At 50.6% G+C, this 115,343-nt stretch carries 86 protein-coding genes, 4 tRNA genes and 3 rRNA genes; 58 read left to right on the top strand and 35 right to left on the bottom strand.

The window, feature by feature from the left end; all coding sequences use genetic code 11:
- Positions 1-796: 796 nt before the first annotated feature.
- The 3 genes from LDN30_RS00460 to LDN30_RS00450 all read right to left on the bottom strand — a co-directional run bounded on the left by LDN30_RS00460 (position 797) and on the right by LDN30_RS00450 (position 4,568).
- Complete coding sequence (locus LDN30_RS00460) at positions 797-1,603, bottom strand: hypothetical protein (protein ID WP_223926648.1); 807 nt, start codon at positions 1,601-1,603, stop codon at positions 797-799.
- An 839-nt stretch (positions 1,604-2,442) separates the two neighbouring features.
- Positions 2,443-2,634, bottom strand: coding sequence for a hypothetical protein (locus tag LDN30_RS00455; RefSeq protein WP_223926647.1), 192 nt, complete (start codon positions 2,632-2,634; stop codon positions 2,443-2,445).
- 116 nt (positions 2,635-2,750) lie between these two features.
- Positions 2,751-4,568, bottom strand: coding sequence for a hypothetical protein (locus LDN30_RS00450; protein ID WP_223928411.1), 1,818 nt, complete (start codon positions 4,566-4,568; stop codon positions 2,751-2,753).
- 830 nt (positions 4,569-5,398) lie between these two features.
- On the opposite strand from LDN30_RS00450, the gene LDN30_RS00445 reads away from it, so the two are divergent.
- Both LDN30_RS00445 and LDN30_RS00440 read left to right on the top strand, forming a co-directional pair.
- The gene (locus LDN30_RS00445) at positions 5,399-6,490 is read left to right on the top strand and encodes a mannose-1-phosphate guanylyltransferase (RefSeq protein WP_223926645.1); all 1,092 of its coding nucleotides are present in this window, start codon (positions 5,399-5,401) and stop codon (positions 6,488-6,490) included.
- Between the two features lie 236 nt (positions 6,491-6,726).
- Positions 6,727-7,749, top strand: a complete 1,023-nt coding sequence (locus tag LDN30_RS00440; protein ID WP_223928410.1) for a patatin-like phospholipase family protein — start codon at positions 6,727-6,729, stop codon at positions 7,747-7,749.
- 90 nt (positions 7,750-7,839) lie between these two features.
- Here the strand turns inward: LDN30_RS00440 and LDN30_RS00435 are convergent, their stop codons facing one another.
- From LDN30_RS00435 to dut, 7 genes are all read right to left on the bottom strand, one after another.
- Positions 7,840-9,744: an IS1634 family transposase gene (locus LDN30_RS00435; RefSeq protein ID WP_223925324.1), complete on the bottom strand. Its 1,905-nt coding sequence runs from the start codon at positions 9,742-9,744 to the stop codon at positions 7,840-7,842.
- Between the two features lie 375 nt (positions 9,745-10,119).
- Positions 10,120-10,491 (bottom strand): ApeI family dehydratase, encoded by a 372-nt coding sequence (locus LDN30_RS00430; protein ID WP_223926643.1) that lies wholly within the window; start codon positions 10,489-10,491, stop codon positions 10,120-10,122.
- On the bottom strand, positions 10,488-10,928 hold the full coding sequence (locus LDN30_RS00425; protein ID WP_223928409.1) for a hotdog family protein: 441 nt from the start codon (positions 10,926-10,928) through the stop codon (positions 10,488-10,490). Before LDN30_RS00425 ends, LDN30_RS00430 begins: the two co-directional genes overlap by 4 nt.
- Before the next feature lie 126 nt (positions 10,929-11,054).
- Positions 11,055-12,932: a murein hydrolase activator EnvC family protein gene (locus LDN30_RS00420; protein ID WP_223926641.1), complete on the bottom strand. Its 1,878-nt coding sequence runs from the start codon at positions 12,930-12,932 to the stop codon at positions 11,055-11,057.
- Positions 12,933-12,938: 6 nt separating this feature from the next.
- The gene (gene lolB1, locus LDN30_RS00415; protein ID WP_306421491.1) at positions 12,939-13,937 is read right to left on the bottom strand and encodes a lipoprotein insertase outer membrane protein LolB1; all 999 of its coding nucleotides are present in this window, start codon (positions 13,935-13,937) and stop codon (positions 12,939-12,941) included.
- On the bottom strand, positions 13,934-15,661 hold the full coding sequence (locus tag LDN30_RS00410) for a tetratricopeptide repeat protein (RefSeq protein WP_223926640.1): 1,728 nt from the start codon (positions 15,659-15,661) through the stop codon (positions 13,934-13,936). Before LDN30_RS00410 ends, lolB1 begins: the two co-directional genes overlap by 4 nt.
- A 15-nt stretch (positions 15,662-15,676) precedes the next feature.
- A complete protein-coding gene (dut, locus tag LDN30_RS00405) occupies positions 15,677-16,114 on the bottom strand; it encodes a dUTP diphosphatase (protein ID WP_223926639.1) in 438 nt (145 codons plus the stop codon).
- Positions 16,115-16,330: 216 nt separating this feature from the next.
- Between dut and dgt the strand changes: the two genes are divergently transcribed.
- The 5 genes from dgt (at position 16,331) to LDN30_RS00380 (ending at position 22,827) form a co-directional block, all read left to right on the top strand.
- Positions 16,331-17,668 (top strand): dGTP triphosphohydrolase, encoded by a 1,338-nt coding sequence (gene dgt, locus LDN30_RS00400; RefSeq protein ID WP_223926638.1) that lies wholly within the window; start codon positions 16,331-16,333, stop codon positions 17,666-17,668.
- 56 nt (positions 17,669-17,724) lie between these two features.
- Entirely contained in the window at positions 17,725-18,684 is a 960-nt protein-coding gene (locus LDN30_RS00395) for a YqiA/YcfP family alpha/beta fold hydrolase (protein ID WP_223926970.1), read from the top strand.
- A 414-nt stretch (positions 18,685-19,098) separates the two neighbouring features.
- Positions 19,099-19,569, top strand: coding sequence for a transcription elongation factor GreA (gene greA / locus LDN30_RS00390; RefSeq protein ID WP_223926637.1), 471 nt, complete (start codon positions 19,099-19,101; stop codon positions 19,567-19,569).
- A 35-nt stretch (positions 19,570-19,604) separates the two neighbouring features.
- Positions 19,605-20,003 carry an HIT family protein gene (locus tag LDN30_RS00385; RefSeq protein WP_223926636.1) on the top strand — a complete coding sequence of 133 codons (399 nt, stop codon included), beginning with the start codon at positions 19,605-19,607 and terminating at the stop codon, positions 20,001-20,003.
- Positions 20,004-20,034: 31 nt separating this feature from the next.
- A complete protein-coding gene (locus tag LDN30_RS00380; RefSeq protein ID WP_223926635.1) occupies positions 20,035-22,827 on the top strand; it encodes a DEAD/DEAH box helicase in 2,793 nt (930 codons plus the stop codon).
- A 316-nt stretch (positions 22,828-23,143) separates the two neighbouring features.
- Here the strand turns inward: LDN30_RS00380 and LDN30_RS00375 are convergent, their stop codons facing one another.
- The 4 genes from LDN30_RS00375 to LDN30_RS00360 form a co-directional block, all read right to left on the bottom strand.
- Positions 23,144-23,509 carry a hypothetical protein gene (locus tag LDN30_RS00375; RefSeq protein ID WP_223926634.1) on the bottom strand — a complete coding sequence of 122 codons (366 nt, stop codon included), beginning with the start codon at positions 23,507-23,509 and terminating at the stop codon, positions 23,144-23,146.
- Complete coding sequence (locus LDN30_RS00370) at positions 23,506-26,607, bottom strand: efflux RND transporter permease subunit (protein WP_223926633.1); 3,102 nt, start codon at positions 26,605-26,607, stop codon at positions 23,506-23,508. Before LDN30_RS00370 ends, LDN30_RS00375 begins: the two co-directional genes overlap by 4 nt.
- Positions 26,600-27,685, bottom strand: a complete 1,086-nt coding sequence (locus LDN30_RS00365) for an efflux RND transporter periplasmic adaptor subunit (protein ID WP_223926632.1) — start codon at positions 27,683-27,685, stop codon at positions 26,600-26,602. Before LDN30_RS00365 ends, LDN30_RS00370 begins: the two co-directional genes overlap by 8 nt.
- 80 nt (positions 27,686-27,765) lie before the next feature.
- Positions 27,766-29,037, bottom strand: a complete 1,272-nt coding sequence (locus LDN30_RS00360; protein WP_223926631.1) for a TolC family protein — start codon at positions 29,035-29,037, stop codon at positions 27,766-27,768.
- A 180-nt stretch (positions 29,038-29,217) separates the two neighbouring features.
- Between LDN30_RS00360 and LDN30_RS00355 the strand changes: the two genes are divergently transcribed.
- The 11 genes from LDN30_RS00355 (at position 29,218) to LDN30_RS00305 (ending at position 47,830) form a co-directional block, all read left to right on the top strand.
- A complete protein-coding gene (locus LDN30_RS00355; RefSeq protein ID WP_223926630.1) occupies positions 29,218-29,769 on the top strand; it encodes a chromate transporter in 552 nt (183 codons plus the stop codon).
- Between the two features lie 13 nt (positions 29,770-29,782).
- A complete protein-coding gene (locus tag LDN30_RS00350; protein ID WP_223926629.1) occupies positions 29,783-30,355 on the top strand; it encodes a chromate transporter in 573 nt (190 codons plus the stop codon).
- A 58-nt stretch (positions 30,356-30,413) separates the two neighbouring features.
- On the top strand, positions 30,414-31,097 hold the full coding sequence (locus LDN30_RS00345) for a response regulator transcription factor (protein WP_223926628.1): 684 nt from the start codon (positions 30,414-30,416) through the stop codon (positions 31,095-31,097).
- 1 nt (position 31,098) lies between these two features.
- The gene (locus LDN30_RS00340) at positions 31,099-32,274 is read left to right on the top strand and encodes a sensor histidine kinase (RefSeq protein ID WP_223928408.1); all 1,176 of its coding nucleotides are present in this window, start codon (positions 31,099-31,101) and stop codon (positions 32,272-32,274) included.
- Between the two features lie 549 nt (positions 32,275-32,823).
- Positions 32,824-33,615 (top strand): ADP-ribosylglycohydrolase family protein, encoded by a 792-nt coding sequence (locus LDN30_RS00335; RefSeq protein ID WP_223928407.1) that lies wholly within the window; start codon positions 32,824-32,826, stop codon positions 33,613-33,615.
- Positions 33,616-33,709: 94 nt separating this feature from the next.
- The gene (locus LDN30_RS00330) at positions 33,710-36,691 is read left to right on the top strand and encodes an AraC family transcriptional regulator (protein WP_223928406.1); all 2,982 of its coding nucleotides are present in this window, start codon (positions 33,710-33,712) and stop codon (positions 36,689-36,691) included.
- Between the two features lie 304 nt (positions 36,692-36,995).
- Positions 36,996-40,211: a SusC/RagA family TonB-linked outer membrane protein gene (locus LDN30_RS00325; RefSeq protein ID WP_223928405.1), complete on the top strand. Its 3,216-nt coding sequence runs from the start codon at positions 36,996-36,998 to the stop codon at positions 40,209-40,211.
- 22 nt (positions 40,212-40,233) lie between these two features.
- Entirely contained in the window at positions 40,234-42,060 is a 1,827-nt protein-coding gene (locus LDN30_RS00320) for a RagB/SusD family nutrient uptake outer membrane protein (protein WP_223926623.1), read from the top strand.
- A gap of 29 nt (positions 42,061-42,089) precedes the next feature.
- Complete coding sequence (locus LDN30_RS00315; RefSeq protein ID WP_223928404.1) at positions 42,090-43,931, top strand: hypothetical protein; 1,842 nt, start codon at positions 42,090-42,092, stop codon at positions 43,929-43,931.
- Positions 43,932-44,034: 103 nt separating this feature from the next.
- Positions 44,035-46,749, top strand: coding sequence for a glycoside hydrolase family 43 protein (locus tag LDN30_RS00310; protein ID WP_223928403.1), 2,715 nt, complete (start codon positions 44,035-44,037; stop codon positions 46,747-46,749).
- Positions 46,750-46,753: 4 nt separating this feature from the next.
- Complete coding sequence (locus LDN30_RS00305; protein ID WP_223928402.1) at positions 46,754-47,830, top strand: family 43 glycosylhydrolase; 1,077 nt, start codon at positions 46,754-46,756, stop codon at positions 47,828-47,830.
- Positions 47,831-48,429: 599 nt separating this feature from the next.
- Here the strand turns inward: LDN30_RS00305 and LDN30_RS00300 are convergent.
- Together LDN30_RS00300 and LDN30_RS00295 are read right to left on the bottom strand one after the other, a co-directional pair.
- Positions 48,430-48,600: a hypothetical protein gene (locus LDN30_RS00300; protein WP_223928401.1), complete on the bottom strand. Its 171-nt coding sequence runs from the start codon at positions 48,598-48,600 to the stop codon at positions 48,430-48,432.
- A gap of 26 nt (positions 48,601-48,626) precedes the next feature.
- Positions 48,627-48,779, bottom strand: a complete 153-nt coding sequence (locus LDN30_RS00295; protein ID WP_223926619.1) for a hypothetical protein — start codon at positions 48,777-48,779, stop codon at positions 48,627-48,629.
- Positions 48,780-49,020: 241 nt separating this feature from the next.
- Between LDN30_RS00295 and LDN30_RS00290 the strand changes: the two genes are divergently transcribed.
- Positions 49,021-49,102 (top strand) — tRNA-Leu (locus tag LDN30_RS00290).
- 167 nt (positions 49,103-49,269) lie between these two features.
- Here the strand turns inward: LDN30_RS00290 and LDN30_RS00285 are convergent.
- The 4 genes from LDN30_RS00285 to LDN30_RS00270 form a co-directional block, all read right to left on the bottom strand.
- Positions 49,270-51,960, bottom strand: coding sequence for a DEAD/DEAH box helicase (locus LDN30_RS00285; RefSeq protein ID WP_223928400.1), 2,691 nt, complete (start codon positions 51,958-51,960; stop codon positions 49,270-49,272).
- 11 nt (positions 51,961-51,971) lie between these two features.
- Positions 51,972-53,555 carry a site-specific DNA-methyltransferase gene (locus LDN30_RS00280; RefSeq protein ID WP_223928399.1) on the bottom strand — a complete coding sequence of 528 codons (1,584 nt, stop codon included), beginning with the start codon at positions 53,553-53,555 and terminating at the stop codon, positions 51,972-51,974.
- A 551-nt stretch (positions 53,556-54,106) separates the two neighbouring features.
- Complete coding sequence (locus LDN30_RS00275) at positions 54,107-55,792, bottom strand: RNA/DNA-binding domain-containing protein (RefSeq protein ID WP_223928398.1); 1,686 nt, start codon at positions 55,790-55,792, stop codon at positions 54,107-54,109.
- Between the two features lie 47 nt (positions 55,793-55,839).
- The gene (locus LDN30_RS00270) at positions 55,840-57,021 is read right to left on the bottom strand and encodes a site-specific integrase (protein ID WP_223928397.1); all 1,182 of its coding nucleotides are present in this window, start codon (positions 57,019-57,021) and stop codon (positions 55,840-55,842) included.
- A gap of 666 nt (positions 57,022-57,687) precedes the next feature.
- On the opposite strand from LDN30_RS00270, the gene LDN30_RS00265 reads away from it, so the two are divergent.
- The 3 genes from LDN30_RS00265 to LDN30_RS00255 all read left to right on the top strand — a co-directional run bounded on the left by LDN30_RS00265 (position 57,688) and on the right by LDN30_RS00255 (position 60,277).
- Positions 57,688-57,996 carry a hypothetical protein gene (locus LDN30_RS00265; RefSeq protein WP_223928396.1) on the top strand — a complete coding sequence of 103 codons (309 nt, stop codon included), beginning with the start codon at positions 57,688-57,690 and terminating at the stop codon, positions 57,994-57,996.
- A 478-nt stretch (positions 57,997-58,474) separates the two neighbouring features.
- On the top strand, positions 58,475-59,656 hold the full coding sequence (locus LDN30_RS00260; protein ID WP_306421490.1) for an ISAs1 family transposase: 1,182 nt from the start codon (positions 58,475-58,477) through the stop codon (positions 59,654-59,656).
- A 243-nt stretch (positions 59,657-59,899) separates the two neighbouring features.
- Positions 59,900-60,277: an Lcl C-terminal domain-containing protein gene (locus LDN30_RS00255; RefSeq protein WP_223928395.1), complete on the top strand. Its 378-nt coding sequence runs from the start codon at positions 59,900-59,902 to the stop codon at positions 60,275-60,277.
- 147 nt (positions 60,278-60,424) lie between these two features.
- On the opposite strand, the gene LDN30_RS00250 is transcribed toward LDN30_RS00255, so the two are convergent.
- The 4 genes from LDN30_RS00250 to LDN30_RS00235 form a co-directional block, all read right to left on the bottom strand.
- Complete coding sequence (locus tag LDN30_RS00250) at positions 60,425-60,604, bottom strand: hypothetical protein (RefSeq protein ID WP_223928394.1); 180 nt, start codon at positions 60,602-60,604, stop codon at positions 60,425-60,427.
- 341 nt (positions 60,605-60,945) lie between these two features.
- Positions 60,946-62,385: an RNA/DNA-binding domain-containing protein gene (locus tag LDN30_RS00245; protein ID WP_223928393.1), complete on the bottom strand. Its 1,440-nt coding sequence runs from the start codon at positions 62,383-62,385 to the stop codon at positions 60,946-60,948.
- A gap of 107 nt (positions 62,386-62,492) precedes the next feature.
- Complete coding sequence (locus LDN30_RS00240; RefSeq protein WP_241427209.1) at positions 62,493-62,690, bottom strand: helix-turn-helix transcriptional regulator; 198 nt, start codon at positions 62,688-62,690, stop codon at positions 62,493-62,495.
- On the bottom strand, positions 62,623-64,116 hold the full coding sequence (locus LDN30_RS00235) for a site-specific integrase (protein WP_223928392.1): 1,494 nt from the start codon (positions 64,114-64,116) through the stop codon (positions 62,623-62,625). Before LDN30_RS00235 ends, LDN30_RS00240 begins: the two co-directional genes overlap by 68 nt.
- A 767-nt stretch (positions 64,117-64,883) precedes the next feature.
- Between LDN30_RS00235 and LDN30_RS00230 the strand changes: the two genes are divergently transcribed.
- The 3 genes from LDN30_RS00230 (at position 64,884) to LDN30_RS00220 (ending at position 67,758) form a co-directional block, all read left to right on the top strand.
- Positions 64,884-65,921: an ATP-binding protein gene (locus LDN30_RS00230; protein WP_223928391.1), complete on the top strand. Its 1,038-nt coding sequence runs from the start codon at positions 64,884-64,886 to the stop codon at positions 65,919-65,921.
- Positions 65,922-66,030: 109 nt separating this feature from the next.
- Positions 66,031-67,335, top strand: coding sequence for an IS1380 family transposase (locus LDN30_RS00225; RefSeq protein WP_223928390.1), 1,305 nt, complete (start codon positions 66,031-66,033; stop codon positions 67,333-67,335).
- Positions 67,336-67,500: 165 nt separating this feature from the next.
- On the top strand, positions 67,501-67,758 hold the full coding sequence (locus LDN30_RS00220; RefSeq protein ID WP_223928389.1) for an ATP-binding protein: 258 nt from the start codon (positions 67,501-67,503) through the stop codon (positions 67,756-67,758).
- 24 nt (positions 67,759-67,782) lie between these two features.
- Here LDN30_RS00220 and LDN30_RS00215 read toward each other — a convergent pair whose 3' ends face one another.
- Positions 67,783-68,076, bottom strand: coding sequence for a hypothetical protein (locus LDN30_RS00215; protein WP_223926617.1), 294 nt, complete (start codon positions 68,074-68,076; stop codon positions 67,783-67,785).
- Between the two features lie 78 nt (positions 68,077-68,154).
- Entirely contained in the window at positions 68,155-68,298 is a 144-nt protein-coding gene (locus LDN30_RS00210; protein ID WP_223926616.1) for a hypothetical protein, read from the bottom strand.
- A gap of 67 nt (positions 68,299-68,365) precedes the next feature.
- On the opposite strand from LDN30_RS00210, the gene LDN30_RS00205 reads away from it, so the two are divergent.
- The 8 genes from LDN30_RS00205 to LDN30_RS00170 all read left to right on the top strand — a co-directional run bounded on the left by LDN30_RS00205 (position 68,366) and on the right by LDN30_RS00170 (position 71,222).
- Positions 68,366-68,593 carry a DUF3791 domain-containing protein gene (locus LDN30_RS00205; RefSeq protein WP_223926615.1) on the top strand — a complete coding sequence of 76 codons (228 nt, stop codon included), beginning with the start codon at positions 68,366-68,368 and terminating at the stop codon, positions 68,591-68,593.
- Entirely contained in the window at positions 68,590-69,066 is a 477-nt protein-coding gene (locus LDN30_RS00200) for a DUF3990 domain-containing protein (RefSeq protein ID WP_223926614.1), read from the top strand. Before LDN30_RS00205 ends, LDN30_RS00200 begins: the two co-directional genes overlap by 4 nt.
- Entirely contained in the window at positions 69,063-69,281 is a 219-nt protein-coding gene (locus LDN30_RS00195; protein ID WP_223926610.1) for a hypothetical protein, read from the top strand. The genes LDN30_RS00200 and LDN30_RS00195 overlap by 4 nt, the downstream gene beginning before the upstream one ends.
- Before the next feature lie 50 nt (positions 69,282-69,331).
- Positions 69,332-69,685, top strand: coding sequence for a DUF6717 family protein (locus tag LDN30_RS00190; protein WP_223926613.1), 354 nt, complete (start codon positions 69,332-69,334; stop codon positions 69,683-69,685).
- Positions 69,686-69,791: 106 nt separating this feature from the next.
- Entirely contained in the window at positions 69,792-69,983 is a 192-nt protein-coding gene (locus LDN30_RS00185) for a hypothetical protein (protein ID WP_223926612.1), read from the top strand.
- Entirely contained in the window at positions 69,970-70,578 is a 609-nt protein-coding gene (locus LDN30_RS00180; RefSeq protein WP_223928388.1) for an N-acetyltransferase, read from the top strand. Before LDN30_RS00185 ends, LDN30_RS00180 begins: the two co-directional genes overlap by 14 nt.
- A 16-nt stretch (positions 70,579-70,594) precedes the next feature.
- Positions 70,595-70,813 (top strand): hypothetical protein, encoded by a 219-nt coding sequence (locus tag LDN30_RS00175; RefSeq protein ID WP_223926610.1) that lies wholly within the window; start codon positions 70,595-70,597, stop codon positions 70,811-70,813.
- 49 nt (positions 70,814-70,862) lie between these two features.
- Positions 70,863-71,222 (top strand): DUF6717 family protein, encoded by a 360-nt coding sequence (locus LDN30_RS00170; RefSeq protein WP_223926609.1) that lies wholly within the window; start codon positions 70,863-70,865, stop codon positions 71,220-71,222.
- A gap of 712 nt (positions 71,223-71,934) precedes the next feature.
- On the opposite strand, the gene LDN30_RS00165 is transcribed toward LDN30_RS00170, so the two are convergent.
- The 3 genes from LDN30_RS00165 to LDN30_RS00155 form a co-directional block, all read right to left on the bottom strand.
- Positions 71,935-72,123, bottom strand: coding sequence for a hypothetical protein (locus LDN30_RS00165; RefSeq protein WP_223926608.1), 189 nt, complete (start codon positions 72,121-72,123; stop codon positions 71,935-71,937).
- Positions 72,124-72,236: 113 nt separating this feature from the next.
- Positions 72,237-76,610, bottom strand: coding sequence for a hypothetical protein (locus LDN30_RS00160; RefSeq protein WP_223928387.1), 4,374 nt, complete (start codon positions 76,608-76,610; stop codon positions 72,237-72,239).
- 175 nt (positions 76,611-76,785) lie between these two features.
- The gene (locus LDN30_RS00155) at positions 76,786-77,307 is read right to left on the bottom strand and encodes a hypothetical protein (protein ID WP_223928386.1); all 522 of its coding nucleotides are present in this window, start codon (positions 77,305-77,307) and stop codon (positions 76,786-76,788) included.
- 327 nt (positions 77,308-77,634) lie between these two features.
- Between LDN30_RS00155 and LDN30_RS16360 the strand changes: the two genes are divergently transcribed.
- A complete protein-coding gene (locus LDN30_RS16360; protein ID WP_262901939.1) occupies positions 77,635-77,763 on the top strand; it encodes a hypothetical protein in 129 nt (42 codons plus the stop codon).
- A 374-nt stretch (positions 77,764-78,137) separates the two neighbouring features.
- On the opposite strand, the gene LDN30_RS00150 is transcribed toward LDN30_RS16360, so the two are convergent.
- Together LDN30_RS00150 and LDN30_RS00145 are read right to left on the bottom strand one after the other, a co-directional pair.
- Positions 78,138-78,208 (bottom strand) — tRNA-Gln (locus tag LDN30_RS00150).
- A gap of 314 nt (positions 78,209-78,522) precedes the next feature.
- Positions 78,523-79,491, bottom strand: a complete 969-nt coding sequence (locus LDN30_RS00145; protein ID WP_223928385.1) for a glycoside hydrolase family 5 protein — start codon at positions 79,489-79,491, stop codon at positions 78,523-78,525.
- Between the two features lie 220 nt (positions 79,492-79,711).
- On the opposite strand from LDN30_RS00145, the gene LDN30_RS00140 reads away from it, so the two are divergent.
- Complete coding sequence (locus LDN30_RS00140) at positions 79,712-80,785, top strand: glycerate kinase family protein (RefSeq protein ID WP_223928384.1); 1,074 nt, start codon at positions 79,712-79,714, stop codon at positions 80,783-80,785.
- A gap of 40 nt (positions 80,786-80,825) precedes the next feature.
- Here LDN30_RS00140 and LDN30_RS00135 read toward each other — a convergent pair whose 3' ends face one another.
- Positions 80,826-82,994: a glycoside hydrolase family 127 protein gene (locus LDN30_RS00135; RefSeq protein ID WP_223928383.1), complete on the bottom strand. Its 2,169-nt coding sequence runs from the start codon at positions 82,992-82,994 to the stop codon at positions 80,826-80,828.
- A gap of 133 nt (positions 82,995-83,127) precedes the next feature.
- Here LDN30_RS00135 and LDN30_RS00130 point away from each other — a divergent pair, with 133 nt between their 5' ends.
- On the top strand, positions 83,128-84,741 hold the full coding sequence (locus LDN30_RS00130; RefSeq protein ID WP_223928382.1) for an RluA family pseudouridine synthase: 1,614 nt from the start codon (positions 83,128-83,130) through the stop codon (positions 84,739-84,741).
- Between the two features lie 187 nt (positions 84,742-84,928).
- Here the strand turns inward: LDN30_RS00130 and LDN30_RS00125 are convergent, their stop codons facing one another.
- Entirely contained in the window at positions 84,929-86,590 is a 1,662-nt protein-coding gene (locus tag LDN30_RS00125; RefSeq protein ID WP_223926602.1) for a putative transporter, read from the bottom strand.
- A complete protein-coding gene (locus LDN30_RS00120) occupies positions 86,590-87,411 on the bottom strand; it encodes a PfkB family carbohydrate kinase (protein WP_223926601.1) in 822 nt (273 codons plus the stop codon). The genes LDN30_RS00125 and LDN30_RS00120 overlap by 1 nt, the downstream gene beginning before the upstream one ends.
- A gap of 719 nt (positions 87,412-88,130) precedes the next feature.
- On the opposite strand from LDN30_RS00120, the gene LDN30_RS00115 reads away from it, so the two are divergent.
- The 17 genes from LDN30_RS00115 to priA all read left to right on the top strand — a co-directional run bounded on the left by LDN30_RS00115 (position 88,131) and on the right by priA (position 106,863).
- A 16S ribosomal RNA gene (locus tag LDN30_RS00115) occupies positions 88,131-89,661 on the top strand.
- A 171-nt stretch (positions 89,662-89,832) separates the two neighbouring features.
- Positions 89,833-89,906 (top strand) — tRNA-Ile (locus tag LDN30_RS00110).
- Positions 89,907-89,935: 29 nt separating this feature from the next.
- Positions 89,936-90,009 (top strand) — tRNA-Ala (locus LDN30_RS00105).
- 238 nt (positions 90,010-90,247) lie between these two features.
- A 23S ribosomal RNA gene (locus LDN30_RS00100) occupies positions 90,248-93,155 on the top strand.
- Between the two features lie 98 nt (positions 93,156-93,253).
- Positions 93,254-93,366: ribosomal RNA gene (rrf, locus tag LDN30_RS00095) — 5S ribosomal RNA — on the top strand.
- The 16S, 23S and 5S rRNA genes sit together here with 2 tRNA genes alongside, the layout of an rRNA operon.
- Before the next feature lie 407 nt (positions 93,367-93,773).
- Positions 93,774-94,685: a hypothetical protein gene (locus LDN30_RS00090; protein ID WP_223928381.1), complete on the top strand. Its 912-nt coding sequence runs from the start codon at positions 93,774-93,776 to the stop codon at positions 94,683-94,685.
- Positions 94,686-94,839: 154 nt separating this feature from the next.
- Positions 94,840-95,790 (top strand): alpha-hydroxy-acid oxidizing protein, encoded by a 951-nt coding sequence (locus tag LDN30_RS00085; protein ID WP_223928380.1) that lies wholly within the window; start codon positions 94,840-94,842, stop codon positions 95,788-95,790.
- A gap of 192 nt (positions 95,791-95,982) precedes the next feature.
- Positions 95,983-96,594, top strand: coding sequence for a hypothetical protein (locus LDN30_RS00080; RefSeq protein WP_223926597.1), 612 nt, complete (start codon positions 95,983-95,985; stop codon positions 96,592-96,594).
- Positions 96,595-96,707: 113 nt separating this feature from the next.
- Positions 96,708-96,929, top strand: a complete 222-nt coding sequence (locus tag LDN30_RS00075) for a DUF2795 domain-containing protein (RefSeq protein ID WP_223926596.1) — start codon at positions 96,708-96,710, stop codon at positions 96,927-96,929.
- A gap of 105 nt (positions 96,930-97,034) precedes the next feature.
- On the top strand, positions 97,035-97,973 hold the full coding sequence (locus LDN30_RS00070) for a PorP/SprF family type IX secretion system membrane protein (RefSeq protein WP_262901597.1): 939 nt from the start codon (positions 97,035-97,037) through the stop codon (positions 97,971-97,973).
- Positions 97,974-97,985: 12 nt separating this feature from the next.
- Positions 97,986-99,470, top strand: coding sequence for a T9SS ring complex lipoprotein PorK/GldK (porK, locus tag LDN30_RS00065; protein WP_373316483.1), 1,485 nt, complete (start codon positions 97,986-97,988; stop codon positions 99,468-99,470).
- A gap of 35 nt (positions 99,471-99,505) precedes the next feature.
- Positions 99,506-100,432, top strand: coding sequence for a type IX secretion system motor protein PorL/GldL (gene porL / locus LDN30_RS00060; protein WP_223926595.1), 927 nt, complete (start codon positions 99,506-99,508; stop codon positions 100,430-100,432).
- Between the two features lie 3 nt (positions 100,433-100,435).
- A complete protein-coding gene (gene porM, locus LDN30_RS00055; protein ID WP_223928379.1) occupies positions 100,436-102,001 on the top strand; it encodes a type IX secretion system motor protein PorM/GldM in 1,566 nt (521 codons plus the stop codon).
- 65 nt (positions 102,002-102,066) lie between these two features.
- A complete protein-coding gene (gene porN, locus LDN30_RS00050; protein ID WP_223926593.1) occupies positions 102,067-103,116 on the top strand; it encodes a type IX secretion system ring subunit PorN/GldN in 1,050 nt (349 codons plus the stop codon).
- A 66-nt stretch (positions 103,117-103,182) separates the two neighbouring features.
- The gene (locus LDN30_RS00045) at positions 103,183-103,797 is read left to right on the top strand and encodes a porin family protein (protein ID WP_223928378.1); all 615 of its coding nucleotides are present in this window, start codon (positions 103,183-103,185) and stop codon (positions 103,795-103,797) included.
- 97 nt (positions 103,798-103,894) lie between these two features.
- Positions 103,895-104,623: a DUF4840 domain-containing protein gene (locus LDN30_RS00040; RefSeq protein WP_223928377.1), complete on the top strand. Its 729-nt coding sequence runs from the start codon at positions 103,895-103,897 to the stop codon at positions 104,621-104,623.
- Positions 104,620-106,863, top strand: a complete 2,244-nt coding sequence (gene priA / locus LDN30_RS00035; RefSeq protein WP_223928376.1) for a replication restart helicase PriA — start codon at positions 104,620-104,622, stop codon at positions 106,861-106,863. The genes LDN30_RS00040 and priA overlap by 4 nt, the downstream gene beginning before the upstream one ends.
- A 3-nt stretch (positions 106,864-106,866) precedes the next feature.
- Here the strand turns inward: priA and trhA are convergent, their stop codons facing one another.
- On the bottom strand, positions 106,867-107,526 hold the full coding sequence (trhA, locus tag LDN30_RS00030; RefSeq protein WP_223926589.1) for a PAQR family membrane homeostasis protein TrhA: 660 nt from the start codon (positions 107,524-107,526) through the stop codon (positions 106,867-106,869).
- Positions 107,527-108,539: 1,013 nt separating this feature from the next.
- Here trhA and LDN30_RS00025 point away from each other — a divergent pair.
- The 5 genes from LDN30_RS00025 (at position 108,540) to LDN30_RS00005 (ending at position 114,954) form a co-directional block, all read left to right on the top strand.
- Entirely contained in the window at positions 108,540-109,214 is a 675-nt protein-coding gene (locus LDN30_RS00025; RefSeq protein WP_223928375.1) for a leucine-rich repeat domain-containing protein, read from the top strand.
- A 347-nt stretch (positions 109,215-109,561) separates the two neighbouring features.
- The gene (locus LDN30_RS00020; RefSeq protein ID WP_223928374.1) at positions 109,562-110,509 is read left to right on the top strand and encodes a helix-turn-helix domain-containing protein; all 948 of its coding nucleotides are present in this window, start codon (positions 109,562-109,564) and stop codon (positions 110,507-110,509) included.
- Between the two features lie 130 nt (positions 110,510-110,639).
- Complete coding sequence (locus tag LDN30_RS00015; protein WP_223928373.1) at positions 110,640-111,785, top strand: site-specific integrase; 1,146 nt, start codon at positions 110,640-110,642, stop codon at positions 111,783-111,785.
- A gap of 276 nt (positions 111,786-112,061) precedes the next feature.
- Complete coding sequence (locus LDN30_RS00010; RefSeq protein ID WP_223925324.1) at positions 112,062-113,966, top strand: IS1634 family transposase; 1,905 nt, start codon at positions 112,062-112,064, stop codon at positions 113,964-113,966.
- 280 nt (positions 113,967-114,246) lie between these two features.
- Entirely contained in the window at positions 114,247-114,954 is a 708-nt protein-coding gene (locus LDN30_RS00005; protein WP_223928372.1) for a hypothetical protein, read from the top strand.
- Positions 114,955-115,343 lie beyond the last annotated feature (389 nt).

The following is a 115,343-nucleotide window of genomic DNA, read 5'->3' as shown; positions in this document are numbered from 1 at the left end:
TGTGCCGCACGCCCGTTTGTCTGCATCAACGCTTGTCAGACGCAAAAACGCCATTATATTATGTAAAGATATTTCGTTCCGTTTCCGTTTTGAATTCAGCTGGGTAACCCGTTGATTATCAGTACCTTTCCGAAACGGTCCAAATGGCGTTGCAAAACGGTCCATTTGGGAACGCGAAACGGTCCGTTTTGCACGATGAAACGGTCTGTTTTGCAACGCCAAATGGCATGTATGGGAATGGTGTAAAATAAATTCAGAGTCGAAGGCGGGAAAGGATGTTGCGACGGAGGGTAATTTGTAGCACAGTCGTGAGGACCTACCGGTCATTCACGATGGATTAGCTGGGAAGGTGAAAACAGATTTGGGTATTCACACAGTAGACCTATCGGACATTCACGATGGGTAATTGAGGAAGAACAACGGGCCGTGCAATTGTCTTACTACAATAGGATGCCTTGCACTCTGCATCTGCTTGGCTGCACGATGTTTATCCCGTGATTCCAGCATCGGAAAAAAAATCAGGGCCACTGCATTACTCTTATGAGTAGCAGTGGCCCTTAGTGAGTTCTTTATGAGATTAAAAGGGTTTTATCTATTGTGATGGTTTGCGCCACGATGGGCGGCTTTCGCAACTGCGAGGCGCGCTGATGTCGTCCGTTAATCGCTACGATGGACTGCATGATAGCTTTCTCGGTGATTTGTGAACGACTAAAGCGGTGCAAGGATCTGGCCATAATGGCCCACGAATCCGGGTTAAATGGACAGCAGCTCCGGTTGTAATGGCTCTCGGCTCCATTTAAAACAGTCTCCCGGCGAGGGTGAACTTCAGGACGGGATAGACCTTGAACTTGTCGACAAACTTCGATACGTCATCGTCTTTGTCCTTGTCGAGCTCGTTGATATTCACCTCCTTGTCGTTCTGGTAGATCTTCATCTTACCCATGAACTGACAGCCGAGTTCTACGCGGAAACCCAGACGGTGCTTGGGAACGAGACGGCCGTAACCGAGACCGAGATAGGGACGGAAGGCGTTGACACGGATGTCGCCCTTCACATCACCGTTACGGTCGAAGTCAACCTGATACTTGTCGATCTCAGCATATACCTGATCCTTGGCAGCCTCGGGCACGTCGGTTCTGGCCATGAAGTTCTTTACGTCCTCACTGTGACCGGAGATTTTGGCAATCTTCTTGCCGCCGAAGGAGAATCCCGCAGCCACAAAGAGGTCGTTTTTCGTCCCGAAAGGATAGACATTGGCCTTGAAATCGAATACCGTACGTGCTAACTTTGCCTGAATGTTGACCTCGCTCATAGGGATTGTTACCGGGACGGAGAGTCCCGTGGCTGCATCGGTATAGGTGTATTTGATGTCGTTGACATCGACGTCGCCCTTAATTTTCACTCCCGGCATGAAGTTGACGCCGAGACCGAGCTCGAGATAATTGGTTACTGGTGTGGCAACGTTGATGCCGATACCCTCTGTGCCTACGCTGACTCCGGCTCCCATGTGCTTGAATACCCCGAAGTCCTCAACTTTCTGGGCCTGTACCGTCGAACAGAAGAGTAGTGCTACGAGGGGCAGCAGTGTTCTTAAAATTTTCATAGATGTGTGAGTTTTAGTTGTTTTTATAGATTCTCTTTTTCCGTTGGTAAACAAGTGTTGGCGGCCAGCACCCGCTTGGTACATTTGGGATGTTGTATTTGACTGCAAATGTATTCTTTTTCTTCCTTTTCTCCAAATATATTCCGCTGTTTTTTCAGTCAATCAGTCAATTATTTTGATTTTTCCGCAATGACACTGCCGCCGTGCCGCCTGTCTACGCACACAGCCGTTTTCCCGTGACCCGGATAGCCGTGACCGGCAAGCGCTCTTAGCTGCATCAATTTCATAATCTATCCTTCCTCGTAAAGGAATGTAGACAACGCATCGATAACCAATGTACTGCACCTATCCTCCGTAGGGGCTGGGTTTATCCCAGCCCTCGCAGCTGCGGACGAGAATCACTGTGAATTCCCCCGCAGCTGGTAGGATGGGGATAAATCTCACACCTACAGTGGCAGAGTTCTGCAAGAGTCTTAGTATCAACGGTTTGCACATAATATTTGGTGGTTGGTGCCCAAGGACAACGGGTAAATATATTGTGGCCGTCCTCATAATATGAAATGCAGAGATTCGGTCTGTCGACCGAGCGGACGGCCACGAGGGCCGCCCCTGCAGCCGCACTGTGCAGCTTGTCCGTAGTTTCCAGACGAAAATTAAACGGTTTTCAATAAGCCCTGCAACCGCACTGTGCCGCATGCCTTACCTCTCCAAACGACTCGTTATATCCCCGTTGTTCGCTGACGGCCCTAACCCTATATTATATGGCAATAAAAAACGGAGAGGGCTCGCGCCTTCTCCGTTGTTATTCATGAACCGGGAATGTCCGGCCGACGGGGAGATTAGTTCTCGTCGCTCTCGCCCCACACGTTCACATTCAGATTATTGTAGTCCTCATTGCCGAAGGCATTGCTCTTGGCTGTACCCTCGCCACTTCCTGTTTCGTCGTGTACTGTCGGGTCACTGGCAGCTAAAATGCTCTCTGTCTCAATCTTGCGCACCTTGATGGCTGGTGCTGTATACGTCTTCTTCATTTTCTTTATTCCTTTTTGTATGTTTATTTTCTATTGTTCGCTTGCCCGCCACCGCTCTGCTCTCGCCTTCGATGGATGCCGTGGTGATGCATTGGATGGCGGACGGTGGTTGCGGTTTACTTGTTGATGAACTTCTTGCCGTTCTGGATGACGACGCCCTTGTAGGCCTTTGTCACGCGCTGACCGGCGAGGTTGTACATTTCTGCGCTGTCGTTCAGGCTGTTAGCCGATGTGCTGACGGCACTGATGCCTGTCGTCTCATCGGGGAACGAGAAGCCCTTGGCAGCCTGAGCCTTGGTGACCTTAAGGTAAGCGCGGCCAGCAACGGTCGTAACGCTGGTGCCGTCGGTGCCCTTCTGCCAGTAGAAACCGGTGTTGGCATTGTTGGCGTCGTTGGTGAGGACGTAGTACATATAGCCTGCCTCGTTGACGGCAGTGCTGGTCTCGGAACCGTTGAGGAGGTTTGTGCCGCTGAACTCGGCAGCGTCGGCGTTAACGCTTGCGGTGTAGGTGCCGGCAGCGGTGGCCTTGACGAGGACGGCTGTCTTGGCGGGAACAGCATCACCGGCATTGTAGGTATTGCCATAGACAACCTTATTGTTGTCGTCGATGCCACTGATTGTGTAGGCAGTGAGACCCTCAGGAAGAGTGTAACCCTTTGTACTGTAGAATGTTGCGTAGTTGCTGAAACCATCCTTGACGACGATAGAAAGCTCGCTGACAGCTGACTCGAAGACAATCTTCTTGATTTTTATCGAGTTGTCGCCACCTATCGTAACGTCACCGGCCTCTACGCTTATCGGATCGGTAGTCACGTCAGCCTTTCCTGTTGCCTCCGAATAGCTTGTCTTCGTGCCATTGACCGTGAGGTATCTGTCGCCGTTACCGCCGGTGTTGCAGAAGGTGACGGTTATCGTTCCTGCCGTTGATGTCTTGAATGCCAGAACATCCTTTGTGTTGACGCGGCATGCCGTTCCACCGTCCGAGACGGGGAAAGAACCGACATAGGTCATAGCGTCGGCAGCGAAGTCGTCGGATGTTTTTGCTCCGATATTTGCGTAGAGCACCGGATCGCTGACTTTATCGAACGATGTGAGCCCGGTCTTGGAGAAATCCCATGTGGTGGCAGCCGCTACCGTACGCTGTTCCGTGGCTGTGACGAGAGCTGAATAATTGACGGTCACGGCGTCGGTCACAGTACCTACAGTTGCGGAAATCGTGGCTGTGGCAGCCTCGGTGTCCTTTGTAGGCTCATAAGTGATGGTGAACTGCTGGTTACACTTGCCGTCGGTACCTACGGTGAAGGCCGTCGGACTGACGGTGAGGCCGTCGACAGTAGGGACATTCAGATTGTAGTCGCCGGCTGTGAGGTTCTCGCCCGAGAGCATGAATGTGGTGCTGACCGTAGGATTGAATGGGTATGCGTTGAGATTTATGGTGGCCGGGTTCAAGGTGAGGGTAGGCTGTGTGGAGGCCTCCTGGACGACCTTGATGAAGAGTATGCCTATCTCTTTCTTGTTTCTCGTTATTGAATGTTCGCCATCGGCAATTGACTTCGTGTAGACAATGACAGTGTTGTCTGCGTCGGCAGTACCTTCTGACTGTGGAACTTCTGTGCCGTCAAATTTAAATGTATTAGTACCATTAGCCGATGTCGACTGGACAATGGTAATGGTGGCGTTGGCTGTGGTAGTGAATTTGACGGTTGTGGCACTCTCCATCTTCAGTCCTGTAGTGTAAGTGACACCGTCATAAGTACCCGTGTACTTGGCGTTTAGGCTGTGTTTACTACCAAGGTCGAACCATCCTTCTGTCGACTGGGTGATACTGTTGTTGTTGAACGACACCGTGTAGGTAGATTGGGCGTGTCCCGTCATTACCCCGATGATACACATCAGAAGCATCGTGATTAGTAAATGTAGACTTCTTTTCATTTTAGTTTAAAATTAGTTATTTATTAGTTATTAGCTGGTTCTGGATTATTGGCCTTTGGTTGGTTTTGCTGTTTTGTTCCTTTCCATCCGACAATGAGCCTAATGTTTCAGCCGGAAGGTGCAGGTTACAGATGCCTTTTATTCGTGGCACCTGATTGAAAGTTCTTAGTAATTTACTTGTTTTAGCAGTTATTTTTTGCAAAACTAATAATATAACTAAAGTTTCCCACTTGGAGAACCCCTTTATAAAAAGGCTTTCCCAAAGGGTATGCGCATCTTTAACTTTTCAAAAAACTTTTTATGAGCAGTAGAATATTGCATTATCGGACTTCTCCTTTTAAGGTCATTTGCCCTTTCACATTTATTAAGCACTTGTTAAACTACTTTGTTTATGGGCATCCTGCTATTTGAACTTTTCAGAAACCCCTTGTTTATGGGCATTTTGAACAAGTGGGAAACTTTAGTAATATAATATGTAAAATAGATAATATCAGTGAATTAATTATGTTTTCTTAACATTACATATCGCTCTTGCCTTTGACAATTCCATGGCTCCGTTGCTTTTGGTATACAATTGTTGAAGGGCTGGACTGTAAAGTTCGGTGTTCATGACGGTGGCTGACCTGAGGCTGTGGCGGAAGCGCGGGGCGACAGCGATGGAGGGCGTTGGTAATCGGGAAGTTACGTTGGTAGAGGTGCAGATAGGTTGGATTAAATAATAAAAAGAAAGGGATAAAAAGATAAAAATATTTGGTCAGTTAGCCGTTATTGCATAACTTTGTGGGTGTAAATATTTAATTCAGTGAGTTTAATCTTGGAATCTAAACAATATGGCTATTGAAAACAACAACTACTGTGTTATTCTCGCCGGTGGCAAAGGTATGCGCCTATGGCCGAGCAGCCGCGAGAATGAGCCGAAGCAGTTCATCGATTTCTTCGGTGTCGGACGCACACAGCTGCAACAGACCTACGAGCGTTTTGCAAAGATAATTCCTAAGGAGAATATCTTCATCAACACCACGCAGCAGTATCTGCACTATGTTGTGGAGCAGTTGCCCGATGTCGACGGCAATCATATTATGGCTGAGCCCGTTCACCGCAATACGGCACCGAGCGTGGCGTGGGCCAGTCACCGTATTCAGCATATCAACCCGAAGGCGAATCTTATCGTCACACCGAGTGATCAGGCTGTATTCAAGGAGGACGTCTTCAAGGAGAATATCCTTGAGGGACTCGACTTCGTGGCTAAGCACGACCGTCTGCTGACGATGGGCGTGAAACCCACGCGGCCCGAACCGGGCTATGGCTATATCCAGCTCGGCGACCATTCGGGTGAGGATGATATATATAAGGTAAAGGCTTTCACCGAGAAACCCGACCGCGAGTTTGCGAAGATGTTCGTCGACAGCGGTGAATGGTACTGGAATACGGGCCTCTTCCTGGCTAATGTCAAATATCTCAGGAAATGTCTGGCATCGTTCCTGCCGTCGGTGCTGCCGAATCTCGACCTCGCGCGCCCCGATTGGACGATAGCGGAGGAGAACGAATTCGTGGAGCAATACTTCCCGTCGTTCCCTAATGTGAGCCTCGACTACGGCGTCCTGGAGAAGAGCGATAACGTGTATGTGATGAAGTGCGACTTCGGATGGGCCGACCTCGGCACGTGGCACGGCATCTACGAGGCCACGCGAAAGGTCGACGGCGATAACGTGTGTGTCGATACTCAGGCTTATTTCGATGATTCGCATAACAACATCGTGAAGCTGCCGAAGGGCCGCATCGGCGTTATCAACGGCCTCGACGGATATATCGTCGCTGAGAAAGACAACGTCCTCTTCATCTGCAAGAAGGGCGATTCGTCGTCGCTGATACGGAAATATGTCAACGAAATACAGCTCAAGCTGGGTGAGAAATACGTATAGATACGCTGAGAGACAGTGACTTAGGAGGATAGACGGAAGACCCCACGTCCGGCTTTGACCATAAAATAGGACTTCTCTTGAGCGTTTTCCATTTCATGTGGAGTTGAAATGCGATTGTGATTGGCCGAAAAAGCCTTTTGTCGGAATCATTCATGGGATGGAAAAAGACGGAGATTGTCGCCGGAACGGCTCGGTAACGGCCTCGGAAATAGCGGATACTGAATAAAGATAAGAAAATGAACATTAGTAAACTGAAATCGTTTTTAGTGGTTTTCCTTCTCGGAGTGTTCTCGCTCTCCGCCTTTGCCCATGAGCGTCCTAAGGTGGCGCTGGTCCTTGGCGGCGGCGGAGCGAAGGGTGCGGCAGAGTGTGGAGCCCTGAAAGTGATTGAGAAGTCGGGCGTTCCTATCGACTATATCGTGGGAACGAGTATAGGGAGCATCGTCGGTGGCCTCTATTCGATGGGCTATCGTGCCGATGACATTGAGCAGATGTTCAACTCGCAGGAGTGGGTATCGTTGCTCACCGACCGCGACGAGGCCCGTAGCCGCAAGTTCTTCAGCCGCGACAGTCTCGGCGTGAGCTACATCCTTGGGTTCCCGGTACATCGCCGTCACACTGTTGTGGCCGACACTCTGCCCGGCATTTTCAAGGGTGCGAAGGTCATGGCACTTCTCGATTCTATGGTCCGCATGAGTCCTGTGGCACGCCGTGAGGCCGGTGTAATGCGCATACCCTTCCGCTGTGTGGCTGTCGATGTGGCCCACGGTGACTTCCGGGAGGTCGTCCTCAACCCCGACAGTGTGTGCCTCGATAGTTGCATGAGGGCGAGTATGGCCATTCCGGGGGTCTTCAAGCCGATGAGGATAGGTGAGAATGTCCTCATCGACGGTGGCGCAATGAATAATCTTCCGGTCGATGTGGCACGGAAAATGGGTGCCGATATCGTCATTGCCATTGACCTTCAGCAGAATAAGCACGACGATTACAAGTCGCCGCTGAGTTTCATCAAGGGCTCCAGCGGTGTGGTGTCGTGGCTGAAAAACCGCCCCGACATAGCGAAATATAATGAGATGCGGCGCAGTGCCGACGTCTATGTCAATCCCGATTTGGGCAAGTACGATGTCATGAGCTTTAGCAATAAGGCCATACAAACGATGATCGACCTCGGCGACAAAGCAATGGAAAAGCATTACCACGACCTCGTGAAAATAGCCAAAAAGCTGAAAACAAAAATAGGGAAAGGCCTCATGAAGTAACCTCTCCCTATCTATGGCGACTTAACCCAACTTTGACATCGTATTTTGCTTAGTTGTTCTGTATCAGCAATTTAGTGTTTTTAAAAAGTCCTACTGTGTTCTACAGATTTTTATTTTTTTAAATGGCACTTTACTGATTTTCAACAACTCGTAGATTTCAGCTGCACTATCTGTAGGCACACTGCACAGTCTGGTCTCGACAGCCTCTCCAAGCGCATTTACTGCTGTGGTAGTAACTGCTTTTTGAGTCTTCATGATCCGCATGATCTCCGACCAGTACGGTGTCGAACGCTCCCGCCCATGCTCATCCTTGCCTTGCTTTCGCCGGGCAACCTTCATCTGATGGCGCACGGTGTTTACTATCCAGTAAGCCAGCAGCCCTAAGAAAAGGTGTGCGTCTGCCCTATTGTCAGTCTGGTGGTATATGGGCCTGAGGCTGAGGTCGGTTTTGAGCTGCCGGTTGGAGCATTCTATTTCACGTATAAGATTATAGTAGTTCCAGGTCGTTTCCTCATCTAATTTCTTCACATTGGTTCTGAGGAAGTATGTTCCGTATTCCACCTTGTCCGGGATGTTGACCTCCCATGTCATAGAAGCGACTTTGTCGTGTCCGTCATCCTCAACTTTTATATTGTAATATCGGCTTATAGAGGGATATTTTCCTTGCAGGGCACCGATCCTGTTTTGTACCTTGCCGTAGTTTTTTATCCCGTGTTTTGATTGGGTACTCTTTCTGATTTTTTTCAACCCTTCCTCAAAACGCTCACGGAATTTGCGGTTCATGGATTCTTCCTTCAACGCTTTTGCAGGAGAGTCTATTTTGAGGTAACAGTCGTCATTCTTGGCCGTTGTTACGCGTTGAAGCGTTATCTCGCGCTTCAAGCAATCGCAAACTGTGACTTTGGGAGCATTCTCGGGGGTGGTGTATTCGGTAAGAGCTTTGCGGGATACACAAAGATAGTTGTATCCTTTGTCCCTTATAGTCTTGAGGTTATCTTCAGTTGAGATACCTGCGTCAATGACTACAAGCACTCCCTCGTTATCGGGACATTTGGCCGGATTCTCAGCAATAAGCTCGTCCACCATGTTGGGAAGTGACTTTGGATCGGCGGTATTGCCTTCCAGTACCGCACTGTAACGTATGAAGCCGTCAGTATTGATGCATAGCGCGAGGACAAGCAGCTTGCAGTCGCTGCGTTTCTCCTTTGAACGGCCAAAGGCAGCCTTCTTGCTGCCGGTCTTGCGTCCCTCAAAATAAAAGTTGGTGAGATCGAAGAGCATAATGCGGTTGGTCGGTTTGAAGAGGTCATCGGTCTTGTGGCAAAGATACTTCTCAAGCTTATCCTTTATGGAATAAAGGTCATCGGCAACTCGATATATCCTCCTTGGAGTTATTTTGGCCATAGGAAGGTCAAGGAGTTCGCACACTGCAGAGTTCTCTTTTATAATGGATATTGACTTTAATTCGGACGGAGTATAGGCCGCCCTCGTAATAAGATGGGCCAAAGTGACCTTCACCTTGTCCTCAGACCATCCCAAAGAACGGAGAAATGTATCCAGACCAAGTTTACGAATCGTTTGCAGGCATAGCCATTCGCAGCCGACTTCCCTTGCGTCTGTATGCCTCATAGTGTCAACATCTATCCGTTTCCTGGCCTTGGACTTGCTTCTCTCGTAGGCGTTGCCCACAATATCAAGTTTTTCCTCCTCGACAAGTCTGGCCCAGTACGCATGCACTCTGTCACGAACCACTTCCGAGTAACCTTGCAGTTTCTCATCCCAAAGTTGGACATCCTTCTGGTGATTGTACAGATACGTCAGTCCACGCGCAACATCTCTTATCTGCTCTGGGGATAGGTCATGTATAAACCCGACATTGAGCAATATCAAAGTACATACCCTACCGCTGGCATCGCGATAGGACTCCTTCAGACGGTAATACTTCTCGTCTTTACACGTCTGTGGGTTGTAACGTATTTGGGACGTAAAATTCATGCCGCAAAGATAAGCAATCCCTACGACATTGCTGTGTTCTACATTGCGATTTTGAGCAGTTTGACCACGCAAACCCCTATAAACACTGGAAAAAATTCTGAAAAAAAACATTAGAGCGTCAAACTTGGGTTAAAGCCTTGAATATCATATTCTTATGTTGCTGATATCAGAGCTTTAAGCCGCTAAAATTATGTCCTTGTGCCGCTGAAGATACCTTCGTAATCCGTTGAAGATATGTTCGTGAGCCATTGAAGATACCTTCGTGGGTCGTTGAAGATATGTTCGTGGGTCGTTGAATATATGTTCATTTGCGGTTGAAGATATGCTCTCCGGTCGTGGGTATCAGGGCTTAAAATCGGCTTCGTGATGTCGTTGTCAGTGTGCTGAGCAGGTGAAAGCGACTGTGGCGAAGACCTCATTGCCGTCGGTAACGGAAATTTTTGCGGTCGTATTGTCGCCGTCGGAGGCTACCGCGCTGAATGCGAAATCGACGGTGGCGGTCGTCAATGGCGACAAAACATTGAGAAATTTTATGTCCTTTGCCGCGATTATTTCCATCTTTTTCCCCGTTATTTCGCCCAACAGCTCAGCGCAGGTCTGGACGATGCACACTCCCGGTGTGATGGGATTGCCCGGAAAATGGGCCTTGTAGATGAAGCACTCCGGATTGAGAGCCACGGTAAAGATGTCCTTGCCGCCCTCTGTCTTATGGTCTGAGATAGTGTATAACTGGTTCTGTAGAATCATTTCTCGTCCTCCTTCACTGCCAATTTTATCTGCGATTGAGCCATCAGCGTACCGTTGCACGACACCGTAGCCACTGCGAGGGTGACTCCCATCAGCTCCTCAATAATCTGAACGTGCGTCGTTATCGTGCTGCCGGCCTTAGGATGACCGTTGATTTTCAACTTTCTCACGTTGCCGATGACGCCAATCTGGACGCCTTTCTTGAGGATATACTTGTTTATGAAGCCTATCCTTGCGGCACAGGTCTGGGCGATATTCTCAATCATCCCTGCTGAACTGAACTCCCCATTGTCGACGAAGATATTGTCGGGTGCTATCGTTGTGGTTGTCTCAACGTTCTCGTCGTCGTAGTGAGTCAGTCGTCCGACCATGACAAACGGCTCCTGCTGGGGTAGGAGAGTGTGGATGTCGATCGACTCTAAGTTTATATTTTCCATTATGTTAATGTCTTTCTGCTTCCCCGGCCCACATTATTATATAGTGGTCCGGGGCTGTTTATAGTCTCGGGGCCATTATCCGTCTTTTCTGTTTGCTTTATGCGGCGGCCCCGAAGGATTCTCTCATCAGTGCCGGAGCCATACCTCCGGGTTCAGTTTTGCCGTCTCCTTACGCAGCTGGAACTGGAGGACGCCGTCGCCGGCAACGTTTCCGATGGTCTGACCGGTGTTGACCTGCTGTCCCTTATGTACGTTTACGTGTCCGAGGTTGGCGTAGACGGAGATGTAAGCACCATGTCGCACCATCACCACCGAGGCTCCACCGAAACTGAAAACGGCGCTGACCTCACCGCGGAATACCGAGCGTACACCGGCTCCTCCGCCGGCCTTGATGTTTATTCCGCTGTTGCTGAGCTGCACGTTGCCGAGGCCTTCGACGCTGTACTGGCCGTAGTGGTTCACTATCCTTCCGCTCATAGGCATCGGCAGACGGCCTCTGTTGCTTGCGAAACTGCCTGTCAGAGCCCTGTCGGCGGTGCTCATCGCACTTGCGGCGGCATCGTTGGAGTTGTCCTCGCGGGCCGCATTCTCAGCCCGTTTCTTCTCGACGGCAGCCTTCCGTTCAGCCGCTTTTCGTTGTGCCTCAGCCTCACGGGCAGCCTGCTGGGCTTGTTGCTCTCGTGCTGCCGCTGCTCTTGCGGCCTCCTCAGCCCTCTGGCGTGCCGCTGCCTGCTGCTTCTCGGCCTCCGCCTGGCGCCGTGCTTTCTCAGCAGCGATAGCCGCCTGGCGTGCCGCCTCCTTGGCCTGAGCCTCACGGGCACGTGCCTCGGCAACGCGACGGGCATTCTCCTGGGCTGCACGCTGGGCCGCAGCACGTTTCTGGGCCATCTCCGCAGCCTTGGCCTTGCGTGCCGCTGCCAATGCTGCTGAGCGCGCCCGCTCCTCGGCGATAGCCCTCTGACGGGCCTTCTCTATCTCGATTGATATGAGACGGTCAATCTGTGCGTCGAGTGAGGCCTGCTTCTGCCGTTTCTGGTCGATGACATTCTGTAGTACCTCCTGGTCCTGCTTCAGCGATGCCACGACCCCCTGCTGCTCCACTTTCGCCTGCTCCATCTGTGCGTGAGCCATCTGGTTCTTGCTGAGCAGGGTGCGTTTCGTGCCGCGGACTTTCTCCAAGTCCTTGTGCTTATTCTCCACAAGCTCCTGCTGTTGCTTCAGCAGCTCACCCTGAGTGCGCTGATACAGAGCATATTCGCGGACGAAACGAAGACGGCGGTACATCTGCGTCAGACTCTTGGCCGAGAAGATAAACATTATCTTATCCTGGATGCTGCGGTGACGGGCCATATATCTCATCGACTCGATGAACTTCTGGCGGCGCTCGCCGAGGTCGGCCTCGAGGGTCGAAATCTGGCCTTTCAGCACACCGATGTTAGTGTCGATGCCCTTGATGCTGGTCTGGATGGTGTCGATACTGCGCTGCCGCTTGTCGATATCGGCACTCAGCGACTCGATTTTTGCCAGCCTTTGCTTTACGTCGGCCTCCTTGTCGTCGTATTCCTTCTGCTTGCTGTTGATGTCGCGCTGTATGTTCTGCTTCTCTTTCTCAAGACCCTTAATCTGCTGAGTCTTAGTGTAGGTGGGCTCGCGGTGCTGGTTTCGTGCCTGCTGACGGCGCCCGGCAGCCTGCCTCTGACCGCCGTTGCCGCGTTGCTTGGCCCCACGCTGAGGCTGTCTTGCTGTGTTCCGCCTTGCGCTTTGGCGGTTCCTGTCAGCCGTTTGTCCTCCTTTGCCCTGCTTTTGGGCTGCGGTCTGAGTGCGCTGAGCCTTCCGTCCCTGAGTGGTCTGAGCCTTTCCGGCGGCTGCCTTACCCGTTGCGGCGTGTTTTGCCGACTTCTGCTGCACGGCCGATGGCGCGGTTTTCTTAGCCGTTTTCTTGTGTTGGGCGAACGGCGTCAGTGAGAATGATATTAAAAAGAGAAAGAGTAATAGCCTTTTCATCAATGTTTAAATGTTCGATAGTTTGCCAAGTATCTCTTCCACAGATACTTGTCTGTACTTATTTGAAAGTGTTGTAGTTGTCTCCCAGTCGTTGGCTGTCGTGATATTGTTTATCGTGTACGAAGCCTTCAGTTCCTTAGCCTTCCCTTTAGCCGGTGTCGTTATCGTCATCGTATTGCCGTAAGGGAACATCTTTGAGCCGAAATTAGTGAAGTTGGAGTAGTCCCACGTCAGTGCCGACGTACCCTGCGCCGCACTCTTATATTCCACTTTAGTGCGGCTGATGACCCCATTGGCCCTGTTGGCTGTCCATGTGTAGGTCATCTTTCCGTCCTTGAGGACGACCGGTATTGTGGCGTTAGTGCCGTTGATGTCGGCCGAAAATCTGTCGAGGTCGGTGTAGTTCACCTGCGACTTTCCCGGCAACAGCAGTCTGTTCCAGAACAGAGCTTGAAGCGAATAGAAGTTTATTCCGTTGTCGCGGAGGAATCCCACATCGCTGTATTTGGCCTTTACGTATTCCTTGTGCATCCTGTCGACGAAGAGGACGTAGTCCTTTGCGAATTCTATCCGTCCCACCTCAGTGCCCAAAATAGGCACTTGCAGCGACAGTCTTATGACCTCGTCCTTCCTCATCCGGAGCTGTCCGGGCACCGAAATCTCCTTTCCGTTGCCCTGTGTCAGCCGGAACGTTATTGCTGCGGCGATATTTTTCTGATACGACGCGTTGCTGTTTACCTTGTCGAGGAAGTCGATTCTTGCCTTCTCGTCGGCCTTATTGGTCTGCACCGTCTTCGCCACGGGCTTGGCCGACGATACCGCTGCCTTCTGCGAACCACAGGCCGCAAGGGTTATTGTTGCCGCCGTCATCACTGCCGCCATACCCGTTCTTGCCATCAGACGGAGACTTCTTGCCATCGTCGGGATGCTTGCCGCACTCTCGTTTCGGCCGGAGCGTCCTGCTCTAAGTCCTTCGCTGATGTATGATGTCTTATATTTCTTCATTTCGTTACAATCATTTTCAGTTTAATTTTCTTGCTGAGGAGACCGCTGCCTTCACCTCTTTCGGCTGCTTTCGTCCAGTAATCAAGAGCTTTCTCCTTCTCTCCGCTCATGTAATAGATGTCTCCTGCATGTTCCAGGACGACATCTCCGAGTGTCGAGTCGTTCTCTATTGCCTGGTCGATATACGTCTTTGCGTCGGCATATTTCCCCTGCTGGAACAGTATCCATGCGTAGGTGTCGAGGAAAGTGCTGTTTTTCGGCTGTGCGTCGATGGTCTTCCGGCTCATCTGTTCGGCCTTCTCGAGGTCCTCGTTCTTCTCGCTGAGATAGTAAGCGTAGTTGTTCAGAGCACCCACATTGTCGGGTTTCCATTGCAGACTCTTCTCGTACGACTGAAAAGCGAGGCTGTCCTGACCTTTGGCGTGATAGATATCTCCCATCACCGAGTACAGGTCGGTGACGATGTCGGGGTCGCTGTCCTTGTTTATCTGTTCCACGGCCTTTTTGAAAGTCTCCAAGGTCTTGTCGTTGTCTTTTTTCATATAGTGAGCCAGACCCTCAAAGTAGTAGAACGCCATGTCGTCGGGGTTGTATTCCTGTCCCGGATGTGCCACCTCGATAACCCTGTCGTAGTTCTTCGTCGGCCATATATCCTGAAGCAGCAGCAGACGGGCCCTCGAATTGTCGGGTTCTACCTTCAGTGCCTGCTGGTACACCGTGTCGATGGCCTCGGTAGGTTGCTTGTGGAGAGCCATATACGCCGCTTTCATCATATACATGTCGCCGTCTTTCTGCGGAGTGGCAAGAATCTTGTCGAAGAGCCTCTCCACCGCCGTGCTGTCGGTCTTGTCGTAGTCGATGATGGTCTGCCGGAGCAGGGCGAGTTTGGTCTTTGAGGGTACATCCTTTTCCGTCATGAGCTGTTCGGCGAGATCCTTCTCTTTCTCTTTCTTTCCCGTTGCCGAGTAGAAGTCGAGCATTGTCAGCCGTGCCCCCACATCCGTCGGGTTCTCCTTCAGCACCTGCTGCAGCCGTTTGCCGGCCTCCTTGGTTCTGCCGTTGTTTATCAGCCAGTTACAGAACATCACCACGTAGCTCGGGTCGTTGGGATATTTGGCCACCATCCCTTTCAGTAGGTCCTCCTGCTCCTTCTTTTTCCCCTGCTGCTCATACACTTGCAGCTTCGTCATCGATATGCGGTCACTGCTTCCCTGCACCGTCTCCAGCCGGTCGAGCATGTCGATCATGCGGCTGTAATCGTTCTGAGTACCATAGAGTTGCAGCAGGATGGTGATGACGTTCGGGTTGTCGTGCTGCAGGGCATAGAGTTTCTCGTATGCCTTTATGGCATTCTTGTAGTCTTTGGCGTTGATGTAGAACTGTCCCAGATGTTCGATATACGTAGTGTTTTTCGGTGCGAGCTCAGCGGCTTTCTCAAAGTTTGCCTTCGACAGAGAGTCGTTCCTAAGTGTCACATAATATCCGGCGAGGTTGAAGTAAACCTCCGGTGCGTCGGGCTTTATCTCCAGGGCATGGGTGAAGAGGTCGAAAGCCGCCGACATATTTCCTGCCGCCTGCTGGTTGACAGCCTCCAAGAAGAAATAGTCGAAGCGCCTGTTGTCGTTGTACGACAGCTTCCGCCCGTCGGCCTCCGCTTCCAACGCCGTTGCCGACAGCAGCGTCATGACGGTGAGAATCCTTATGTAGAGTTTGTTTATCTTCATTTTTTCCGAAGTGTTCTATTTCGTTCCTGTGTGTCCGTATCCGCCTTCGCCTCTCTCGGTCTCATCGAGCTTGTCGACGACGACGAACTCGCCCTGCTCATGGCGTGCGATAACCATCTGAGCTATCCGCTCCCCGTCGTTCACCGTGAAGTCGTCGTTCGAGAGGTTTATGAGCAGCACCATCACTTCTCCACGGTAGTCGGCATCGATTGTTCCCGGCGTATTGAGCACCGTGATGCCGTGTTTCAGAGCCAGTCCGCTGCGTGGTCTCACCTGCGCCTCGTAGCCTGCGGGCAGCTCAATCTTCAGTCCCGTGGGTATGAGCCGCCGTTCCATGGGGTGCAGCACCACCGGTTCGTCGATATTCGCACGCAGATCCATGCCCGCACTCTGTGGTGTGGCATAGGCGGGCAGCTGCTGCCGCCCAATGTTTACAACCTTTATCTGTATCATTGTCTTAGTCATGAGAGTCATGGTGGGATAGCCCCTCGCCGCGGACTCTATGTCATCCTTTTGTCGTTGTGGCTATCCGCATGATATGTTTGAACTGCAAATTTAATGTAAAAGCGTGGAATATCAAAGCGATTTTGTTTTTTTCATCTTACGGGGATTGTTATTTAGCCAATTTTAATTACTTTTGCGGCAGTAAATTAAGAATAGTACAGAATAATGGATTGGCTACGACTCATCTCCAATAAGCGTTTAGGTCAGGAGGACCGTCATCCTCAGCGCCACGACGACCGTTCCGAGTTCAAGCGCGACAGCGACCGCCTTGTCTACTCGGCCGCTTTCCGCCGTCTTCAGAATAAGACTCAGGTGTTCCCTCTTCCGGGTTCCATCTTCGTCCATAACCGCCTCACCCACTCCCTTGAGGTGTCGTCGTTGGGCAAGTCGCTCGGCGATGATGTTGCCCGTGAGCTTACGAAACGCCATCCCGAACTGCGCGGAACGCTCTTCGAGGAGATTGGCACCATCGTCCAGACTGCCGGTCTGGCCCACGACATGGGCAACCCTCCCTTCGGCCATAGTGGCGAGAAGGCCATCCAGACCTTCTTTACCGAGGGCAACGGTCGCAGTCTCCAGGGCTCCGTGTCGCCGCGCCTGTGGTCGGACATCACCCATTTCGAGGGCAACGCCAATGCTTTCCGCCTTCTCACCCACCGTTTCCGCGGCCGTCGTCCCGGCGGTTTCGTTATGACCTATTCCACCCTTGCCTCCATAGTCAAGTACCCGTTCTCCTCCCTTTGTGCCTCGCGCCACGGCAAGTTCGGCTTCTTCCGCGACGAGCAGGAGTATTTCCGCCGTGTCGCCGACGACCTCGGCATGATCTGTCTCGACCCCTCCGCCGACACCCTTCGCTACGTCCGCCATCCTCTCGTCTACCTCACTGAGGCCGCCGACGACATCTGTTACGAGATTATGGACATCGAGGATGCCCACAAGCTCAAGCTCCTGTCGTTCGACGAGACCGTCGACCTGCTCCTCGGCTATTTCGACGATGCTGCCCGGGCCCGCATCTTCCAGCGCATCAAGGACGAGGGTGTCGACGACGAAAATGAGAAAATCGTCTACATGAGGGCTTGTGCCGTCGGTCATCTGGAGCAGGCCTGCGTCCGTACCTTTGTCGACAACGAGGAGGCAATCCTCAACGGCACCTTCGAGGGGTCGCTTGTCAGTCATCTGCCCGAAAAATCGCGTGCCGCCTACCGCCACTGTTCCGAGGTGTCGGTGAGGAAAATATACCAGTCGAAGACCGTCACCGACGTTGAGCTCAGCGGTTACAAGATTATGGAGACCCTCATGGACGCTTTCGTCGGTGCTGCCGTCCACCCCGAGACCTTCCACTCCAAGCAGCTCATCCGCCGCGTCAGCAGCCAGTATGATATCCACAGCGACAACCTCGAGACCCGCATTATGGCCGTGGCCGACTATATCAGTGGCATGACCGATGTGTACGCCCTCGACATATACCAGAAAATCAATGGCATATCATTGCCAATAGTATAAAAAATAAATTAAAAACAACAGTGGAACAAGCTAAAATAACACATACACTCCATCTTATGGAGGGCAAGAAAATCATGTATGTCCACGGATTTATGTCGGCCGGCAGTACCCATACCGCCCAGATCCTCCGCGACATCCTACCCGAGGCTACCGTCATCGCCCCCGACCTACCCATTCATCCTGCTGAGGCTATGGACCTCCTGCACAGTCTCGCCGACAGCGAGCACCCCGACCTCATCATCGGCACGTCCATGGGCGGCATGTATACCGAGATGCTCTATGGTTACGACCGCATCTGTGTCAACCCCGCCTTTGAGATGGGGACGACCATTCTGAAGAACAATATGCTCGGCAAGCAAACCTATCAGAACCCGCGCCAGGACGGGGTGCAGGACGTAATCGTCACGAAAGCCCTGCAGAAGGAGTATGAGGAGATTACCACCCACTGCTTCAGCCATGTCGATGCCGCCGAGCAGAGCCGCGTCTACGGTCTCTTCGGCGATGCCGACCCCGTCGTCCACACCTTCGATATGTTCCGCGAGCACTATCCGCAGGCCATCCGCTTCCATGGCGAGCACCGCCTTAACGACAAGATTGTATTCCATTATCTCATGCCCGTCATCCGCTGGATCGACGACCGTCAGTCCGACCGCACGCGCCCCGTGGTCTTTATCCACAGCGACTGTCTTGCCGACGACTATGGCAAACCGCTCTCCAGCCTGCATAAGGCCTACGAGTTCCTCCTCGAGAACTACGCTGTCTACTTTGTCGCTCCGGCTCCCACCAACGATCATGCCTTCGTGCCCCACGTCCAGGAGTGGATTGAAGAGTATATCAGCGCACCGGCGTGGAACCACATCGTCTTCACCAACAACCCGCAGTTCCTCTATGCCGACTACCTCATCTCGCGCCACCATTCGGCCGAGGGCCTTGGCACCGGTATCGAGTTTGGTTCCGACGAGTTTAAGACTTGGGAAGAGATAATAACCTTCTTCGACCGCTTGGGCGGACAGTAGGGCTGAGTTTCTCATGACATAAAAAAAGGACTACCGCCGTAGTCCAACCTTTGTTAACCTTAAATCTAATACTATGAAAAACACACTGCAAAGATAACACATCTTTATAAAGAAAACAAGCGAAATTGAAAGAATGTGTGCGCAAACATCAATTTTTTGATATAAATCAATTATTGTTGCCTTTTGTTAAAACCTTTCCGCCACTGCTAAGAAAAAGAAATAAAGGTTATGCGTATTGCAAGTTTCGCTGTTAAAATTTGGCCGTTTGCAAAATAATGCCTACCTTTGCAACTCACAGAACAGAAAAGTGGCAAATTTAAAGATATAGGATTCCGGCATTCACGTGATGTTGGAATTCTTTATTTTTTTGCTACTATCGAAAACCTATATTAATAATTTAAGTATTATAGCATTATGGCATACATGTCGCAAGAGGGCTACGACAAACTCGTGGCAGAGCTCAAGAGACTGGAGTCTGTTGAGCGCCCTAAGGCATCGGCAGCAATCGCCGAGGCAGCCGACAAGGGTGATTTAAGTGAGAATTCAGAATATGATGCGGCCAAGGAGGCCCAGGCTCATCTTGAGGCCAAGATCAACGACCTGAAGATGACTATTTCGCAGGCAAAGATTGTTGACGTGTCGCGTTTGAGCACCGACACCGTCCAGCTCATGTCGACGGTGACGATGACCAACCTCACCACGCACCGGCAGATGAAGTACACTATCGTCAGCGAGAGCGAGGCAAACCTCAAGCAGGGCAAGATTTCTATTAAGACTCCTATTGCCCAGGGGCTGCTCAACAAGAAGGTTGGTGACGACGTCGAGATCAGCATTCCACGCGGCAAGCTCCGCGTACACATCGACGGCATCGCTATCGAGGCTTAACAGGCATCACGTTTCACACGAAAAAATAATTCATTATGGCAACATTGTTCAGTAAGATTGCAGCTGGCGAGATTCCCAGCTTCAAGTGTGCCGAGGACGAGAACTTCTATGCTTTCCTCGACATCAATCCCGTGGTGAAGGCCCACACGCTGGTCATTCCCCGCAAGGAGGTCGACTACATCTTCGATATGTCCGACGCCGACCTTGCCGCCTTCGAGGTTTTTGCCAAGAAAGTGGCCCGCGCCATCAAGGCTGCCTTTCCCTGCCGTAAGGTTGCCGAGGTCGTCCTCGGTCTCGAGGTCAACCACGCCCACATCCATCTGTTGCCCATCAACAGTGAGGCCGATGTCGACTTCCACCATCATGTGAAGCTCACCGACGACGAGCAGCGTGACATTGCCGCCCGCATCTACGCTGAGTTTCAGAAACTTTAACTACAGTCAGTCCACGTAAGTATAGCTTTCGATGACTATAGAGAACAACAAGAAAACGGGACTCCTGCTGTATCCCTCCACCCAGTGGAAAGGCTACGGCATGGAGTTCCGTTTTTTGCATCCTTCCGGCGATGCCTTCCGTCAGGGCGATTTTGTCACCGACGGTGGCGACGACGCTGCTATCAACCGTCTCATCACCCTCTGCGAGGCGGTAACCCCCGAGAGTATCTACAATATGGCGGGCCGCAACACCTTCCGCACCCAGAAGAAATTCTTCGCCGAAGCCGATGCCTCCATTCGCAACTATGTCGACCGCATCGTAGCCCGCAAGGTCGTCGAGGCTGTCACCTTGGCTGCCGCCAATGCCATTCCCATCTTCTTCAAGCCCGGTCCTAAGGAGCTTCTCGATGCCAACCGCCAGCTCCACTATGTCGATGAGCCCGTGGCCCTCCACACCTTCTACCGCAAGACCGGCGAAGGCATCGACTACCGGCTGACCGTCGGGCACGGCATCGTTCCGTCGTCGCACCGTACCGCTGTCATCAGCAACGAGCCCTCACTGTTCTGTATCGACGACAAAATAATGCATTTCGACTCCAGTCTCAACGGCAATCTCCTCCTTCCGTTCACCAAGAAAGAGTGGATAAAAATTCCGCAGCGCGTGGAGATGGAGTATTTCCGGAAGATGATTTTCAAGATTGCCTCCAAAATCGACATCGACTCAGAAGGTTTTGACGTCCGTGAGCTCCATCCTGCCGGTAAGCCCCGGCTGTTCATGGAGATGGTTGTCACCGGCGACTATCATCTGCGGCTGTCGTTCGTCTACGACGGCAAGAATTTCGAGGCCGGCAGCAAGAAAGAGAAGAGTGTCACCCTCCTCGACGGCGGCGACAGCGTCAGCTTCGTATGTATCCACCGCAACCGCGAGTGGGAGGAGGCCATTGCCCACCGTCTCACCGACGATATGCACATGCCCAAGAATGCCCCGCTCCAGGGAATCCTCGACTGGGCCAAGCATTACAAACCCGCCCTTGACGCTATGGGCATTGAGTTTGAGCAACTTACGAGCAAGAAATACTATATCGGCGACGTGAGGGTGGAGCACGACGATACCGTCGTCGGCGACTGGTTCCAACTCCATATCGTTGTCCACTTCGACGACGGTCTCTCCGTTCCCCTTACCTCCATGCGCCAGGCCATTCTCAACGGCGACAGTCTCTACCTGCTGCCTAACGGTAAGAGCTTCGTCATCCCCGACGAGTGGAAGGCCCGCTACAGTCCTCTCATGCTCTTCGGCCTGAAGAAGGATGCCGACACCATCAGCGTCCACCGCAGTCAGCAGCAGTTGCTCATGCCGTTGTCGATCGGCGATGAGGCCAAGGCGGCGTGGCGTGCCGACGACACCGCCGACGACAGCCTTCCCACCGGTCTTGCTGCCACCCTGCGTCCCTATCAGGAGGTGGGCTATCGTTGGATGTTAGGCCACCTGCGCGCCGGCAACGGCTGCTGCCTTAGCGACGATATGGGTCTCGGAAAGACCGTCCAGACCATCGCTGTCATCCTCAAGTACCGTGCTGAGGCCGGTGCCGCCGCCCGTCCCGTCCTCGTTGTTGCTCCCGCCTCGGTGGTCCACAACTGGCGCAACGAGCTCCACCGCTTTGCGCCCCACCAGCGGGTGATAGTGTATACCGGCACGACGGTGCACCGTCAGCTCCTGCTGACTTATGCCGACGGTGCTGCCGTGGTGGTGACAACCTATGCCACGCTGCGCAACGACATCAGCATGATAGGACAGAAAGAGTGGGGCATCGTCGTCTACGACGAGTCGCAGGTGTTCAAGAACAGCGATTCGATGACCTACGATGCCGTGGCCTCAATCCGTTGCCGTCACCGCATAGCCCTCAGCGGTACGCCCATGGAGAACAACCTCCGTGAGCTCTGGACGCTCATGAGTGTGCTCAATCCTGCCCTCCTCGGCGATGAGAACGACTTCAGGAGCAATTTCATCCATCCCATCAATGCCAACCTCGCCGGAAAGAATACCGCCGTGCTGCGCGATCTCGTGGCTCCTTACTTCCTCCGCCGCACGAAGGCCGCTGTCCTCGACAGTCTGCCGGAGTGCCAGGACGAGACCGTCTATTGTGATATGACGCCGGCCCAGACCTCGCTGTATGTCGCCGAGCAGAGCCGCATGCGCAATCTGCTGCTCGAGCACGATGCCCACAGCAATACCATCAACGCCCTGAGCACGATTATGAAGTTGCGGCAGATAGCCTGCGCCCCCGCCCTCGTCGGCAGCGAGGCACCGTCGGGCAAGATGGCGGAGGTCATGGAGCGTCTCACCGACCTCCGCGGCACATCGCACAAGGTGCTTATCTTCAGTGAGTTCAAGCAGCTCCTCAATATCGTCGCCAAGGCTATGGACGACCGGGGATGGAGCTATGCCATGCTCACCGGCGAAACAAGGGACCGCGAGGGTGTCATCGACCACTTCCAGAACGATGCCTCCTGCCAGTTCTTCCTCATCACGCTGAAGGCCGGCGGTGTTGGGCTGAACCTCACTGAGGCCGACTATGTGTTCCTTCTTGACCCGTGGTGGAACCATGCCGTTGAGGAACAGGCCATCAGCCGTGCCCACCGTCAAGGACAGCGACGGGCCGTCTTCGTCTATAAGTTTATCAGTGTCGGTACCCTCGAGGAACAAATCCTCAAGGTGCAGGACCACAAGCAGAGTCTCGCCAATGCCGTCATCAAGTGTATGAACGAGAGCAATGAAGAGGCTGACGATACAGATGAGGAGACCCCAGAAGACGGCAAAGGATAGCGAAAAATATTTACGGTATTCTGATATGGCCCATTTCGGGTTGCAAAACGGTCCGTTTCGGCTTGCGAAATGGACCGTTTTGCATTGCGAAATGGGCCGTTTCGCAATGCAAAACGACCCACTTCTGTAAGCCGTTGATTATCAATGGGCTACAGATGCGGGTAAAGAAGAGATTAGGTTTGAATTATCTTTACATGTTAAGGATACTGCGCTGCGCGTCCGGGAGGGATATGCTGCGGGGCGGCGGGTTGTAACCCGCCGAACCCAACGGGCTAAACCACAGAACAGGCCGGGCGCAACCACTGAAGAAGCCAAGCTAAACCACAAGGCAGGTCGAGCTGCGCCGCTGCTCCGGGCAGGCTTTGCCATCGGCTTCCGGCGTGGGGAGTTGAGCCGACAACCGGGTGACGAATATCTTCAGATGGTGGCGGCTTGTCAGTGTTTTGTCGTAGACGACCACAAGCATCCGGCGACGCGGGCTCCAGCGGGCAGAGAACACTCCCGGCTGTGCACTGACTATCGAGTCGACATAGGTCTTCTGGTCCTTCTCTGCTGTCAGCATGAACTTTGCCGACATGTAACGGCTGCGTGCCGTTGCGCTAATGGTTGTCAGCAACAGGATCAGCAGCAAGGCCAAAGCCCTGCGCTGACTGTGCTGACTGAAACAAACTTTTATCATCATTTCATTTTCTTGAGGTTCACATGACTGTATATACGTTCCACGAACAGTGGGAAGACGAAGAGTGTGAAGATTGTTGCACCGACGAGACCACCGATAATCACCGTTGCCAACGGCCGCTGGCTCTCGCTGCCAATGCCGTGGCTGAGTGCTGCCGGCATCAGTCCGAGGGTGGCCATCATTGCCGTCATCAGCACACTGCGTATGCGCGAGTGCATGCCCCGCGTCACCGCCTCCGGCAGCGGGTTTCGGTGTCGCAGGAAGTGCTTGATGTCCATAAGCATTATCACACCGTTCTGTATGCAGATACCGAAGAGGCAGATGAAGCCGATACCCGCCGAAATGGAGAAGTTGGTGTGGGTGATGAGTAGGATGAGTATGCCTCCCACGGCCGCGAACGGCACATTGGTAAGCACGAGACCGGCGTCGCGCGCGTTGCCGAAGAGCACGTAGAGGATTATGAAGATGAGCAGCACGCTGATAGGCACCACCTGTGCCAATCGTGCCGTGGCTCGCTTCTGGTTCTCGAAGTCACCGTTCCACGTTATCTTATAGCCAGCGGGCAGTTTTACGGCCTTGGCTACCTTCTCGCGGGCCTCGTCGACAGCCGAGCCCATATCGCGGTCGCGGACGCTGAACTTCACGGCGCAGTAGCGGCTGTGGTTCTCGCGGTAGATAATCAGCGGTCCGGTAATCGAGCGGATTGTGGCCAACTCGCTGATAGGTATCATCTGGCCGTCCTCCGTGGGCACCTTAATCTTTGCTATCGCCTCGGCATTGTCGCGGAACGGTTCCTCGTATCGCACCACGAGATTGAACTTACGCTCGTCCTCGTAAACCTGCGAGGCGGCTTTTCCGCCGATGGCCATCTCGATGATGCTCTGTACGTCGTCCTTCTTAACACCATAGCGAGCCAGACGGTCCTCGTCGATGTCGATCTGCAGTTCCGGCTGTCCCATATTGCGGATGACACCGAGGTCGGTGATGCCGGCGATGGGTTTCATCGTGTGGTAGACCTGCCAGGCCAATTTTTCGCTCTCGGCGAGGTCCTTGCCGTAGACTTTTGCCACGATGGCACCTTTCACACCGCTGACGGCCTCCTCCACATTGTCGGATATCGGCTGCGAGAAGTTGAAGTCGATGCCGGGGTATACGCTCAGCCGCCGGTTCATATCGTCGACGACTTGCTCCTTTGTGCGCCCCGTCTTCCACTCCTTCTCGGGATAGAGTTTCACGAACAGTTCTATATTATAGAATCCCGTGGCGTCGGTACCGTCGTTAGGGCGTCCCGTCTGAGTCATCACCTGACTCACCTCAGGGTATTTCAGTAGTATGGATCGGAACTCGTTGGCCAATTTTACGCTCTGCGGCAGCGACACGCTCTGCGGCAGTGTGGCTCGCGCATAGATGGAGCCCTCGTTCATCTCGGGCAGGAATTCAGAGCCGAGGAAGCGGAAACAGGCCAGTCCGGCTACCATGGCGATGAGTGCCACGGCTATGACCTTGCGGCAGTGGTGGTGGCAGTAGGCGAAGATGGTGTCGGCAAAGCGGTAGACAGCGTGCAGAAAGCGGTTCTTCTTCTCTACGACATTCTTCTTCAGCAGCATCGACGACAGCACCGGTACGAGCGTCAGCGTGAAAATGAGTGCTCCCAACAGCGCAAAGCCGAGGGTGTAAGCCAACGGTGAGAACATCTTTCCCTCCACCTTCTGGAACGTGAAGATGGGCAGCAGGGCGGTGATAATGATGAGCTTGGAGAAGAATACCGACTTGGCTTTCCCTCGTGCCGTCTGCCGGATCATTCCCATGTGGCTGCGGCGGTTGAAGGCCTCCATGCCGATAGTCCGGGCCTGTCCCGACAGTGCCACGAAGAGAGCTTCGACCATTACCACCGCTCCGTCGATGATAATACCAAAGTCTATTGCTCCCATACTCAGGAGGTTAGCACTCATTCCACATACGTGCAGGGCTATGAACGCAAAGAGCAGTGCCAACGGGATGACCGACGCGACGATGACTGTAGTGCGCCAGTCCTTCATGAACAGCAGAACGACGAGCGTGACGAGGACGATACCCTCTAACACGTTGTGCATCACCGTACCTACGGCTAAGTTGACGAGGTCCTCGCGGTCGTAAAACGGCACTATCTTAACGTCCTTCGGCAGGTCGTTCTGTATCTCGCCGATTTTCGCCTTCAGGTCCTTTATGACCTGCTCAGTGTTCTCGCCCTTACGCATGACGACGATGCCCTCGACGACATCGTTATCGCTGCCGCGGCCCACCTGTCCCAACCGGGGCTGACAGCTCTCGTGGACGGTGGCGAGATTGCGTACGAGAATCGGTGTTCCGCCGACGTTTTTCACTACTATGTCGCCAATCTCGCGCTCATTGTTGATAAGGCCGATGCCGCGCACGACGTAGGCCTGGGAGCTGCGCTGGATGACATCGCCGCCGACGTTGACATTACTGTTGGCGATGGCCTGGTAGAGTTCGAGGGAGCTCACGCCGTAGGTGGCGAGCTGGTTGGGGTTGACACTGACCTCAAAAGTCTTCACCTCACCACCGAAACTGACAATGTCGGCAATGCCGGGCACCGACCGCAGCTTGCGCTCTATGACCCAGTCCTGTAGCGTTTTAAGCTCGCGCACCGACCGGGTGTCGCTCTTCAGGGTGTAGCGGAAAATCTCTCCCGTCGGTCCCGACAGCGGCTGGACATCGGGTTCCACACCGTCGGGGAGGTCGGCATCGTGCAGAAGGTTGTACACCTGCTGCCGTGCAAACTCGTCGTCGACGTGGTCGTCGAAGCACACCGTGACCACGGAGAGGCCGAAAAGCGTTGTCGACCGGATGTCGGTCTTTTTCTGTACCGAGTTCATGGCAATCTCTATAGGGATGGTCACGAACTTCTCTATCTCCTCCGCCGACCGTCCCGGCCACTGCGTAATGATTGTTACCTTCGTGTTTGTGACGTCCGGGAAGGCGTCGATAGGTGTCTGGCGGAAGCTCACCACACCCATGACGACCACCGCGAGGGTGACGACGAGGATGAGGTACTTGCGTTTGAGCGAGAAGGCTATGATGAAATCGATGAACTTATTCATTGCCAAGAGTATTAAAAACTAATAATGCGTTGTTGCTCACGACCCGTTCGCCTGGGCGCAGACCGCTTACGATGTAGGCATAGTCCTGCCCCACATGCTCCGTCTTGACGGCTTGGCGGCGGTAATGGCGGTTGCCGTCGTCGACGACAACATAGTCGACGCCACCGTCGAAGACTATCGCCTTGGCGGGAACGCAGCACAGCGGCTTGCTGCCGGTGCCTGTGGCTACGTGTACGGTGGCGAACATTCCCGGGCGCAGCAGCCCGCGGCTGTTGTCGAGGGTTATGCGCACCTTCATCGTTTTGCTCTCGTTGTCGAGTACGCGGTACACCTTATCTATATGTCCGCTGAACACCTGACCGTCGTAAGCCATGGTTGTGACGGTCACGGGGGCTCCCTGCCGTATCTTTGCTATATCGCTCTCGTAGACGTCGGCGATTACCCATACGCGGTTGAGATTGGCAATCTCGAGGGCCTCACCGCCGTCGCCACCGTCCTGACTGACGTAGCTGTCGTTGTAGATGTTCTTCGTCGTGACGTAACCGCTTATCGGTGAGCGCAGTACGGCTGTGGCCTTACCGCCGAAACCGTTGATTCCGCCGACGGCCGAGAGCCTGTTGCGCTCGGCAATGGTCATGAGCAGCTGCTCGCGGGCCTCGGCAACCTCCTTGTCCGACACCATTCCCGAGCGGTGCATGTCCTGTTTCATCTGGTAGTCGCGTTCGGCCATCTTCGTCTGAGCGTCGGCGTCGGCAATGCCTTTGTTGTAGTCGGCGGCCTCCTCGCTGTGGATGACGGCCAACCGCTGTCCCGCCGACACCTGATCGCCGACCTCGACGGTCAGCCCGCTGACGCGTCCGCTGCACGGGATAAACACCTTTCGCACAAGGGCCTCGTCGCAGCTGACATCGCCGTTGAGCGTCAGTTCATCGCCGTAGGCACGCATCTCCACGGGCGTTGTCTCCACAACCTCGTTGCTCAGCGACTTGTAGGTGTCCTGCTGCGCCTTATCGTCTTTCGTATTGCAGGATGCCAGACACAGCAGTCCGGCAAGAAGAATAATATTTTGTCTCATCATCTGTATTGTTTGTCGGTTTTTCATATACGTTCCATCCCATTCTTTTTCATTTACGTTATATCTCATTCATTGTCAGAGGATTATTGTACGCCGCCCCATACTATTCTGAGTCTTTCGGCAGCTTGGAGCATCTTGCTCTTAGCGTCGAGGCGCGCGAGCATTGTATCGCGGTAGTTGCCGTAGAGGTCGACGAACTCCACGAGCGATATGTGGCGGCTCATAAACTGCTTCTCGGCAGCATGGAGCATCTCGGTGAGGTCGCTGTCGAGGGTCGGCGTGGGCTCGGCGAGCTGCTTGAGATACTGCCCCACGATGTCGAGATCGGCCTTCCGCTGCTGCATGATGGCGTTGCGCTGTCTGTCGGCATCTACGGCGGCCTGCTCTATGGCGGCCTGGGCCTTACGGATATTGCCGCGGTTGCGGTTCCACAGCGGTACGGCGACGCTCAGTCCTACGGCAAAGAAGTTGTGGCCTATGCTTCCGTTCTTATCGTATTCGCCCTGCACCGACATCTGTGGCAGACTCTGGCTGCGCTCCCAGCGGAGGGCGTGCTCGGCAGCCTCGACCTGACTGCCTATCAGCTGCATCTCAGGCATGGCTTCGATGGATGCTGCCGGTTTGGCCGCAACGGCGAGATAGAGCCGTGAGGCAGCGTCGATAGCCTCTTTTTCATCGATGTCGACGGTGATGGAATCGTCGGCGGGGAGCACGAGCAGCTGCCGGAGCTGAGCCTGCAGGGCCGAGGCCTCGAGGATCAGGTCGGCACGCGACTTGCGGAGCTGATACACCATTGTAGCTATGCGCTGTGTCTCGATGGCTGCGATATTGCCTTTCGCCGTCTGCTCACGGTAGGCCGCGAGAATCTTCTCGGCCGAGGCTATCTCCTCATCGTAGACGGCAGCCTGCCGTTGCTGGTAGTAGAGGTCGACCATCGCCACGTGGACCTCGCTGCGGAGGTCGCGGTGGGTGACTGTCAGCTGGTTACGCGAGGCTCGCAGCAAGGCCGCGTCCTGCTTTACCTGTTCGGCATGCTGACCACCGATGGCAAAGGGCTGAGAGAACTGAACGTCGACCTCACCGGTGCGCCCGGGGTCGAACCACCGGTGATTGGTGGGGTTATAGATGTTGTACATGACGCTCATCGTCGGGTTGTCGTAGCGGCTCGACTGGGCCAACTGGCCCTCGGCAGCCGAAATATCGAGGCGCGCCGAGCGGAGGTTGTGGTTGCGGAGGGCTAACAGACTGTCGGCCTGGCAGAAAGTCAGGCGGCTGCCCATGGCACTTCCGCACCATGTGGTGGCTAACAGGAATGCCAGCCATAATCGGAAATTTATGATACTGTTTCGTTTCATCGCCGCAAAGGTACTGAGAATGCGCAAGGTGCTGAAAAAGAAACGATTAGAATGCTTTCATACTATATTAGAGGTTTTTAATCACCTTTTCTTGTACACGTGGCCGAAGGTGGCTACCTTTGCACTGTCAAAGAGCGAAGACGCGAGGTTTTCGCCATAAAATTATATTTGTATTCAGTTATGCTATTAAAATTCTTTCTCACCTGCAATAAGATTGGAGCGTTCACCCTTGGTGGCGGCTATGCCATGATTCCAATAATGGAACGGGAGTATGTCGACAAGAACCATTGGCTTGACCGTGAGGAGTTTATGGATATCATGGTGGTGGCGCAGACCACCCCCGGCATATTCTCCATCGACATGGCGAGCCACATAGGCTACAAGCTTCGCGGAGTGTGGGGAGGCATCGTCGGAGCGTTGGGCATAGCCCTGCCCTCGATAGTCGCTATCCTGCTCATAGCCATCTTCTTCCACAACTTCAAGGACAACGTCTTGGTCGAGAAATTCTTCCGCGGTGTGCGCCCGGCAGTGGTAGCCCTCATTGCCGCTCCGTGCTTCAAGATGGCCCGTACGGCCCATATCACGTGGTCGACGTGCTGGATTCCCCTCGTCAGCTGTCTGCTCATAGCGGCATTCTCAGTTTCGCCGATATGGATTATCATCGTCGCGGGATTAGGCGGATACCTCTATGGAAGAGTCAGGGACCGTAAACAACAGCAACAGAACAAATAAATTGAAATAAGAAATGCTTTTCCTCAAATTATTCTACGTATTCAGCAAGATAGGCATCTTCAACTTCGGAGGTGGCTATGCCATGCTCTCACTCATATACAGCGAGACGGTTGTGAAGAACCACTGGCTCACCAATGCCGAGTTTACGGATATCGTAGCCATCAGCCAGTCGACCCCGGGCCCTATAGGCATCAACACCGCCACTTATGTGGGCTACACATCAGTAGTCAATGCCGGCTATCCGGTGTGGGCGGCAGTGCTCGGATCGGTGTTAGCATCGCTGAGTATCATGTGGTTATCGTTCATCCTCATGATAAGCATCAGCCACTATCTGCTCACCCATAAGGACGCGCCATGGGTGAAGAATGTCTTTGCGGCCCTCCGTCCGGCCATCATCGGACTCATCGCCGCCGCTGCCCTGCTGCTGATGAACAAGGAAAATTTTGGCTCACCGGCCGACAGCATACCATACTTTGTCCTCAGCATCGGCCTCTGCGTGGCGGTTTTCGTGGCCACACTGCGCTTTAAGGTCAATCCAATCCTGGCACTGCTCGTCTGCGGCATCGTAGGACTGATAGTTTATTAGCAAAGGCTTGTTTCTCAAAAAAAACTGCTATCTTTGCACAAAATAAACTCGATAAGATATGAAACGGATACTGCTTGCTGAGGATGAGGAGAATATTGCCGACTTCGTCTGCCGTGGCTTGGAGAGTTTCGGCTTCGATGTTGACAGAGCCCGACGGGGCGATGAGGCCTGGACGAAGCTCCAGCAGGGCGACTACGACCTCGCCCTGCTCGACATACGGATGCCGGGCATGACGGGACTGGAGGTGTGCAGCCATCTGCGCGAGGAGCGTGGCTACGCCCTTCCGGTACTGATGCTCACGGCCTTAGGTACCACCGACGACATCGTCCTCGGTCTGCAGGCGGGTGCCGACGACTATATGGTGAAACCGTTTAAGTTCACCGAGCTCGTAGCCCGCATCAATGCCCTTCTGCGCCGCGTCGAGAGCTACCGCCAGGCAGCGCCTCTGACGTGTGGCGACCTGAGCATCAACGCCGCCACACACAAGGCGCGGCGCCAGGATACCGAGGTGGAACTGAGCACTAAGGAGTACCGGCTGTTGGAGTATCTTATACGCCACGAGGGTGAGACGCTGACGCGCCGGCAGCTGCTGCGCGACGTGTGGGACAAGGACTTCGATACCAACACCAATGTCGTGGATGTCTACGTGAGATACCTGCGGCAGAAAATTGATGAGGGTTTTGACCAGAAACTCATCCACACCATCGTAGGTGTGGGCTACTGTTTCGGCAGAGAGGAATAGGATGAAGACAGGCCATAAATTATCGCTCATATACTCGGGTATCACCATCGGGCTGATACTCATTGCCGGACTGGTGTTCTACTTTTTCACCTCCAACTACATCCGCAACCTCTACTTCCACTATATGCAGGAGAAGGCGCACGCAGTGGCGGAGGAGAAATTCTCGAAGGACGAACTCGACCCCGTGAAATACCGCAATGTGGTGATACGGCGGAAAACGTCAATCCCTACGTCGAAGGAGCTCTTCGTCAATCTCGAGAACCGCGATCTGGCCCGGCAGGTGCTCAGCACGTATCTCGATGATGAGCAGATAGGCCATCTGTATGCTAACCAGACGGTTAACTTCGAACATGGGCAGGAGGTGGGAACGGCCTTCGTCTACTACGATAACACCGGCACCTTCGCCGTCATCGTCCTCAGCCGTAATCCTTATGGCACTGATATAGCTAAAACGCTGCGGTGGGCCCTGCTCCTGCTCGTAATCGTCTCGGCGGCAGTGCTTTGGCTCATCAGCAGGCTCTACGCCATGCGGATGCTCAACCGCATCGACCAGGACTATCAGACGGAGAAGATGTTCGTCAACAACGCATCGCACGAAATAAATAATCCGATGACGGCCATCGAGGGCGAATGCGAGGTGGGACTGCTGCGCGAATATTCCACCCAGGAGTATCAGGACATCCTGCGGCGCATAGCCCATGAGGCCGACCGCGTGGAGACGATAATGCGCGAGCTCCTGCAGTTCTCGCATGTCAGGAGCGGCGAGGAGATGGCTGAGCGCGAACCCGTGAGCATGGGCACGATGCTGAAGGATATGGCTGAGGAAAACTGCGATGTGGACTGTCAGGACGATTTCATCGTTCTCGGCGACCGCCACCTGCTGCGCATGGCATTCCACAACCTCATCAATAACGCCGTGAAATATTCCGACGGCAAGCCCGTGACGGTGACCGTCGCCGGACGCACCGTAAAAGTCAGCGACCAGGGCATCGGTATCCCGCCGGAGGACTTGCGGCATGTCTTCGAACCATTCTACAGGGCATCGAACACGGGAACGGTGATGGGCCATGGTGTCGGTCTGGCCCTGGCGAAAGCGATATTGGAGAAGCACGGCGCAAAGATAAACATGGAATCGGAACCGGGAAAAGGAACAACGGTGAGGGTGGTCTTCAGATAGTGCGGCCCTATCGTTTAGCTATTGTCTGATATACCAAAAATATTTACACCATTCCAATACCTATTGTTTTGGCTTCTAAAACGGCCCGTTTTGCAACTCGAAATGATATGTGTTAGTAACCGGTTGATAATCAAGGCAGTATAAAGGCGGTGCAAAACACAAAATAAAACGAATTATTTTTACATATCATTGCCGGTATTCCATTATCCATCCTCGCTTCTACATAATAATGTTGGCTAATGAAAGCACCATAGCCGCATGCTTCAGAGAATCCTTTACTATAGAGCGTGTGTAGGTAATATCGTCTTTCTTTCCGAAGTACTGATAAAGTGCAGAGTACCAAATCGGTCCTTTTTTTTGTTAATAAATCGGAATTAACCAGAAAAATAATTCATTTTTTTTCGGGTCTCTGATTCCCTTTGATTATGCGGTAAATACGGCATTTTTGTCGTGTTTTTCAGAGGACTGCCGATGAGAAAATCCTCGAAAAATTTGGATTTCGCTTATTTTTTTAGTAACTTTGTAGCACTAACTGAAAAACTAAAGGCTATGCTTGGAGCTATAATAGGCGACATAGTGGGATCGAGGTTTGAGTTCGGTCCTGCACCAGAGGAAGGCTTTGACCTTTTCACCGACGACTGTTCATTCACCGACGATACTGTTTGCACTATTGCTGTGGCCGATGCCGTACTCAACGGCAAGAGCTATAAGGACGCTCTCGTGGAGTGGTGCCAGCGCTATCCCGACCCAAAGGGCGGCTACGGGGCCCGTTTCTACGACTGGATATTCAGCGACGACCATGCGCCCAACAACAGTTGCGGCAATGGTTCGGCAATGCGCGTGAGCAGTATCGGCTGGCTCTTCGACGAATGGGAGGATGTCGTGGAGGAGGCCCGCAAGAGCGCTGCCGTCAGCCACAACCACCCCGAAGGCATCAAAGGGGCGGAATGCGTAGCCGAGGTGATATGCTGGCTCAGGCACATGCGGTTCTCGAAGAATGACGTGGAGCGGAAAGTGCAGAAGTTCTATGGTTATAAGCTGCCGCCGTTGTCCGACATCATGCGCATAGGCAGTGAGGGTCACTTCGACAGTACATGTCAGGAAACCGTTCCTGCGGCAATCCGTTGTCTCGTCGACTCGTCGACATTCGAGGATGCCATCCGCTTGGCGGTCCTCTGCGACGGCGATACCGACACGAAAGCCGACATTACCGGGGCCATGGCTGAGGCCTGCTACGGTGTTCCCGACGAGATGGTGGAGAGGGCGGTGAGCTATCTGCCTGCCGACATGAGGAAAATTCTCTGTCAGTTCTATCAGCATATACAGGATGAGATAGGCTGACGGCCGGTGAGTGGGGGACGCTCCTTGGGAATAATAATGTGGCATTTGCAGTATAAACTACTTATAATTGCATCATAAAAACAGAATCGATAGAATGTTAAGACCAACGAAATGTCTTTTAATAGTCCTTTTATTGTTGCTGACAATACAGCTGAAAGCAACGCCGGCAGGCTCATATAATATCTTTTATCTGAACCTGTCGACGGGAATGCCAAGCAATTTTGTCGACGACATATATCAGGATAGTGACGGTTTCGTATGGATATCGACTCATAATGGCGGACTGCTGCGTTATGACGGTTACTCGTATGCGAGCTTCGGACTCAACGGCAACCCGATGATCAGTCTGCGTTCGAACTTCTGCCATAACGTTGTCGAGGACCATTATCACCGGCTGTGGGCCGCCTTCGAGGAGGGCGTGCAGGCCATCGACATGACTGGTGGCGTAGAGGCTGACCTGAAAACCACCGACGACAAGGTGAAGAAAGCTCTCGATAAGGCTATGAATGCCGCGTGCATGAGTGTCTACTGCGACTCGAAGGGGTGCATCTGGATTATTAGGTTCAACGAGGTCGTCCGCATAGCGTTCAATGCCGACGGCACGGTGAGCAGCGTGCTCACGATAGAGCACAACACTAAGGTGCCCGAACTCGGTGTTGCCGACCTCGACAACGACGGCTCTATATATATAGGTGTAAATGTAAGGCTGACAAAGATATCCGTCAAGGGCAACCGCCTCGTTGCCACTGACCTCTCGAAGGCCTACCCGCAACTTACCGGAACGATTATCGGTTCCATGGTAAGGTGGCAGGGACGGACATGGTTTGCCACTAACCACGGACTCTACAACAGCGACCGCGGCAACAGCGGATGGCATGCCGGAACGCCTGCCGATGCCCTCAGCCATGATGTATGTACATCGTTGGCGGTAAGCGCGGACGGGAAAAATCTGCTCATAGGCACCCTCTGTGGAGTCGATGTCATGGATGCGGGATTCCATATCGTCGACCGTTGGACCGATAAGGTTGCCGGAGGCATACTGTCGAGTCCGTTTGTGAGCATCATAAGGGTTCTCAACGGTCAGACGTGGATAGGTACGGAGACGGGAGGAGTGACTCAGCTCGTGCCGCGCCAGCTCAGAGTGGTCAACTTCGTTCATGACGACGCCAACGCAAACACTATTGCTCCCGGCCCCGTCAACTCAATGTATGTAGCCCCTAACGGCGACCTGTGGGCGGGAATCGTCGAGGGCGGTCTCTGTCTTCTGCGCAAGGGATCAAACGATTTCGTCCATTTCACGGCTGCCAACAGCAGTCTGCCGCATAACACCGTGTCGGTGCTCACCGCCGACAAAAGCGGGAATTTGTGGATAGGCACATGGGGCGGTGGTGTGGCCGAGATGCCGTTGCAGTCGGCCGGCGACATACGGCCGCTCGTGGCCGGTGACGGCTATGCCATAGACCTGCTCTTCGTAGGAGCGATGGCCTACGACCCGTATAACGACGGAATATGGATTGGTGCCAACGCAGGACTGTTCTTCTACGACCTGCGGAGCCACAGGGTGAGGGAACCGTTCCCCGACTGCCGCAATATCAACGGTGCCATCGGCAGTCTGGTGACACGCGACGGTCATCTGCTGATGGGCTGTGTGCCCGGAATGGTGAGTGTTGACATAAAGAAGGGCCCCGACAAGCGCGGTATCTTCTCTTATAAACGGTATGTCAAGAAACTCGACCACCCGTCGGTGGGCGCGCTCGACAAGCTGACATGCTTTTGCCAGGCCCGCGACGGATCGCTGTGGATAGGCAGTAACGGCTATGGACTGTACCATGTGAAGGGCTCGCTCGACGATACTCTGAATATACATAATTATATTAGTGACGACGGACTGGCCAATAACTCCATAAAAGGGATTGTTGAGGACGGTCACGGCATGCTCTGGATAGCCACCGAGCACGGGCTGTCGAGACTCAATCCGGCAGTGGGAACGTTCAGCAACTTCACTGAGTCCGACGGTCTGCTCAGCAACCAGTTCTACTTCAATGGTGCCGTAAAGGGCACAGGGGATGTCATTGCCCTCGGCTCTGACCGCGGACTGACGGTTCTCAACGGTATCAACGCCAGCAATGTACATCGCGGACACCTGCGGTTGACATCGTTAAAGATAGGCAGTGTGTTCGCCCTGCCGGGCAGCGGATATATAGACAAGGAGGTGGGACAGGCCTCGAAGATTACCCTCCACGAGAGCGACCGCGACGTGCGGCTGGAGTTCTCGGCCCTGAATTTCACGGGAAATGAGCAGGGAGCCTACGCCTACAGACTGAAAGGATACGACGATAAGTGGACACCGGTGCCACCGGGGGAGCACAGCGCGTCGTTCTCCATGCTTCCGGCGGGCAGCTACACCTTCGAGGTGCGCTACTCATCGCCATTGGGAACGGAAAGCGATGAGACGGTGGCTGTCGATGTTGTAGTGCGGCCGTATTTCTGGAAGAGCTGGTGGTTCATAACCATCGTGTTGGTGGCCCTGGCCTTCGCGGCGCGATGGTTCTACAAGCGCAAGCTGCTCCGTATGAGGGAGAAGGAGGCCGAGCAGCTCTACAGACCCCTCGAGGCGGCTCTGAAGGAGAGCGATGAGCCCGGAGAGCTGCAGGAGAGGATAAAGGAAATACTCAAACGGCAGGAAAACTACCGCCAAAGTCAGCGCAAGAATCTTGAGGCCGACCGTAAGGAGGCTGCTGAGGCCAAGAGCGGTGAGGAGGCCTTCGCCGACCGGTTGCTGAAGGTTATGGAGAAGACATATATGAACTCGGAACTCGATGTGCAGACCATCGCCAAGGCTCTCGGCATGTCGCGGTCGGAACTGAGCAAGCGCATCCATGAGGAATGGGGTCTGACGACAACACAGTTCGTTCGCGACTACCGTCTCGACATGGCCCGGCAGATTCTGAAAGATAATGTCGCCGACCGTAATATAACGGAGATCGCATACCGGGTGGGATTCAACGATCCTAAGTATTTCACCCGCTGTTTCTCGCAACGGTTCGGTGTGAAACCATCACAATTCAAGGCGTAAATACTATGCCTGCCACCGGCGACGGACATCGGCAGCCATGCCGGTGGCGGCAAGGTTGCCAACGACACATCAATGAAAAACACGTTTGACGATGTGTTAATGGTAAAAATAAAATCAGAAATATCGTATTTTTCCACCTTTTTGGGGTTAATATGCGATGATTAGCGATTTTTCCACCTTATTTTTCAATTATTCTACCGTGTAAAAATACAATCTTACTAATTTTGCGATGTGAGTTTTACACTCATGTAACGATGTATTTGCTAAAAACTAATAACTAATTAATAACTTTAAACCAACTAAAATGAGAAAACATCTATTCTCAGTTATTGTATGGCTTGCAGTCGGTGGCGGACTTTCACTGTGTCCTCCTCAGGCCCATGCAGCAGTAACACAGCAAGCACAGACCATTAAGGTCAGCGGTACAGTTGTCGACGAACAAGGTGAGCCGCTTATCGGCGCTACGGTGAAGGTTAAGGGTTCTTCGACAGGAGCTATCACCGACCTCGACGGTAAGTTTGAATTCAACGCTCCGGCCAATGCCGTCCTTGAGGTCAGCTATGTCGGCTACAAGACCAGTGAGGTGGCCGTAAGGGGTCGTGCTGTCATTGATCGCATTCAGCTCGCTTCCGATGCCAAGAGCCTCGACCAGGTCGTTGTCGTCGGTTACGGTACTCAGAAGAAAGCCGACCTGACGGGTTCGGTGGCCATCGTCGACGCCGACGAGATGAAAAAGGTGTCGAACTCAAATATCTCTACAATGCTCGAGGGTAAGGTTGCCGGTGTGCAGATTACATCGGACGGTCAGCCGGGTGCCGACCCGTCGGTGCGCATACGTGGTATCGGTACTTTTGGCTCGCAGGCTCCACTGTACGTCATCGACGGTGTGCCTATGGGAACAACGATCCGCGACTTCTCGCCAAACGATATTGAGACTATCCAGATCCTCAAGGATGCATCGGCTGGTGCCATCTACGGTTCGCGTGCAGCTAACGGTGTCGTCATCATCACAACAAAGAATGGTAAGAAGGACCAGCCGCTGAAGGTCGACTACACAGGCTACTACGGATGGGATGTGGTACCAAGCAGTACTTATGATATTATGGATGCCGACCAGTACAGCCAGTATCTTGGTCAGGCTTGCTCCAACTCGGGTACCCCGCTGCCGGGCGGATACAAGCTCGGTGAGGACGGAAAGTACCACTTCCAGGACGCTACCAATACCGACTGGTTCAAGGAGGTGTTCAAGACCGGTACACGTACAAACCACAATGTCAACCTCTCGGGTGGCGGACAGAACAATACATATAATGTGGGTCTTGACTTCTTCCAGCAGAAAGGTGCCATCGAGGGTGCAGGACCAAACTACAAGCGATACACAGCACGCGTGAACAACACTATGGACACGAAGTTCATCAAGTTCCGCACAAGTGCCGTCTTCTCTCACTCCGACCAGGACAATATGGCCATCTCGAATGCATCGGAATATGTCCAGGGACTCTACGGCGACGTTACCAACGTGCTCCGCGGTACCCTCCTCATGCAGCCGACAATCAAGGCCTACGACCCGTCGACATGGGTGCTCGACGATAAAGTGGGCTCGGCAAACAACTATAACTATGATGCTTATGGCTACGGAGTGTACTATGACAATATCCACGGCGACATCTCGGCTTCAAACCCGTTGCTCGTCAATAATCTGCTGAAGAGAAACACACGCGTCGACCGTTTCGTCGGAACGGCAACAGCTGATGTGGACATCTTAAAGATGCTCGGACTCAATCTCAAGAATCATAACCTTACATATCGCATAAACCTTTCTTATAGTAAGACTCACGCCAAGGACTTCACCTGGATTCCATCGTGGATACAGTCGAACCGCGTGTATCTTGCAAAGACTAACGAGCAGCTTACAAAGGCTTCGCGCGACTACAGCGACGCCCTCGCCGAGAATACTATTACATACGATGGCAGATTCGGTAAGCATAACATCAATTTCGTTGGCGGTATCACCTACGAGGAAGAGCATACCGACCTGCTCACAGGATGGGCCAACGACTTCACGGAGCCTTACTTCCTGCAACTGCAGAACGGTGCTAAGCGAAACGCAAGCTCGTATGAGTACAAGCACGCTCTGGCTTCTTACTTCGCCCGTCTGAACTACAACTACGACGAGAAGTACCTCTTCTCGGCTATCATCCGCCGCGACGGTACCACGAGAACGTATAACCACTGGGACAACTTCCCATCAGTATCTTTGGGATGGCGTATCGATAAGGAGCCGTTCTTCAAGGTGCCAAAGAATATCGTCAACATGCTCAAACTGCGCGCCAGCTACGGACAGCTCGGTAACGAGAATATCGGTGAGTATGCTTACATGGCAACCATGGCACGTAACAATATGAGCTATAGTTTCGGCAATAATGTAGTGTACGGTTCGGCTATCTCCGACTTCGTCAGCCAGAATATCTCTTGGGAGAAGAAGATTACGAAGAACATCGGTCTCGACCTCGCTATGTTCAACAACCGTTTGGAGTTCACTGCCGAGTACTATATGAACCGCGCTCAGGACCTGCTTTACGGTGTTCCGGTGCCGGAAAATGCCGGTGTGGCAAATACGTCGGTGACAATGAACGCGGCAACGATGGACAACAGCGGATGGGAGTTCTCGGGAACATACCGCAACCGCGACCATAAACTGAAATGGGAGGTCAGCGCCAACCTCAGCACTCTGCGCAACAGGGTTAAGAAGCTCGGCTTCACGTCTTCGTCGTACATCTCCGGAGCATATATCACAGAGGTGGGCCAGGAGATCGGTAAGTTCTATGGCTGGAAGTACGCTGGTATCATACGCAGTCAGGAACAGCTCAACGAGCTCAACGCCTATGCCGCTTCGAAGGGTGCTACGACGGCTTATCAGCCCGGTGCCAATGTCGGCGACTGCTACTATGAGGATGTCAACGGCGACGGTGTCATCGACGATAAGGACCAGACTGTCCTCGGCAGTGGCCTGCCAAAGGTGAACTTCGGTATCAGCGCACGCCTCGAATATGCTAACTTCGACTTCACCCTGTCTACCTATGGAGCCCTTGGCTACCACGTGTCGGACGATATCTACAACAGTCTGAACTCTTGCTACGGCTACGGCAACAAGGATGTGGCTATGCTCAACGCCAACCAGTGGTCGGACGACGGAACTTATCTGTCGAACGTGCCGCGCACCTACGCAGCCAACAACGCCACTCTCGCTTGGAACGACCTTTTCAGTTCAAGAAAGATTCAGGCCGCTTCGTACTGGAAGTTCGCCAACGTAGAACTTGGTTACACTCTTCCTAATAAGTGGTTCGATGGCTATGTGTCGAACGTAAGACTGTATGTGTCGGCTCAGAACCTCTTCACCATCACTCCGTACAAGGGCTATAACGTCGACTTCGCCGGCGGTACGTTCACTCCGGGATACAACTTCTGCTCGTTCCCGACACCACGTACGTTCATGTGCGGATTGCACTTCACTTTCTAATAAACCTATAGAATTCATTAAGATGAAACTAAATAAAATTTTCCTTGCCCTGGTTTTAGGACTTGGCACATTGACATCGTGCAATGACAAGCTGGACGTGGAGAATCCTAACCAGCAGACTTCGGCCACCTTCGGCTTCAACGCCGACGACCTGAACGAGAGTGTCATTGCTGCATACAATCACTTACGCATGGAGGGCACCAACGCCCGTGTGGGCTACACCATCGACGTCACGCGCGGCGATGAGGTGTGGAACTCGTCACAGGTGTGGTATATGCCTTTCGACGACTACGATAATCCGGCCACCGGAGATATCGACTGGTGGATATGGCGCGACTACTACTATGCTATCAACGTCTGTAACTTCGGACTGTCGCGGTGCGGCAATGACGACGCCCAACTCTCTGAGGCTATGAAGAGAATAAAAGGACAGCTGCTCTTCATCCGGGGTCTGTCGTATTACACCCTCGCCGGATACTTCCAGAACCCGCCGTTGCTGACTGACTACAGCCAGTATTCGTCGCTCGATGGTCTCTATGCCTCCAACGCACCTGCCGATTCGACCGGCGAAAGCCAGTACGACATTGTTTTCGACCAGGTGGAGAAGGACCTCTCCGAGGCTATGACCCTTCTGCCATCGCGCAATGAGGGTGGCGAATGGGCCAAAGGACGCGCCACATGCGGTGCTGCCGCCGGCTATTATGCACGTGCTCTGATGATGCGCCATAAGTACAGCCAGGCCCTCGAGGTGCTGAAGGCTATCATCGGCGGTCAGTACGGCTCTTACAAACTGATGGCAAACTATGGCGATAACTTCCGTGAGGGCTCTGAATTCGAGAATAACGACGAGAGTCTCTTCGAGATTCAGTTCCTCGATTATGGCACTCAGGGTTCCGACGATGAGTGGACACCTGTCAACACGAGTAAGAACGCTACCCAGGGACATGCCGTCGAGTCGAATTTCGCTCCCGGTGATGATGGTGGATGGGCCGACCTGTCGGCATCGCCATGGCTCTACAACCTCTTCAAGAGTGAGCGTACTACCGACGGACACCTCGATCCGCGTCTCTACTGGACCATTGGCACTTATGAGGCCGACTGGGACAGCAACGACCAGACCCTCGGCAACATGGAGTTCACAAAGAAGCTGACAAGCAGCTCGAAGTATTGCACTAACAATAACTATGGTGGACTGCCTATCGCCAAGTGGACAAACATGCGCACAGGACTCTACAACTCTGTTACAACGGGTCTTCACTGCGGTATCAACCTGCGCCTGATGCGCTACTCCGACGTGCTGTTGCGCGCTGCTGAGTGCGAGAACGAGGTCAACGGTCCTACACAGCAGGCTATCGACTGGATTAACCAGGTGCGCGAGCGTGCTCATCTCAAGGACCTGAAGCTCTCCGACTTCCCGACAAAGGACAAGCTCTTCGAGCAGATCGCAAACGTTGAGCGCCCGAAGGAGTTCGGATGTGAGTTCGGACGTGGCTTCGACCTCATCCGCTGGGGATTCTATCTCACTCAGGACCGCCAGAACCAGCTCAAGGATCACGAGACTTTCCCGAGAATAAAGAAGGAACAGTGGTCGAACGCTCAGTTCAACGAGTGGCTCCGTAAGGACGTGAAACACGCTGACATCGGTTCGGCTATCGACTCAGCGAATGTGAACCTCAAGTCGTCGTTCGACACTTACGTCCAGGGACATGAGTTTGAGCCTATCGTCCAGACGCTGACAAACAAGAATCCGAAACTCGTCGGCAACTCGGCAAACAACAGTACCAGCAATGCCGGTTACTTCCAGAAGAACGGCTGGACGGTGCATCCTGTTGTCGAACTCGGTAAATAACAACTATCAAAATTTTAAACTTCACAACGATGAAATATCTAAACAAAATAGCATCAGTCTTTTGTACGGCAGCCCTGGGGCTGTTGACTCTGACGGGATGTGAGGGAGGCGATATATATAAGGTGGACTCTCCCGACTGGCTTTCGCAGAAGATAGACTCCATCGAGAACGCAAAGAACTCCCAGAATCAGGAGGAGCAGCTCGTGGGTATGCACGAGGATGTATATACCATCGGAAAGACCGACTTCACGTCGGGATTCTGGACGGCCTTCTCAAAGTACTATCAGGTGGACGACGGACAGCGGTGGGACGCTCAGTTCAACCTCAGCATCAACCCCGATGACAATACTTACTACAAGAATTTCGCCCTTGTCGTGACCAATGATGTCGACCGTGGCGGCACCGGATATACCGAGTATGGTGCTTTCCGCTTCGATTACACCGGCGACTCGGCAACCTATAACTCACAGTGGGGTAACTACTTGTGGTTCAAGTATGCCAACAGTACGCAGGTGATGTCGCCTGTCGACAACAAGGATGCTGGCTTGCAGCAGCTCGGTGGTAAGGTGACACTCACCGTCGACCGCACAAAGCCCGACACCTTCCGCATCAAGATAACTAACGGAACGGTGACAAAGACTCTTCTCGAGCCTATCCATCTGCCAAATCTCAACAGCGATCCTGCCGACAAGAAGATCCGGTGCTTCCTCGTGCCGGAAGGCTCTTACATCAACTTCCTGGCATCGAATGTGGAACCAATAGGAGGATATACGTCGGCTGCCGACAAGAATCCGCTGTCGATGGAGCTCCATAACGTGCCGAAGAACGTACAGCTCAACACACCGCTCGACAGTGCAATGAAGGGCGTTTCGGCTACGGTGACCTTCGAGGAAGGAGTAACGAAGGAGGTGCCGGCATCCGAGCTCTACTTCGTCGCCGTACCGGATATGGACACAGAGGGTGAAAAGACACTCGTCGTCATATACAATAAGACCTTCAAGGGTGAGAGCGCTGCAAGTCCGATATCGGCAAGGGCTACATTCAACGTGTCGGATATGCCGTTGGAGATAAAGGTTACTGAGGCTCCGGCACATAGAAAATACTACGTCTACACCTCACCGGCAACAACGGGAATGACCAACCGCACACTGGCCTTCGACCCGTCAGGCCTGCAGGTTACGGGAACGTTCAAGGACGGTACTGAGAGGGTGATGGACAATTCGACACTGACATTCTCGTCAGTTCCGGCTACAGCGGGAACCCACGACGTTACAATCTCAACATCCAATGGTGTCTCGACAACGACACGAGTACGCGTTGAGGAGTCGGCTTCGACATTCGCTACCCCGAGTCCTACGGTTCTCGGTGCAGAGGATAACTCTACGGCATGGTGGGGCGCACATCTTAACGCCGACATCAATGTTCCGCAGGGTGAGACACGCCAGTTCTCGTTCACCAACTACACCTCCGGTGCAAACAACTGGAACAACTTCTGCGTGGTTCTGCGCAACTCGGCTCTCGCCGAATATGCTGTCGTACGTGCCGACAACTACGGTTGGGGCAACGGTTACAGCACTGCCGTCAACAGTGGCGGACAGAGCGACTGGGCTGCTTGGCTCGCTGCCATGAACGGCGCTAAGGTCAATGTCTGGGTGACAAACGTTGGTAACGGAACCGCCGACGTGCAGGCTGTGATGAATGGCAATGACGGAAAGACCTACGTGCAGTACTATCTTGGCTTAAGCACCGTCGACGTCAACGACCTCAATGTCGACTTCACCGTCGACAACTGCCACCTCGTGTTCAGCAACACTGCCTTTGGCAAGCGTCATTATGCTCCGCGCCACCGTGCACCACGCTACCGTCGCTAACATAATGGCCGTGTAAACGGGATAAACCAAGCCCCTGCCGTAAGCCTTCGCCAGGCGGAGACCTACAGCAGGGGCTTTGATTATTAATAACAGCAACAAAAATATGAAAAATCATTTTTATCTTCTTTCAGCATTGGCTCTGGCAATGCAGATGCCGGCTATGGCACAGAACAGTCTCACCGATGCCGATATCGCCGACAGCTACACGACGAGAACGTACAACCATCGTGTGAGCTGTCACGACCCGTCGATAGTCGTCGACAACGTCACCAATCCTGCCTCGCCGGTCTACTATGTCTATGGCTCCCACCTCGGCCACGGCAGTACGACGGCGGCAAGCAACTATCAGGACTGGGATTCGTCGTGGGGCGCAGGCGAGGCAGCCGGAACGGCCAACAGCCTCTTTGCCAACAGCGACGGCACTCTCATCAATTTCGCTAATGCGTACTCCACCCAGACTGTGAGCAAGGTTAAGGACTACCAGGGTAACATGGTTAACTTTCCCAATTTCGATGCCCATGCATGGCAGTACACCGGCAACAGCGTCCAGGGCATGGAGTGGGCTCCCGACATCATCTACAATACGGCTATGGGCAAGTGGTGCCTGTATATGTCGCTCAACGGCGACAACTGGTGCTCGTCGATAGTGATGTTCACCTCCGACAGCCCCAAAGGTCCGTGGACATACCAGGCTCCCGTGGTGATGTCGGGATTCTCGGGACGTTTCGACCACAACGGATATGGAAAGGCCGACGACTGGAAAAAGACCGACCTCGCCATAGCCACCGGAGCCACAGCGCTGCCGCAGCGCTACAACATCCGGAACTGGGGCGACTACTGGCCAAACTGTATCGACCCCTGTGTGTTCTACGATGATGCCGGAAACCTCTGGATGACCTACGGATCGTGGTCGGGAGGAATATTCGAACTGAAACTCGACGCACAGACGGGACTGCGTGATTATACCCACAAATACGACTATGAGGTCAACGGAACAGTCGCGACACCTGGAGCTGCCGACCAGAACTGCACCTCCGACCCGTATTTCGGCCGGAAGATTGCGGGCGGATGCTACGTCTCGGGCGAGGGTAGCTATGTGCAGAAGATAGGCGATTACTACTTCCTCTTCCTTAGCTACGGCGGACTGAACCCGAGCCAGGGCTATCAGATACGTATCTTCAGGTCGACAAGTCCTGAAGGTCCGTTCACCGATGCCAACGGAACATCGGCACGCTTTACGTCTTACGCCCTGAACTATGGAGCCCATGCCACCGACAACCGTGGTGTACTGCTCATGGATGGCTACCAGTGGCAGACGATGCCGAAGGGCGAAGTGGCCCAGGGACACAACTCGGCTTTTGTCGACGACAAGGGCCGCGCATTCGTGGTTTATCACACCAAGTTCAACGACGGAACCTACGGACACGAGGTCAGGGTGCATCAGCTCTTCCTCAACGAGGACGGATGGCTCGTCGCATCGCCGTATGAGTTCAGTGGCAGTACGGCCACGAACAGTGCCATTGCTTCTACGGCCTCGGTCGCTGATGCCGAAATTCCCGGCGATTACCAGTTTATCCGTCATCAGTACAACCAGAGCCACGCTCAGGTGTCAAGTTCCGACCAGGCCACAACGGCACGGCTGAAGGAACCGGTCAACATCACTCTCAATGCCGACGGCACCATCACCGGCGCTGCTGGCAGCGGTGTCAACTCCACAAGTAAGTGGACGAGAAAGGCCGGTACCGACTTTATCACCCTGACTGTCAACGGGGTGGAATATAAGGGTGTGCTCGTGAAGGAAACAACCGACTACACCGACATCCCGTCGCTGTCCATCGCAGCACTCTCCGATAACAGCGGAAGCAAGGGAGTAGGGCAGGGCAGCTACACGTTCGCTCAGGAAGTGTGGGCCGTCAAGGCCGACACCAAACCGGCAATAAAGTATACCCTCGACCATCTTAATATCCCGTTCCAGGACGGAGCAACAATAAACAGCAATGTGAACCTGCCGGAGACCGGATACCTTGGTACAAAGGTGAAATGGACTTCGAGCGACATGAATGTGTTCGACTCCGATTTCGGCGAGATAACCGGCAAGGGACCTGTCACGCTGACGGTCGAGATCGACAAGGACGGATATGCGTATAAGAAGGAATACAGCCTGTATGTCGACAAGAACGCTAAGCCTTCGACACCCGTCTACTACCCCGAGTCGCAGCAGAAGGACCTCACCGCAGCGTGGTGGACAAACTTCTCAAAGCAGTATTACACCCTGAAGAAGGGCACCGACGCCGAGTTCAAGTTCTACAACTACAGCGACAAAGCCGAGAACTGGGACAACTGGTGTCTCGTGGCTGCCAATGGTGAGCGCAATACTGCTGGCTACACCGAGTACTTTGTCCTGCGCAACGACAACTATGGATGGGGCACATGCTACGATGCCGCCAACCAGTCGAGCGCATTCAACTGGGATACTTTCAAGGATGATATGGACGGATCGCTCGTCGATATGAAGTGTGCTTACGCTACCGACGGAAAATTCACCATGACCTCGACGATAACCACTGCGGCAGGGAAGGTTTACAACTACTCTTTCAGCGCGAATATCACTGATGCGCCCGAGCAGACAACGCTGTTCTTCGTCAACGAGAAGTCGTATATCGACGGATCGACTTTGGTGCCGACCGGTATCACGACTGTGAATAGCGACAGCCGGACAGCTAAGTCGTCAGCCTTGTATAATCTTGCAGGACAAAGGGTTAACCGCAACTATCGGGGTGTGGTCATAGAAAACGGCCGAAAGTATATCAACAGGTAGACGAATGATTCTGGCTTCATTGTTGGGGGTGGCACTGACTCTTGCCACTCCCTCTTTCAACACCACCGAACCGATGGTCCACGACCCCGTCATGGCCTACGAAAACGGCACTTACTACCTATTCTCGACAGGAGAGAACATTCAGGAAATGACCTCCGCCGACATGCGTACGTGGACACTGAAAAGCAAAGGACCACTCTCGGGGAAGATTCCGGCATGGACCCGCGACAGCGTTCCGGGTTTCCGCAATCATGTCTGGGCCCCGGATGTCGTTCGGTTCAACGGCAGGTGGTACATGGCCTACTCGGTATCGACCTTCGGACGGAACATATCGGCCATCGGACTGCTGTCGAACGACCGCCTGTCCGACACCGGCGGATGGAAGGACGAGGGCTGTATAATTGCCTCGCGAGGGGGGCGCGACAACTGGAATGCCATCGACCCGAATTTCACTGTCGGCGACGATGGATTGCCGCGGCTCGTCTTCGGCTCCTTCTGGGACGGCATACAGCTCGTTCGCCTCGACAGCACAATGCATGTGGCGAAAGGCTCCAGCCCCCGCACCATTGCCCGGCGGTTGGCGTTCAACCCGCGAAAGAAGAAGTCTGATGGTGGCACCGATGCGTCGTCGTCAGATAACGGCGGCAGCGCCAATGCCAATGGCGCGGGCTCAAAACCTGCTAAGGCCCGTACGACAAAACGTGGAAAAATAGATGTTGAGGCCGGATATAACGCCATCGAGGCCCCGTTCATCTTCCATCATGACGGCTATTATTATCTGTTTGTCAGCTGGGACTACTGCTGTCTCGGCGATCAAAGCTCCTACCGGGTGGTCGTCGGACGAAGCAGGAACGTCGAAGGACCTTACTGCGACGACCGCGGCATCGACATGACCGACGGCGGCGGCTATCCGGTCATACAGGGCGATAAGACCACTTTCCAGGCGGCAGGCCATTGTGCGGCATACAATTTCGGCCGTGGCGATGTCTTTATCTGCCATGGATATAAGGTTCCCGATGGTGAGCCAGTCCTCGTCGTCAGGAGTATTGAATGGAAAGACGGATGGCCACATCTGAAGTGATTGTCACGACGGTGGCCACACAATCATAATAATATGGAGGGGGCGCTTTTTGGTTATACTTATGGATATGGTTAAATATGGTTGCCACGTAGCTGATAGATGTGTTGCGCCTCCTCCCATATTATTAATCACGTGGCTGAAATGTATTTTTAGCTTTTCTACATGTGCCAATTCGGCATTCAAAACGGTCCCTTTCGGCTTTCGGAGGGGACCGTTTTGACGTTAGGCTGCGCACCTTTTCCACCGCCAGACGTCCACTTCCAACAATCTCATTCTGTGCCATTGCAATCATAATTATGTGTTGTGGCCCTTAATGCTTATCCCTTTGGGTGCGGTCTTGTGTATGTTCGGCATAGTTGGCAGACGTGTCTCGATTCCTCAAATATTATCAATCATACTGCTGAAATATTTTTACAGCATTTCAATACGTGCCATTTCGGCTTCTAAAACGGTCCGTTTCAGCCTGCGAAATGGACCGTTTCGCGTTGTAAAACGGACCGTTTCGCAACGCCAAATGGCATCTTTTGCAAACCGTTTGATTCTCAACGAGTTACAAGATTGTTAAAAGCAAACTTTCATTCTGAATTTTATTTACATCGTCAATCACTGCTTTTTGTCTTCTTTACTGTCCTTTTCTTCCTTTCATCCAGTCTGTTGTCGCCCATCATCTTATTCTCCACCCTCATCCTTTTTCCCTCTACCGTCCCCGAATTCGTCCATCTCCGTATCCCCTCCACGCCTTCCCCGTCCGCCGATTCTACCTCTCCCACCTCTCTATTCCTCCTCTTCGTCCTCTCTATTCCTCCTCCCCGTCTTCTCTATTTCTCCTCTCCGTCCTCTCTATTTCTCCTCCCCGTCCTCTCTGTTCCTCCTCCCCGTCTTCTCTATTTCTCCTCTCTGTCCTCTCTATTTCTCCTCTTCGTCCTCTCTGTTCCTCTTCCTGCCACATCTGTTTCCCTCCTTATCATCATCTATTTTCTCCTTAATTTCCCTCTTTCATTATTCCTCTTGTCATGATTCTGCCTCTTTTGCGTTCCATCCGACCAAACTAACCCGCAGCCACACTTCGTTATCATCATCAACCACACGTTTTTTCCGCAGTTAAAAATAAAATTTCTCATAACCTATTGTTTATTTTCATTTTTTGTTGTACCTTTGCATCCACATTCATTCGTTATCCATCCTTTTTGGCCCAGATGGCGGAATAGGTAGACGCGCTGGTCTCAAACACCAGTGCCGCAAGGCATCTCGGTTCGAGCCCGAGTCTGGGTACACCTTTACACTATAAATCCCTTGTAAATCAATGATTTACAAGGGATTTTTCTTTCTCAGGGTGTTAATAAGGCGTTAATGCCGGACAAGAATCGGAAAGAAGTATGAAGAGTACCTTCAAAAGTTGCAGGTTTTCTTGCAATGTTCGCAATCGTCCTTACAATCCTCTACATGTTCCGCAATAGACTAATCAGCCTGCTTTCTGCCATTGCATCTTTCAATGGATCTTTGGCATCATCAGGAAACACCATGAAGTAATGATACTGGTGACCGGCAAGGGCATCCCATTTGCGTCCTATTTCTATTTTGTATTCACTGTCAGAACCGTCCAACTGTCGTCCCTTGGTCTCTACAAGTATGACATTCCGTTTCTTAGTCACCACTATAAAATCCGGGTAATGATTGTTCACGTAACCGTTAATCTTAAACCCAATACGCGAAGGATTACGATGCCAAAAGAGCACGTTATCTAAATTGGCAATCTTATCAATCACCCTTTTCTCAAAATTATCCATATTACCATCCTCAACCTCGTACAAACCCTTTGGATATATAGCTTGCGAGACACACGAAATGGTAGCCGGGAAATGGTAGTCTGGTCTTACTGAAAGCGTACCATCATCATATACATCTTGAAAGCGTTGGCGGGCATAATCATTTTTAAGCCTTTTAATTTTTATTCTGAACCTTTCCGACACACTGGGTAGAATATTTGCCATACGCATCAATTCCGCATCACTTTTGGTTTTAAGGACACTGTTAATGTAATCCCTCAGATCCTTAGCGCCTACCTCGTCATCCTTGCTCAGCATATTGACGACATTATTTGTTATCGTTGCCAACTTAGTCTCATGGCTTCCCGCAGACATTACAGAAAGTAAAGCCTGTTGCTGATACTTGTTAAGTGTGGTTGCGACGATAGACGTTTCACCTCTACCTCGATTTTCTATATCCAGGGCGCGTGCTTCGAGATTTAAATCAAAAGAAATCTCCTTATCCTTCTCTGCCAAAGCAAAGCCCTTAAGCAAGAACTTTCTGGATAGCGGTGCGTGCAACTCGCTTGCCGCAGCAATGAACAAGTCGCTTTCACTGACAGGGACACTAAAATTGGGAAGTTCTATAGAGTCGACAACTTCCTTGAATTCTTCTCTTATTTTATACTGTGGTGCATTGCGCATTGTCGGTGGTAAATTTTGTTTATTCTCTGATTCTTGGTTCATCTGCTGGAGATAATCTTCTCCTTGAGTTTGTGCAAGTTGAGAGATTTCCTGAATAGGCACATTATCCGATAGAGATGTAGAAACCGCATCTTTAATTTGGGAAATGTCAATGTCTCCAGTTGGGTCATTCGCCTCATCTGTCTGTGCGGCTCTTTGCTCCGAATCCTCGAATAAATCTGTCTGAGCATAATTGCCATGTTCGGGCATTTGTTTTAGCCGATTAATGGTATCCACCTTCCTATAGTCCCTACGGCTGTATCCAGAATGATTGAGACCTTTAACAACCTCTTCAACGGTTTCGTTGAAGTTTTCCCCACAAGTCAGCACATACGACATATTCAACATTTCATCGTCAAACCGCTTAGTATATGGCTGGCGGAGTATTCTGCCGATGATCTGTTCCACGTCGATTTTGGATGTACGGTTGGCAATGGTAGCGAGAATATAGGCAAAGGGACAATCCCACCCTTCCTTCAATGCGTTGACGGTGATGATATATCTGACCGGACAGTCCTCACTCATCAAGTCTACACCCTTCAGCTCATTGACGTTGGCAGTTTTTATCTTGACTTCTTTTTCAGGGATGCCACTGTCAAGCAACATCCTCTTTATCTTTTCATATGTCTGGGTATCGTCTGATGTCCTTGGCTCGGCCTGGAACAGGACAATAGGGCGTACATAGCTGCCGATCGTCAGTCCCGCCTTTTTAGCTTTCTCCTCCAACTGCCGACGCAGGACGATGGCATTAGAGATGACATCTACCTTATTGCGGTTGTTGTATACGATAACCGGCAACTTCACCATATTTTCTTTTTTCAGCCTACCGGCATCCACGTAGCTGATGATATTGGAATTCTCCCGCGGTGTTGCTGTCAAGTCGAAGATAAACGACGGATGGATGTTCTTCAAAGTGTCTACCCGTAAATCAGACGTGAAATTATGACTCTCGTCTATGACGGTAACAGGATGAAGCATGGCTATATACCTTATGAGCGAACTCTCATCAGCAGAATCTATGTTGATCTCGCTTTTATAGTAGGCTTCCAGTTGTTTGACATAGCCTTCAAGGTTACCATTCTCACGGTAAGCAAGGGGATTGTTAAGATAGCTCTTGTCTCGGTGATTGCGCTGTACCCTCTCTATAAACGACTGTACGCTTAGCACGAAAACAGTCAGCTGGCCGGAAATATCCGACGGACTGATGCCATTGCCCAACAATGCCATACTCTTGTCTACAACGTATACCCTATTATTGAACAACGTGTCTAACTTTTGGCGGTAAGGATGCTCTTTGTTGCTGAGATTGGCAAAAGTCTGTGAGAGAATGGTGTCAGAGGGCACAAACCATACTACCACTTTTCCAAGCTCCCTGTTGGGAAGTTCGTCGAAGATAGTACGCAAAGCATTGCAGGCGATAAAAGTCTTTCCACCGGCTGTAGGCACTTTGATGGTAACATTCGGCACACCCGTTACGTCGTCGTGATAGTGTATGTCTATGTCGTTGGCAGCAGCCTTGTCTTTCCAGTAACGCGCGAAGGCACTACTGAGATTGGCACTCTGATTGAGTGTCCGGATATATAGCGCAAGATCGTCAAGGACATCCTGCTGATAATCTTTCAGATTGAATAGTTCTCCCATAGTTTTTCCAATTAAAATTGTCTGATGTCACGAGGAATCTTCTTGAAGATGATGTGATGCTTCCGCATGTAGTCATCAGGCAGATAGCAAACATCCGCATAGATGATATACTGGTCGGCCTTTTCCGCAATATGCAGTGGCGACTTGAAATCGAGTGACGTCATGCTGTGCGGCTCATAATAGAAGTAGTAGGCCGTACCGCCAAACGTATCCAGCAGATATTTGGAGCTTTCCTCACGCCGCCGGGTGAGGTGCTGCCGGGTCTCTGAGTAATAGACATATTCACGGATGGCGTCCTCGCCCACTTCCTCGTTTAAGAACCCGTCTTTGTCAAACAAAGTAGGGCCAAGCTCATAGTAGTCAAAGGCTCCGCCAAGACCCTCAATATCTCCATAACCTTCCATAACTCGCTTGACTCTTTCCGCTGTTATACTTTCTGCATAATCTCCAAGTTCTATTAGAATAAAGCGTCTGTTTCCACCATCCTCTTTATTCTTCTTCATAACAGCGTGAGCTGTCGTTCCCGAGCCTGCAAAAGAATCCAAAATTATGCTATCCTTATTTGTTGCAATATCCAGAATTCTTTTTATGAATTTTGATGGTTTGGGCGTTGAGAAAATTTCAGATGTTTTTAGTTCTGGAAATATCTTCTTCAATTCATATTTTGCGTTTCTGTTATGACCAGTTATCTCTATATCCCACCATATATCAGAAGGAACTATCCCTTTCTGATCTTTCAAATACGTCTTTTTAAGGATTCGTTTACCACCATCAAGAAAAACGACATCACCATTATCAATATATGATTTCATGGTTTCTTTGCTCCAACGCCATCCGTTTTTTGGTGGTTTTATAACGAAACCCTGAGGAGACACAATATCATAGGTTAAATTTGCTCTGGGATTAGGCGAAGATAAGTTTCCTGAAAACCAAGGACCATTAGGGTCATTATCGGGATTCTTATAGTGCCTATTATCATCTGCGGTTCTCTCCAATAACTTTGGCTGCCATTTGAAACATTTTGAATAAATAAGCGTGTGGTTGTAATCAGCTGAAAACTGTTTTGCATCGTGGTTTGAAGAATCTGAAGAACGCCAAATTAAATCAGTTACAAAATTACCAATGCCAAAGATCTCATCACAGATTAATTTGAGATTTGCAATTTCGTTATTATCAATTGAAATAAAAATTACGCCATGTTCCGACAATAAGTCCTTCAGCAGTCTCAGTCTGGGATACATCATGCAGCACCACTTGTCGTGTCGTGACAAGTCCTCACCTTCCTTACCGACGACTTCACCGAGCCAGCGCTTGATGCGAGGGTCGTTGGCGTTATCATTATATACCCAATTCTCGTTACCGGTGTTGTATGGAGGATCGATATAAATGCAGTCGACGCGACCTTCATACTCCGGGAGCAAAGACTTCAAAGCGGTAAGGTTATCACCATGGATAATCTTATTGCCGCTGCTGGTCTCGACTTCTGTTTTGCCACCATCAGCCGTAAAGCCATAGCCATGTTCCAAAACATGGAATGGCACATCGTTGTGTAGGCCTACGACCTTGTCTTTTCCTATCCAGTTAAGTGTTGGCATATCTGTATTTAGTTGTTCTGTTTTCGTTTCCTTTGCAAAAATACGAATATTATTCCACAATAAGAAACAATCTCAAAATTGTTTGGAAATAGGTTTTGATTTTCCAGAATGTAGGATTCTATGGGGATAAGTTTGTGGCAAAAGAAGATCTTGAATAGTGACAGCAGGCACAGAATGTAGTCATTATACGAGAGACCTCTAACATGCGGCTAAAACATGTTGAAGTTTCTTAGCCGTTTAATAATTTAATGCTCAACAATTTACTCCTTTTATTGCGTTGTTCATCATAAGGTAAAGGCTGTCCAGTTGCTTGTGGCTCAGCCACCATGTTACAAGCAAGGCCGCAATGATAATTGGGATTCCTATGTCAATGACCAGAAGCAAATGGCTTGGTGACAAAAAGAGAACAAGGAGAACAGCCAGTAAGAATATGATGCTGGCAGCAAGCAAAGGTATCAGGCGCTTCTTGGGTGCGAGGTAGGTTTGCATGGAATAATGTGATTAATAACAAATGTGAGTCTTGGATAATGTGATAATAATATAATGTGAGTCTACTTCTGCTTTATCCGTTGCAGGACGGCCTTGCCGAGATCGGTAAGGTGGAGCGTCTGATTAGGGCTGCGCTTAGATAAGGAATGATCCCAATCTATCAATCCTAACTCAACGAGGAAATTAACATATTTCTTTCTGCTTGTATCGTTATATGGTATGGAAGCCTTTAAAAAGAGCTGCCTTGTTGAGAAATCGTTAACAAGCAATGCATCTAAAAGTCTAATAATTGATGTTGCTGTTGACGCAGCTTTTGACGCAGTTATTGACGCAGCTGTTGACGCAGCTAACTCGGTGTTATACTGCTTGTTAATAGCATTTATTGCCTTAGCTGCGTCATCTTCACTGACCCAGTTGTGACCCAGCTTAGTAACCCAGTCTTTGCCTACGACATTACCACTCTTATCGACAACGAGTTCATCTGTAACAAAGTCTTTGTGGCATGGAATAGAGATTATAAAGTATGTACGGTCAGGATCAGTCTCAATATAAGCATCAGGTGAGCCATTTTTCTTTAGCTCCCGGTGAATTGTCGGCAGGCCGGTTCCTCTGCCTTCGGTCAAGCCAAGCTCATGAAGAAAGTCTCCCAAGCGTCTGTTGCGATAACGACGGGCATGCAGACGATTTCCGGAACGCAGCGCGTCAAGACTAAGGCTGCGGTCGGCACCGCCATAACTGATTATCTCTATCTGGTCGGGCATGACAGAGATCTCTACCGGCTCTCGCTCCTGATAGGAGCGATGGTACATGGAGTTGGTAACAGCTTCCTCTAGTGCTTGATACGGATAGTTGTATGTCCGAATAGCCTCCGCCTGCGTCGGCACCTTCTGCACACGCTGTTGTATAACCATCGTGCGCAGGAAGTCCAAAGCCTTTTGTATAATGATATTGACAGGTCCCTTTATAGGATCAATCTCTATGAAGTTGTCGGGATCATCATCCTTGCCCCTCGGATATATAACAATGTCTATCTGTGTGCCGGGGAAGAACTTCTCTGGATGGTACGAGAACATCATCAATGCGACGTTCTTCACTCGTTCACTTTCTATAGGTCCATCTAGCAAGCCCATTTGTTCAAGCACGTCATGAGGCTTGGCATCCTCTATGTCGTCAAGCAACTTGCTTTGTACTTGATTGAGGAACTCGCGGATAAGGAGCATGGAGACATCGCTGATCCTTGCCGTCAGATTTCCACGGTCATCGAATGGCACGCGGTTGGCAAGCTCTATCAGCTCCATTTCATTCTCCCCTTTCGCCTCGATAGTACTGGAGTTATAACGAATGAAGTATTTGGGAGTCTTGTGCTTTGCAGTAATATGCTCAGGAATCTTGTAAGGCCGACGGTCACCTGCCAAAGCCCAGATGACAATGACCTTCTTTCCATCAATGTCCTCAACGGACACCCGTGGCATATAGAATGGCTCGAAAAGGTTGTTGAAGCCGACCATTTCTTTCTCTATCCTGTCAATGGTCTCAATAGGAACACCTCTGACCGGGCGGACGGGCCTGCCATTGTCTTCGTCCACACCCACTATAATATAGCCACTGCCGTTGTCCTCAAAGTCATTGGCAAAGGCACAGATGGTTCGGTAGATGGAATCGGGATTCCATCCACCCTTCAGTTCGATGCGGTTATTCTCTACTGTGTTGCCGCCGAGCAACTTCTCTATATTTATAGGTATAGCCATAGAATGCTACAAAAGTACGATTTTATTTTCATTTTCCCAACGTTCCTTCAAAGTTTCAGCTCCGGCAGACTGTTAATGGCATCCTCTTTCAGCTTGTCGACGGCACGCGTGTACTTTTCTGTGTGTTTCAGGCCGCTATGGCCGAGCAGACTGGCAACGGTCTTGATGTTGGCTCCATTGTTGAGGATGTTGACAGCGAAGGAATGGCGGGCACAGTGCCAGCTGATATGCTTGTCTATGCCGGCACGCTTCACCCACCGTCTAACCGACTTACAGCAGCTCTCGTAAGTCGGGAGGTCAAAGATAAGGTCCTCCTTCCCTTTGCCGGAATCCTCGGGCTTGCCGACAAGCGTCAGCAGACCGTCGTTCAGCGGTATTGATACCCAACTGCGCGCGGAGTGACCCTTGGTCTTGTCCTGCTCAAACGACAGCAGTCTGTTAGCATAGTCGATGCTGCCATACCGCAGGTCTTTGACATCACAGAAACGCATGCCCGTATAGAGACAAAAGATGAAAGCGTTGCGCACATTTCCTTTCTCTCTTGGATAATGGGTGTCTATGAGCCGCTGAATCTCCTCCTGTGAGAGAACATCCTTCTTCAACACCTGGTCGTCAACGATGCACTTGACTCCCTCACAGGGATCTTTTGCCATCAGTCCCTGAGAGACACAGAAGCGGACGACCTTCTTAAACCGTTGCAGTATGCTCTTGGCTCCCTCGCCAACACTACGCGTCTGAAGATAGTCGGCAAACTTCACCATCATATCGTGCGTGATGGCATCGGGCTTGATATACTCAGCCATCAGCGGATGATAGACTTTCAGAAAATCAACAAACCGGTTGTATGCAATACGTACCATCCGCAAGTCTTTCTTGTCGTAGTTCTCGATGTAAGCCTGATAAAAGTCGAGGAAGTTCAGCGTCTTGTCCTTTTTCAAGCGATAGCCCTCCTTGTTCTCTAAAAATTCCTGCTCGCGTTCGAAGCGAATCTTCTTAGCCAGTTCAATGGTTTCCTTGACCTTCTGGCGCTCTCCGACGGTCCTTGGACTTGCCATAACATAAAGCGAGAGCGATTCTTTCTTGCGGACTGATGTACCAGTGTCATGGTTATAGCCCATCTGATACTCCAGATATAGACTATACTCCTTGCCCTGTTTGACGGGCTTTCTCAGAAGGCGGGGATTGCCGGCTTCAATGAGATTCTTGTTCTTGCCTCTTGTCTCTGCCATAGTGATTTTTCCGTTGTTTTCTGATTGTTGTATGTTGACGCCGTAAAGGTACGAAGATTCCTCCATTTGGGGTGTTAATAAGGTGTTAATTTTAACACCTCAGCGGCAAAAATCGGCAAAATAGCAAAACATCGGAAAATACAATATAGTTGTAAACAATTGATAATCACTACATTTTCTTTCTTTTCTTATCCGTTGATTAGTACGGTATCGTACCGAGTCTGGGTACTTTTATTACATCATGGTAATCGCTAAAGCCTTACAAACAAAGACTTTAGCGATTTTTCTTTTCTCGATTTGCTCCATATTTGCTCCATCTCAATTAGATTTAGCCGCATTCAAGATTGGTCGGTAACCGTTGTATTCGTCCAATATGATTTAATTTCCTTCATTTCTTGGAACTTTGGAAATTTTCTCGTAACTTTGCATCCATAGAAAATAAACTAAGGCGGACAATATTATGGATTTAGCGATAAGTAATGTGCCTGTACTTACGGTGAGGTGGCCGACCGCTTCGTTAAAGAAGCAGAATACAATGCCAAAAAACTTGCAGGCTCAAAGCATGATGCGGAAGCTCAGGCAAAGTGCTTGAGCATTGTAGAACGTTCACGTCGTTTCCTTGAAAGATGAAAGCGATGTTTACTAACATAATAAATTAATGAGACTATGATTTTTGATATTGATGATGTAATACCTTTTAGTAAAAGGCACAAAGGGGAGACTATACGCCAAATTATAAGATATGATTCTGGTTATTTGAGAGATTTGTTTCTTAAAGATGAAAGAGTTTCTTTTAGTAGAGAATCTTTTGCTGAAATTTGTAGATTGACACAAGGACACTACGATAACTGGGAAAAGCCTAACAAGGAAACAAAATCTATTTTTTCTCAGTATAAGTCCTATAAGTCCCCATACTTATACGATTTTAATCTGGGAGGGCTTGAAGAAATCAACAATAAACGAATTCTTTCATAGACCATTTGAATTATTGCTTATATCATAGACTTAATAATAAAAATATGGAAATAATTGAACTTGGTTTACCATCTGGAACGAAATGGGCTTCATGTAATCTTGGAGCCGAGAAATCGACGGAGTATGGAGGCTATTTCGCTTGGGGTGACACTTCCACCAAAGCCTGTTACATTGGAAAAGGGCTCTTTCATTTAAGCCGACATAGAAGACAATATGTCACAATGTAATCCGTTTAAATGAATGTGACGATAGGCACAAACGCCCGAAGGCGGTTTCTCAACCGCCAGGCTCTTAATACCTTTTGTCATATATTTTTATTTTTGAAGAGGGGGTTTATGGTATTTGTGCGATTAGTGCACTTTGTGCCCCCTCTTCTTTTTACACTGCAAAGATACAAAATAATTAGCTAATAACCAAACAATTACGCACTTTTATCATCTCGGATGCAACTTTTTCTTCCCTATAAGGGATTAAGAGTTTGGCGGTTGAAAAACCGCATTTGCTGAGCCGAGATTTGTTAAATTTTATCCACTCAGTACCAGATTATCGTAGGATGAACAAAGGCAACTGTAAACACAAGTTGTCCGACATGCTTCTGCTGGTTATTTTGGCCAGGGCATGCGGCTGCGAGACTCGCAAGGACATTGTGGCCTTTGGAACGATCCATTTGAGCTACTTGCAAGACCACCTCGGCATTCTTGCTAAGGGATGTCCGTCCGAGCCCACACTTTGCAGGATGGAAGGTGGAATCGACGACATTACTTTGGCCTCTTTGGTTTCGACATTATCACGAAAATACGTGTCGGAGCATGATGGAGCAAACAGACGGCACATTGCAATTGACGGCAAGTTCATGCTGGGTACGAAAATTGGCGACGGACGTTCTCCTGATGTTGTGACCGCTTTCAGCGTAACCGATCGGTTGCCGCTTGACACTGAAATGTGTGAGGTGAAAAGCAATGAGATAAAGGCAACGCCAAAAATCATTGAGCGGGCTGACTACATGAATGGATGTGTTATAACTGCGGATGCCATGTCGTGCCAAAGTTCTATCATCAAAGGCATCGTCGGGAAGGGAGCTGACTATCTTATTGCGCTGAAAGCCAACCAGAAAGCAGCAAGATGGTCGGTAGAGGACACAGTGCCTACGCTGCGTCCTAACGACGAATGGAAGTCGGAGTGGGAACTTGCCCACGGAAGGCTGTACCAACGCCGCTGCCGTGTGTATTCAGACATATCAGGCATCAAGGCACTTGAAAAATTCCTCAATGTCAAGGCTGTGGTTACAATAGACACACATACGATTGAAAAGAATAGCGGAACGGAACAAAACCAGACGAGGTACTATATAACCAGTTTGGAAGAAGGGGCACAGACGTTAGACCGAATCAGTCGCATGCATTGGGGAATCGAGAACAATCTGCATTGGACGCTGGATGCAAGAATGAGCCAGGACAGCACAAAGAGAAAAGAAACAAAGTCTGCCAGAAACTTGGACTCGATCCAGAAACTTGTTTATATCATCTACACCATAGCCTCAAAAAAACACCTGCCAGAGGCAATCAGAAAGAGAAAAGAACTCTTGAAAGTCAAGTTCTCAGCCATTGCATCTTACGCCAAGAACAGCTTGGCCTATGCTATTTCTCTTCTTAGTCTGTAGATGTCGTTAATTTTGAGGGATATATAATAACTCCTAAGCTACATCCGGCTTGGGTAGGGGATACTTTACCTATTGGCTATCAGACCTTTATCGTAAATAGAATTTATGCGGAGAAACGAGAGCTGAGCAATAATCATGCCATGTCAGTCAAAATTTAAATGAAAGAACCGTAACATTGGAAGAAATTGTGAAACATATGATTTAGATATTTACCGTCTAAAAATGGATGACTATATCAACAGAATGAACTTTCTGTCAATGGAGTATGATGCAGCAGTCCAGATTTTAGGTGATAAATGGCACATTCCATCGGGTGTACAAGCTCAAGAATTGATTGATTTTTGCAGTTGGGAATGGGTAGAAAATTATAATAATAGTGGCATTAATGGTAGACTTGGCACAAGTAAAATTAACGGCACTCATATATTTTTGCCTGCAGCTGGATATGCTCATAACACTGAAAAGTTTATGGTTGGAGACAATGGGGGATACTGGACAAGTTCTCCTAATTTAATCGCATCAAATAGAGCTTGGTCTATAGCTTTTGATTCAGGCGTAATTAATGTTTTTAACCATGGCATCAGGTACTTTGGTTATTCTATTCGGCCTATAACTAAATAATCGCATGACCCATGCTGTGAGGTCGTAATTGTGGGGGCGAACTGCATTTTCTCAAAAGAAGTTGTGCCCGCCAACACCATACAATGCAGACTCACACAACCATTCTTTTACTCTGTGAGAATGCTATTGTGTGAGTTATCACATTTATTATAGGCTATACTGGTTGACGTTGTAGCCTTGATTAACAAGTTCGCGGAGGAACTCTTCACGGCTGCGGTGACGGACATTCGGGTTCTCACCACAAGTGGAGCCGACGGGGGTGTTTGGTGGACATTGGATATGGAGGGCGCTGGACGGACGGAAGAACTTGATGGGCTCAATGTACACTGCTCAATGTTGCTGCAATCATACTCTTTTTGAAAAGAAGGCGACTGGCAAGGCCGCTGCTTCAACTTGGTGCCAGTTATCTTGGTGCCTTAACTTGGTCCCTAAATTAAGTGGAGCTAAGATGATTAGTTACAAACTAACTGAATACCAAAGGATTATGTCATAAAAGGCTTATTTCATCTTGGTCCCTAACTTGGTGCCTAAAAAGAATTAAGGGACCAAGTAAAACAAAGAGACAAAAGCTAGAAAAGTGCTGAAAATGAAAGTGTTAAGCAAAGATGTTGAGAATATGAACTTAGTGCCTAAATTGATTTAGGCACCAAGTTATTTAAGCACTAAGTTCAGACAGTCTTATATTTCTGTATGCTACTTCTCGGATGTTCTGGGTCGGTCATCGCCAATTTGCCATCATCAAGCAAAGGTTTAAGGTATTTGTTTCTGAACTTAGTTCTATCACTATACCCCATAAAGCTAAGTATCTCAGGCATAGTTCTTGGAACAGAACAGTATTGTAGCAACTTATTGAATTCAGTTTGACTTGGTATAAGTTTTTTCCGTCCTTTATGCCCAGCCTTTACCTTCTTAACCTCACTGTTCGGCTTCACCACCACTTCGAACACGGTGATCTTGTCCACATTGAAGTCTATGGGCGGATTGCCGTTCTCCTTGAAGAGTTCCTTTACGCGGCTCACACCACGGTTGAACATGTTGACATAGCCAAGGTTCTTCAACGCCTCGGCTATGATGGGATTGCGGTAGTCGTTGACATGGGGGAAGTTCTCGGGGCGTGCCTTGCCATATAGTCCGCCTGCATTCATTATCTCCAAACGGTCGCTGAACTCGTAATAGCGTATCGGCATGTTGGAACTGTAGTCGCGGTGCATGACAGCATTCAGTAGCAGCTCCCTGATAGCTTCCCGCGGATAGTTGACGACTTGCTCCTCGCGAAAGGCAGTCACTGGCACCGGCCTCGTCGTTACGACACTGTTCTCCGTAAAGGTGTCGAGCTTGGGCAACAAGTCAAACAAGCAGCTTGTGAACATACGCTCATTGAGTATGTCGGAGGCCTTGTCGTTGCCGCCAAACTTCACGTACTGCACGTATGCACCGGGTATAAACTGTTTCGGACGGTGAGCAAAGAGTATCACAGCAGCGTTTGTCGGGCAATGACTGTCCATATCGTACAAGCCTACCGATGCCATCTGTTCTTCCAGACTTCTGTTGTCAGCAGCCAACACGTCAGCGTCAACGGCTTTGGGGAGGTAGCCATTGCGTATCATGTCAACATTCAAATCCGACAGCTTGGCGCGCAGACACGGAGTGACATCGAATGTAGCCATGTTGGCCGTACGTCGCTCTGTCAGTATTCGTTCCTCGTCCTCGGAAGCGATGTCGCGTCGGGGCCCGATACGCACAAACACACGACCACGATAACGGACCGGTGTCATCGGCGACGGCTGCACCTCACAGACAAGCAGGTCACCTTCGGGGAACGCGAAGCGGTCAACGCTCATGGTCGGTATCGGCAGTATGTTGCCATCCGAGCGAAGGGCAGCTATGTTCTTCAGCAAGGCATCCGTGACCTTGAAGCCGGGCTTTATTTCACCGTCGTCCTCAGCGCCTATTATCAGATAGCCGTTCTTGTGAGAGCCGGGCAGATCATTGGAGAACGCACAGATAGCCTCACTGAACTTGTCTTTATTACCAGTGGACACTGTACGCTCTATTCGGTATGTCTCAGTGCTCTTCAAGAGCTGTCGTAATTCTTCCTTCGTTATCATAATCGTCTGTTCTGCCTGTATGTATCTGTTGCAAAAATAATGGAAATACGCGAAACGGCAAAAGAAAGTGTGCCTTTTCATTGCCAGGTATGGCTAACTCTATCGTCTCATTCCGATTTTATTGCTTGGTCGTATGCTCTTTGCAGGTTCATCCACATACCAGCCGACACACCGAGTACCATTTCAAGTCCCTGCGCTATATTGTCCGTCATCGCCTTTTGCTCTGCGATAATGCTTTCAAGGGCCTCCGGTGTACTGCCAATGAGCATGGAGAGGTCCCTGGTGTTGTAACCATGGGATTCCAACTGTCGCTTGAGGATTGAACCGGGATGAACGGGGGGGGAAAGCCTGCTTAGTCGTATTGGGCTCCACTGGCTTTTCGGTTACCCTCTCCAATTTCTCCATCATCTCTTGCCTCACTTCTTCGTTGGGAGCCCAGTAGCGGTTGAAGGCATCGCTGTTAGGGTCGTGACCGGAGAGCGTTGCCACCAAGCCCTTGTCCTTGGTCTCGAGATAGAGGTTACCTACAAAAGTGCGACGCGCCATGTGGCTCGATGCCACCTCGTAGAGTTTCTTCTGCTCCTGCCGGCGTGTTGTAGGGTTGAGAATCGTTACCATACGGTCAAGCCCCGCACGCTTAAATACCTCCTTGATGTCCTCGTTATAGTCCTGCTGTGTAGTAAATGGGAACAGACTTTTTCCCTCTCTGTTCTTGTATCTGTCAAGGATGGCATGACTGATGCTGTTCAGTGGTACGCGGATCGTCCGTGGATTGCCGTCAACCGTCTTGCCCGCGATATATTCTACTGCGTCGTTGATGATGTTGTCACGGGTCAGTGCATAAAGATCGCTCACGCGACAGCCTATGAGTGTCTGGAAAACGAAGATGTCGCGTTGCAGGGCGAGCCGGGCATCATCAGAGAAGTCGGTATCGAGCAGTTTGTCCCTTTCCTCAAGGGTGATAAACACGGGAGTGCCATAGACGGGCTCATCGAGGTGAAACTTATCGAAGGGACGGTTCTGTGTCAGTCCGTTGTCGTAGCACCAGCGAAAGAACGTGCGTATCTTGCAGAAGTAGTCGATGAGCGTGTTCTCGCCACGTGGCTTGGACGGTCGCTTCTCTGGTGCGGCCTCAAACAGCTCAGGATAGTTGTCGCGATAGACATGTTCGTTCTTCACATACTTCCAGATGTCGTGAAGCATGGCATTATCCACATCATCTATATATAAGGTGAACTTCCGCTTACGCGGATGGGTAAGGCGCACGAACAGTTCATAACGCTGCAGTACACGCATTACTACACGGTTGTTCCGTATGCGGATGTCCGACAGTGGATGCATCTCAAGGTAATAGTCATAGAGTGACAGCAACGTCTTCTTTTCCTCTACGGTCTCCTGCTTGTATTTTGATGGATTGTAATACTTGTCAAGGATGAGCTTCGGCCAGTTCTTGTCGATATTGTCGCGGTCGTGCTGGTAAGCGTCCTCGAAGAAACGGCGGATGGTGGTTACTTCCGTGTCGACCATCTGCCGCATCTCCTCATCGCAGACCATGCGACTTTTGATCTGCTGGTTCTTACTGTCCCAGAGGTTGGGATTGACCATGATCTTCGTGACAAGGAACTTATCAACCGCGGTGCCTTCCTTGAAGCGCAGCGACAGCGGCACCTTGGATTCCAAATCTGTTGGCTTGAACTTTACGGAAGTACGGATAAGAAATCGTATTGTCATAATCGTCGGTGTGATAAGGGGTTATGATTACAATTGCAAAGGTAGGAAATTTGCTCCATATTTGCTCCATATCTCCCAAATATTTTCAAATAAGGCTGAACGACTCTGAAAGTTATGATATACGCAACATGTTGATAATCAAACGATAATAGATAATTCTGAACGTTTCTAAATACATTATCATTTGCTCCAATTCAGTATTCGCGTCCCCGAGTCTGGGTACAATATAAATCCCGTAAGTCCTTTTACATAAAGAGCTTACGGGATTTTTCATTCTCTCTTGAGAAACATTTGGGAAACATTTCGGGAAGAAGTCTGCCAAAAAGTGATAAGGATAAGACCCAGGCAGAGTCTTATTGAATAGCGTCTGATAAGAATGATTATTTCACCAACATCTTATAGCTCTTCTGCGCGCTGATTATTGCGAGAAAAGAAGTTAAACCCACTCTAAGAATGCCCAAGATGTAGCGTGCAAGATAATTGGGTATATTCTGACATGTAAAGAAAACCATCTTTTTTCTTTGACATGTCGCTCTTTTGCACTATCTTTTTATAAGATAGGCTGCACTCGGACATGCAACGAAAAGAGAAAATCATGTCTTTTTTCTTTGACATGTCGCTCTTTTGCGCTATCTTTTCATAAGATAGGCTGCACTCGGACATGCAACGAAAAGAGAAAAACTGTCTTTTTTCTTTGACATGTCGCTCTTTTGCACTATCTTTGCCGTATAAATCTGTGTCAAGACACATAAATATATTCCAAAGCGATGCTATTTGAACGAAAACATTATCTGAACCTGCTGCAGAATGCCGATGGAAACGGTATGATCAAGGTCATTACCGGTATTCGTCGTTGCGGAAAGTCGTTCCTCCTTTTTAATCTCTTCAGGAAGAGACTCATTGAGAAGGGAATCCATGAAGACCATATCATCCAAGTGAATTTGGAGGACCGCAGGAACAAGCGGTTGCGCGACCCAGACGTTCTTCTCCAGCATATTGACAGTATGATGACCGATACTGACAAGTATTATATTCTGTTGGATGAGGTTCAACTTGTCAACGAGTTTGAGGATGTCCTAAACTCATATCTCAGTGTGCCCAATGCGGAAGTATATGTGACTGGATCCAATGCAAAATTCCTCTCAAAGGACATCATCACAGAGTTTCGTGGGCGAGGCTGGGAAATTCATATTCATCCGCTTAGCTTTGCTGAATATTATGAAGTTGTCGGTGGTGAGAAGGCAGAAGCGCTGGAGCAATATTACAAATATGGTGGTTTACCAGCTGTGGCAGGATTGGAAAGGGTGGAAGACAAGCAACAATACCTGCGTGAAATTTTTGAAACCGTATATCTCAAAGATGTTATAGACCGCAACCATCTGAAAAACGCCGACGGATTGCGCGAACTGGTTCGGATTCTTGCTTCCATCATAGGGTCGAGCACCAATGTGCGTCGCATCGCTAACACTTTCAAAACTGCCGCTGGCATAGACATTACCCCAGCCACCATTACTAAGTATATCGAATGCCTGCAAGATGCATTTATCATCAGCGAGGCATTGCGCTATGATGTCAAGGGAAGGAAATATATCGGCACCGAAACCAAGTATTATTTTGAAGATGTGGGGATAAGGAATGCCATCGTCGATTTCCGTCAACTGGAACCAACCCACATCATGGAGAACGTAGTTTACAATGAATTACGTCGCAACGGATTCTCTGTAGATGTCGGACAAGTGGAAAGTTTTAAGCGTGACGAACAGGGTCACCTTAATTCCGCAACTAATTGCGTAATTCTTTATTAATATTTTTTATAAGTCTCTGAGGAACAATAAGTTCCCCAGAGTTTTGCCATTTGCAGAATTTTCACTAACTTTATGGTGTCAAAACAAAAATAGTTCAATTCTAAATGACATGGCAAAAGTAGCAATAAAATATGATAACATAGTCCCCTACGGCGGAATTTTTTATGCTATGAACGAATTTAAACGCGCAGGACTGGACAAACTGGTAGACGGGCGGCTTAATCTCCGCTGTGCGAACTATGGCTATCAGTACAGCGATATCATGCTTGCGCTATTCTGCATATATCTCTGTGGCGGTGACCACATAGAGGATATTACAACCATATTGAACAAGTATCTGAGCACTGCCCCAGATGCGAGGATACCAAGTTCTGACACCATCGCCCGTGGGCTGAAGGAGCTGAGTGCCATGAGTATAGCCTATACGAGTAAAGCTGGCAACGTATATGCGCATGATCCTGCCATGAAACTAAATTCCTTGATGCTTGACATGGCATTGCTGCTTGGCCTTATGAAAAAGGGTCAGGGCATTGATGTCGACTTTGACAACGAGTTCATCCCCGCTGAGAAAAGCGACGCGCTGTATTCCTATAAAAAACAGCGCGGCTACTTCCCGGGCGTGATGACATCCGGTCCGCTGATAATCGGCATTGAAAACAGGCAGGGCAACTCGAATGTCAAGTTTGAGCAAGTGGAAGAGCTGACACGCATGCTGGACAATATCGAGGCTCACGGACTTTATGTGCGCATGTTCCGTGCCGATTGCGGCTCGTTCATCAAGGAACTTGTTGAGGAGCTCTTTCTTCGGACAGAGACGTTTTACCTCCGTGCCAGCAGCTGTGCTGACCGCAGGCAGATGTATGAACAGTGCAAGGATTGGCGTCACACGTCGGTAAATGGCCAGGATATGGACGTCGCATCATTTGAATTCACCGAATTCCTTTCCGACTGGCATTTACGGCTTGTAGTGCAGCGCACCAAGATGGACGCAGAACAGGGAGAGCGGTTCCTGCCCGGCATGGAATATATGTACCGCGCCATACTGACCAGCGACCATAACAGCACTGAAGAACAAGTCATTGACAAGTACAATCAGCGAGGCGCCTGCGAGAAAAATTTCGACGTTCAGAATAACGACTTCGGTTGGGCTCATCTCCCGTTCTCAACCATGGAGGACAACACGGTGTTCCTTCTCTTTACCGCCATGCTGAAGAATTTCTATCAGTACTTGTTGTCAAAGGTCAGCGCAATCTTTCCCGGTATAGACATGAAAAGTCGCCTTAAGCGCTTTGTCTTTGCCTTCATTGTTGTTCCGGCTAAATGGGTCCGTGTCGCCAGGCAATGGACTCTGAATATCTACACTAAGAACAGATGGTTGCACTACTGGACCATTTTCAACGCCAGCTACGGATGAGCCAAACGTTTTGGAGGTTAACAATGTAATATCCCTAATGGGGGTAAGGGGGCTTTGTACGCTCATATCAGTTAGGATATGGCAAAAAGCCAGTTTGAACAAGAGAAATTGCATTCTGGGCGGTTTTGACCGCAATGGCCTGAGACTATTAGTAGGGTTGCGGAATTGAGGGGTCATCTCAAAAGGAGAAACCTCGAGATTGATTTTGTCGTCAACCGTCATGATGAGCGACTGTATATCCAGTCGGCATACGCATTACCCTCGCAGGAGAAAATGGACCAGGAACAAGCCTCTCTATTGCATATCAAAGACGGATTCCAAAAGGTAATTGTCGCCGGAGACCGTTACATTTCGGGCTATAACGAGAATGGCATTCTTGTCGAAAGCCTCTACGACTTTCTGTTAGGCAAACAAAAATTTTGAAGATGGCTGATAACAGTCCAAGAACTAAGCGAGAGGAAAAATGTCGAACATCGTTTTTAGGAAGGGTATAAAGCCCTTCCCTGCACCGGCCAACCAGAAGAGAACAGTAAAGCATGTGCCGAAAGCAATGGAGAATACAAGCGAGAGGATATAATAGATGCGGTACTTGTAGAACTTTTCGAGCAGTGCCTCATGCTTCTGCGACAGGTTTGCCTCCACTTTCTCAGGGATGCTCTTCAGAAGTTCGTTCTTGAAGGTGGTGAAGTCGTTGATGGCGGTCAGAAGAATATCGGTATTCTCCTGGATATTTGCCTTCATCGCCTCACGCCCCTCATGGTCTGAGAAGTCGCGCGGCGTGTCGTCCTCACGGAGGTAGGCCGAGTTTGGGTACTTTTATTACATCACGACAATCGCTAAAGCCTTATAAACAAAGACTTTAGCGATTTTTCTTTTCCCGATATGCTCCATATTTGCTCCATTACCATTGGATTTAGTTGCATTCATAGGCATTTGATTATAGTCGTTCCCATTTGTTTTCATTCTTTTTTCGCCATTACATTTGCTTCTTTGAAAATATTCCTTTATCTTTGTTGAAAAATAAGCAACTATGGATAATACGGACATCAGCGACAAGGTAGAGTATGTGATAGCCGCTATCAGCGAGTTCGGCAAGCGCCACGGACTATCGCATGTTGAAGCATACCGCTATCTCAAACGGTTTCAGGGGATGGATATGCTCGACAAATTCTACGATGTCATGCATACGCTGAGCTTTAAAGACGTCACTGACGACCTAACTGCTTTCTGTCATCGCCACGGAGGGGCATTGGTATGAAACTATATCACGGTTCGACAGTGGAGATAAAGGAGATTGACATTGCCAAGTCTAAACCGAACAAAGATTTCGGACGTGGCTTCTACCTCAGTGCCGACAGGATGCAGGCGCAAAGGCTTGCGGAGTATAAGGCTTACCAAATTGGCGGCAATCCAGTTGTCAATGTCTATGACTTTGACGAGCGCCTATTGACGGATGGTACGCTAAAAGTAAGGAGGTTTGATAGCTACTCAAAGGATTGGGCAGAATTCATCTTCGCTAACAGACAATCAAAAACAGGAGAGAGCATTCACGACTACGATGTTGTCATAGGTCCTATAGCCAATGACAAGGTAGGTGTACAGGTTCGTAAATACTTTGACAAGGAAATCACCCTGGAAACATTCCTCGAGAATTTAAAATACATGAAAGGAATTACTTTTCAGTATTTCTTTGGCACGGAAAAGGCAATTAAATATCTAAGAAAACTATGACGGACTTCGATTATATGCTTGAAGGTATGACTCGCGACCTCGCCGTCATGCTTATGGAACGGAGAAAGATGCCAATGACCGATGCTTTGGATACGCTTTATAATTCTGAAACTTATGAAAAGTTGTCTGATCCACGCTCCGGCCTTTATTTCCAGGCCCCCGGTTATGTCTACGACTTCCTTGACAAGGAAATAGAATACGGCAGAATGGAATAATGAGGGTTTTTCATATAATAAGGTTGATTGGGCGCTTGCTCCGAAATGCGATGATGCGACGGAGCAAGTACGACTTAGCATTCCATCGTGAAGACGACGGAGTGTGGTATGTGGACTTCCCTGATTGGCCGTTCACTCACCACAACCTTGCGATGGTCGGTGGTGCCGACAAGCTATGCAGTTATTTGGCGGATGGCAGACAGACCATTCGTGTTAAGGTCATAGCAAGCCAGCATTCTCTTCCCTTCTCAGGTTATGGTCTCCTAACCAAGACCTATAGCAACCTCCTCTATGGAGCCGATTACGACACAACTGGTTTCGAGGACTTCCATCGAAGCGTATGGATATGCCCCGTCACGCTGTTCGTGTTAGGGCGGTATCCGAAGTATATCTACGTGAAATAGATATGTAACTGCCTACTTTGATAAATTTAATTTCCTTCGTTTCTTGGAATTTTGGATATTATGTCGTACCTTTGCAACTAAGAAATAAACTAAGGAGGATAATATTATGGCTTTAGCGATAAGTAATGTACCTGTACTTACAGGTGAGGTGGCCGACCGCTTCGTTAAAGAAGCAGAATACAATGCCAAAAACCTTGCAGGCTCTAAGTATGATGCGGATGCTCAGGCAAAGTGCATGAGCATTGTAGAACGTTCACGTCGTTTCCTTGAAAAGATGAAAGGCAATGACGCTGAATGATCTTGTGTTTCTACCGCTTGTACCTGGGAAAACGGATTTTTCCAACTTTGATTGTGGTAGGAATGACATTAATGATTTCTTTCTGAATGACGCTTCTGATTACCAAGAGGAGTTGTTCGGAAAGACTTATGTCTTTGTTCCAGAAGACACTCCAACAAATATAGTCGCTGCCTTTACAGTTGCCAACGCCAGCATTTTTACTAAAAGACTCCCTAATGCACGCAAGAAAAAGATAGGTTATGAAGTTCATCAGTCGAAGGGATTGATCAACTATCTCGCAGTTTTGCTTGGCAGATTAGGTGTAGACTTACGCTATCAGCACGCACACCTTGGACCTCAAATTATTGATTTCGTTGCACAATGGTTTACAAGCGATGATAACAAATCCGGATGTAGGCATCTTATAGTTGATGCATACAACGAGCCAGGTCTTATAGATTTCTATCAGCGCAATGGTTTGAAATTGTTTTTCAGTACGGAACAACAGGAGCGGGAATACCGTGCCTTAGATGTAAACATCTCCGAAAAATTGGAAACAAGATTAATGTATCGCGACCTCATCTTACTGAAGAGGAATTCATTACGGGCAAAGTAGAGTATCCAAGAAAACTATGACGGACTTCGATTATATGCTTGAAGGTATGACTCGCGACCTCGCCGTCATGCTTATGGAACGGAGAAAGATGCCAATGACCGATGCTTTGGACACGCTTTATAATTCTGAAACTTATGAAAAGTTGTCTGATCCACGCTCCGGCCTTTATTTCCAGGCCCCTGGTTATGTCTACGACTTCCTTGACAAGGAAATAGAATACGGCAGAATGGAATAATGAGGTTTTTCATATAATAAAGGTGATTGGGCGCTTGCTCCGAAATGCGATGATGCGACGGAGCAAGTACGACTTAGCATTCCATCGTGAAGACGACGGAGTGTGGTATGTGGACTTCCCTGATTGGCCGTTCGCTCACCACAACCTTGCGATGGTCGGTGGTGCCGACAAGCTATGCAGCTACTTGGCTGACGGCAAACGAACCATTCGTGTTGAAGTCATAGCATGCAAACATCCCATTTCCCTCTCAGGTTATAGTATTCTGACCAAGACCTACAGCAATCTCTTCTATGGAGCCGATTACGACGCTACTGGTTTCGAGAACTTACATCGAAGCGTATGGATCTGCCCCGTCACGCTGTTTGTGCTGGGGCGGTATCCGAAGTATCTTTATTTGAAGAAGATATAAAGGCCCTTATGCATCTACACAAATCAGAGAAATTCACCCTGAATTTAATGTCGGTATGAGTACAGGAGTTACCACTCTTTCAGGCTGTTGGAATGAGCCATATCTCCATTGGAGCTTTGTCTCATTGATCGCATTTCCCCGAGCTGCAGTGGTGCCAGTGCAGGGAAGGGCTTCATGCCCTTCCTAAAACAATGTTCGACATATTTTCCAAAATTGGCGGTGGTGTTTTTTCATATCGGTTGGGACATTTTTTGAGGGAGGGCATAAAGCCCTTCCCTGCACCGGGTAAATGTACGATCGATGCATGGATATGTATGTTATGATTCCCCGAGCGAAGATGGTGCAAGTGCAAGGGAAGGGCTTCATGCCCTTCCTAAAACAATGTTCGACATATTTTTCGGCGGTCACATATCAAATCGGTGGTGTTTTTTCATATCGGTTGGGACATTTTTTGAGGGAGGGCATGAAGCCCTCCCCTGCACTGGATGTATGCTGCATTGCAGCACTCAGCCGCCGTAGGGACAGGGTTTATCCCTGTCCTATCAGCAACGAGCAAGAATTGATGTAAATACCCCGCAGCTGCGAGGGCGGGGATAAACCCCGCCCGCACGTGGGGGACATCAATACCGTCAGGTTAGGGTGGGGATAAAAAAGCGGGCGGGGAAGACCCCGCCCGCACTATCACAAGACATAAGAGATTAATTGCGGGAGCTCAATCGTCCCACACACTGCCGACCCTCACCCAACCGGTGTTATCGGTACCGTCGTCCTCGTCACCATCATTGAACGACCCATTCTCCTTGGATGCAGCGTGATGCGCTCCGGTGTCAGATCCAGACAATATCTGTCCTGGCTGTGTCACGATAACCTCGGTGACAGGTCTAATATATTTCTTTTTCATATCGACCTCCTTTCAGTTGTTGAACTAAAGAATCAGACACTATCTCCCCTGGCTGTGTCACTATAAACTCGGTGATAGGCTTGATATATTTCTTTTTCATATCGACTTCCTTTTTACTGCTGAACGAATTTTCTGCCTTTCTGAATATAGAGGCCCTTCGGCAACTGTGTGTGCTGTCCTGCCTTTCTGACCAACTGTCCCTGAAGGTTATACACCGGTGCGTCGTCGGTGAGCGTCGTGGCGCTCACACCATCGATGCCCGTCGTACCTCCCTCGTCAACAACGAAGTAGTAGAAAGGTTTCGAACCCGCACTCCTGTCTATCTTCAGATAAGCGCGGAACGGTTTGATGTCAGCGCCCTCGTTACTGAAGAAGTTGAAAATGCCGTTGCGCTCGGCGTCATAACAATAGTAATCGTAAGTTCCATCGCTCTTCGACGTGATGTTAGTATACTTGTACACGCCCACGAACTCACCCTGAGGATGATCCTGATCGCCTATCAGTGTAGCGTTAGAATAGTTTTCATACTTCGAGAACTCTGTATCCAATTCGTCGTCGTACGACACGCCATCCTTTGTCTCCGGCAGTTCGAGGATATAGGGTACATTGGCCTCCGTTCCTGTCTCCTGTTCGTACGTTTCGAGATTCGTTCGTGTCGCCTGTATTCCCGTGACTTTGAGTTTCGGCGCATCTACCGATTCGATACTATATACCTTTGCGCCGTCACCGAAGATCGCCTTTATCTGATTCTCACTCATCGAGAAAGGCAGGAAGATCGTGTTCCTCGCGCCGGGGCCATCGGTGGTCGTGCCGAGGAATTTTCTGTTCCAGCGGAATCCGTTCCATATTGTATAGACAGTCGTTCCCCAGGAGTTATTGTTAACCCATGCGTCCGGTTCATCTTCCCATACCAAGGCTTTGCCTTTCCAGTAATCAGGCTCACTCTTCCCAGGATCAGAACCCGAAGAACGAAAGACCGTTCCGTGCTTCGCAGGAGATTCTTCTGAGTCATCATATATCGGCACCGCCACGTTGTACGTGTTCTCACTCATTCCGAGCACCGTGTTCTTGTCGGCGTAGATGACCGCATTGCGGTTGTCGCCACGGTCGAAGAAACTGAAGGCATTGGCAGATTGGCGGGCCGTGAGATCATATTCCGTGACGTCTTTGCCCGTCGGAGCCGTCGTCCATATTGTCGGTCTATAATAGTAGATGGGTTTCCCATCATCTTCACCAAGTACGTCAGGAGGAGTATTTGCATTACATAGCAGTGTCACGTCGGAGAGCTGCAACTCACCGCCATCGGCTGTCAGACTGATTTTCAGTTTTCCTTCGCTGCCCACTGACGCTACCGTCTCGAGCTTCTGCCATCCGTTCTTCGTGTCTGTCTTCAGCAGATATTCAACGCGGCCGTCGGTGGTGACGGTACCCTGGGCATCGTATCCGGCGAACGTCTTGCTGACAGAGGCTGAGGAGTTTCCTTTTTTCTCTCCCTTAACAGTATAATCGCTACCAACCAACTGTAGGGTCGCCTTGGCACCTTCCTTGCCTCTTACAATCATCTGTACCGTATAGAGACCCTGACCCGCAGTGTGTAAATCGACGGTCTGCGAGATAGTAGTCCCAGCAGCGATGGTGTTGACCGTTGCCGACTCTCCGTTCCAGTTGTCTGTGACGTTGGTCGTAGGCACCTCATTGTTGGAACCGTCTTTCCAATGCGGTGTCAGATAATACGTATAGTCTCCATATCCCATATATCCAGTTCCTGCCACTCGTTTCGCAGGCTGTGTTTCAAGGGTATGGTTGACATCCCGACGCCCTTTAGGTCGCTGGTCCTTGTCGTCGTCGGCATCGGCGCCGAAGACGAGCGGAGCATCTTTTGTATAGTGCAATGCCGACTCATAGAAATAATATCCGCCATTCACGTAGTTGACCGTCAACTTCTGCGAGCTGCCATTTTTGCCATTATACGGCTGGATGGTGAGGCTGGTCCCCTCAGCGAGTGTTGCCGGTACGCTGATCTTGCAGACCTTTGAGAGACAGGAGGTCTCGGCGCTGCCCTGTACCGTGACATTGGCACCGCTCAGCTCGGTACCGTTCTGAAGGACCTTTACACTGTTGCCATTGATGGTCCATGCCTCCGGCACCTGTACAAAGAAGAAGTGCTCATTGGCTTTGGGGTTGGCAGCCTCGCGCTTCGTGCCGCTCTCGCCGATGGTGTAGAAGTAGTCCTTGGTATACTTATGCGTGACATCCTTTATCTGTCCTGTCGCCACGTCAAACTCTAAGAACATGTCATTGTGCACGTTGGCAATGGTAGCGGGGGTGAGTTTCAATTCATTAGTTATCATGTCGTAATACCCCATCTCGATATTCACCTCCTTATCGTCGTTATCGGGGACGAGGTCGACATAGGACCAGTAGCACTTAGAGCCCCCTTTTTCGATGGTAGGAAGTCCAAACACCTCATCAAGCAAGACGTCAATGGTGTGAGTGGCGTGTGTGAGCGCTTTTGATTCCACCACACCGTCCTTGTCGATATTCTCGTAAGCGTAGATGAAAGGAACACGGAAATTTGTACAGTTCTCAACACTTTTAGGTGTAGGATTTGTGGGTTTCTGCGCATATGTTGTTTGATTCGACGACCACGGCAAGATGTACACGACGATATGCCCGTCGCCGCCGTAGGTCTTCAAGCTCGGATTTGTGTATCCATCGCGGTAGTTGATGTATCCTCCTTCTGAGGTACTGCACGTCAGGTCGTATTCACAGGAGGCGTGCGTCTTTCCGTCGTCTCCATTCATAGTTGGCGACCCCGCTATAGCCACGCGGATATAGTTTTTCGCGCCATGTACCAGGTTGACGATGCCGTAGACATTTATCTTACGGTCCTTGTTGACGAGGCGTGCGTTCACATTGCCGACTGCCACGGGGTCGGTGCCATCGATGGTGTAGTAGACGTCGACACCGTCGTCTTCGCCCTTCTCGTTCTTGACGGTGACGGTAGCCTTCACCTTGTTGATCGACGGTATGCCGGCGTTATAGTTGGTCTCATCGTCGTTCTTGACACTGATCGTGTAGCTGCCCGCCGGTTTTATGCCGGCAGTCTTGAAGACATAGGTGCCCGTGGCGATATCGCCTTCGAGGCGAGATTTACTTCCCTCCGTGATGGTCTGCACCGCCTGTGCCTTCACGGTGACGGTGTTGCCGTCGAGGGTATGCTCCGTTCCGTCGACGTCGAGATAGGTGAGCTGGTCCGTCGCCGACATATAGAAGGTGTAGACATCATTGGTCGGCACTACCGCGTCGTAGTCGTATGTTCTCACGACTGTCTTGCCCGTGCCCTCGCCGGTGGCGGGATCGATGGTCGGGTCTGAGCCGTCGATGGTGAAGGCGTATTTGCGTTTCTCAGCGGTTGTACCCACCACGCCGACCTTCGGAGTCAGCGAGGCAGCATAGTTGACGGTGGCTGTCGGAGGGGTGATGGTGGCATTCAGACGCTCAGGCTTTTCTATTGTATAGCGGTAGATGCCGTAGTCGTTTGTCCATTGGAATCCCGTCTTGTCTGCCTTACGCTCTACATAGAAGCGTACGATGTAATTATTCGTCTCGGGATTGAATACGATATTCTCACCTGCAGAAGAAGAAGAAGATTCCACCTGCACCTTATTATTATAGTCGGTGTCACCACCAGCACCTGGCTTATTGCTATCTTCACCAAAATTATTATCCAAAGATGTAGCTACGCCCGACTGATTATGATCAAGGAGGAAACGGAACTGCTTATCTTTGTTCAATGTGACCGTAGCCTTGTAGCAGCCTTCCTCAATGCTGTATGGCATCTCAACCGCATTGGACGGATCCCAATCAGTAAAGGTATTTTTCAAATTTGAATTGAGGGCAGAACCGATGATGAAGATGCGTGACGGCTTCATGTCGCCGGATATAATATAGTCACGCGTGGGGTTGAACTCGGTTGTGTAGATACCTGTATCGAGGTGGTCCTTACTGAATTGCATAGCACTTGGGCTGTCGGCAGCAACAGCCTGGTCATGGGCGTCGGTGCTATTCTTTCTCCTTCCATAAGTCTTGTCAGCAAACAGAAATGAGAGATAGCCATCCTTGACGAAAGAGACCATACCGAAGAAGTTCTTATTATATGCCCCGGTGGTATTCGCCCTGGTGCAGTAGAGATAGGCGTCGGTGGTATGGGTGGATTCATTCACCTCATAAGCCACGACTTTGGTCTGGTCGGCTTCATAATACCAGTTCTGCGGCACGCCATTGACATCGGTGTTTACATAGAAATTGTAGATACCACCATTTTTATCGGCACTGTTCAACACGCCAATCTCCCAATTAGTGTTTGTGGTAGTAGAAAATCCGTTTGTCTTAGCGCTGCCTGTGTTGGTATCACTGCCTGTCAATGTGTAGCCATTAGTAGAAGGATAGTAATCAGTTTCTTTGCCTTGGTCGTCTATATACACCAAGTGATACGTCTGGCCAATCGTGCTGATATAATAATTGTCAATGCCATTTCCGGTAGAATAACTTTGTACATTGCTCCATTCTGCCCCATTTATGGCATTGAGCGAAATATAGTATTGCTTATCTTTGTTGCGTTGCAGCTTGTAGATGTACTGGTCCCCCGTCTTACCGTATTTATCTCCGGCAATATAGAGTCCTGGAGCGCAAGTTGTGGAAGTGCCCCCCCCCAGTATTTTTTACGCCCGTGATCTTCACAACGGGGGTAGTAGACAAATCAACGGTGATGGTGAGGCTTTTGTATTCGTTTTCGGTATAGCTCACCTTCCAGGCTTTGGCTTTACCATAGCAGTCTGTCGTGATCGTATAGCTCCCGCCGATGGTCAGGGCATCGCCGTCTGTGTACTGTTGCATGTCTTTGTCCCAACCTTTGACACCGATGCGGAACGAGAAGCCCGTAGTCGGCATGGACGTGATGGTATAGGTGTATACCGACCCCGACGAGTTGGCAAATTGGTGAGGGCTGGGCACATTATAATTGCCCGTTGTGCCGTTGATGTCTTGCGCCGTGAGCAGATAGACATCGGTTGCCTGACTGTTGTCGCTATTGGCTGAAAGCGTAGAGGGCACAAACATCAGTGCAAGGAACATGCAAAGAGCTGAGATGTGCTGTTGCAATGTGTTTAAGTTCGATCTCATATACATATTATATAGTGATAAGTTAGTTAAAGTCTTATTAAGTTTAAGGAAAACGCTGACGTACCTTTTGTCGTAAATATTATCAACATCGCTGCGGCATTACCGCAAGAATTTCATTTTTGCCCTGTAAAGTTATACATTTCGTATCACAGATGCTAATTATTTCATAAATATTTCAATCTTTATTTATGCTAACGTTTGCATGATTTGCGCAGTTTGCGCACACAGTCGTAATTTTCCCTTTTCACAGTGGTAAAACGTTTATTTTGAATCAGTTAGTGGGATGAAATAGTTTTAGTAATTTTACGTTACAAAACCATTATAACGATGAGAAAACTTACATTAGCCATTGCGGCGCTCTTTGCCTTCGTCATGGAAGCCGGCACCTGCACCAATTTCATTGCGGCCAAAGGCGCCACCGTCGACGGGTCGGTGTTATTCCTGAGGCACCCGTGATATATTTGAGAAATATGTCGAACATTGTTTTAGAAAGGGCATGAAGCCCTTCCCTGCACTGGCACCACTGCTGCTCGGGGAAATTCATACATTGATCGCATTTACCCGGTGCAGGGGAGGGCTTCATGCCCATCCTCAGGAATGACACAACCGCTGAAAAATATCAAGAATTAGAGAATTAAAGAATTATTATTCATGTAAGATCCTTTTTCAAACCCGACTTCGTCATTTTTTTGATGAAGAGCCACAAAAATTCAACCACGGCATTATACTGAAAAAGTGATGATCGAAAGGCGAACAGACCTAAATTTGACCTATTCAGAAAATAGAAAAAGCCAACCACTTATAAATCAAGCAGTTGGCAAAATAAAGCGTTGTCCTAGGCGGACTCGAACCACCACTGACAGAACCAAAAACTGTAGTGCTACCATTACACCATGGGACAATCATATATTTATTGCGGTTGCAAAGGTATTGCTTTTCGGTGAAAAATCCAAATAAAAAGAAGAATATTTATTCTTTCGTTTTCTCATCTTTGGACCACTATAGTCCTGCTGTTAGGCTTCAAGAATGTATCTATAGCTCGTTTATTACGCGCCAATAATGCCACTGCTAATCCTTTTTCGCGCGCCATTAATCCTTAGCCAGACGTCAATCCAGTGTGGAAACGTATTCGAATTTGGTACGAAGTGGTGGGCATAGAGCCACGTGGCGGGCTCTGTAATTGACGGACCTACCTCGTGACGCGGTCGGAAAAGCTTATTTCCCGTTATACTTCAGGAGCGTTGTGCGGACGAGCTCGCCCCACGGTTTGATGACCTTGTCCTTGTCCCAATCGCCAGTGGCCTTGGCCCTCGGCAGGAGCATCGAGCACGTCTCGTTCTTGTCGGACAGCGACCAGCATGCCCAGCTCACCTTCAGCTTCTCCATGCAGTCGACCCATTTGTTGAACTCGTCGGTGTCGAGGAATCCGTCGCCCGAGGCCTCGCAGCCTCCGCACTCACTGACGAATACCGGTATGCCGTCGGCAATGGCCTTGGCCATGCGGTCGCGGAGGTACTGCTTGTGTGTGGCGGAATAGAAGTGTACGGTGTACATGACATTGGTGACACCGGTGATTGGGCTCGCCGCCACTTTGTCGATGTCCTGGTCCCAGTGCGGGCAGCCCATGAGGATGATATTGTCGGGGTCGTTCTTGCGGATGGCAGCGATGACGGTGGTGGCATAGTTCTTCAGCGACTCCCACGAATCCTCTACGGGCTCGTTGAACAGTTCGTATATGACGTTAGGATATTTTCCGTATTTTGCCGACATGCGACCAAAGAAGTCGGCGGCCTTGTCGGTGTACATATCGTGGGCGTGCCAGTCGATTATGACGTAAACACCCTTCTTTATGGCCTCGTCGATGACCGGTGTTATGCACTTCATGGCAAAGTCGGGGTTCTCGAGATAGTTGTCCTCAATTTTCACGCCCATAGCCGCACGGATGACGGTGGCATGCCATTTGTCGGCAAGTTCGTCGACGGCCTTGGTGTTATAGAACCGCGGCCAGAGGTTGTGCCATCCGAGGCTGACGCCACGGAGGACGACGGGACGGCCTTTGCTGTCGCAGAGTTGGGCGCCCCTGACCTGCAGCTGTCCGTAGCGGGCGACAGGCGACTGTGATGAAGCGGCGGTGCACAGGAGCAGCAACGCCACGGTAAGGATAGTCTTCAGAAAGTGCTTCATAAGTTGATAATATTTGGTTGTTGAATGTTTGTATAGGTTTAAGCCGATTATTTCAGAATTCAAAGTTATGCAAAATATGGCAAACGGCAAGAAAAAAGGTTAAAGATTAATTGTTTTTAATATTTTTGTCTATCTTCGCATGTCGGATGCCGTCAGTCTGTTCCTTCGTGAGGGGCGATTGACGGTCACCGGAATATGATATAAATAAGGAGAGAACGATATGAGAGAAAACAAGAAACGTAAGGCCGTCGTGGCCATCGACAGCTTCAAGGGCTGTATGACCTCCGCTGAGGCCAATGCGTCGGCTGCTGCCGCCTTTGCCGCCGCGGGTCTGCCGTCGACGACTTTCACCGTCTCGGACGGCGGTGAGGGTATGCTCGATGCTTTTTCGGCGGCGTGGGGAGCCCGTCGTGTGACCGTCGCCACCCACGATGCGCTGATGCGCCGCCGCGACGGTGCCATTGCCATTGCCGGCGATACTGCCATCATCGAGGTCGCTGAGGCTGCCGGCCTGACCCTCGTCGAGCCCGAACGGCGCAATGCTTTCAGTGCTACAAGCTATGGCGTCGGCGAACTCGTGGCTGAGGCTGTACGCCGCCATTGCCATCATCTGATTATAGGCCTTGGCGGAACGGCGACGAGCGATTGCGGTATCGGCATGCTCCGTGCCCTCATCGACAACCTCACCGACGGCGGTACCGTCGACGATCTGCACCTCGACGACATCGACGTGGCGTTAGCTACCGATGTCGACAACCCCCTGCTTGGTGCCGACGGGGCAGCAAGCGTCTTTGCGCCGCAGAAAGGGGCCTCGCCGGAGATGGTATTCATGATTGAGCACCGTGCCGCCACCTTCGCCCGACTGAGTGCCCGTCACTGCGGTCACGATGCGGCGCCACGTCGCGGCGCCGGTGCTGCCGGCGGGCTGGGCTATGCTTTCCTGCAGTTTTTCAACTCCCGGATAGAGAGCGGTGCCGACATGCTTCTGCGTAAGTTGCGCTTCGACGATGCCGTTGCCGATGCCGACATCATTGTCACGGGGGAGGGGAGTGCTGACGCTCAGACACTTATGGGTAAGCTGCCCTCGCGGGTGCTGACCCATGCAGCTGCCTCGGAACACCGTCCGGAGGTGTGGCTTGTGGCCGGAAGGGTGGAGGACGAACTCGACCTCGCCGCTGCCGGATTCGCCAGGGTTATAAACATCAACGGGTTCCTGCGCGATGGCGAGAACCCGTTGGATAAGGCTGTGGCTGAGCGCAACCTCAGAGAGTCGATTTCGGCCGCCTTGCAATAGAATTATCGGTGGGTGACAGCCGTGTCGGTTTGCGGCTCCGTTACTCTTCCATCATCCGTAATCCCCGTGGAAACCAGATGTTCATGCGTGTGGCCCCGCGGTGGTTCCAGGCGTAGTAGGGAATGAGCGTTAGGGTGACAGGAGCTATGGCGATGGTGCCGCCGTGGTCCTCCTTCAGGGCCTGGGCCGGAACTTTCAGCGCGGTCACCGTGAACGTGCTGCCGTCGGCCTCGGTATTGCGAATCTCGTAGTCGGCAACGACCTCCGCTGCCGGGGCCGGACATGATGAGCAATGGCCTGTGGCAGAGGCTTTCTGGCAGTCTCCGCTGTTCTTGTCGGGGCACGCTGCAGTCGCGACAACGGTGTGGAGAACGTCATAGCCGGTGTTGTCGGCACTCTCGGCACAATAGACGAGCGGTCCGCGCTCGAAGGCCACGCGGCCGCGGTCGGCACTGACGCGGTCGTTGGCCTTAACCATCTGCGGTGTCATGTCGAAATGGACGATAATCTCGTCGCCGGCTTTCAGTTTGCGGCCTATGGCCTTTTTGTCGACGACGAGATAGCCCTTGTCTAACGTGCTATGGCTGAGGCTCTTGCCGTTGGATGTTGTCGCCGTCCAGCGGGTGCTGTCGTCCACGGTGTCGCCGACGAAGGTGTAGAGGTCGCTGGGCACAACCTCGCCGCGTGTCCATCCCGGTATGCGGATGTGGAGGGCGAGGTCGGGATCGTTATTCTTCTCAATCTTTATCTTGACGTCGCCGTTCCATGGGTAATCGGTTGTCTGGCTGACGACCACATCCTTTCCGCCGACCTTCAACTTCGTTGTGTTGGCAGCAAAGAGGTTGACATACAGACTGTTATCCTTGACGGCATAGATGTATCCCGGCAACGAGGGAATGAACCGGCAGAGGTTGCTCGGACAGCATGCGCAGCCGAACCACGGCTGTCGGGTGAGGGTGTTGTCGGAGTTGAAGCGGTACTTGCCGTCGCTGGCCAGTGGGTTGGGGTAGAAGAATCGGCCTCCGTCGACGCTCATACCGTCGATGACGCCGTTGTAGAGGGTGCGCTCCAGACAGTCGATGTATTTGGCATCTCCGTGGAGGAGAAACATCCGCTGGAAGAGGTATACCATCGATATGGCGGCGCAGGTCTCGTTGTAGGCCGTCATATTCGGCAACTCGTAGTCGGCACCGAAAGCTTCGCCGGCATGACGGGCTCCCACACCGCCGGTGATATAGTATTTCTTGCTTACAATATTATTCCATATCGCATCGATGGTACGTATGTAATCGCTGTCCTGGGTGAGCGCAGCGACATCGGCTATGCCGGCGTACATGTATCCGGCGCGTACGGCGTGGCCCCAGGCCTCTTTCTGCTTGGTGATGGGTTTGTCGCTCTGCGAGTAAATGTCGTGTATTTTCGTCTTTCCGCGATAGTCGAGCATGTATTTCGCCTCGTCGAGATATTTCTTCTCTCCGGTGACGAGATACAGGCGACAGAGGGCCATCTCGGCAATCTGATGACCCGGAACGACGGTAGCCTGCCCCTCTTTTGGTCCCACCTCGCGTACTACGCAGTCGGCATAACGGCGGGCGATGTCAAGAAATTTCGTCGATCCCGTAGCCTGATAGTGGGCGCAGGCCGCATCGACCATGTGGCCGAGGTTGTAGAGTTCGTGGCTCAGCACCTCCTCTTTCTCCCAGCGGTGCTGTCCCGACCAGGGGTGTGGGTGCTCGGGATTGATGGTGCGGGCGGTGTACAGGTAGCCGTCGGGCTCCTGGGCGGCACCCACCACGGTGAGCACGCTGTCGATATAGTTTTTCAGTCGGGTGTCGGGATAGGTCTGGAGCAGATAGCTCGCGCCCTCAATAGTCTTGTACACGTCGGTGTCGTCGAAGGGAAAGCCCATGAATGTGCCCACATTCCACTCTTTGGTCTGCAAGCCCTTGTGACCGGGATGCTGCAGGGTGTAGGCCGCCATCGAAAAATTGCGGTAGCGGTGCTCGCTCTCGCACTTGCTGAACGCCAACGGAACGGTGACGCTGCGGGCGGCTGCGAGGCGCTGGCCCCAGAACGACGAGGGCGCAACCTTGACCTGGGTGAACGGCACTTGGGTGTATGGATAGCCTGTGCTGCGCTCAGGCGGGTTGGTGGCCTGCACGGCGGTGGCAACAAAACAGGATAGTAGAAGGATTGATATTTTCTTCATTTTGTCATAGATTAGTGTTCGTTATGATGCAAAGGTAGTGCTTTTATCTTGAATATTCAACTTTGTTGTGTGCTTTTTGCTCAATTATTATGTAACTTTGCATTCGACAATTAACTCTGAACTCAAAACGACAATGATGGCTTGCAGCCTTTTCCATAAACTCGACGGTAGCCTGCCCGACGACCGTACGCTCAACTATCCGTTCCATTATGTTCCCGACGCGTTGACGATGGCTGCCGTCGGTGAGCTGCAAAGCCACCTGCCGGCCAGTCCCGCGGAGGGGAAGATGTGGGGTGTTCTCGTCGTCGATAATCATGGGCAGCTGGGATTTCTCAATGCCTTTTCGGGTCAGATTGACGACAATACGCTGCGTTCCATCGGCGAGGAGTGGCGGGGCTGTCCGCCGGTGTACGACTATCTGCAGCCCGACGGCTATTTTAAGACCCACGAGGCCGTAATCTCTGATATTAACAAACGGATTTCGGAATTGTCGGATAGTGCCGAATATCATTGTAAAGTCGCTGAATATGAGTATCTTCGGCGTGAGGCTGACGATGAGATTTCGCACCGTCGGGAGGTTATGAATGAGGCTAAGGTGCGCCGCGATGCCCGTCGCCGTGAGGGCGGCCTGTCGGCTGATGAGGCCAAGGCGATGGAGCGCGAGAGCCAGTTTCTGAAGGCTGAAGTGCACAGGGCAAAGGTGCTGTACCGCGACAGGCTCGCAGCAATGACCAAAGACGTGGAAAACTACAGTCGGGAGATTGCCGCCCTCAAACGGCGGAGGAGCCTTCTCTCCGACCATCTGCAGGCGTGGCTCTTCGGTAAATTTATTCTTCTCAACGGCCGTGGCGAGCGAAAGGCGATGCCGGATATCTTTCGCGATTATGGCACCGTATGCCCGTCGGGGGCTGGCGAGTGCTGTGAGCCGAAGCTGTTGCAGTATGCTTATCTTCACGGAATGCGCCCGTTGAGGATGGCGTCGTTCTGGTGGGGACCTGCTCCCGGCGGCGAACTGCGGCGGAACGGCCATTTCTATCCTGCATGTGGCGGACGGTGCAAACCCATTCTCAGCTGGATGCTGCAAGGTGTCGATGTAGCGGGCAATCCGCTGACTACAAGGACGGTACATAAACTGAGGATAATCTACGACGACAGCTATCTGACGGTTGTCGACAAGCCTGCCGGACTCCTTTCGGTACCAGGTAAAGACGATGTGGAAAGTGTGGTGAGCATTCTCGCCGAGAGGTGGGACGGCACCGAGCCCCTTGTCGTCCATCGCCTCGATATGGCCACCAGTGGACTCCTCGTGGTGGCTAAGGATAAGACAACACAGCGGCTGCTGCGCCGGGAATTCGAGGAACGGCGCATTGATAAGGAGTATGAGGCTATTGTCGATGGTGACGTGGCCGGAGAGAAAGGGACTGTCGACCTCCCGATAGGCCCCGACCTGTTGGACCGACCGCGCCAGAAAGTCGACTTCGCCAATGGCAAGGAGGCCCACACCGAATATGAGGTCATCGCGACCGACGGTCGCTCTACGCGGCTGCGACTGAAACCGCTGACGGGACGAACGCATCAGTTGCGCGTGCACTGTGCGTCGCCAGACGGTCTCAATGCGCCTATCCGCGGCGACAGTCTCTATGGACATTACGATGGTGGACGGCTGTGTCTGCAAGCACGGCGGCTGTCGTTCGTCCATCCTGCCAACGGAAGAAAAATGACTTTCACCCTGCCACCCGATTTCTGATGGCTGCTCTTATCCACTAATCTGTGCTATTCTCCACTAATTTTAAAGCCATATTAGTGTGGATTAGTGGGATTCGTGGATTCGTCCCTCCACTAATCTGTACGAATTTTTTTAGTGTAGATATGGGCGATTCGTGGATTATGTTATGCCTCCGACTTGTGCTCCCGGCTTGCCGGAAATCGTAAAATCAGACTAAGAACATGACCAACAGCTGTGCTATGATGACCCGGATGAACATTCCCAAGGGATAGACGGTGGCATAGCTGACACTGGCTGCATCGCCTTTTATGCTGTCGTTGGCATAGCTCAGAGCCATGGGATTGGCCATTGAACCACAGAGTATTCCGCATATCGTGCCAAAGTCGAACTTCTTGGTTTTCAAGGCGATAACGCCGATGATTGTCACGGGAACGACGGTGAGCAGGAATCCCACTCCTATCCACAGCAGTCCCTCGGGGCGCAGGACGGTGTCGATGAATCCACTACCGGCATCGAGACCCAGACAAGCAAGGTAGAGTGCCAGACCGAGGCGGCGGAGCATGAGCGAGGCCGAACGGGTGGTGTAGGAGATGAAGTGCATACGGGGTCCGAGGGCTCCCACGATGATTCCCATGATGATCGGACCTCCAGCCAGACCGAGACGGATGGGACTTGTCATACCGGGGAGAGCGATGGGGATGGAGCCGAGGATGAGACCGAGGACCATTCCCAAGAAAATGCTGCCGACATTGGGCTCGTTGAGTGTCTTGACGGAGTTGCCAAGGAAGTTCTCGGCATTGTCGATATCGCCGGGACGGCCTACGATGGTCAGACGGTCGCCATACTGCAGCACAAGGTCGTCGGTGGCAAGAAGTTTGATGTCGCCACGGATGACGCGGCTGACATTGACGCCGTAGGTGTCGCGCAGACGGAGACCGCCGAGCTTCTTGCCGTTGAGCTGGGCTTTCGTGAGGACGATTACACGGCTCTCGACATTCGAGTCGATATGGTTCCAGTCGATTTTTGCCTTGTTCCAGTCCTTGTCCATCTCCTTGCCGAAGAGCATGAGCATGGCACCCTCGTCGTCCTTATTAGTCACCACGAGCAGACTGTCGTTGATGTGCAGAATGGTGTCGGCCATGGGCAGGATAACCTCGCCGGCACGCCACAGACGGCTGATGATGAAGTGGGCGTGGGTGTCGTGGGCAACGGAGGCTATCGTCTTGCCTTCCAAGGCGGGGTTGACAATGAGGTATTGGCCTATAAAGGTATTGTCGGTCTCACCGGTGAGGCGGGGTCTGAGATCGTCTTTACTAACGAAAAACCGGCGGATGAACACCATGGCTATGATAACGCCGAGCACACCGAGGGGGTAGGTGACAGCCGTGGCGAGGGCTGCGCGGCCACCGCCGATGCCGATATGCTCGAGGGCTGTCTGCGCCGCACCGAGGGCAGGGGTGTTCGTCGTGGCACCGCACAGGACACCTATCATGTCGGGAAGTTTGATGCCGGTGAAGAATGTCATGACGACGGCCATGATGGTTCCGAGGACGATGACGGCTAACGACCACAGATTGAGCGACATACCTTCCTGGCGGAACGAACCGAAGAAGTTCGGACCGACGTGGAGACCAAGGGTATAGACGAACAGAGCCAGGCCGAAGTCCTCGAGGCAGAGCAGCATGTTATGGTCGATGGTGATGCCGAAACTGCCAAACATGATTCCAAAGAAGAACACGAAAGCCACGCCGAGGGAGATGCCGAAGAAGCGTACCTTGCCCAAGGCGAGGCCTGCTGCACAGATCATCGAGATGACGACGACGGCCTCGATGGCCGACGAAACGCTGAAAAGTGAATTTACTAAGTCCATTACAGTACAGATAGATAGCGTTCCAATGGTATGCCGCGATTCTTGTCGGGATTGTTTTTATTGAGGTCGATGAGGGTGTAGACTCCGTCCATAGCCTTGCGGGTGCTGTCGGTGAGGCTCATGCCGTTCATCAGATGCCCGATGAGAATGGCTGAGAAAATGTCGCCGGTGCCGGGAAAATGAACCGGAATCTCGGTGAAAGGCAGAAAGAAATATTCCCCTGTGGAGGCATTATAGCCGGCCACCGACGGCTGACCGTCGACATCAATCGACGTTATGAGTGCCGATTTTGTTCCTATCGACCGTAGTCCGTCGATGAGCTCCTTAGCCTTTTCGCGACTCACACCGTCCTCGTTGTACTCCATGCCTGTAAGATAGCAGGCCTCGGTATAGTTCGGATAGCACAGGTCGGCAACGGAAATCATCTCGCGCATAGAGACGACAAGCTCGTCGGCAGCCATCCCTTTGTACAGCTGTCCTTCGTCGCCCATGATTGGGTCGACGAAGATAGTGGTGCCCCTGCCTGCCTCCTCGCGACAGTAGCGGGCGATAATATCGGCCTGGTGCCGCGATGGAATGAAACCGGTGGCTATGGCATCGAAACCAAAACTGAATTCGCGCCAGGAATCGAGGGCCCCTTCTATAAATTTCGTGGTCTCCAACATGCTGTACTTGCCGTAATCAAAGGTGTTCGAGACAAGTGATGTGGGGAGGATGCCTGTCGGTACGCCGAGGTAGGAGAGGATCGGCAGCATTGCCGTCGTCGATACCTTGCCGTAGCTGCACAGGTCGTTGATAATCAATATCTGTTTTGCGGTCATTTCTTATCTATTATCTCTAATCAGCGGCAAAGGTAATCATTATAATCCACATATTGACATTACATTGAACTTAATTTTTTCCTCCTCACGTTTCTCATCTCTCATTTCCCTTTCATTCCCCCATCATCCCTCCTCAGCATCCTCCTCGCTCCTCATTATCCCCCTCGCCCCCTCCTCATTATCCCCCTCGCCCCCTCCGTTTCCCCTTTTTCGTCCACCCCATTCACCCCATTAACCCCATCAACCCCATCAACCCCATCCCTCTTAATATAATAATGTGTGCGCGCCAACAGTCTCTCTATTTTGTCAAATAATCCGAAAACTTTAGTAAAAATCGAATATTTTTTCTCAAAACATTTGCGGGAATGAAAATAAACCCCTACCTTTGCACTCGCTTTTCGGGAAACAATCAATAACACTTAGTTTTTGAGACGCAACGGAAGCCGGGCAGCCAACTCGGAAGAGGACGGGCCGCCAAAAAAAGAAAGAGTTCTTTGAAAGGATTACATAAGAGACAGAGAGTAGTACAAGAAAAGAAACGAGCCGTTCAATTTCTGTCCTGTACATTATTTATATGGTGCACGGGCTGATGCCTATACATTATTATATATACTGGAAGGGATGAGTTGAAAAAGATAACAGGTTATCGGATCTTAATAAAACGAACGTTCCTGACTCGGACAGACTAATGTAGGCCTTCGGGTCTATAAAGATATTATACAATGGAGAGTTTGATCCTGGCTCAGGATGAACGCTAGCTACAGGCTTAACACATGCAAGTCGAGGGGTAACGACAGCGAAAGCTTGCTTTTGCTGGGCGACGACCGGCGAATGGGTGAGTAACGCGTATCCAACCTGCCGCAAAGTAGGGCACAGCCTTGCGAAAGTAAGATTAATGCCCTATGTGCTGTGATGATGACATCAGAATTGCAGTAAAGGTTCACCGCTTTGCGATGGGGATGCGTCTGATTAGGTTGTTGGCGGGGTAACGGCCCACCAAGCCCGCGATCAGTAGGGGTTCTGAGAGGAAGGTCCCCCACATTGGAACTGAGACACGGTCCAAACTCCTACGGGAGGCAGCAGTGAGGAATATTGGTCAATGGGCGAGAGCCTGAACCAGCCAAGTAGCGTGCGGGACGAAGGCCCTATGGGTTGTAAACCGCTTTTACGGGGGGATAAAGTGAGTGACGTGTCATTCATTGCAGGTACCCCGCGAATAAGGACCGGCTAATTCCGTGCCAGCAGCCGCGGTAATACGGAAGGTCCGGGCGTTATCCGGATTTATTGGGTTTAAAGGGAGCACAGGCCGGCTGTCAAGCGTGTTGTGAAATGTAGGCGCTCAACGCCTGACTTGCAGCGCGAACTGACGGTCTTGAGTGCGCGCAACGTTGGCGGAATTTGTCGTGTAGCGGTGAAATGCTTAGATATGACGAAGAACTCCGATTGCGAAGGCAGCTGACGGGAGCGTTACTGACGCTTAAGCTCGAAAGCGCGGGTATCGAACAGGATTAGATACCCTGGTAGTCCGCGCGGTAAACGATGGATGCCCGCTGTTTGCGTCTAACGTAAGCGGCCAAGTGAAAACGTTAAGCATCCCACCTGGGGAGTACGCCGGCAACGGTGAAACTCAAAGGAATTGACGGGGGCCCGCACAAGCGGAGGAACATGTGGTTTAATTCGATGATACGCGAGGAACCTTACCCGGGCTTGAATTGCTGAGGAAAGATCCAGAGATGGTGATGCCCTTCGGGGCCTCAGTGAAGGTGCTGCATGGTTGTCGTCAGCTCGTGCCGTGAGGTGTCGGCTTAAGTGCCATAACGAGCGCAACCCCTCTCTTCAGTTGCCATCAGGTCAAGCTGGGCACTCTGGAGACACTGCCACCGCAAGGTGTGAGGAAGGTGGGGATGACGTCAAATCAGCACGGCCCTTACGTCCGGGGCTACACACGTGTTACAATGGGGGGCACAGAGAGCGGGGTGCGCGCAAGCTTGCCCAAATCCTTAAATCCCCCCACAGTTCGGACTGGGGTCTGCAACCCGACCCCACGAAGCTGGATTCGCTAGTAATCGCGCATCAGCCATGGCGCGGTGAATACGTTCCCGGGCCTTGTACACACCGCCCGTCAAGCCATGAAAGCCGGGGGTGCCTGAAGTCCGTGACCGCAAGGGACGGCCTAGGGCAAAACTGGTAATTGGGGCTAAGTCGTAACAAGGTAGCCGTACCGGAAGGTGCGGCTGGAACACCTCCTTTCTGGAGAGGAGCGTTAAGTTTGATCCTATAGACGTTATCTTTGAAGTTAAGGCAATCGGTCTTACTTGTACCTCTCACCCTCTGTCTTTTTTATATAGCGAGAAAGAGGAAGCCGGGCTTTTTGATGATGCCCAGGTCTTGGACAGAGCCATCCCGGAGTCGTAGAACAATAGTCCTATAGCTCAGTTGGTTAGAGCGCCACACTGATAATGTGGAGGTCGGCAGTTCAAGTCTGCCTGGGACTACATCTCGCCACTTCTCGTCTGACATTGACGGGGGATTAGCTCAGCTGGCTAGAGCACCTGCTTTGCAAGCAGGGGGTCAACGGTTCGAATCCGTTATTCTCCACTTTGGGAATCAAATTTCAGCAAAGAGATTTGATGTTCTCAAAAGATCTTTGACATATTGATACAAGCGAAACTGTAGAAAGAACAATCAACAATGTTCATTTCTGTGGAAATCGTTCCATAGGTGTCGTTGCTTTTAGCATCGGGACCGTGTGGAAATGACTTCTATAGACAAGACAGCTGAAAGTATGAGCTACATTCACTCTGTTATTCTTTCGAGGATGACAGATGAAAGCGACAAGAAAGTAATTAAGGGCGCATGGTGGATGCCTTGGCTCACGCAGGCGATGAAGGACGTGATAAGCTGCGATAAGCTGCGGTGAGGCGCAAATAGCCTTTGACCCGCGGATTTCCGAATGGGACAACCCGGGCGGTAGAAGACCGCTCATCGATAGCACAGGCTATCGAAGCTAACCCTGGGAACTGAAACATCTTAGTACCAGGAGGAAAAGAAAATAAATTAATGATTCCCCCAGTAGTGGCGAGCGACCGGGGAAGAGCCTAAACCGGGAGGGTGGCAACGCTCCCCCGGGGTTGTAGGACTGAGCTGTGGTACGTTTTAGGTGAGCGGAACGGTCTGGAAAGTCCGGCCAAAGCGGGTGAGAGCCCCTTATGCGAAACCGACGGCGGCCTATCAGTATCCTGAGTAACGCGGGGCACGAGAAATCCTGCGCGAATCCGCCGGGACCATCCGGCAAGGCTAAATACTGGCGTGAGACCGATAGTGAACGAGTACCGTGAGGGAAAGGTGAAAAGCACTCCGAGCAGGAGAGTGAAAGAGTTCCTGAAACCATGTGCCTACAAGCGGTCGGAGCATAGATAATATGTGACGGCGTGCCTTTTGCATAATGAACCTACGAGTTGCCATGTCCGGCAAGGTTAAGTGTCTAAGACACCTAGCCGCAGTGAAGGCGAGCCTGAAGAGGGCGCAAGAGTCGGATGGGGCAGACGCGAAACCAAGTGATCTACACTTGCCCAGGATGAAGTCCGGGTAACACCGGATGGAGGTCCGCACGAATAAGCGTTGAAAAGCTTCTCGATGAGGTGAGTGTAGGAGTGAAAGGCCAATCAAACTTGGAGATAGCTCGTACTCCCCGAAATGCATTTAGGTGCAGCGTGCCGAGATTAGCGCGAGAGGTAGAGCGACCGATAGGACGCGAGGGCTTCACCGCCTGTCAAGTCCTGACGAACTCCGAATGCTTGCGCTACGCATCGGTGCAGTAAGGGGGCGGGTGCTAAGGTCCGTCCCCGAGAGGAGAAGAATCCTGACCGCCGTCTAAGGCCCCGGAATACTGCCTGAGTTAGTCTAACGAAGTCTGGCCTCAGTGACAGCTAGGATGTTGGCTTGGAAGCAGCCATTCATTCAAAGAGTGCGTAACAGCTCACTAGTCGAGAGTCCGGGCATGGATAATAATCGGGTATAAGGCAGTTGCCGAAGACGCGGGATAGTAAATAATAAAAGTATCGGTAGGGGAGCATTCCATATCCGTCGAATGGTGTAAGCGATTTATCCTGGAGGATATGGAAAAGCAAATGTAGGTATAAGTAACGATAAAGGGGGTGAGAATCCCCCTCGCCGCAAGACCGAGGTTTCCCGGGCGATGCCAATCAGCCCGGGGTCAGTCGGGACCTAATGCTAAGCCGAACGGTGAGGCAGATGGCAGACACGGTTAATATTCCGTGACTTGCGGCCGGAGCGATGTGGAGACGCGGTAGTGACACCGTCGCGCACATACGGATTTGTGCGTTGAAGGCCGTAGGCAATGAGGGAAGCAGGCAAATCCACTTTCCGAGCTGAACGCCGAAAGTACGGGGACTTCTCCGGAAGTCCCTGACAGCACGGGTAATCAGACCGCCGGGAAAATCCGCTAAGCATATCTGGCCGCAACCCGTACCGCAAACGGACACACGTGGTCGGGTAGAACATACTGAGGCGTTGAGAGATTCATGGTTAAGGAACTAGGCAAACTGACCCTGTAACTTCGGGATAAAGGGTCCTCATAGCAATATGAGGCGCAGAGAATAGGTCCAGGCAACTGTTTAACAAAAACACAGGGCTGTGCGAACTCGAAAGATGAAGTATACAGCCTGACACCTGCCCGGTGCCGGAAGGTTAAGAGGAGATGTCACTCCGCACGGACGAAGCATTGAATTGAAGCCCCGGTAAACGGCGGCCGTAACTATAACGGTCCTAAGGTAGCGAAATTCCTTGTCGGGTAAGTTCCGACCTGCACGAATGGTGTAATGATCCGGACGCTGTCTCAACCATGAGCTCAGTGAAATTGTAGTATCGGTGAAGATGCCGATTACCCGCGATGGGACGAAAAGACCCCGTGAACCTTTACTACAGCTTAGCACTGACCTTGGTCATCCGATGTGTAGGATAGGCCGGAGGCTATGAAGGAGCCACGCCAGTGGTTTTGGAGCCATCCTTGAAATACGGCCCTTTGGCTGTCTGAGGTCTAACGCGCTGTGAGTGCGGACACTGCTTGGCGGGTAGTTTGACTGGGGTGGTCGCCTCCAAAAGTGTAACGGAGGCTTCCAAAGGTGCCCTCGGGCCGATTGGTAACCGGCCTCAAAGAGTGCAATGGCATAAGGGCGCTTGACTGGGAGGGAGACATCCCGAGCAGGCAGGAAACTGGGGCATAGTGATCCGGCGGACGTGTATGGAAACTCCGTCGCTCAAAGGATAAAAGGTACTCCGGGGATAACAGGCTGATCCCCCCCAAGAGCTCATATCGACGGGGTGGTTTGGCACCTCGATGTCGGCTCGTCACATCCTGGGGCTGGAGAAGGTCCCAAGGGTTTGGCTGTTCGCCAATTAAAGTGGCACGCGAGCTGGGTTCAGAACGTCGTGAGACAGTTCGGTCTCTATCTATCGTGGGCGCAGGAGTTTTGAGTGGTGCCGTCACTAGTACGAGAGGACCGTGACGGACAGACCTCCGGTCTACCGGTTGTGCCGCCAGGTGCACCGCCGGGTATCTGAGTCTGGTTTAGGATAAGCGCTGAAAGCATCTAAGCGCGAAGCCATCCGCGAGATTAGAACTCCTTTTTTAGGGTCGTCCGAGACGAGGACGTTGATAGGGCGCAGGTGTAAAGACGGTGACGTCAAAGCCGAGCGCTACTAATTGCCCGAAACTTTCAGTCATAAGGTTATACTTTGAGTTGTCTAACGGTTTCGCTTGTTAGATGTGTCACCCATACGCCGCATGTTCACGAAATCGTGATGCGGTCGAAAAATATTATCAGGTGGTTATTGTGGTGGGGTCCCACCTCTTCCCATTCCGAACAGAGAAGTTAAGCCCACTTACGCCGATGGTACTGCAATGCAATGCGGGAGAGTAGGAAGCCGCCTTTTTTCCAGGAAGCCCTGAGAGCAGCAATGCACTCGGGGCTTCTTTTTTGGTTGTTATAGGAGGGTATAGGAATTTATAGGGAGCTATAGGCAATCATAGGAAGCTATAGGAGATAATAGGAGCTATAGAAACAATAAGAAATAGCGAAATGATAGGTTTTTATAGAAAATTATTGATCTTGCTAACCCTCTATGTTTCTTATGGTTACATCTATCCCCCAAAATTTCTTCGAAAAAAAATCGCGATTTACTTGATTTCGCCTCACGAATTTATTATCTTTGCAGTAGCTTCGGAAGAGAAGTATCGTAACTTAGCGAAATAATTTTAACTAAAAGCACCGGTTATGAAGAAAACTTATCTACACACTACTAAAGTTTTGTTTGCCTTTCTGACTTTTGTCTCCTTGGCTTTGTTCATATCATGTACCAACTCCGTTGCTGAGGATGCCGGCACGACTAAGGGAGAATCGACAACGACTCGCGAGGTGACACTGAAGCTCAGCGAGGAGCAGGTGACTACGTCTACTGCACCAATAGTGCGGGCCGTGGCCCCAAAAAGTTACTATGCCATTAATGTTTACCTAAAGAAGGGAGATGGCTATGAGAAATTTGCTTACGGGCTTTTTGACTCTGCGAAGGATACGAAAATCGTTCTTCAAGAGGGAAAGAAATACAAGTTCGAATGCGTTAAGGTTGAAAACTATAAAGATACTGTTTATCATGACGGCGTCAGCTACTTACGACCGTTCCGAGTTAATGGTAAACCTGGTGCGTTGACTAATACGTTCGTTTACTCGAAGAATGTTAATAACGACGAAATGACGGAGGGTGTTTTCAGCCTCACCGATACTACGACGACTCGATATCCTCGTGTATATACTAATTATGGTGAGCTCGTCGATTACGATCCCGCCACAGCCGATTCTGCTACGATTCCTTTGAGACGCAGCTATTTCGGTATTCACTTTGTCGTTGAGCCGCCGAAAGATGGATATGTCGTCTTCAGATACCTCGAAAACTATTCTTTCGTGGTTCATGCTGGCGACGCGACCTATGACCAGAATGAGATTTATACTTTCCATCAGATTGTCAACAGTACCAAGGAGGATTACGGCGGCAACATAAAGTTGTACTCTGATTGGTATTCAAGCAATGGTACTGTGATCCGCGATACTACGTTGATTCCTATCACGCGCAACACCATCACCACTGCCAATGTTACCCTTCATGGTTCAACCCCAGCGGGTATCGGCGTAAGTGAAGAGGACGGACCTATGGGCAACCAGACTGTTGACATACGGATAGTTGGCGGAAAGGAATAAAAATATTTTTTGTTCTCTCTCTAATAAGCTATGGCTTTGTTAGCCACCGGATAATAATTCTGACGGTTTGTAACGAAGATGGCTGTATTAGACGTTGCTTCATTGATTGGTGTAAAAACATCAAAGTGGAGATCTTATAATTAAAAAACGACTAATGGAAGAAAAGATAAAGAGTCCTTGGCCCGGTCCGGCAGGACTTATACCAGTTACGAGCGGCCGGGCCGACGATGCCAACGTTATCAACCGACATTATCTCGATCATCTTATGGTTGAGATGAGGGTGATAGATTCTGTTGAGCCCGACCTTACAACTGAAATTCTCGGACGGAAGTTCAGCTCACCAATAATGATGCCTGCTTTCTCGCATCTCAACAAGGTTGGTAAGGACGGGCGGAAACCAATGCAGGCCTATGCCAAAGCTGCCAAGGAGATGAATCTTCTCAACTGGGTCGGTATGGAGCCCGACAGCGAATATGCGGCTATAGCCGATGTTGGTGCACCGACGGTAAGGATTATTAAGCCGTTTGCCGATCATGATATAATTCGCAAGCAGATAGCTTTTGCTGAAGCTCATGGCGCATTCGCTGTAGGCATAGACGTTGACCACATCGCAGGCAGGGACGGTCACTTCGACATTGTCGACGGACAACCGCTTGCAACGGTAACGAGTTGTGACCTTAAACGGTACGCAGAGTCGACGCCTTTGCCGTTTATAGCTAAGGGAGTACTCTCCGTTGCTGACGCAGTGAAGGCTAAAGATGCGGGCTGCAAGGCAATCGTAGTCTCCCACCATCATGGCCGTATACCTTTCGGTGTCCCTCCTACCTTCATCCTGCCTGATATCAAAAGAGCCCTTGCGGGAAGTGGTGTCGCCGTCTTCGTCGACTGTGGCATTGACAGTGGCTATGACGCTTACAAGGCTCTGGCCCTCGGTGCCGACGCTGTGGCCGTGGGGCGTGGCATCCTCTCTCCGCTGCTGAAGGAGGGTAAGGATGGGGTCGTCAAGAAAGTCCGTAGGATGAATGAGCAGTTGAAAGAGATGATGATGTACACCGGCATTGCCGATACCTACTCTTTCGACCCCACAGTTATCCATCACAGCTGAACGCCGTCTGCGAATAGTTCCTGAGTCGGGCATGTGACAGTACAATCGAAGAGTCCATAACTGAAATAGTATATCGGCACCGGCATCATAATCATGGTGCCGGTGCGATTTGTAGTATTGTTGTGGCAATAATGTTTATTTCTTTCCGTTTATTGGATAGATTGATTATTAGCGGCATTAACTTTACTATACATGTTTTACAGAATTAAGAGGGCACTTGTCTGGATAAGGAGGATGAGATATTCGCGTGGGTTCGGTGTTCAGTCGCCGTGGGCCTACCGGTTCATCCGGTATGTCGTCAATGAGCATTATCCTTATTATGAGTATACGCATCTTAATAAGGAGGTATATGGGATAAACAAGTTTGCCAGGAAGTTATGCCGACTCTATTTCAGAATAGCCAACTACTGTCAGCCAAAGCTTGTCGTCGACTATGGCTCGAGTACAACGGCATATCGGACCTATTTCCGTGCCGGCTGTCATTCATGCCATGTTGTGCAGCTGTCGGCCGATGAAAAGGGTATGGACAAATTGGATGATTTGCTTACTCAGAATGCCAAAGTCGATGTGGCGAGGATATCGTTAAAGGGCGATTACCGTGATGTCGTTGACAAATTAATGGACCATGTTGACAGGAAATCACTCCTTATAATCCAGAGAATAAAGAAGAATAAGAGCACCGTGGATTATTGGAGAGAATTGGTCGATGATGAGCGCACGGGAGTCACTTTTGACTTATATTATTGTGGGATAATCTTCTTCGATAATAAAAAGTTTAAGCGGAACTATATCGTCAACTTCTAAGTTTTTAAACTTTATTGATATTGCCGTTGAAAAAAGTTGCGTTTTTTCTTGTAATTAGATGAAAGATATATTATCTTTGCGACCAAATTATTGAAATGTAAAATTTTAAGACTATGTATTGGACACTTGAACTTGCTTCGAAATTGGAAGATGCACCATGGCCTGCAACAAAAGATGAGCTCATCGACTATGCAACTCGTTCCGGTGCACCGGCAGAAGTACTGGAGAATCTACAGGAGATAGAGGATGAAGGCGATGTATACGATAGTATTGAGGATATATGGCCCGATTATCCTTCTAAGGAAGATTTCTTATGGAATGATGACGAGTATTGATGTCATGTTCCGTTTATAGCTATTAATGGTCGCTCTTATTTAATATAGGAGCGGCTTTTTAATTGTCTGTTAACAATATCTCAGCCTTTTCTGCGTTATCATTACGTGTTAAGACGCTTTATAATCATATTTGTGTTGTTCTTTCTCGCTGTCGACGCGATGAAAGCACAGTACGATCCGTCGTACAGTCATTACTTCTCCATGGAGCCTTCATTCAATCCGGCTTCCGTAGGAAAGGAGAATCAGCTGAACGTGGTGGGGGCGTATGCTCTTGACTTTGCCGGCTTCGAGCATAATCCGAATACGTTTTATGTAGGAGCTGATATGCCGTTGTATTTCCTGAAGAACTATCACGGTGTGGGAGCGTCGATAATGAACGACAAGATTGGTCTCTTCACCCATCAGCGGATAGCGGGGCAGTATGCTTTCCGTTTTAATCTCCTCGGCGGACGGCTTGCTGCCGGTGTTCAGGCCGGATTGATAATGGAGACGTTCGATGGCAGTAAGCTTGATGTGGAGCAGTCGAACGACCCGGCACTGCCATCCTCGCAGGTAACCGGCAACAGTCTTGACCTCGGTTTCGGTCTCTACTATACACATAAGAACTGGTATGCCGGACTGTCGGCTCAACATCTGACAGCACCGAAGATTGACCTTGGAGAGACTAACGAGTTGAAGGTGGACGCCACGTATTATTTGACCGGTGGATACAATATTAAATTGAGTAATCCGTTTATAACTATACCTACCTCTACGTTGGTGCGTTACGATGGGGTTAGCTGGCGTGGTGACATCACGGCGAGAGTTGTCTACAAGAATGACAAAAAGAAACTCTATGGCGGATTGTCATATAGCCCTACTAATTCGGTGACCGTTCTCGTTGGAGGCAGTTTTCATGGCATTAACCTTGGATACAGTTACGAGGTATATACCTCAGCAATAAATCCAGGTAATGGCAGCCATGGACTTTTCGTCAGTTATCAAACCGATATTAACTTGCAGAAGAAGGGTAGGAACAAGCACAAGAGTGTGAGATTTCTATAGAAGAAACAGAATATGAGAATAATTAGACATACATTACTATTTTGCCTGTGTCTGGCTATGACCGGCATTCTCGGCAGTTGCTTTGCCGGACGTGGTACCTCTGCATCGGGCCGTGGCGGCGAGGTGACCGGTGTCGGTGGAGGAAGACCTTTCAAGGAGCCTACACCTTATGGCATGACGCTTGTCAAGCGTGGCTTCCTTAAGATGGGACTCGATAAGACGGACAGTCTGTGGGGAAAGAAAACTCCACGGAAAGATATCTCTGTCGATGGATTCTGGATGGACGAAACGGAAGTTACTAATTCCAAGTACAAGCAGTTCGTTATGTGGGTGCGTGATTCTATCATCCGCACGCGGCTTGCCGATCCTTCTTATGGTGGCGACGAGACATACATGATTACAGAAGATAAGAACGGTGACCCTGTCACCCCTCATCTGAACTGGCGCAAGCCTCTGCCCCGTAAGCCTAACGAAGATGAGCAGAGAGCTTTCGAGAGTCTGTATGTCACTAATCCGGTGACTGGCGAGAAGATGCTCGACGTGAAGCAGCTCAACTACCGTTATGAGGTCTACGATTATACTGCCGCTGCCCTTCGCCGTAACCGTCTGAACCCCGAGGAGCGTAATCTTAATACGGACGTTACCGTCGATCCTAATGAGCAGGTGATGATATCAAAGGATACCGCCTATATCGATGATGAGGGAAATATCCACCGTGAAACAATAAACAGACCGCTGTCGGGACCTTGGGATTTCCTCAACACATATATAGTAAATGTATATCCTGACACTACCTGCTGGGTGAATGACTTCCGCAATTCAGATAATGAGATGTATCTGCGCAACTACTTCAGCAACCCTACGTACAACGATTATCCTGTTGTCGGAGTGACGTGGGAGCAGGCTAACGCATTCTGTGCATGGCGCACCGATTATCTGCTTAAAGGTCTCGGACGTGAGGCACGGTATGTTCAGCGTTATCGTCTGCCGACAGAGGCTGAATGGGAATATGCTGCCCGTGGAAAGAATCAGAATGAGTTCCCGTGGGAAAACGAGAATGTGAAGAATGGCAACGGATGTTTCTATGCCAACTTCAAGCCTGACAGGGGAAATTACACCAAGGACGGCAATCTCATCACCAGCCGTGTGGGTATTTATTCGGCCAATAGTAATGGCTTGTACGATATGGCAGGAAATGTGGCTGAATGGACAAGTACTGTTTATACCGAGGCGGGTGTCGACGCGATGAATGATCTCAACCCGGAACTGTCGTATAACGCAGCAAAGGAAGACCCGTACCGACTGAAGAAGAAGGTTGTACGCGGAGGCAGCTGGAAAGATCCTGAGAGCTACATAAGAAGTGCATGGCGTACATGGGAATACCAGAACCAGCCGCGCTCGTACATAGGATTCCGTTGCGTGCGCAGTCTGGCAAGCTCATCGAGCGAGGCTGCAAAGCAAAGTCGTAAGAGCAGCAAGAAATCGCGTAAGCGGTAAAAAGAAAAATCCAATTGTTTATATCAAAATAAGTAATGGCAGAATATAGTAAATACAATATAGTCTATCGTCTACAGAAGTGGATGGATAGCGTTCCCGGCCAGACGTTCCTGAACTATGCATACAGTTGGGGTGCATCAATCGTCATTCTTGGAACTCTCTTCAAACTTACCCATCTTCCCGGTGCCAATATCATGCTGTTCATCGGTATGGGTACAGAGGTGTTCGTGTTCTTTATCTCAGCCTTCGACCGCCCGTTCGATAAGACTGACGATGGAAAGAAAATTCCGACCCGCGTCACGGAGGAATATCTTGAGACTGGAAAAGTTACTTACAATAACATCCATGAGGATGATACTGAGGACGAAGGCGATGAACAGTTCATGACTTCCGCTCCGGCCGATAATTCTTCTGCCAATGTCCGGCAGTCCGATTTCGGTGCCTCGATGTCACCGGCAGCATCGGGAACGGCATCAGGCGGATCTTACGAGCCTGCGGGCCCGACACCGGGTATGGAATCGCCTGTGGGCGGTATGAACCCGAATGCGGCAGAATCAGCATCTGCTGCTGGTCAGGGCACCGCAGAACAAGCTCTCGCCGCAGCCATCAAACAGCAGACGGAGGTTATCGCAAGCTCGCAGACGGCTACACCGGAGATGGTCGATGCTCAGGAAAAATATGTCGACGCATTGAAGAATCTTACCGAGCTCCTCGGAAAAGTCGGCGAACAGAGCGAACGTCTCACTCGCGACTCTGAGGAGATGGAGAATCTCAACCGCACACTCACCGGTATCTCGAAAGTCTATGAGTTGCAGCTCAAGGGAGCGAGCAAGCAGGTGGGCACTATCGACCAGATTAATGATCAGACACGTAAGATGGCAGAGCAGATTGCGAAGCTCAACGAAATCTATACACGCATGATTGAGTCGATGACTGTGAACATGCAAAACAAAAATCAGTAACGAATGGCAATCATAAAAAGGAAAGTCAGTCCTCGCCAGAAGATGATTAACCTCATGTATGTCGTCCTCATGGCTATGCTTGCTCTGAATATCTCCACAGAGGTGCTCAACGGCTTCTCTATCGTCGAGGAGAGTCTCAATCGTACTACGAATAACTCGTCGATGGAGAACAACATGATCTACGGCGAACTGTCGCAGATGATGAAGAACAATCCGGAGAAAGTCCGTGAGTGGTTCGAGATGGCTACGGCGGTGAGGAATTCCAGCGACTCCCTTTACAATTACGCCCAGGACCTTAAGGTGATGATTGTAAAGGAGGCTGACGGCGATGACGGCAATCCGCTTGATATTAAGAATAAGGACGACCTTGAGGCCGCCGAACAGGTTATGCTCTCGCCCACGTCAGGGCAAGGCAAGAAACTCTATGAGGCTATAAATAACTACCGGCGTAATATTCTGAAGTTCGTCACCGACCCGGTACAACGGAAGATTATTGCCAGCAACCTCTCTACGCAAGTTCCAAAGAACAGCCTTGGAAAGTCGTGGGAAGAGTATATGTTTGAGTCGATGCCTACGGCCGCTGCCGTGACCCTGCTGTCGAAATTGCAGAGCGATGTACGGTATGCCGAGGGCGAAGTGCTTCACACCCTTGTCGCCAATATCGGCTTGAAGGACGTGCGTGTCAACGAGCTTAAGGCCTTTGTCGTTCCTAATCAGCTCCGGCTCTATCCCGGCGAGACCTTTACGGCCAATATGTTCATGGCTGCCATCGATACCACCCAGCGTCCGGAGGTATATGTCAACGGTCAGAAGATACAGGGCAATACCTACTCCGTAAAGCCGACGTCGGCTGGCAAGCACTCCATCAGCGGTTATATCCTCATGCGTGACGTGGCCGGCAACGTTCTTCGCCGCGACTTCAGGCAGGACTACTTCGTCATTGGCGGCTCCAAGCCCGACAATTTCATTGCTGAGCCTACGCCGGAAGCAGGAACCGTGGCTGCCGATCTGATGAACGTTCTCTATGCCGGATTCGACAACCCTGTGAGCATCAGCATCCCGAATGCCGCTCCCGGACAACTGTCGGCATCGGCAAGTGGCGGCAGTCTGCGTCAGACTTCACCGGGACATTATATCGCCCGTCCGTCGGCTATCGGTCAGCCAATGACCATCAATGTTACGGCTAAGGGCCGCAGTGTCGGACAGTACACTTTCCGCGTCCGCAAGTTGCCCGACCCGACAGCATATATCGCAGCAGGGTCCGACAGGTTCAAGGGAGGAGTCTTGGCTAAGGGATCACTCCTCGGAGCCGCCGGTATCCATGCCGCCATCGACGATGGCTTGCTCGACATTCCGTTCCGTGTGCTTAGCTTTACGGCTGTATTCCACGACAACATGGGCAACGCCGTTCCAATAGCATCCAACGGAGCTAATTTCTCCCAGGCTCAGAAAGAACAGTTCCGCCATATGGCACGCAACCATCGTGTGTATATCACGAATATCAGTGCCATTGGTCCCGACAACCTTACGAGACGGCTGCCTGGTGCAATGGAAATCATCGTGAGGTAAGACAATCCTTCCGCGGGGCTGTCGTCCTGCGGGAGATCTTTGAATGATAAATTAATTAAGAGAATATGAAAAGGATACTCCTTGTAATAGCACTTGTTTGTATTGCTGTCGGCGCTACTGCCCAGCCTGCCCGCCGCCGCGTGCAGCAGGAGCAGAAAGCCAAGAGCAATGCCAACAACGTTACTATCCGCCAACAGATAGAATTTCCCGTGGCAGCCTCGATGCCGGAGGATGTCGTCTGGCGCCGTGATGTCTACCGTGAGCTTAATCTCACCGACGATGCCAATGCCGGACTCTATTATCCCGTGGAGCCTATAGGCAGTCAGATGAACCTCTTCACCTATCTTTTCAAACTTATTATGAGCGGTCGGGTACACGCCTATGAGTACCGGCTGGACGGTAATGAGGTGTTCACCGACAGCGCACGAATCAAACCGTTGCAGTTTCTCGACAACTATCATATCTACTATGAGCGCACAGGCCGCCAGATACGCATCGACAACAGCGACATACCGTCGCGTGAGGTCAAGGGCTATTACCTGAAAGAAAGTGACTACTACGACCAGGGAACGTCGACTTTCCACCGTCAGGTCATCGCCCTCTGTCCGATAATGTACCGTGAGGACGACTTCGGCGACCTCGGCAGTGGCGCTGAGACGAAGTATCCTCTGTTCTGGGTGCGCTATTCTGATATTGCTCCGTATCTCAGCAAGCAGATTATTATGACCAGCGACATCAATAATGCCGCTACGATGAGCATCGACGACTACTTCACGACGAACCAGTACAAAGGTAAGATCTACAAGACTACCAACATGCTTGGCCGCACGCTGGCTCAGTATTGCACCACCGATTCGGCTATGGCAAAGGAACAGATGAAGATTGAGAAGGAGATCTCCGATTTTGAAGCCAATATCTTTGGCAACAATCAGAAGAAAGACTCCCTCGACAGCATTGCCAATGCCTCCGACACCAAGGCCACGAAGGTCAAGAAGCGCCGCAGTCGTCGTTCTGGCGGTAATAGTTCCCCGTCGGTGCGCCGCAGCCGCCGCTCGTCGGGTGGCAGTTCCAGTGGTGGAGGTGCCCGCGTCACAGTAAGACGACAGAGACATTAATTACTATCCCTGCCTGCACGTTATGTGGAGGCGGGGATTAAACGTTTAATAATAAATACATTAGAAATGAAAAGAATCTTTACACTTGCACTCCTTGCCCTTGGCCTTCTTATGGCCTCCCCGGCAAACGCACAGGTTAAGTTTGGTGTTAAAGGCGGTCTCAACGTCACCGACATGCACCTCAGCAGCGATGTCTTCGACCAGTCGAATCAGGCCGGATGGTATATCGGTCCTACCGTGAAGGTGAGCCTTCCCGTTACCGGACTCGGCGTTGACGTGTCGGCACTCTACGACTACCGCTCGGCTAAGGTCAGCGATCCTTCCACCGAGGAGGTGAAAGTAAAGCAGCAGAGCATCAATGTCCCGGTCAATCTCCGTTACGGTATTGGTCTTGGCAGTCTCGCAAGTCTTAACTTCCACGCCGGACCTCAGTTCGGCTTCAATGTCGGCGACAGAGAATACAAGTGGACCGACACGAGCAACTACGCCCTGAAGAAGTCAAACTTCAGCATCAACGTTGGCCTCGGTGTCTCCGTAGCCAAGCATTTCGAGGTTACCGGCAACTACAATATCGCCTGCGGCAAGACCGCTGATGTCACCCTGCTGAAGGCTGCCCAGGATGTAGCCAAGAGCAAGAGCCGCAACAACTCGTGGCAGATTGGTGTGGCTTACTACTTCTAAGTCCTGCCGGAACAACATTTTTTATAATTGCCTATGAGACGCAATAATCTTCGGATTGTTGCGTTTTTTGTGTATGAAAGGTTTAATCGGACGTAATATGAAAAGACTATTGTTCTCCGCGGTATTGCTGTTGGTTACCGCAACTTTCTTCTCTTGTAGCGACGACCCGAAGTTCAACTACGATTATTTCGCTAATCCGGATAATGTAGCCCGCGTAGCCAATGCCTTTGAAGGCAGCTATGAGGGAAGAACCAGAGTCTTTGTACGCGGCAAAAATTCAGCACAGATTGAACTTCCCGACAGTATATGGCAAAGTGGATGGACCAATGAAGCGAAAAGTCGCCCCATACTGAGGTATTCGCTTGGTGGAAAAGGCAGACAGAACCTCACTGTCGAGCAGTTCCCTATAAGTGCCATTGGCTATATCGTCGACGACTCTGCGTTGGCCGATGCCTTGAAGAAGGCTCCGGCCCGGAATCTTGTATTCAATTATAATCTTTTCTCGAGCTCGAACACAAATTCCGAACATCATGGTGTCATGGACTTCGACCACGATGACGTCAGTCTGACATTATATTATGGTGGCGCCCGGCATGTTGTCAACATCTTGTTCAATATCCCTACGTCTTACGAGTTTGATATCGATAAAGGCCCTTACTGTCTGGATCATATTCAATTTTGGGCTGACGAGCTGTATGTCGACGGCAAATTACAGCAGTCTTTTGATTTGTTTACTGACGAAGCCCTCTTCGAAGTTCGCATTGTCAGTTACAACTACAGCCATGATACAGTTGCTGATGGGCTGCAAACGAAGGACGACAAGTGAGTTATGCAGAGATTATATTGCCTCTGCCGTTGGACGGCTACTTCACCTACGGCATCCCCGACACCCTCGCTGAGCGTGTCGCCGTTGGCATGCGTGTGCTCTGTCCGCTCGGCAAGTCGAAGAAGTACATCGGCATAGTTGCCAATATCACCGGCACAAAGCCTGATTTTGAAGTTAAAGATATCATCGATGTCCTCGATGTGGCTCCTTTGGTACCCGACAAGCAGCTGCGTCTTTGGCAGTGGCTGGCCGAGTACTACCTTTCGCCTATCGGTGATGTCTACAAGTCGGCCCTTCCTTCCGGTCTCAAGGCCGAGGAGGGCTGGCATCCCCGCACGGAGCTCTTCATTGGCCTCACTAAGCAGTTCTGCACCGATCAGGGCCGTCAGATAGCCGCTGGCATGCTTCGCCGTGCCGTAAAGCAGCTCGAGACCCTCAACACCTTCTTCGAGCTTGCCGCCGTCAACGGCGACAGAGGCGTGACGAAGGAGGAGCTCATGAACCAGTCCAATGCCACCGCCGCCACCATAAAAGGCCTTGTCGACAAGGGAATCCTCTATACATATAAGAAGGAGGTAGGCCGACTTAATGATGGCGGTGCCGACCACCCCGAGCGCATAAAAGCCCTCAGTACAGCCCAGAGCACAGCCTTCGACGCTGTAGTCAGTCAGTTTCACGACCATAATGTAGTCCTCCTGCACGGAGTGACGTCGTCGGGCAAGACCGAACTCTACATCCATCTCATCGCCAAGGCCATCGCCGAGCATAAGCAGGTGCTTTATCTCCTTCCCGAGATAGCCCTCACCGTTCAGATTATGCAGCGCCTTCAGAATATCTTTGGCGGTCGCCTCGGCATCTACCACAGCAAGTATAGCGATGCCGAGCGCGTGGAGATATGGCGTAAGCAACTCTCCGACCATCCCTATGATGTCATCCTTGGTGCCCGCAGTGCCGTCTTCCTGCCCTTCCGCGACCTCGGTCTTGTCATTGTCGACGAGGAACACGAGACGAGTTTCAAGCAACAGGACCCCGCCCCGCGCTATCATGCACGGTCGGCAGCCATCGTTCTGGCCGGAATGTATGGTGCCAAGACCCTCCTCGGCACCGCCACCCCGTCGATGGAGTCATACCAGAATGCCGCTACTGGAAAGTACGGCTATGTACGTCTGTCGCAGCGCTATAAGGATATAGAACTGCCGAAGGTGGAGGTCGTCGACATCAAGGAGCTGCGCCGCCGCAAGATGATGAACGGACCCTTCTCGCCACGGCTGCTCTCGGCTGTCCGCGAGGCCCTGCACGAGGGCCGTCAGGCCATCCTCTTCCAGAACCGCCGCGGCTTTGCGCCGATGATAGAGTGCCCCACGTGCGGATGGGTGCCAAAGTGCGATAACTGCGATGTCAGCCTCACCCTCCACCGGCGGTTGAACATCCTTACTTGTCATTATTGTGGCGCGGTGTACCGTGTGCCCGACAAGTGTCCCAACTGTGGCAGCACCGACATCCGCGGCCGTGGTTTCGGAACGGAGAAGATTGAGGACTACATCCGCGACATCTTCCCCGAAGCCCGTGTGGCGCGTATGGACCTCGACACCACACGCACGCGCAATGCCTACGACCGCATTATCAACGATTTCTCACGTGGTAAGACAAATATCCTCATAGGTACGCAGATGGTCACCAAAGGCCTCGACTTCGACAATGTCAGTGTCGTCGGGGTCCTCGATGCCGACACCATGCTCAACTATCCCGACTTCCGGGCCTACGAGCATGCGTTCAATATGATCAGTCAGGTCAGTGGCAGGGCAGGGCGTAAGGGCAAGCGCGGCCTTGTCATCCTTCAGACCAAGACCCCCGACCTGCCCGTCATCCGACAGATTGTTGATAATGATTACCGATCTTTCTATCGTCAGCTGACGGCCGAAAGGCGTGCTTTCCGTTATCCTCCTTTCTGTCATCTCGTCTACGTCTACCTCAAGCACCGCGACGAGCGCACCGTCGAGCAGGCCGCCGCTGACCTCGGCGCGCGTCTGCGACAGGTGTTCGGATCTCGTGTCCTCGGTCCCGACAAGCCCGGCATAGCCAGGGTGAAACTGTTGTATATCCGCAAACTCGTCATCAAAATAGAGAATTCCATCGACTACCACCGCGTGCGGCAGTCGCTGCGTGCCGTTCAGCAGCAACTGCTTCAGAGCCGTCGCTATGGGGCTTTGCAGATTTATTATGATGTCGACCCCGAATGATAGTCAGACCATAGCGTCGACGAGAATATACCACACGGCAACGATATGGCATATTGTGCCGGCAATGACGAAGAAGTGGAACACCGTGTGGTTATAACGGTGCTTGTGGAGAGTGTAGAATGTGGCCCCGGCAATATAGCATATCCCTTCGGCAATGATCCACCAGAACGTTGTCATGCTCACCGCGTCGAGCAGCGGTTTCAGGGCTACGAGCACACTGAACCCCATGCCCAAGAACGATAGCGTCTCTAAATTGCTGTGCGATTTCAGTTTGTGGAAGCTGATTATCGTCCCCGTGATGGCACAGAGCCATACGAAGGTGAACAGTCCCCATCCCCAGTAGCCTTCGTGTCGCAGGGCGATGAGCGTCACCGGCGAGTAGCTGCCGGCGATGTGCCAGTAGATGGCGGCATGGTCGACCTTCCTCAGCCGCTCCTTCCACACCGACCATGCCGACAGCGAGTGATAGACGGTTGACGAGATGTACGACGACAGCATGCCGGCGATATATAGTGCCACTGCCGCCACGTTGAGGCTGTCGCCCGTCGCCGATGCCTTATGGAGCAGCACAAAGGCCACGACGGCACCAAGAACGATCCCACCGAAGTGACTCCAGGAGTTCCATAGCTCCTCCTTATGACTGAAAAAGATATGTCGGTCCATAATCTTGCTCTTTCCGCAAAGGTACGACAAAACGATTTGATAACAAAGAAAAACCGACATATTATTTCTCTTGTCTGACGAAAATAGCCCTATTGTTGCATTTTCGCCGTGCCGTCTCCAGATGATACGAAGCAGAAAATCATGTACAGGCTTACGCTCCATGAGGAGCTAAAGTCTGTACGTGACTATTTTCCAAAAACTTATTCTCGATTCAGGGTGACACATTGACGAAGGCAGGTGCAAGTAATTCTTCCATTTGTCCGCCGGTGCAGGGAAGGGCTTCATGCCCTTCCTAAAACAATGTTCGACATATTTCTCTCTAAGCGGTTGGGTCATATTTTGTGGAAGGGCATGAAGCTCTTCCATGCACGGGTTATGCTTCACCCTGACCTAAATATCCTTGCAAGTGCTTGATTATCAAGGAAAATATTTGGTATCAATGATAAAGTGACGAAGTCAGGACCTTTCGACCTGCATTCGCAGAATAGTTGCTATTAAATTATTAATTTCAAAAAAAACTTTCTTTTTCTTTGCTCATTCAATATTTCTTCATAATTTTGCCAGAGTGAACCATGTCTGAACCTTATCGGACCATGCAGGGTGCGGGCTTCGTGGTGGAGCGCCCAGGCAGAAGTCCGCGATCGAGGGGAAAAGAGTTGCTCATGAGGAACAACTCGACGGTGGGGAACTTATATATGATGAAGGCGTTTACTTGACGCTTTGTTCTTGACGCTTGGAAACTTCGCAAACTTTCATCGTAGTCAGGAATGAGGCAACGGTAGATGTCCATGGGTGTGTATTCACCAGCCGGAGGTATACCTTATTGTATATAAGGTATGCCAAAGGTGCGATATACATACAGGCGTGGGCTTCTGCGTTGCTCGTTCAACTACGATGGGCAATGCGAAGGCCTCCGAGCGTGGGACGAGTAACAAGAGTTCCACGCTTTTTTTGTATACTTCTCTTTCAGAAGTGAGACTTCCTTAGAATGTAAATTTTAAACGCTATAAATTATGAAGAAAAGTTTACTCTGTTTTCTAATCCTGCTCATGGTGCCCCTGGCATCCATGGCCTACGACTTCGAGGTAGATGGAATATACTACAAGTTGACTGGTAATAGTTCCGTGGCGGTGACATACAAAGTCACACCCACTGGGAGTAGCGATTACACTGCTCCTTACTCTGACCATATTACGATTCCCTCTACTGTGAATTATAATAACCGTTTTTATGCGGTCACTTCAATAGACTATGAGGCCTTCAAGCATTGTTCCGGTTTGACTTCGGTTACCATCCCTGAGAGTGTCACTTCGATAGGCGAGGATGCCTTCAGGGGTTGTTCCGGCTTAACTTCGATCAACATCCCTAAGGGTGTCACTTCGATAGGCATTGGGACCTTCTCGTGGTGTTCCGCCTTGAAATCGATCACCATCCCTGAGGGTGTCACTTCGATAGGCAATGATGCCTTCAGTGGTTCCGGCTTGACTTCGATCAACATCCCTAAGGGTGTCACTTCGATAGGCGATGGGGCCTTCTCGTGGTGTTCCGGCTTGACTTCGATCGATATCCCTGAGGGTGTCACTTCGATAGGCGTTGGGGCCTTCGAGAATTCTTCCAGCTTGACTTCGATCACCATCCCTAAAAGTGTCACTTCGATAGGCGATTTTGTCTTCTGTGAATGTATTTAGAGCCTTATAAACTACCATAAACAACACAAAACAACCAAACGTAAAACGCTGTAATACAGAGACTTTTATTTTTTAACACTTCAAGGCGTGTTTTTGGTTGCTTCGGAAATTCCCTATAAATTTGCAACGTATTTCTACCGCAGGGAATTTACGAGGCTTATTTTTTGCCACATCGTGAACGGAGTTGACAAGGGTTTCTGATGGGTTACGACAGACGACAGATTCCCAACCGCTTTTAATGAAAGCAACATCGTGGCGAAAGGCGACAATGTTAGTCCACTGCTGACATGAGTTTACTTGCGGAGAGGTACAACGAAATGATTGTTGAACCCATAAATATCGCAAGTATGCCAAAGACAAGAAAGTGTGCCCTATGTGGCAGAGAGTTTGTTCCAAACAGCGGAACGCAGAAGTATTGCTCGGAAGAATGTGCAGAACAGGCAAAGGAAGTCAAGAAGAAAAGACAACGTGACTTCCTCCGTGCCTTTGAGCCAGTGATGGAACTCCAACAGCAGGAGTACCTGACCTTTTCCAAAGCAGCCATCCTTTTAGGCTGTACCCGTCAGTATGTCTATAAACTCGTAGAGCAGGGAAGGTTGCCAGCCTCTCGGTTGAGCAGCCGAATGGCTCTTGTCCGCAGAAGTGACATTGAAAGGATGTTCGATGCCAATCCTTACAATCGCGTCATCCCATGCTCAAAACCGAAGAAGACAACTCCCAAGAAACAAAGAACGTCATTGAGGAAGAACACCAACGATGTTCAGTCCACAGATGAAGTCCTTGAATACTACTCTGGCGAGGAAGTGATGCAGACCTACAAGGTCAAGCAGTCTTGGCTCTACGCCTCAGCCAAGCGTCACCAGATTCCCATGTGCCGTATTGCAGGACGTAACTACTACAGCAAGAAACACATTGATGCTGTGTTTTGTACTTCCGTTGACCTTGATGCTATTGTCGATTGGCTTACACCCCAGGAGGTAGCAGACCGTTATGGCATCAACCTTACAGCTGTCCGTTCATATGCCCATCGCCACAAGATACCATCCAAGCGTGAGTACGGGCAGACTTTTTACTCGCAAAGCCACTTTGACGAACTTCGCCGTACAGATCTTCTGGCAGATGAGAACTACTACACCGTTGAACAAGTGCAAGAACTCTATGGGCTGACGAAGGCTAACATCTGCCATATAGTCAAGGTCAAGCACATAGAAAAGACCAAAGTGGGCAGAATCAACCTGCTTCTTCGTTCCGATGTGGAGCGAGTGATGGCAGAAAGAAAGACTGCTGGATTCTGATTTCTACCATTCTGAATGATTATTGACGGATTATCGTGAATAATCGGAATCAGCACCGCATCATTCAGTTCCTTTGCACCCGTGAGGAAACGCCTCACCTTGAATTATCAAAAATAACAATAATACGCGTATGAGTAACATCTGTAAGACCGTGACCCTCCGCACACGGAAAATCAAAGGCGGAGAACAGTTGTCCTTCTATCTGGACTACTACCCAGGCTATCGTGACGAATCGACCATGAAGGTCATGCGTCATGAATCCCTCGGCATTTACATTTATGCCAAGCCGAAGAATCAGCGTGAACGAGACTACAACGACCGTATGCGTGAGAAGGCTGAAGCCCTCCGCTGCCGTCGCTATGAGTCCATAGTCAATGAGAGGTATGACTTCTTTGACCGAGACAAGATGAAAGGCGACTTCCTTGCCTACTTCAAGTTGAAGGCTGACAAGAAGAACTGCAAATGGCAGCATGTCTATAAGCACTTCGAGAGGTTCGCCAACGGCAAGTGTCGCTTTGATGAGATTAATGTTGACCTCTGCAACAAGTTCCGTGAGTACCTGCTAACCGCACCGCAGACCATCCACACGGAGCACAAACTACACATCAATTCCATAGCAGGCTATTGGTCAACCTTCCGTGCCGTACTCCATACTGCCTACAGGGAACATAAGATCATGGAGAATCCTAATGGCTTCTTGGAACGGATTGACACCATCCCAACTGAGAAGGAACACCTATCCAAAGAAGAGCTTGTCAGACTGGCGAACACTCCGTGCGAATATCCCGTGCTGAAGACGGCCTTCCTCTTTGCTTGTTTGACAGGATTGAGAAAGAGCGACATTCGTCAACTTACATGGGAGAACATACAGCCTTACGGTGACGGAGGTATGTATGTCACCCTTCGTATGCAGAAGACCAAGGAACTTGTGAACAACCCCATCAGTGACGAGGCACTTGAACTGATTGGTGGCAGCGGAACAGGTAAGGTGTTCGAAGGATTCACAGACAAGATGACACAGATACCCTTGAAGAACTGGCTGAAAGCCGCTAGCATCACCAAGAAAATCTCTTTCCATTGCAGCCGTCATACCTTCGGCTCATTACAGGTCGATGCAGGTACAAGTGTCTATACCGTCCAGCACATGTTGGGACACAAGAATGTTTCAACCACACAGATTTATGCGAACATGGCTGACGAGAGCAAGCGCGAGTCCGTCAACCGCATCACGCTTAAACCTGTAAAGACGGTGCAGTTGAAAGTGGTGGGACAATAGCATACATAGCTTACCTGTTTTTATATAGGTGTTGTATCGGGAGAGGCATTGCTTCTCCCTTTTTCGTTTCCGAATGGAATCACTCTCAATTCCGTTTATAGTATGAAAAACACCGCAAAATCATACTCGAAAGCCAACTAATATTAACCCAAGTTTGACGCTCTAATGTTTTTTTTCAGAATTTTTTCCAGTGTTTATAGGGGTTTGCGTGGTCAAACTGCTCAAAATCGCAATGTAGAACACAGCAATGTCGTAGGGATTGCTTATCTTTGCGGCATGAATTTTACGTCCCAAATACGTTACAACCCACAGACGTGTAAAGACGAGAAGTATTACCGTCTGAAGGAGTCCTATCGCGATGCCAGCGGTAGGGTATGTACTTTGATATTGCTCAATGTCGGGTTTATACATGACCTATCCCCAGAGCAGATAAGAGATGTTGCGCGTGGACTGACGTATCTGTACAATCACCAGAAGGATGTCCAACTTTGGGATGAGAAACTGCAAGGTTACTCGGAAGTGGTTCGTGACAGAGTGCATGCGTACTGGGCCAGACTTGTCGAGGAGGAAAAACTTGATATTGTGGGCAACGCCTACGAGAGAAGCAAGTCCAAGGCCAGGAAACGGATAGATGTTGACACTATGAGGCATACAGACGCAAGGGAAGTCGGCTGCGAATGGCTATGCCTGCAAACGATTCGTAAACTTGGTCTGGATACATTTCTCCGTTCTTTGGGATGGTCTGAGGACAAGGTGAAGGTCACTTTGGCCCATCTTATTACGAGGGCGGCCTATACTCCGTCCGAATTAAAGTCAATATCCATTATAAAAGAGAACTCTGCAGTGTGCGAACTCCTTGACCTTCCTATGGCCAAAATAACTCCAAGGAGGATATATCGAGTTGCCGATGACCTTTATTCCATAAAGGATAAGCTTGAGAAGTATCTTTGCCACAAGACCGATGACCTCTTCAAACCGACCAACCGCATTATGCTCTTCGATCTCACCAACTTTTATTTTGAGGGACGCAAGACCGGCAGCAAGAAGGCTGCCTTTGGCCGTTCAAAGGAGAAACGCAGCGACTGCAAGCTGCTTGTCCTCGCGCTATGCATCAATACTGACGGCTTCATACGTTACAGTGCGGTACTGGAAGGCAATACCGCCGATCCAAAGTCACTTCCCAACATGGTGGACGAGCTTATTGCTGAGAATCCGGCCAAATGTCCCGATAACGAGGGAGTGCTTGTAGTCATTGACGCAGGTATCTCAACTGAAGATAACCTCAAGACTATAAGGGACAAAGGATACAACTATCTTTGTGTATCCCGCAAAGCTCTTACCGAATACACCACCCCCGAGAATGCTCCCAAAGTCACAGTTTGCGATTGCTTGAAGCGCGAGATAACGCTTCAACGCGTAACAACGGCCAAGAATGACGACTGTTACCTCAAAATAGACTCTCCTGCAAAAGCGTTGAAGGAAGAATCCATGAACCGCAAATTCCGTGAGCGTTTTGAGGAAGGGTTGAAAAAAATCAGAAAGAGTACCCAATCAAAACACGGGATAAAAAACTACGGCAAGGTACAAAACAGGATCGGTGCCCTGCAAGGAAAATATCCCTCTATAAGCCGATATTACAATATAAAAGTTGAGGATGACGGACACGACAAAGTCGCTTCTATGACATGGGAGGTCAACATCCCGGACAAGGTGGAATACGGAACATACTTCCTCAGAACCAATGTGAAGAAATTAGATGAGGAAACGACCTGGAACTACTATAATCTTATACGTGAAATAGAATGCTCCAACCGGCAGCTCAAAACCGACCTCAGCCTCAGGCCCATATACCACCAGACTGACAATAGGGCAGACGCACACCTTTTCTTAGGGCTGCTGGCTTACTGGATAGTAAACACCGTGCGCCATCAGATGAAGGTTGCCCGGCGAAAGCAAGGCAAGGATGAGCATGGGCGGGAGCGTTCGACACCGTACTGGTCGGAGATCATGCGGATCATGAAGACTCAAAAAGCAGTTACTACCACAGCAGTAAATGCGCTTGGAGAGGCTGTCGAGACCAGACTGTGCAGTGTGCCTACAGATAGTGCAGCTGAAATCTACGAGTTGTTGAAAATCAGTAAAGTGCCATTTAAAAAAATAAAAATCTGTAGAACACAGTAGGACTTTTTAAAAACACTAAATTGCTGATACAGAACAACTAAGCAAAATACGATGTCAAAGTTGGGTTAAAAAAAAATTTGAATGTCGTTCCATTCATTAGCTATCAACAATAATCGGAGTAACTTTGCACTATGGAATAAGGCTAATGCCTATAATTTCCGGTTACTGATGATTGTTAAACCCTCATAATACGAAATATATGATTAGCGTAAAAGATCAAAGTCTGCGAGACCTTTGTCTCCTATGGGGATGCCCAGGTGTGGTATTCCTTACCATCTCTATGTTTGTAGCTCTGAAAGTCGGTGCCGACTTCCAGCAGGACGGCCTTGCCAAGTGGGCGGCATTTCTGCTGTGTAACCTCCTGCTGTGGCTTTTGTATGTCATGTTCCAGTCAATATTGGTCGATTTGCTGCCCAAGAAATGGAAGGGCGAAAGTCCCATTACAAGACCTCTGACGGAACAAGACTCTGTATTGCCTGATGATAAGGTTGCAAGTGAAAATATTGAGCCTGCAACTGAGTCTGAGGCGGTACCACTTATCCAATCTGAACCTATTCAATACACCCAACGCTGCAAAGAGTATGAGTTGGAGCAGGAAAAGAAACGACAGGAAACAATTGCCGCCATCAAGGACTATACACGACACACCATGTCCCCCTTTGTTTATGATGATGGTGAACTGGAGAAACTCTGCAATGAGATTCAAAAATGGGCTGGTGATTATACTTACACACCAGCACCTGTCCGTTTGAAGCAGAAACTGACCACCGTTGATCTGCGGCACTTCGTTTGGAACATCGGAGAACGACTGGGCAGCAAGAATGACTACAGCGGCTATGTCCGGGCCGATTTCATTAAGAGCATGTTCCCCAACATCTTCATGGACATGAACCTTGACAGCATCCGCAACTTCAAGTTCCAGCCTAACAAGGGTAACATTGTGATTGACGAACCAGATGATAATGACTTTCATTTCCATTACGAGTAACAGCAGACTATCCACCTTTCCCTACCATCATTATTCTACTACACTCCTTCCTCAAACTGACATAATGCCTAAGTTTGGGGAAGGTTTCTTTTTGCCCATTTCATCCCTTCTATATCCGATTACTTCTTGTTTTTCCAGCTCTTTTCTGATGATTGTTTGATTAATGATGAATGACTGGAAGTAATCGGAATCAGCGTTGCATCATTGAGTTCCTTTGCGCCCGGTCTCTAACCAAAGACCGATTTTATTATGACGCAAGAAGTATTAACCCAAGTTTGACGCTCTAATGTTTTTTTTCAGAATTTTTTCCAGTGTTTATAGGGGTTTGCGTGGTCAAACTGCTCAAAATCGCAATGTAGAACACAGCAATGTCGTAGGGATTGCTTATC

Origin of the sequence: Prevotella lacticifex (assembly GCF_019973375.1) — a bacterium.
Taxonomy (GTDB): Bacteria; Bacteroidota; Bacteroidia; order Bacteroidales; family Bacteroidaceae; genus Prevotella; species Prevotella lacticifex.
This window is presented reverse-complemented; position numbering and strand designations above follow the sequence as displayed.

Excerpts from the sequence above, each read along its gene's own strand:
- LDN30_RS00460 (WP_223926648.1), bottom strand. The coding sequence starts at position 1,603 with ATGAAAATTTTAAGAACACTGCTGCCCCTCGTAGCACTACTCTTCTGT.
- LDN30_RS00455 (WP_223926647.1), bottom strand. The coding sequence starts at position 2,634 with ATGAAGAAGACGTATACAGCACCAGCCATCAAGGTGCGCAAGATTGAG.
- LDN30_RS00450 (WP_223928411.1), bottom strand. The coding sequence starts at position 4,568 with ATGAAAAGAAGTCTACATTTACTAATCACGATGCTTCTGATGTGTATC.
- LDN30_RS00445 (WP_223926645.1), top strand. The coding sequence starts at position 5,399 with ATGGCTATTGAAAACAACAACTACTGTGTTATTCTCGCCGGTGGCAAA.
- LDN30_RS00440 (WP_223928410.1), top strand. The coding sequence starts at position 6,727 with ATGAACATTAGTAAACTGAAATCGTTTTTAGTGGTTTTCCTTCTCGGA.
- LDN30_RS00435 (WP_223925324.1), bottom strand. The coding sequence starts at position 9,744 with ATGAATTTTACGTCCCAAATACGTTACAACCCACAGACGTGTAAAGAC.
- LDN30_RS00430 (WP_223926643.1), bottom strand. The coding sequence starts at position 10,491 with ATGATTCTACAGAACCAGTTATACACTATCTCAGACCATAAGACAGAG.
- LDN30_RS00425 (WP_223928409.1), bottom strand. The coding sequence starts at position 10,928 with ATGGAAAATATAAACTTAGAGTCGATCGACATCCACACTCTCCTACCC.
- LDN30_RS00420 (WP_223926641.1), bottom strand. The coding sequence starts at position 12,932 with ATGAAAAGGCTATTACTCTTTCTCTTTTTAATATCATTCTCACTGACG.
- lolB1 (WP_306421491.1), bottom strand. The coding sequence starts at position 13,937 with ATGAAGAAATATAAGACATCATACATCAGCGAAGGACTTAGAGCAGGA.
- LDN30_RS00410 (WP_223926640.1), bottom strand. The coding sequence starts at position 15,661 with ATGAAGATAAACAAACTCTACATAAGGATTCTCACCGTCATGACGCTG.
- dut (WP_223926639.1), bottom strand. The coding sequence starts at position 16,114 with ATGATACAGATAAAGGTTGTAAACATTGGGCGGCAGCAGCTGCCCGCC.
- dgt (WP_223926638.1), top strand. The coding sequence starts at position 16,331 with ATGGATTGGCTACGACTCATCTCCAATAAGCGTTTAGGTCAGGAGGAC.
- LDN30_RS00395 (WP_223926970.1), top strand. The coding sequence starts at position 17,725 with ATGGAGGGCAAGAAAATCATGTATGTCCACGGATTTATGTCGGCCGGC.
- greA (WP_223926637.1), top strand. The coding sequence starts at position 19,099 with ATGGCATACATGTCGCAAGAGGGCTACGACAAACTCGTGGCAGAGCTC.
- LDN30_RS00385 (WP_223926636.1), top strand. The coding sequence starts at position 19,605 with ATGGCAACATTGTTCAGTAAGATTGCAGCTGGCGAGATTCCCAGCTTC.
- LDN30_RS00380 (WP_223926635.1), top strand. The coding sequence starts at position 20,035 with ATGACTATAGAGAACAACAAGAAAACGGGACTCCTGCTGTATCCCTCC.
- LDN30_RS00375 (WP_223926634.1), bottom strand. The coding sequence starts at position 23,509 with ATGATGATAAAAGTTTGTTTCAGTCAGCACAGTCAGCGCAGGGCTTTG.
- LDN30_RS00370 (WP_223926633.1), bottom strand. The coding sequence starts at position 26,607 with ATGAATAAGTTCATCGATTTCATCATAGCCTTCTCGCTCAAACGCAAG.
- LDN30_RS00365 (WP_223926632.1), bottom strand. The coding sequence starts at position 27,685 with ATGATGAGACAAAATATTATTCTTCTTGCCGGACTGCTGTGTCTGGCA.
- LDN30_RS00360 (WP_223926631.1), bottom strand. The coding sequence starts at position 29,037 with ATGAAACGAAACAGTATCATAAATTTCCGATTATGGCTGGCATTCCTG.
- LDN30_RS00355 (WP_223926630.1), top strand. The coding sequence starts at position 29,218 with ATGCTATTAAAATTCTTTCTCACCTGCAATAAGATTGGAGCGTTCACC.
- LDN30_RS00350 (WP_223926629.1), top strand. The coding sequence starts at position 29,783 with ATGCTTTTCCTCAAATTATTCTACGTATTCAGCAAGATAGGCATCTTC.
- LDN30_RS00345 (WP_223926628.1), top strand. The coding sequence starts at position 30,414 with ATGAAACGGATACTGCTTGCTGAGGATGAGGAGAATATTGCCGACTTC.
- LDN30_RS00340 (WP_223928408.1), top strand. The coding sequence starts at position 31,099 with ATGAAGACAGGCCATAAATTATCGCTCATATACTCGGGTATCACCATC.
- LDN30_RS00335 (WP_223928407.1), top strand. The coding sequence starts at position 32,824 with ATGCTTGGAGCTATAATAGGCGACATAGTGGGATCGAGGTTTGAGTTC.
- LDN30_RS00330 (WP_223928406.1), top strand. The coding sequence starts at position 33,710 with ATGTTAAGACCAACGAAATGTCTTTTAATAGTCCTTTTATTGTTGCTG.
- LDN30_RS00325 (WP_223928405.1), top strand. The coding sequence starts at position 36,996 with ATGAGAAAACATCTATTCTCAGTTATTGTATGGCTTGCAGTCGGTGGC.
- LDN30_RS00320 (WP_223926623.1), top strand. The coding sequence starts at position 40,234 with ATGAAACTAAATAAAATTTTCCTTGCCCTGGTTTTAGGACTTGGCACA.
- LDN30_RS00315 (WP_223928404.1), top strand. The coding sequence starts at position 42,090 with ATGAAATATCTAAACAAAATAGCATCAGTCTTTTGTACGGCAGCCCTG.
- LDN30_RS00310 (WP_223928403.1), top strand. The coding sequence starts at position 44,035 with ATGAAAAATCATTTTTATCTTCTTTCAGCATTGGCTCTGGCAATGCAG.
- LDN30_RS00305 (WP_223928402.1), top strand. The coding sequence starts at position 46,754 with ATGATTCTGGCTTCATTGTTGGGGGTGGCACTGACTCTTGCCACTCCC.
- LDN30_RS00295 (WP_223926619.1), bottom strand. The coding sequence starts at position 48,779 with ATGTGGCAGGAAGAGGAACAGAGAGGACGAAGAGGAGAAATAGAGAGG.
- LDN30_RS00285 (WP_223928400.1), bottom strand. The coding sequence starts at position 51,960 with ATGGGAGAACTATTCAATCTGAAAGATTATCAGCAGGATGTCCTTGAC.
- LDN30_RS00280 (WP_223928399.1), bottom strand. The coding sequence starts at position 53,555 with ATGCCAACACTTAACTGGATAGGAAAAGACAAGGTCGTAGGCCTACAC.
- LDN30_RS00275 (WP_223928398.1), bottom strand. The coding sequence starts at position 55,792 with ATGGCTATACCTATAAATATAGAGAAGTTGCTCGGCGGCAACACAGTA.
- LDN30_RS00270 (WP_223928397.1), bottom strand. The coding sequence starts at position 57,021 with ATGGCAGAGACAAGAGGCAAGAACAAGAATCTCATTGAAGCCGGCAAT.
- LDN30_RS00265 (WP_223928396.1), top strand. The coding sequence starts at position 57,688 with ATGATTTTTGATATTGATGATGTAATACCTTTTAGTAAAAGGCACAAA.
- LDN30_RS00255 (WP_223928395.1), top strand. The coding sequence starts at position 59,900 with ATGAACTTTCTGTCAATGGAGTATGATGCAGCAGTCCAGATTTTAGGT.
- LDN30_RS00245 (WP_223928393.1), bottom strand. The coding sequence starts at position 62,385 with ATGATAACGAAGGAAGAATTACGACAGCTCTTGAAGAGCACTGAGACA.
- LDN30_RS00235 (WP_223928392.1), bottom strand. The coding sequence starts at position 64,116 with ATGACAATACGATTTCTTATCCGTACTTCCGTAAAGTTCAAGCCAACA.
- LDN30_RS00230 (WP_223928391.1), top strand. The coding sequence starts at position 64,884 with ATGCTATTTGAACGAAAACATTATCTGAACCTGCTGCAGAATGCCGAT.
- LDN30_RS00225 (WP_223928390.1), top strand. The coding sequence starts at position 66,031 with ATGGCAAAAGTAGCAATAAAATATGATAACATAGTCCCCTACGGCGGA.
- LDN30_RS00215 (WP_223926617.1), bottom strand. The coding sequence starts at position 68,076 with ATGAAGGCAAATATCCAGGAGAATACCGATATTCTTCTGACCGCCATC.
- LDN30_RS00210 (WP_223926616.1), bottom strand. The coding sequence starts at position 68,298 with ATGAAAACAAATGGGAACGACTATAATCAAATGCCTATGAATGCAACT.
- LDN30_RS00205 (WP_223926615.1), top strand. The coding sequence starts at position 68,366 with ATGGATAATACGGACATCAGCGACAAGGTAGAGTATGTGATAGCCGCT.
- LDN30_RS00200 (WP_223926614.1), top strand. The coding sequence starts at position 68,590 with ATGAAACTATATCACGGTTCGACAGTGGAGATAAAGGAGATTGACATT.
- LDN30_RS00195 (WP_223926610.1), top strand. The coding sequence starts at position 69,063 with ATGACGGACTTCGATTATATGCTTGAAGGTATGACTCGCGACCTCGCC.
- LDN30_RS00190 (WP_223926613.1), top strand. The coding sequence starts at position 69,332 with ATGATGCGACGGAGCAAGTACGACTTAGCATTCCATCGTGAAGACGAC.
- LDN30_RS00185 (WP_223926612.1), top strand. The coding sequence starts at position 69,792 with ATGGCTTTAGCGATAAGTAATGTACCTGTACTTACAGGTGAGGTGGCC.
- LDN30_RS00180 (WP_223928388.1), top strand. The coding sequence starts at position 69,970 with ATGACGCTGAATGATCTTGTGTTTCTACCGCTTGTACCTGGGAAAACG.
- LDN30_RS00175 (WP_223926610.1), top strand. The coding sequence starts at position 70,595 with ATGACGGACTTCGATTATATGCTTGAAGGTATGACTCGCGACCTCGCC.
- LDN30_RS00170 (WP_223926609.1), top strand. The coding sequence starts at position 70,863 with ATGATGCGACGGAGCAAGTACGACTTAGCATTCCATCGTGAAGACGAC.
- LDN30_RS00165 (WP_223926608.1), bottom strand. The coding sequence starts at position 72,123 with ATGAAAAAGAAATATATTAGACCTGTCACCGAGGTTATCGTGACACAG.
- LDN30_RS00155 (WP_223928386.1), bottom strand. The coding sequence starts at position 77,307 with ATGAGATCGAACTTAAACACATTGCAACAGCACATCTCAGCTCTTTGC.
- LDN30_RS16360 (WP_262901939.1), top strand. The coding sequence starts at position 77,635 with ATGAGAAAACTTACATTAGCCATTGCGGCGCTCTTTGCCTTCGTCATG.
- LDN30_RS00145 (WP_223928385.1), bottom strand. The coding sequence starts at position 79,491 with ATGAAGCACTTTCTGAAGACTATCCTTACCGTGGCGTTGCTGCTCCTG.
- LDN30_RS00140 (WP_223928384.1), top strand. The coding sequence starts at position 79,712 with ATGAGAGAAAACAAGAAACGTAAGGCCGTCGTGGCCATCGACAGCTTC.
- LDN30_RS00135 (WP_223928383.1), bottom strand. The coding sequence starts at position 82,994 with ATGAAGAAAATATCAATCCTTCTACTATCCTGTTTTGTTGCCACCGCC.
- LDN30_RS00130 (WP_223928382.1), top strand. The coding sequence starts at position 83,128 with ATGATGGCTTGCAGCCTTTTCCATAAACTCGACGGTAGCCTGCCCGAC.
- LDN30_RS00125 (WP_223926602.1), bottom strand. The coding sequence starts at position 86,590 with ATGGACTTAGTAAATTCACTTTTCAGCGTTTCGTCGGCCATCGAGGCC.
- LDN30_RS00120 (WP_223926601.1), bottom strand. The coding sequence starts at position 87,411 with ATGACCGCAAAACAGATATTGATTATCAACGACCTGTGCAGCTACGGC.
- LDN30_RS00085 (WP_223928380.1), top strand. The coding sequence starts at position 94,840 with ATGGAAGAAAAGATAAAGAGTCCTTGGCCCGGTCCGGCAGGACTTATA.
- LDN30_RS00080 (WP_223926597.1), top strand. The coding sequence starts at position 95,983 with ATGTTTTACAGAATTAAGAGGGCACTTGTCTGGATAAGGAGGATGAGA.
- LDN30_RS00075 (WP_223926596.1), top strand. The coding sequence starts at position 96,708 with ATGTATTGGACACTTGAACTTGCTTCGAAATTGGAAGATGCACCATGG.
- porK (WP_373316483.1), top strand. The coding sequence starts at position 97,986 with ATGAGAATAATTAGACATACATTACTATTTTGCCTGTGTCTGGCTATG.
- porL (WP_223926595.1), top strand. The coding sequence starts at position 99,506 with ATGGCAGAATATAGTAAATACAATATAGTCTATCGTCTACAGAAGTGG.
- porM (WP_223928379.1), top strand. The coding sequence starts at position 100,436 with ATGGCAATCATAAAAAGGAAAGTCAGTCCTCGCCAGAAGATGATTAAC.
- porN (WP_223926593.1), top strand. The coding sequence starts at position 102,067 with ATGAAAAGGATACTCCTTGTAATAGCACTTGTTTGTATTGCTGTCGGC.
- LDN30_RS00045 (WP_223928378.1), top strand. The coding sequence starts at position 103,183 with ATGAAAAGAATCTTTACACTTGCACTCCTTGCCCTTGGCCTTCTTATG.
- LDN30_RS00040 (WP_223928377.1), top strand. The coding sequence starts at position 103,895 with ATGAAAAGACTATTGTTCTCCGCGGTATTGCTGTTGGTTACCGCAACT.
- trhA (WP_223926589.1), bottom strand. The coding sequence starts at position 107,526 with ATGGACCGACATATCTTTTTCAGTCATAAGGAGGAGCTATGGAACTCC.
- LDN30_RS00025 (WP_223928375.1), top strand. The coding sequence starts at position 108,540 with ATGAAGAAAAGTTTACTCTGTTTTCTAATCCTGCTCATGGTGCCCCTG.
- LDN30_RS00020 (WP_223928374.1), top strand. The coding sequence starts at position 109,562 with ATGCCAAAGACAAGAAAGTGTGCCCTATGTGGCAGAGAGTTTGTTCCA.
- LDN30_RS00015 (WP_223928373.1), top strand. The coding sequence starts at position 110,640 with ATGAGTAACATCTGTAAGACCGTGACCCTCCGCACACGGAAAATCAAA.
- LDN30_RS00010 (WP_223925324.1), top strand. The coding sequence starts at position 112,062 with ATGAATTTTACGTCCCAAATACGTTACAACCCACAGACGTGTAAAGAC.
- LDN30_RS00005 (WP_223928372.1), top strand. The coding sequence starts at position 114,247 with ATGTTTGTAGCTCTGAAAGTCGGTGCCGACTTCCAGCAGGACGGCCTT.